Source organism: Pantoea sp. FN0307 (genome assembly GCF_050113815.1).
Lineage (GTDB): Bacteria > Pseudomonadota > Gammaproteobacteria > Enterobacterales > Enterobacteriaceae > Mixta > Mixta alhagi.
Genome location: NZ_JBNJSO010000001.1, coordinates 170,721 through 286,063, shown reverse-complemented (window position 1 = coordinate 286,063; position 115,343 = coordinate 170,721). Strand labels below are relative to the sequence as shown.

94 protein-coding genes and 3 pseudogenes (2 of these 97 cut by a window edge) are annotated in these 115,343 nt (G+C 53.5%); 51 read left to right on the top strand and 46 right to left on the bottom strand.

Annotated elements, in window-relative coordinates; genetic code table 11:
- From tal to ampH, 10 genes are all read left to right on the top strand, one after another.
- Nucleotides 1–166: the 3' portion of a transaldolase gene (gene tal / locus ACQE3Z_RS01315; RefSeq protein ID WP_250650530.1), read on the top strand. It extends 785 nt beyond the left edge of the window; the window shows 166 of its 951 coding nt (coding positions 786–951); its start codon lies off the left edge, out of view; it ends in the stop codon at nt 164–166.
- 79 nt (nt 167–245) lie between these two features.
- Entirely contained in the window at nt 246–2,246 is a 2,001-nt protein-coding gene (gene tkt / locus ACQE3Z_RS01310) for a transketolase (RefSeq protein ID WP_426971761.1), read from the top strand.
- A gap of 362 nt (nt 2,247–2,608) precedes the next feature.
- Entirely contained in the window at nt 2,609–3,394 is a 786-nt protein-coding gene (locus ACQE3Z_RS01305; RefSeq protein WP_426971760.1) for a DUF3289 family protein, read from the top strand.
- Nucleotides 3,381–3,812 carry a DUF943 family protein gene (locus tag ACQE3Z_RS01300; RefSeq protein ID WP_426971759.1) on the top strand — a complete coding sequence of 144 codons (432 nt, stop codon included), beginning with the start codon at nt 3,381–3,383 and terminating at the stop codon, nt 3,810–3,812. The genes ACQE3Z_RS01305 and ACQE3Z_RS01300 overlap by 14 nt, the downstream gene beginning before the upstream one ends.
- Nucleotides 3,813–3,875: 63 nt before the next feature.
- Nucleotides 3,876–4,358: an Hcp family type VI secretion system effector gene (locus ACQE3Z_RS01295; RefSeq protein WP_426971758.1), complete on the top strand. Its 483-nt coding sequence runs from the start codon at nt 3,876–3,878 to the stop codon at nt 4,356–4,358.
- Between the two features lie 67 nt (nt 4,359–4,425).
- The gene (locus ACQE3Z_RS01290; RefSeq protein WP_426973027.1) at nt 4,426–5,283 is read left to right on the top strand and encodes a DUF3289 family protein; all 858 of its coding nucleotides are present in this window, start codon (nt 4,426–4,428) and stop codon (nt 5,281–5,283) included.
- Entirely contained in the window at nt 5,201–5,620 is a 420-nt protein-coding gene (locus ACQE3Z_RS01285; protein ID WP_426971757.1) for a DUF943 family protein, read from the top strand. The genes ACQE3Z_RS01290 and ACQE3Z_RS01285 overlap by 83 nt, the downstream gene beginning before the upstream one ends.
- Before the next feature lie 165 nt (nt 5,621–5,785).
- Nucleotides 5,786–6,565 (top strand): DUF3289 family protein, encoded by a 780-nt coding sequence (locus tag ACQE3Z_RS01280; protein ID WP_426971755.1) that lies wholly within the window; start codon nt 5,786–5,788, stop codon nt 6,563–6,565.
- On the top strand, nt 6,562–6,972 hold the full coding sequence (locus tag ACQE3Z_RS01275; RefSeq protein ID WP_426971754.1) for a DUF943 family protein: 411 nt from the start codon (nt 6,562–6,564) through the stop codon (nt 6,970–6,972). The genes ACQE3Z_RS01280 and ACQE3Z_RS01275 overlap by 4 nt, the downstream gene beginning before the upstream one ends.
- Nucleotides 6,973–7,299: 327 nt before the next feature.
- Nucleotides 7,300–8,481, top strand: a complete 1,182-nt coding sequence (ampH, locus tag ACQE3Z_RS01270) for a D-alanyl-D-alanine-carboxypeptidase/endopeptidase AmpH (RefSeq protein WP_426973026.1) — start codon at nt 7,300–7,302, stop codon at nt 8,479–8,481.
- Between the two features lie 27 nt (nt 8,482–8,508).
- Here ampH and ACQE3Z_RS01265 read toward each other — a convergent pair whose 3' ends face one another.
- The 7 genes from ACQE3Z_RS01265 to ACQE3Z_RS01235 all read right to left on the bottom strand — a co-directional run bounded on the left by ACQE3Z_RS01265 (nt 8,509) and on the right by ACQE3Z_RS01235 (nt 19,595).
- Nucleotides 8,509–9,570: a DUF1176 domain-containing protein gene (locus ACQE3Z_RS01265; RefSeq protein WP_426971752.1), complete on the bottom strand. Its 1,062-nt coding sequence runs from the start codon at nt 9,568–9,570 to the stop codon at nt 8,509–8,511.
- A gap of 878 nt (nt 9,571–10,448) precedes the next feature.
- Nucleotides 10,449–11,027: a GDP-mannose pyrophosphatase NudK gene (gene nudK, locus ACQE3Z_RS01260; protein WP_426973025.1), complete on the bottom strand. Its 579-nt coding sequence runs from the start codon at nt 11,025–11,027 to the stop codon at nt 10,449–10,451.
- Nucleotides 11,028–11,176: 149 nt separating this feature from the next.
- Nucleotides 11,177–11,854 (bottom strand): respiratory nitrate reductase subunit gamma, encoded by a 678-nt coding sequence (narI, locus tag ACQE3Z_RS01255; protein WP_250650536.1) that lies wholly within the window; start codon nt 11,852–11,854, stop codon nt 11,177–11,179.
- A 2-nt stretch (nt 11,855–11,856) separates the two neighbouring features.
- Nucleotides 11,857–12,579 (bottom strand): nitrate reductase molybdenum cofactor assembly chaperone, encoded by a 723-nt coding sequence (gene narJ / locus ACQE3Z_RS01250; RefSeq protein ID WP_426971750.1) that lies wholly within the window; start codon nt 12,577–12,579, stop codon nt 11,857–11,859.
- Complete coding sequence (narH, locus tag ACQE3Z_RS01245; RefSeq protein ID WP_426971749.1) at nt 12,576–14,120, bottom strand: nitrate reductase subunit beta; 1,545 nt, start codon at nt 14,118–14,120, stop codon at nt 12,576–12,578. The genes narJ and narH overlap by 4 nt, the downstream gene beginning before the upstream one ends.
- Nucleotides 14,117–17,878, bottom strand: a complete 3,762-nt coding sequence (locus ACQE3Z_RS01240) for a nitrate reductase subunit alpha (protein ID WP_250650538.1) — start codon at nt 17,876–17,878, stop codon at nt 14,117–14,119. Before ACQE3Z_RS01240 ends, narH begins: the two co-directional genes overlap by 4 nt.
- Before the next feature lie 322 nt (nt 17,879–18,200).
- Nucleotides 18,201–19,595 (bottom strand): NarK family nitrate/nitrite MFS transporter, encoded by a 1,395-nt coding sequence (locus ACQE3Z_RS01235; RefSeq protein ID WP_250650539.1) that lies wholly within the window; start codon nt 19,593–19,595, stop codon nt 18,201–18,203.
- 364 nt (nt 19,596–19,959) lie between these two features.
- Here ACQE3Z_RS01235 and narL point away from each other — a divergent pair, with 364 nt between their 5' ends.
- Complete coding sequence (gene narL / locus ACQE3Z_RS01230; protein WP_426971747.1) at nt 19,960–20,616, top strand: two-component system response regulator NarL; 657 nt, start codon at nt 19,960–19,962, stop codon at nt 20,614–20,616.
- A gap of 40 nt (nt 20,617–20,656) precedes the next feature.
- On the opposite strand, the gene ansP is transcribed toward narL, so the two are convergent.
- Nucleotides 20,657–22,156 carry an L-asparagine permease gene (ansP, locus tag ACQE3Z_RS01225; RefSeq protein WP_426971745.1) on the bottom strand — a complete coding sequence of 500 codons (1,500 nt, stop codon included), beginning with the start codon at nt 22,154–22,156 and terminating at the stop codon, nt 20,657–20,659.
- Between the two features lie 424 nt (nt 22,157–22,580).
- Between ansP and ACQE3Z_RS01220 the strand changes: the two genes are divergently transcribed.
- The 5 genes from ACQE3Z_RS01220 to acrD all read left to right on the top strand — a co-directional run bounded on the left by ACQE3Z_RS01220 (nt 22,581) and on the right by acrD (nt 30,268).
- Entirely contained in the window at nt 22,581–23,357 is a 777-nt protein-coding gene (locus ACQE3Z_RS01220; RefSeq protein ID WP_426971744.1) for an MBL fold metallo-hydrolase, read from the top strand.
- 117 nt (nt 23,358–23,474) lie between these two features.
- The gene (locus tag ACQE3Z_RS01215) at nt 23,475–24,455 is read left to right on the top strand and encodes a GlxA family transcriptional regulator (RefSeq protein WP_426971743.1); all 981 of its coding nucleotides are present in this window, start codon (nt 23,475–23,477) and stop codon (nt 24,453–24,455) included.
- A 94-nt stretch (nt 24,456–24,549) separates the two neighbouring features.
- Complete coding sequence (narQ, locus tag ACQE3Z_RS01210) at nt 24,550–26,244, top strand: nitrate/nitrite two-component system sensor histidine kinase NarQ (protein ID WP_426971741.1); 1,695 nt, start codon at nt 24,550–24,552, stop codon at nt 26,242–26,244.
- Nucleotides 26,245–26,306: 62 nt separating this feature from the next.
- Nucleotides 26,307–26,939 carry a response regulator gene (locus ACQE3Z_RS01205; protein WP_250650543.1) on the top strand — a complete coding sequence of 211 codons (633 nt, stop codon included), beginning with the start codon at nt 26,307–26,309 and terminating at the stop codon, nt 26,937–26,939.
- A 209-nt stretch (nt 26,940–27,148) separates the two neighbouring features.
- Entirely contained in the window at nt 27,149–30,268 is a 3,120-nt protein-coding gene (acrD, locus tag ACQE3Z_RS01200; RefSeq protein ID WP_426971740.1) for a multidrug efflux RND transporter permease AcrD, read from the top strand.
- A 131-nt stretch (nt 30,269–30,399) separates the two neighbouring features.
- Here acrD and ypfM read toward each other — a convergent pair whose 3' ends face one another.
- A complete protein-coding gene (gene ypfM, locus ACQE3Z_RS01195) occupies nt 30,400–30,459 on the bottom strand; it encodes a protein YpfM (protein ID WP_157130239.1) in 60 nt (19 codons plus the stop codon).
- 386 nt (nt 30,460–30,845) lie between these two features.
- On the opposite strand from ypfM, the gene ACQE3Z_RS01190 reads away from it, so the two are divergent.
- Complete coding sequence (locus tag ACQE3Z_RS01190; protein ID WP_426971739.1) at nt 30,846–31,133, top strand: hypothetical protein; 288 nt, start codon at nt 30,846–30,848, stop codon at nt 31,131–31,133.
- Between the two features lie 29 nt (nt 31,134–31,162).
- Here the strand turns inward: ACQE3Z_RS01190 and ACQE3Z_RS01185 are convergent, their stop codons facing one another.
- Nucleotides 31,163–32,176, bottom strand: a complete 1,014-nt coding sequence (locus ACQE3Z_RS01185; RefSeq protein WP_426971737.1) for a zinc-dependent alcohol dehydrogenase family protein — start codon at nt 32,174–32,176, stop codon at nt 31,163–31,165.
- A 555-nt stretch (nt 32,177–32,731) separates the two neighbouring features.
- Between ACQE3Z_RS01185 and ACQE3Z_RS01180 the strand changes: the two genes are divergently transcribed.
- The 6 genes and pseudogenes from ACQE3Z_RS01180 to ACQE3Z_RS01155 all read left to right on the top strand — a co-directional run bounded on the left by ACQE3Z_RS01180 (nt 32,732) and on the right by ACQE3Z_RS01155 (nt 37,502).
- Nucleotides 32,732–34,135 (top strand): PLP-dependent aminotransferase family protein, encoded by a 1,404-nt coding sequence (locus ACQE3Z_RS01180; RefSeq protein WP_426971736.1) that lies wholly within the window; start codon nt 32,732–32,734, stop codon nt 34,133–34,135.
- Nucleotides 34,136–34,260: 125 nt separating this feature from the next.
- The gene (locus tag ACQE3Z_RS01175; RefSeq protein WP_426971735.1) at nt 34,261–34,722 is read left to right on the top strand and encodes a YlaC family protein; all 462 of its coding nucleotides are present in this window, start codon (nt 34,261–34,263) and stop codon (nt 34,720–34,722) included.
- A 171-nt stretch (nt 34,723–34,893) separates the two neighbouring features.
- Nucleotides 34,894–35,571: pseudogene (locus ACQE3Z_RS01170) on the top strand (MFS transporter); the annotation flags it as partial.
- Between the two features lie 231 nt (nt 35,572–35,802).
- Nucleotides 35,803–36,162: an ArsC family reductase gene (locus ACQE3Z_RS01165; protein ID WP_426971734.1), complete on the top strand. Its 360-nt coding sequence runs from the start codon at nt 35,803–35,805 to the stop codon at nt 36,160–36,162.
- Between the two features lies 1 nt (nt 36,163).
- Nucleotides 36,164–37,291 carry a succinyl-diaminopimelate desuccinylase gene (dapE, locus tag ACQE3Z_RS01160; protein ID WP_426971733.1) on the top strand — a complete coding sequence of 376 codons (1,128 nt, stop codon included), beginning with the start codon at nt 36,164–36,166 and terminating at the stop codon, nt 37,289–37,291.
- Nucleotides 37,292–37,313: 22 nt separating this feature from the next.
- Nucleotides 37,314–37,502 carry a YpfN family protein gene (locus ACQE3Z_RS01155; protein WP_085070830.1) on the top strand — a complete coding sequence of 63 codons (189 nt, stop codon included), beginning with the start codon at nt 37,314–37,316 and terminating at the stop codon, nt 37,500–37,502.
- 42 nt (nt 37,503–37,544) lie between these two features.
- Here the strand turns inward: ACQE3Z_RS01155 and ypfH are convergent, their stop codons facing one another.
- From ypfH to dapA (ACQE3Z_RS01125), 6 genes are all read right to left on the bottom strand, one after another.
- A complete protein-coding gene (gene ypfH / locus ACQE3Z_RS01150) occupies nt 37,545–38,240 on the bottom strand; it encodes an esterase (RefSeq protein ID WP_426971732.1) in 696 nt (231 codons plus the stop codon).
- A gap of 72 nt (nt 38,241–38,312) precedes the next feature.
- Nucleotides 38,313–40,298 (bottom strand): tRNA(Met) cytidine acetyltransferase TmcA, encoded by a 1,986-nt coding sequence (locus tag ACQE3Z_RS01145; RefSeq protein ID WP_426971731.1) that lies wholly within the window; start codon nt 40,296–40,298, stop codon nt 38,313–38,315.
- A gap of 2 nt (nt 40,299–40,300) precedes the next feature.
- Nucleotides 40,301–41,161: a KPN_02809 family neutral zinc metallopeptidase gene (gene ypfJ, locus ACQE3Z_RS01140; RefSeq protein ID WP_426971730.1), complete on the bottom strand. Its 861-nt coding sequence runs from the start codon at nt 41,159–41,161 to the stop codon at nt 40,301–40,303.
- 168 nt (nt 41,162–41,329) lie between these two features.
- Nucleotides 41,330–42,043 (bottom strand): phosphoribosylaminoimidazolesuccinocarboxamide synthase, encoded by a 714-nt coding sequence (purC, locus tag ACQE3Z_RS01135; protein WP_426971729.1) that lies wholly within the window; start codon nt 42,041–42,043, stop codon nt 41,330–41,332.
- A 123-nt stretch (nt 42,044–42,166) separates the two neighbouring features.
- Nucleotides 42,167–43,201, bottom strand: a complete 1,035-nt coding sequence (gene bamC / locus ACQE3Z_RS01130) for an outer membrane protein assembly factor BamC (RefSeq protein ID WP_085070822.1) — start codon at nt 43,199–43,201, stop codon at nt 42,167–42,169.
- Nucleotides 43,202–43,215: 14 nt separating this feature from the next.
- Nucleotides 43,216–44,094, bottom strand: a complete 879-nt coding sequence (gene dapA / locus ACQE3Z_RS01125; RefSeq protein WP_250650555.1) for a 4-hydroxy-tetrahydrodipicolinate synthase — start codon at nt 44,092–44,094, stop codon at nt 43,216–43,218.
- A gap of 157 nt (nt 44,095–44,251) precedes the next feature.
- On the opposite strand from dapA (ACQE3Z_RS01125), the gene ACQE3Z_RS01120 reads away from it, so the two are divergent.
- Together ACQE3Z_RS01120 and bcp are read left to right on the top strand one after the other, a co-directional pair.
- Nucleotides 44,252–44,845, top strand: coding sequence for a glycine cleavage system transcriptional repressor (locus ACQE3Z_RS01120; protein ID WP_085070818.1), 594 nt, complete (start codon nt 44,252–44,254; stop codon nt 44,843–44,845).
- Nucleotides 44,823–45,290 (top strand): thioredoxin-dependent thiol peroxidase, encoded by a 468-nt coding sequence (bcp, locus tag ACQE3Z_RS01115; protein ID WP_426971728.1) that lies wholly within the window; start codon nt 44,823–44,825, stop codon nt 45,288–45,290. Before ACQE3Z_RS01120 ends, bcp begins: the two co-directional genes overlap by 23 nt.
- A 33-nt stretch (nt 45,291–45,323) precedes the next feature.
- Here the strand turns inward: bcp and ACQE3Z_RS01110 are convergent, their stop codons facing one another.
- Together ACQE3Z_RS01110 and ACQE3Z_RS01105 are read right to left on the bottom strand one after the other, a co-directional pair.
- Nucleotides 45,324–46,391, bottom strand: a complete 1,068-nt coding sequence (locus ACQE3Z_RS01110; RefSeq protein WP_426971727.1) for an AI-2E family transporter — start codon at nt 46,389–46,391, stop codon at nt 45,324–45,326.
- A 75-nt stretch (nt 46,392–46,466) separates the two neighbouring features.
- Nucleotides 46,467–48,068, bottom strand: a complete 1,602-nt coding sequence (locus ACQE3Z_RS01105; protein WP_426971726.1) for a sensor domain-containing diguanylate cyclase — start codon at nt 48,066–48,068, stop codon at nt 46,467–46,469.
- An 89-nt stretch (nt 48,069–48,157) separates the two neighbouring features.
- Here ACQE3Z_RS01105 and ACQE3Z_RS01100 point away from each other — a divergent pair, with 89 nt between their 5' ends.
- Nucleotides 48,158–48,349: a hypothetical protein gene (locus tag ACQE3Z_RS01100; RefSeq protein ID WP_426971725.1), complete on the top strand. Its 192-nt coding sequence runs from the start codon at nt 48,158–48,160 to the stop codon at nt 48,347–48,349.
- Here the strand turns inward: ACQE3Z_RS01100 and ACQE3Z_RS01095 are convergent, their stop codons facing one another.
- Nucleotides 48,350–48,958 carry a DsrE family protein gene (locus ACQE3Z_RS01095; protein ID WP_085070808.1) on the bottom strand — a complete coding sequence of 203 codons (609 nt, stop codon included), beginning with the start codon at nt 48,956–48,958 and terminating at the stop codon, nt 48,350–48,352.
- 967 nt (nt 48,959–49,925) lie between these two features.
- Here ACQE3Z_RS01095 and ACQE3Z_RS01090 point away from each other — a divergent pair.
- Nucleotides 49,926–51,392 carry a M48 family metalloprotease gene (locus ACQE3Z_RS01090; RefSeq protein WP_426971724.1) on the top strand — a complete coding sequence of 489 codons (1,467 nt, stop codon included), beginning with the start codon at nt 49,926–49,928 and terminating at the stop codon, nt 51,390–51,392.
- Nucleotides 51,393–51,397: 5 nt separating this feature from the next.
- Here ACQE3Z_RS01090 and hda read toward each other — a convergent pair whose 3' ends face one another.
- Complete coding sequence (hda, locus tag ACQE3Z_RS01085; RefSeq protein WP_237172496.1) at nt 51,398–52,099, bottom strand: DnaA inactivator Hda; 702 nt, start codon at nt 52,097–52,099, stop codon at nt 51,398–51,400.
- Nucleotides 52,100–52,321: 222 nt separating this feature from the next.
- On the opposite strand from hda, the pseudogene ACQE3Z_RS01080 reads away from it, so the two are divergent.
- Nucleotides 52,322–52,420, top strand: a pseudogene (locus ACQE3Z_RS01080) (GNAT family N-acetyltransferase); the annotation flags it as partial.
- A 6-nt stretch (nt 52,421–52,426) separates the two neighbouring features.
- Nucleotides 52,427–52,795 (top strand): annotated as a pseudogene (locus tag ACQE3Z_RS01075) (helix-turn-helix transcriptional regulator); the annotation flags it as partial.
- A 190-nt stretch (nt 52,796–52,985) separates the two neighbouring features.
- Here the strand turns inward: ACQE3Z_RS01075 and uraA are convergent.
- Both uraA and upp read right to left on the bottom strand, forming a co-directional pair.
- Nucleotides 52,986–54,269 (bottom strand): uracil permease, encoded by a 1,284-nt coding sequence (gene uraA / locus ACQE3Z_RS01070; protein ID WP_426971722.1) that lies wholly within the window; start codon nt 54,267–54,269, stop codon nt 52,986–52,988.
- A gap of 61 nt (nt 54,270–54,330) precedes the next feature.
- Nucleotides 54,331–54,957 carry a uracil phosphoribosyltransferase gene (gene upp, locus ACQE3Z_RS01065; protein WP_085070795.1) on the bottom strand — a complete coding sequence of 209 codons (627 nt, stop codon included), beginning with the start codon at nt 54,955–54,957 and terminating at the stop codon, nt 54,331–54,333.
- Between the two features lie 223 nt (nt 54,958–55,180).
- Between upp and purM the strand changes: the two genes are divergently transcribed.
- Nucleotides 55,181–56,218 (top strand): phosphoribosylformylglycinamidine cyclo-ligase, encoded by a 1,038-nt coding sequence (purM, locus tag ACQE3Z_RS01060; protein ID WP_250650563.1) that lies wholly within the window; start codon nt 55,181–55,183, stop codon nt 56,216–56,218.
- The gene (purN, locus tag ACQE3Z_RS01055; RefSeq protein ID WP_426971721.1) at nt 56,215–56,853 is read left to right on the top strand and encodes a phosphoribosylglycinamide formyltransferase; all 639 of its coding nucleotides are present in this window, start codon (nt 56,215–56,217) and stop codon (nt 56,851–56,853) included. Before purM ends, purN begins: the two co-directional genes overlap by 4 nt.
- A 61-nt stretch (nt 56,854–56,914) precedes the next feature.
- Here purN and pstB read toward each other — a convergent pair whose 3' ends face one another.
- From pstB to ACQE3Z_RS01040, 3 genes are read right to left on the bottom strand one after another with little or no spacing between them, the layout of a single operon-like run.
- Nucleotides 56,915–57,682, bottom strand: coding sequence for a phosphate ABC transporter ATP-binding protein PstB (gene pstB / locus ACQE3Z_RS01050; RefSeq protein ID WP_085070789.1), 768 nt, complete (start codon nt 57,680–57,682; stop codon nt 56,915–56,917).
- 11 nt (nt 57,683–57,693) lie between these two features.
- Complete coding sequence (pstA, locus tag ACQE3Z_RS01045; protein WP_426971720.1) at nt 57,694–59,343, bottom strand: phosphate ABC transporter permease PstA; 1,650 nt, start codon at nt 59,341–59,343, stop codon at nt 57,694–57,696.
- Nucleotides 59,340–61,472 carry an ABC transporter permease subunit gene (locus ACQE3Z_RS01040; RefSeq protein ID WP_426971719.1) on the bottom strand — a complete coding sequence of 711 codons (2,133 nt, stop codon included), beginning with the start codon at nt 61,470–61,472 and terminating at the stop codon, nt 59,340–59,342. Before ACQE3Z_RS01040 ends, pstA begins: the two co-directional genes overlap by 4 nt.
- Nucleotides 61,473–61,623: 151 nt before the next feature.
- On the opposite strand from ACQE3Z_RS01040, the gene ppk1 reads away from it, so the two are divergent.
- Genes ppk1 through tehB form a run of 3 tightly spaced genes read left to right on the top strand, consistent with a single transcriptional unit; the run spans nt 61,624 to nt 65,878 of the window.
- Nucleotides 61,624–63,684 carry a polyphosphate kinase 1 gene (ppk1, locus tag ACQE3Z_RS01035; RefSeq protein ID WP_085070783.1) on the top strand — a complete coding sequence of 687 codons (2,061 nt, stop codon included), beginning with the start codon at nt 61,624–61,626 and terminating at the stop codon, nt 63,682–63,684.
- A gap of 6 nt (nt 63,685–63,690) precedes the next feature.
- Entirely contained in the window at nt 63,691–65,217 is a 1,527-nt protein-coding gene (gene ppx / locus ACQE3Z_RS01030) for an exopolyphosphatase (protein ID WP_426971718.1), read from the top strand.
- Between the two features lie 58 nt (nt 65,218–65,275).
- Nucleotides 65,276–65,878 (top strand): tellurite resistance methyltransferase TehB, encoded by a 603-nt coding sequence (gene tehB, locus ACQE3Z_RS01025; RefSeq protein ID WP_426971716.1) that lies wholly within the window; start codon nt 65,276–65,278, stop codon nt 65,876–65,878.
- Here tehB and ACQE3Z_RS01020 read toward each other — a convergent pair whose 3' ends face one another.
- Nucleotides 65,879–68,089, bottom strand: a complete 2,211-nt coding sequence (locus ACQE3Z_RS01020; protein ID WP_426971715.1) for an EAL domain-containing protein — start codon at nt 68,087–68,089, stop codon at nt 65,879–65,881.
- A gap of 261 nt (nt 68,090–68,350) precedes the next feature.
- Between ACQE3Z_RS01020 and ACQE3Z_RS01015 the strand changes: the two genes are divergently transcribed.
- The 8 genes from ACQE3Z_RS01015 (at nt 68,351) to ACQE3Z_RS00980 (ending at nt 78,247) form a co-directional block, all read left to right on the top strand.
- Complete coding sequence (locus tag ACQE3Z_RS01015) at nt 68,351–68,539, top strand: YfgG family protein (protein WP_426971714.1); 189 nt, start codon at nt 68,351–68,353, stop codon at nt 68,537–68,539.
- Between the two features lie 104 nt (nt 68,540–68,643).
- Nucleotides 68,644–70,080 (top strand): magnesium transporter, encoded by a 1,437-nt coding sequence (gene mgtE, locus ACQE3Z_RS01010; RefSeq protein ID WP_426971713.1) that lies wholly within the window; start codon nt 68,644–68,646, stop codon nt 70,078–70,080.
- A gap of 195 nt (nt 70,081–70,275) precedes the next feature.
- Nucleotides 70,276–71,505 (top strand): imidazolonepropionase, encoded by a 1,230-nt coding sequence (gene hutI / locus ACQE3Z_RS01005; RefSeq protein ID WP_426971711.1) that lies wholly within the window; start codon nt 70,276–70,278, stop codon nt 71,503–71,505.
- The gene (gene hutG, locus ACQE3Z_RS01000) at nt 71,502–72,455 is read left to right on the top strand and encodes a formimidoylglutamase (protein WP_426971710.1); all 954 of its coding nucleotides are present in this window, start codon (nt 71,502–71,504) and stop codon (nt 72,453–72,455) included. The genes hutI and hutG overlap by 4 nt, the downstream gene beginning before the upstream one ends.
- A gap of 68 nt (nt 72,456–72,523) precedes the next feature.
- Complete coding sequence (locus tag ACQE3Z_RS00995; protein WP_426971708.1) at nt 72,524–73,261, top strand: histidine utilization repressor; 738 nt, start codon at nt 72,524–72,526, stop codon at nt 73,259–73,261.
- Nucleotides 73,262–73,571: 310 nt separating this feature from the next.
- Nucleotides 73,572–75,257, top strand: coding sequence for a urocanate hydratase (gene hutU, locus ACQE3Z_RS00990; RefSeq protein ID WP_426971707.1), 1,686 nt, complete (start codon nt 73,572–73,574; stop codon nt 75,255–75,257).
- A gap of 1 nt (nt 75,258) precedes the next feature.
- Nucleotides 75,259–76,788, top strand: a complete 1,530-nt coding sequence (hutH, locus tag ACQE3Z_RS00985; RefSeq protein WP_426971706.1) for a histidine ammonia-lyase — start codon at nt 75,259–75,261, stop codon at nt 76,786–76,788.
- Nucleotides 76,789–76,861: 73 nt separating this feature from the next.
- Entirely contained in the window at nt 76,862–78,247 is a 1,386-nt protein-coding gene (locus ACQE3Z_RS00980) for an amino acid permease (protein WP_426971704.1), read from the top strand.
- A 422-nt stretch (nt 78,248–78,669) separates the two neighbouring features.
- On the opposite strand, the gene ACQE3Z_RS00975 is transcribed toward ACQE3Z_RS00980, so the two are convergent.
- The 12 genes from ACQE3Z_RS00975 to ACQE3Z_RS00920 all read right to left on the bottom strand — a co-directional run bounded on the left by ACQE3Z_RS00975 (nt 78,670) and on the right by ACQE3Z_RS00920 (nt 92,308).
- Nucleotides 78,670–81,057, bottom strand: coding sequence for a membrane-bound PQQ-dependent dehydrogenase, glucose/quinate/shikimate family (locus tag ACQE3Z_RS00975; RefSeq protein WP_426971702.1), 2,388 nt, complete (start codon nt 81,055–81,057; stop codon nt 78,670–78,672).
- Nucleotides 81,058–81,645: 588 nt separating this feature from the next.
- On the bottom strand, nt 81,646–82,398 hold the full coding sequence (locus ACQE3Z_RS00970; RefSeq protein ID WP_426971701.1) for an SDR family NAD(P)-dependent oxidoreductase: 753 nt from the start codon (nt 82,396–82,398) through the stop codon (nt 81,646–81,648).
- 149 nt (nt 82,399–82,547) lie between these two features.
- Complete coding sequence (locus tag ACQE3Z_RS00965; protein ID WP_426971699.1) at nt 82,548–83,261, bottom strand: GntR family transcriptional regulator; 714 nt, start codon at nt 83,259–83,261, stop codon at nt 82,548–82,550.
- A gap of 48 nt (nt 83,262–83,309) precedes the next feature.
- On the bottom strand, nt 83,310–84,335 hold the full coding sequence (locus ACQE3Z_RS00960) for a proline racemase family protein (protein ID WP_426971697.1): 1,026 nt from the start codon (nt 84,333–84,335) through the stop codon (nt 83,310–83,312).
- 11 nt (nt 84,336–84,346) lie between these two features.
- Nucleotides 84,347–85,828, bottom strand: coding sequence for an aldehyde dehydrogenase family protein (locus tag ACQE3Z_RS00955; protein ID WP_426971696.1), 1,482 nt, complete (start codon nt 85,826–85,828; stop codon nt 84,347–84,349).
- Complete coding sequence (locus ACQE3Z_RS00950; protein WP_426971695.1) at nt 85,825–87,099, bottom strand: NAD(P)/FAD-dependent oxidoreductase; 1,275 nt, start codon at nt 87,097–87,099, stop codon at nt 85,825–85,827. Before ACQE3Z_RS00950 ends, ACQE3Z_RS00955 begins: the two co-directional genes overlap by 4 nt.
- 101 nt (nt 87,100–87,200) lie before the next feature.
- The gene (dapA, locus tag ACQE3Z_RS00945) at nt 87,201–88,079 is read right to left on the bottom strand and encodes a 4-hydroxy-tetrahydrodipicolinate synthase (protein ID WP_426971694.1); all 879 of its coding nucleotides are present in this window, start codon (nt 88,077–88,079) and stop codon (nt 87,201–87,203) included.
- A gap of 23 nt (nt 88,080–88,102) precedes the next feature.
- A complete protein-coding gene (locus ACQE3Z_RS00940) occupies nt 88,103–88,768 on the bottom strand; it encodes an amino acid ABC transporter permease (RefSeq protein WP_426971693.1) in 666 nt (221 codons plus the stop codon).
- A 10-nt stretch (nt 88,769–88,778) separates the two neighbouring features.
- On the bottom strand, nt 88,779–89,450 hold the full coding sequence (locus ACQE3Z_RS00935) for an amino acid ABC transporter permease (protein WP_426971692.1): 672 nt from the start codon (nt 89,448–89,450) through the stop codon (nt 88,779–88,781).
- An 11-nt stretch (nt 89,451–89,461) separates the two neighbouring features.
- The gene (locus ACQE3Z_RS00930; RefSeq protein WP_426973023.1) at nt 89,462–90,163 is read right to left on the bottom strand and encodes an amino acid ABC transporter ATP-binding protein; all 702 of its coding nucleotides are present in this window, start codon (nt 90,161–90,163) and stop codon (nt 89,462–89,464) included.
- Nucleotides 90,164–90,348: 185 nt separating this feature from the next.
- On the bottom strand, nt 90,349–91,194 hold the full coding sequence (locus ACQE3Z_RS00925) for a transporter substrate-binding domain-containing protein (RefSeq protein ID WP_426971691.1): 846 nt from the start codon (nt 91,192–91,194) through the stop codon (nt 90,349–90,351).
- Between the two features lie 211 nt (nt 91,195–91,405).
- Nucleotides 91,406–92,308 (bottom strand): LysR family transcriptional regulator, encoded by a 903-nt coding sequence (locus ACQE3Z_RS00920; RefSeq protein WP_426971690.1) that lies wholly within the window; start codon nt 92,306–92,308, stop codon nt 91,406–91,408.
- 99 nt (nt 92,309–92,407) lie between these two features.
- On the opposite strand from ACQE3Z_RS00920, the gene ACQE3Z_RS00915 reads away from it, so the two are divergent.
- Genes ACQE3Z_RS00915 through ACQE3Z_RS00905 form a run of 3 tightly spaced genes read left to right on the top strand, consistent with a single transcriptional unit; the run spans nt 92,408 to nt 96,578 of the window.
- Nucleotides 92,408–93,739, top strand: a complete 1,332-nt coding sequence (locus tag ACQE3Z_RS00915) for an aspartate aminotransferase family protein (RefSeq protein ID WP_426971689.1) — start codon at nt 92,408–92,410, stop codon at nt 93,737–93,739.
- 10 nt (nt 93,740–93,749) lie between these two features.
- Nucleotides 93,750–95,246, top strand: coding sequence for a CoA-acylating methylmalonate-semialdehyde dehydrogenase (locus tag ACQE3Z_RS00910; RefSeq protein WP_426971687.1), 1,497 nt, complete (start codon nt 93,750–93,752; stop codon nt 95,244–95,246).
- Between the two features lie 36 nt (nt 95,247–95,282).
- Nucleotides 95,283–96,578 carry a D-amino acid dehydrogenase gene (locus ACQE3Z_RS00905; protein ID WP_426971686.1) on the top strand — a complete coding sequence of 432 codons (1,296 nt, stop codon included), beginning with the start codon at nt 95,283–95,285 and terminating at the stop codon, nt 96,576–96,578.
- A gap of 36 nt (nt 96,579–96,614) precedes the next feature.
- Here ACQE3Z_RS00905 and ACQE3Z_RS00900 read toward each other — a convergent pair whose 3' ends face one another.
- The gene (locus tag ACQE3Z_RS00900; protein ID WP_426971685.1) at nt 96,615–97,211 is read right to left on the bottom strand and encodes a short chain dehydrogenase; all 597 of its coding nucleotides are present in this window, start codon (nt 97,209–97,211) and stop codon (nt 96,615–96,617) included.
- 100 nt (nt 97,212–97,311) lie between these two features.
- Between ACQE3Z_RS00900 and ACQE3Z_RS00895 the strand changes: the two genes are divergently transcribed.
- A complete protein-coding gene (locus ACQE3Z_RS00895) occupies nt 97,312–98,211 on the top strand; it encodes a LysR family transcriptional regulator (RefSeq protein WP_426971684.1) in 900 nt (299 codons plus the stop codon).
- A 118-nt stretch (nt 98,212–98,329) separates the two neighbouring features.
- Here the strand turns inward: ACQE3Z_RS00895 and ACQE3Z_RS00890 are convergent, their stop codons facing one another.
- The 3 genes from ACQE3Z_RS00890 to ACQE3Z_RS00880 all read right to left on the bottom strand — a co-directional run bounded on the left by ACQE3Z_RS00890 (nt 98,330) and on the right by ACQE3Z_RS00880 (nt 102,927).
- Nucleotides 98,330–100,432, bottom strand: a complete 2,103-nt coding sequence (locus ACQE3Z_RS00890) for a glycogen debranching N-terminal domain-containing protein (RefSeq protein WP_426971682.1) — start codon at nt 100,430–100,432, stop codon at nt 98,330–98,332.
- A 16-nt stretch (nt 100,433–100,448) separates the two neighbouring features.
- Nucleotides 100,449–101,516, bottom strand: a complete 1,068-nt coding sequence (locus ACQE3Z_RS00885; RefSeq protein WP_426971680.1) for a glycosyltransferase family 4 protein — start codon at nt 101,514–101,516, stop codon at nt 100,449–100,451.
- 220 nt (nt 101,517–101,736) lie between these two features.
- Nucleotides 101,737–102,927: an MFS transporter gene (locus ACQE3Z_RS00880; RefSeq protein WP_426971679.1), complete on the bottom strand. Its 1,191-nt coding sequence runs from the start codon at nt 102,925–102,927 to the stop codon at nt 101,737–101,739.
- 151 nt (nt 102,928–103,078) lie between these two features.
- Here ACQE3Z_RS00880 and ACQE3Z_RS00875 point away from each other — a divergent pair, with 151 nt between their 5' ends.
- The 3 genes from ACQE3Z_RS00875 to tnaA all read left to right on the top strand — a co-directional run bounded on the left by ACQE3Z_RS00875 (nt 103,079) and on the right by tnaA (nt 105,897).
- On the top strand, nt 103,079–103,972 hold the full coding sequence (locus ACQE3Z_RS00875) for a LysR substrate-binding domain-containing protein (RefSeq protein ID WP_426971678.1): 894 nt from the start codon (nt 103,079–103,081) through the stop codon (nt 103,970–103,972).
- Nucleotides 103,973–104,181: 209 nt separating this feature from the next.
- Nucleotides 104,182–104,256 (top strand): tryptophanase leader peptide, encoded by a 75-nt coding sequence (gene tnaC / locus ACQE3Z_RS00870; RefSeq protein ID WP_032257250.1) that lies wholly within the window; start codon nt 104,182–104,184, stop codon nt 104,254–104,256.
- A gap of 225 nt (nt 104,257–104,481) precedes the next feature.
- Complete coding sequence (gene tnaA / locus ACQE3Z_RS00865) at nt 104,482–105,897, top strand: tryptophanase (protein WP_426971676.1); 1,416 nt, start codon at nt 104,482–104,484, stop codon at nt 105,895–105,897.
- Between the two features lie 447 nt (nt 105,898–106,344).
- On the opposite strand, the gene guaA is transcribed toward tnaA, so the two are convergent.
- Both guaA and guaB read right to left on the bottom strand, forming a co-directional pair.
- The gene (gene guaA / locus ACQE3Z_RS00860; RefSeq protein WP_085070750.1) at nt 106,345–107,925 is read right to left on the bottom strand and encodes a glutamine-hydrolyzing GMP synthase; all 1,581 of its coding nucleotides are present in this window, start codon (nt 107,923–107,925) and stop codon (nt 106,345–106,347) included.
- Nucleotides 107,926–107,993: 68 nt separating this feature from the next.
- Nucleotides 107,994–109,460, bottom strand: coding sequence for an IMP dehydrogenase (guaB, locus tag ACQE3Z_RS00855; protein WP_426971674.1), 1,467 nt, complete (start codon nt 109,458–109,460; stop codon nt 107,994–107,996).
- A gap of 169 nt (nt 109,461–109,629) precedes the next feature.
- On the opposite strand from guaB, the gene xseA reads away from it, so the two are divergent.
- Nucleotides 109,630–111,000, top strand: coding sequence for an exodeoxyribonuclease VII large subunit (gene xseA / locus ACQE3Z_RS00850; protein WP_426971672.1), 1,371 nt, complete (start codon nt 109,630–109,632; stop codon nt 110,998–111,000).
- 38 nt (nt 111,001–111,038) lie between these two features.
- On the opposite strand, the gene ACQE3Z_RS00845 is transcribed toward xseA, so the two are convergent.
- Together ACQE3Z_RS00845 and ACQE3Z_RS00840 are read right to left on the bottom strand one after the other, a co-directional pair.
- Nucleotides 111,039–113,399 carry a TIM-barrel domain-containing protein gene (locus ACQE3Z_RS00845; protein WP_426971671.1) on the bottom strand — a complete coding sequence of 787 codons (2,361 nt, stop codon included), beginning with the start codon at nt 113,397–113,399 and terminating at the stop codon, nt 111,039–111,041.
- Nucleotides 113,400–113,413: 14 nt separating this feature from the next.
- Nucleotides 113,414–114,697 (bottom strand): MFS transporter, encoded by a 1,284-nt coding sequence (locus ACQE3Z_RS00840; RefSeq protein WP_426971669.1) that lies wholly within the window; start codon nt 114,695–114,697, stop codon nt 113,414–113,416.
- Nucleotides 114,698–115,053: 356 nt separating this feature from the next.
- Between ACQE3Z_RS00840 and ACQE3Z_RS00835 the strand changes: the two genes are divergently transcribed.
- On the top strand, nt 115,054–115,343 hold the beginning of the coding sequence (locus tag ACQE3Z_RS00835; protein ID WP_426971667.1) for a LacI family DNA-binding transcriptional regulator. The gene runs 799 nt beyond the window's last position; 290 of the gene's 1,089 nt are visible here — the first part of the coding sequence; it begins with the start codon at nt 115,054–115,056; its stop codon lies off the right edge, out of view.

Sequence of the window (115,343 nt, the reverse complement as noted above, 5' to 3'; positions counted from 1 at the left end):
GACGCCGTCAACGCAGGGCTTCCACGAGCCGTCACCGCTTACTGAAACAGAGTTCCGTTGGGAACATAACCAGGATCCGATGGCGGTGGAAAAACTGTCTGAAGGCATCCGTCAGTTTGCCGCAGACCAGATTAAGCTGGAAGAGACGCTGGCCGCACGGCTGTAATAGCCGCATAACGGTTTGATTCAGGGGCGAATTTTCGCCCCATTTTCATCCCCTCTACTTTCCTTCAAGGGAGAAAAACATGTCCTCACGTAGAGAACTGGCGAATGCGATTCGTGCGCTCAGCATGGACGCGGTACAAAAAGCAAAATCAGGCCATCCAGGTGCGCCGATGGGCATGGCGGATATCGCCGAAGTGCTGTGGCGCGATTTCCTGAAGCATAATCCGACCAACCCCGCCTGGGCTGACCGCGACCGTTTTATTCTCTCTAACGGTCACGGCTCTATGCTGTTATATAGTCTGCTGCATCTGAGCGGCTACGATCTGCCGATTGAGGAATTGAAAAACTTCCGTCAGCTGCATTCCAAAACCCCGGGCCACCCGGAGATTGGGTATACGCCTGGCGTGGAAACCACTACCGGTCCGCTGGGCCAGGGGCTGGCTAACGCGGTAGGTCTGGCAATTGCCGAGCGCACGCTGGCTGCGCAGTTTAACCGCCCTCAGCATGAGATTGTCGATCACTTCACCTATGTTTTTATGGGCGACGGCTGTCTGATGGAAGGTATTTCGCATGAGGTTTGTTCACTGGCGGGAACCCTGGGCCTTGGCAAGCTGATCGGTTTCTATGACCATAACGGCATTTCTATTGATGGTGAAACCGAAGGCTGGTTTACCGATGATACGGCAAAACGCTTTGAAGCCTACAACTGGCATGTGGTTGGCGACATTGACGGTCACGATCCTGACGCGGTTGCTGCAGCGATCAAAGAGGCGCAGAGCGTTACCGATAAGCCCTCTCTGATTATTTGCCGTACCATTATCGGTTTCGGTTCGCCGAACAAAGCGGGTAAAGAAGATGCGCACGGCGCGCCGCTGGGCGATGACGAGATCGCGCTAACGCGTAAACAGCTGGGCTGGAATCATGCGCCGTTTGAAATTCCACAGGATATTTATCAGCAGTGGGATGCCCGACAGACAGGCGAACAGCATGAAAAAGCCTGGAACGAGAAATTTGCCGCTTATAAAGCAGCCTTCCCGGAGCTGGCTGCGGAATATACACGCCGTATGACCGGTGGCATGCCGGAAAACTGGCAGCAGGAAACACAGAAGTTTATCGAACAGCTACAGGCTAATGCCAATAAAATCGCCAGCCGTAAAGCATCACAGAATGCGCTGGAAGCCTACGGTAAACTGCTGCCGGAATTCCTTGGCGGCTCTGCGGATCTGGCACCCAGCAACCTGACAATTTGGTCAGGCTCGAAATCGATTAAAGATGATCCGGCGGGTAACTATATTCACTACGGCGTTCGTGAATTTGGCATGACAGCGATTGCCAACGGCATCGCGCATCATGGCGGTTTTGTACCTTATACCGCCACCTTCCTGATGTTTGTGGAATATGCGCGTAACGCGGCACGTATGGCAGCGCTGATGAAAGCACGCCAGATCATGGTTTATACCCATGACTCTATCGGACTGGGTGAAGATGGCCCAACCCATCAGCCAGTTGAGCAGTTAGCCAGCCTGCGTCTGACACCGAATATGAGCACCTGGCGTCCTTGCGATCAGGTAGAAACTGCCGTGGCGTGGAAACATGCGATTGAGCGTCATAACGGCCCGACCGCGCTGATTCTGTCGCGTCAGAACCTGATGCAGCCGGAGCGCACGCCGCAGCAGCTGGCAGATATCTCTCGTGGCGGCTATATTCTGCGCGACAGCGAAGGCACGCCAGAAGTGATCCTGATCGCCACCGGTTCTGAAGTGGAGATTACCCTGGGCGCGGCCGAGAAATTGACGCGTGCCGGACATAAAGTACGTGTGGTTTCTATGCCATCAACCGACCTGTTTGATAAACAGGATGTGGCTTACCGTGAATCGGTGCTGCCTTCCACCGTTACCGCTCGCGTGGCGGTAGAGGCAGGCATCGCTGATTACTGGTACAAGTATGTTGGCCTGAACGGAGCGATTGTTGGCATGACCACCTTCGGTGAATCCGCGCCAGCCGATAAGCTGTTCGCTGAGTTCGGCTTTACCGTTGAAAACATCGTTAGCCATGCCGAAGCACTGTTGAAACCGCATTAACAGGTAAATAGAGAAAAAAGCACGCCATCGGGCGTGCTTTTTTATGCATGTCATTTCTCTGAGAATAAGGAACTCCGGCCACCACTTTCCTGATGCGCGCTCTGGATAAGTTAATAACATTATTTATGCAGCACCGCATTGAGCTATTAATAATAGCGGCACACAGAATAAAACAACTCCACAAGAATAAATCGAGCATTTAATTATAACGCGTTAATTGCTTAACTATTAATATAACTTTCTGGCTTTCTAACCATTAAAATAACCCAGCACACCTCACAAATTTCTTTATTTCATCTTCTTTCATTTTTAGGACTGCACTACCCTTCCCGCTAAGGATCGTAATTAGAAGGAGCTTAGCGATGGCCGAGAGCATGATATTTCCAGCCATAAAACTGCCCTGCCTGCTTTTCGCCACCCAACATAAAATGGATGATTACGGTGCGCCTGATATGCTGTATGGCGACCTCTCCGCTGAGGTGCTGCGCCAGCAATATCATCTGCGCGATATCTCCACGCGCATCGATCCCTATACCCACCCTAACCGTGAAGAGTGCGCCCGCATTCTGTTTGATGAGTTTCGCGATCTGTCAGATATGTTTTCATTTTATGGTGATTATAAAAGCCTGGCGCGCACCATGATCACGCATATGCAGTATGGCAACGGCGCGGTTTTCAGTGATCCGCTGCTGGATCAGGCAATGGCGGAGCATAGTTCTATGGAAAGCTCTCTTAATGCTATTTTAAAAAATATTCAAACCTATATTGACTGGGAAATAAAAACCTTGCCAGAGTCAGCTATTCAAGATTTAACAGATTCGATAGGGGAAAGTTATTTACCCAGATTTGACAACTTTACCGATCGGTTTAATGGTTTAGGCATCACAATACATGATACCTGGGCAACCCATATTATTCTGGAGAGCTTGTTAATTAAAAAGGACTCTTTTACTGCCATAATAAAATACCATATCCAGGATCACTTTGGTTTGGATGCAGAAGATATAAGCAATAATTTTTATCGGCAGTTTCGCATTTTCAGGATATGGTTCTATCTTCAACACATAAATAACTATTCTTTCAAACCATTCATCAGCGACATTTTTTTAACGAAAGAAATACGAGTAGGCCGCTATGATAAGATATAAATTTTTTATTTTTACTATAGTAGCGACCCTACTACTTTTAACATATCAAATACTATTTCCCGTAAAAATCATTGGCATTCATAAGCCAGGGAAAACCTCAACCGTGGTTATTGTAAAAAATTTCCCTATAACAAGAGCTGGGAAAATCTCCTGGTGGAGGAAAAATCATAATCAGATTAGTAAAGAATTTCCATTTATTAACTCTCCACAAAACCACAGAATTGTATTCTTTGAAGCGGAGTATAAAAAACATTCCGGCACCGACCAGGATAGCGATCTGCTCTGTTTTAAAGATATGCCCGGCGACGTTAACTGCGTATCCAAAGAAAACCGCCCACTACTGATATGGCACTATCCTGATGGGCATACCGAGTATGAAACCGAAAACTTCTTTCAGCGTTTTCTTCGTCATTTTTAATCACTACAAATATGAGGTCAGGAAGTGATTAACCATTACTAACCACAAACACAGGAGTTAAGGATGAGCATCGATCTTTTTTTAAAAATCGAAGGTATAGAGGGAGAAGCAAAGGATGCCAATCATAAAGGGTGGATCACGCTCTCTGGTTTCAACTGGGGGGCCAGTCAGCCGGGCAATATGCAAACGGGTGGGGGGGGTGGCGCTGGTAAGGTTACCTGGCGCGACCTCACGGCTAATGCGTTGATTGATCGGTCGACGCCAGCGATTTTACGCTACCTTTCCAGCGGCAGACATATCAATAAGGTCGAGCTTTCTGCCTGCAAAGCCGGCGATCCGCAGATTGAATATATGCGCATTACCCTGGAGGAAGTGCTGTTAACTAACCTCACTTACAACGGCACCAGCGGCAATGAACAGGTTGGCATGACCTATAGTTTCCAGTCAGCCAGGGTGCGCCAGCAGTACTGGGAACAGACGGAAAAAGGTGGCAGAGGCGCAGAAATCGCGGCCGGCTGGAATATCAAAGAAAATAAAGAACTGTAGCGTTAATTATCTGCCGCCGCCTTTTTGCGGCGGCTTGTTTGGTAAGGTTGTTAAAAGGAACTTGGCAATGACAGATAATTTATTATCACCAGCCATAAAACTGCCCTGCCTGCTTTTTGCCACCCAGCATAAAATGGACGACTACGGTGCGCCCGATATGCTGTATGGCGATCTCTCCGCTGAGGTGCTGCGCCAGCAATATCATCTGCGTGATATCTCTACGCGTATCGATCCCTTTAACCACCCTAACCGTAAAGAAAGCGCCCGCATTCTGTTTAATGAGTTTCGCGATCTGTCAGATATGTTTTCATTTTATGGTGATTATAAAAGCCTGGCGCGCACCATGATTACGCATATGCAGTATGTCAACGGCGCGGTTTTCAGTGATCCGCTACTGGACCAGGCGATGGCGGAACATAGTTCTATGAAAACGTTTCTTAATTTTTTGTCTGAACGGTTCACACAATATAATATGGTCACGAAAGAAGGTATTATAGATATCCCCGTTGAGGATATATTAAAGCAAATTAGTCAAACTAAGTTACCTAAATTTAATAATCTTCAGGATAGTTTTAACAGCCTGGGGATCACTGTTCATGATATATGGGCAACGCATATTTATCTTGACTCATTCAAAGTCGAAGGAAATCGTTTTTTTGCCACCGTAAGGTTTAAATTCCAGGACCATTTTGGCTTAGACACTACGGATATCAGCAATACTTTTTACCGTAATTTCCGTATATTCCGCATTTGGTTTATCTTGCAAAGATGGCAAGGCTATGGCTTCCGTCCATTCCTTACAGAGTTCAATTTCGTTGCAAAATTTCAAGGTGATTTAAAAAATGAGAAAAATTGCTTTTCTTCTTATTTCCCTGGCGTTCGCCGTCATTTTTTATCGACTCTGCTATCCAGCAAGAATTATTGACATTCACCACACTTCAAAACATTCAATAGCATTAGTTGTTGAATATTTCCCCTGGACTAAAAAAGGAAAAATAAGGTGGTGGGAGAAGCATCGTGAAGAAATTTTCAAACAGTTAAAATTTAATGAAAGCATTTATTCAATATATATTTATAACACCCATTATAAAAAGGATTCCGGCACTGATCAGGACAGTGATCTGCTCTGTTTTGATGATATGAATACCGAAGCTAATTGCATATCAAAAGAGAATCAACCCTTGGTTATTCACCATTATCGTGACGGCCATACCGAATATCAAACCGAAAACTTCTTTCAGCGTTTTCTTCAGCATTTTTAATCACTACAAATATGACGTACTGGGAACAGACGGAAAAAGGTGGCAGAGACGCAGAAATCGCGGCCGGCTGGAATATCAAAGAAAATAAAGAACTGTAGCGTTAATTATCTGCCGCCGCCTTTTTGCGGCGGCTTGTTTGGTAAGGTTGTTAAAAGGAACTTGGCAATGACAGATAATTTATTATCACCAGCCATAAAACTGCCCTGCCTGCTTTTTGCCACCCAGCATAAAATGGACGACTACGGTGCGCCTGATATGCTGTATGGCGATCTCTCCGCTGAGGTGCTGCGCCAGCAATATCATCTGCGTGATATCTCTACGCGTATCGATCCCTTTAACCACCCTAACCGTAAAGAAAGCGCCCGCATTCTGTTTAATGAGTTTCGCGATCTGTCAGATATGTTTTCATTTTATGGTGATTATAAAAGCCTGGCGCGCACCATGATTACGCATATGCAGTATGGCAACGCCGCGGTTTTCAGTGACCCGCTGCTGGACCAGGCGATGGCGGAACATAGTTCTATGAAGCAAGCCGTTGAATTAATTAGTACTATATTATCTCAATATAGTGTGGCAACCAAAAACGGCACAGTTAATATATCTTTTGATGGGATAAAAAAAGATATTAATGAAATAAGACTTCCAAAATTTAATGGGTTTTTAGATAGGTTCAATAGTTTAGGCATTACCGTTCATGACATCTGGTCTACACACATTTATCTTGATTCGATTGAATCTAAAGGGCATAATTTTACAGCAAAAATAAGATTTAATTTTCAGGACCATTTTGGTTTAGATACCGCAGATATAAGCAATACATTCTACCGTAACTTCCGTATATTCCGCATTTGGTTTGTATTGCAACGGTGGGAAGGGTATGGTTTCCATCCGTTTTTTACTGAAACTAGTTCTGTCACAAAAATTCAAGGCACCTTAAAAAAATGAAAAAAATTATTATTTTTTTCCTGTCATTGCTTTTTATAACTGCTGGTTACCACCTGTATTACCCAACCAGAGTTATTGGCATCCATCATACTTCTGAACATATACTAGTAATAGTTGTTGAACATTTCCCCTGGACTAAAAAAGGAAAAATAAGATGGTGGGAGAGGCATCGTAACGACATATTCAATCAGGTAAACTTCAAAGAAAATGTTTACTCTATATATATTTACAACACCCATTACAAAAAAGATTCCGGCACCGATCAAGACAGCGATCTGCGATGTTTTGAAAAGATGAATACCGCAGCCAACTGTATATCCAAAGAGAATCGCCCGTTGATAATCAGGCGCTATCGAGATGGCCATACCGAGTACACAACGGAAAGCATCTTCCGCCGTTTCTATTAACGGTTCAAAAACAGCGAGGCGGCTGCATGAAGCCGTTAATGCGGATGCAGCTTGCGATCTCCTGGTTGCAAAGCTCTCTGTTGCCTGCGCTCCTGCTGCTATCGCCACGCTCCTGACGCTTCGCAGAGAGGAAAAATTTCTTTGCTTCCCCCTTTCCGTTATTGAGAAAACGATTACTATACCCGTCATATTTCAGGTTGCAGATGCGCTGGTTTTCTTCACTCCCCCGGTCATTTACTGATGTAAACATCCGGGATTCACTGTGTCGCCGCCTTGCTGCAACCCGGATTATTTAGGGTAATATCATTTACCTTCCGCTAAACCTTGATGGATCTGCCTCCGTTGAAAACTCGTTTTTATTTGCTGGCTGCACTGTTTGCCACGCTGCCGCTGCGCGGCCAGGCGCAGTCTTCGCCCGACCCGCTTCTGGCTTCACAAATTGTCGATCGTTATGCTGAGCATATTTTTTATGGCAGCGCCGCTACCGGCATGGCGCTGGTCGCTATTGATGGTAATCAGCGAGTTTTTGCCAGCTTCGGCGAGACCCGCCCCGGCAACGAGACGCGCCCGCAAAAAGATTCGTTAATCCGTATCGCCTCGATAAGCAAACTGATGACCAGTGAAGTGATGCTTAAAATGGCGGAACGGGGACAGGTTAGGCTTGACGATCCTTTGGCTAAGTATGCACCGCCCGGCTCGCGCGTGCCTGACTATGCCGGACAGCCGATGCGTCTGATCCATCTTGCTACCCATACCAGCGGGCTGCCGCGTGAACAGCCCGGCGGCAAAGCGGGGCGCCCGGTATTTGTCTGGCCGACAAAAGCCGATCGCTGGAGCTGGCTACGGCAGGCGCAGCTGAATACACCGCCAGGCGTACGCGCCGCCTACTCTAACATCGCCTATGATTTACTGGCGGATGCGCTCTCCCGCGCGGCAGGCACGCCTTATCCGGCGCTGTTTCGTCAGTTGATTACCCGACCATTAGGCATGAAAGACACCACGTTCACTCCTTCACCAGACCAGTGCAAACGTCTGATGGTGCCGGAGCGCGGCGCCAGCCCCTGCATCAATACGCTGGCAGCCATTGGCAGCGGCGGTGTCTATTCAACGCCGGAGGATATAGGCCGCTGGATGCAGCAATTTTTGAACTCCGATATTAATACGCGCACGCCACAAACCGATCGTCTGCAAACGCTGATCTATCAGCGCAGCCAGTTAACTAAAGTAGAAGGTATGGATGTGCCAGGTAAAGCTGCGGCGCTGGGTATGGGCTGGGTCTATATGGCACCTGAAAACGGTCATCCCGGCATTATGCAAAAAACCGGCGGCGGCGGCGGCTTTATCACCTATATGGCGATGATCCCGCAGTACAATGTTGGCGTATTTGTGGTAGTGACCCGTACCAGTTTGACGCGCTTCCGCGCCATGAGCGATGGGGTAAATGATCTATTGACTGAACTGGCAGGCAACCAGCAAGGCTCGCCAATCAGGGTGCAGGAAATTCGTTAAGGTAGCGGCGGATAATAGCGCCGCCGCTCAGGGCGGTGACGGACGCTGGCTCACCCACAGGGTGGGCCATTCGTCACTGCCATGCCAGGCGTCACAGGTTCCCTCTTCGGCATACTCAGCCAGCGCAAATTCCTGACCGTTAAACTGCCAGCGGGTAGCAATACCGCAATCGCCCAGCCCACGCCCTTTTGCATAGGTAAAAAGTTGTGCATTAGCCGCATCATACTCTGCATTAATTATCTCCAGCAGCCTGTCACTGCGGCCCGGCGGTACAAAAGGCAACGACAGCGTCAGGCGACGTGATAGCCAGGGCTGGGTGCGGGTGACTTCAAAGGCCAAATCAATCATGTTGTAGGCCCCCATTTCACAGCTCACCAGCAGCAGAGCCTTGCTGTCAGTGAGTGGGGCCACGCTGACTTCGCGGCGCATTGGGTCCAGCGAACACTCATCGGCGCTTACACGCCAGGTTCCGTAATCGATCAGGCCGGTGGTTTCCTCACGCGTTAAGGGCGTCGCGGGACGCTCCGAAAGACGCATTACTGGCGCTGCCGGTTCCGGCGGCACATCCCACACGCTGCGGCTGCCGCGCTTTACCCAGGCGCTCAGGCTACCGACACGCCCCTGGACATCATCCATCAGCAGCAGCGCCGCCTTAAGTCCATGCAGTGAAATTGTGGACTGGGGTCGCCATGTAAGCTGGATATTATCAGCATCCATGATTTGCGTGAGAAACTCATCGATAGCGATGGGATGGCTGGTTACCAGGTGATGCGGTTCCACCGCCCAGTGTTTAAAATCAGGACGCAGACGCTTCTGATCGAGCAGCAGGTTATCCTGCAGCGCCGCGCCCTTTAAATCACCGGTATAACGATTACCATAATCAATACGCAATATGGGACGATCGTTGACGCCCGCATAGCGAGAGAGCGTCATTACCAGTCCATTTTCGCCGGTGATATTTCGTGCCACACAATAATTAAGGTTATTACAGGTAATCTGCCAGTCGGTAAATATTTTCTGTAACGGAGTCGCCTGCACGCTGGCAATGAAAAGGAAAGGCAACAACAGCGATTTCATCCAGTAAGGCATTTAATAACCCAATCCCTAAATTAGTTCATTGATGATAGCGCAACGACAGCGGTTCAACATGCCTTTCTCTGGTTATACAAGAAAACAGGTCTGCAACCGGGAACAAACCAGGGTGATAACCTAACGTTACAATTTATCATCCTGTGCCGCTCTGTTTATCTCAATCGGATTTCTCGGACTCTTTAATCATGCCTGCAAACGGTCATATCCTCACAAGCGGTCATCATCAGTCACACTGATTTTGCTGGCAAGAAACGCGGGTATGGCATCACTGAATGCCGGAAGAGTGAAAGAACAAGAGTTTTTGTGATGCATGTCACATAAAAATGATATGCCATATTTTATTTACATAGCAATTAAGCATCATATCCGTTATTTGGCCGTTACGTTTTTGTATACCCTTAATTTTTTCTCAGGGTATATTTTGCGATCCCGATTTCTTGGGTTTTTATTACACCGCAGGCATTTTTTTACCTGCTGAGCGCCAGCGGCAAATATTGAGGAATTAAATCTCAATAGCTGGATGCCAGGCTGGTTAAATTATGCCGGAGGTCACAGGAAACTATTCTTCGCAATCTGACGCAGATGAAAAAAGGAATTTACAACGTCGCCATGGCGACGCGGTTATTAACCAGTCCTCATCAGGGAGTCAAAATTACCGCCGTGCCGCATTTAGAATATGAAGTCACTTTTCGCCAGCGAACAATGAGAACGAGCAGCACCTCCTCTGTTTAATTATATGCTGAAGCCAGACGCAGCGGCTCTGTAGCGATGCGCTGGCCTGGCTACAGGCACATTCGGCATAGCAAATGGAACGAATTGAGCGGGAAAATTTTGCAAGGCCAGGGCAAAACCCTCGCCTGGTAAGCATCGGCGCCTCAGGCGTGCAGCCAGCCAGCCTGCTGCGCGTACTGCAACAGCATGATGGTTTTGCCGTCGCGAATTTCACCGCTTTTAATCATCGCCAGCGCCTGTGGAAAAGGCAGCTCCAGCACTTCAATTGATTCATCTTCCACGCCGCCCCCCGCATTATCCCGCTGTGATTCATCATACTCAGCGGCAAAAAAATGCAGCAGCTCTGTCACGCCGCCGGGCGACATATAAGCCTCAAACAGCTTCTCTACCTTGCCAACGGCGTAGCCGGTCTCTTCAATTGCTTCTTTGCGAATGCAGTCTTCCGGGGAATCATCATCAAGCAGCCCGGCGCAGGTTTCGATCAGCATGCCATTCTCATTGCCATTAACAAAGGTAGCCATACGGAACTGTCGGATCAGAACCACACTGTTCTTTTCGCGGTTATAAAGCAGAATGGTGGCGCCATTGCCGCGATCGTAAATTTCCCGCTTGTGGCGTATCGTCTCACCGCTACTGGTAGTGAGTTCATAGGTATAGTTACGCAGGACAAACCAATTTTCTGACAGCAGCTTATCTTTGATCAGCTTGATATGGGCAGGCATAGCGGCTCCGAAAATAAACAGGGAGCCTGCAATCATAAAACTGCCGCAACGAGAAAACTATCCGAATTGCGTCAGGGATAACGGGAAACTGTCTCTGTACTGGGGAATGGAGAAAATGCCGCAGGCCAGAAAACCTGCGGCTGAAGCCATCAGTGGCGGTTACGCACCAGCTGATAACGACGGGTCAGATACTCTACCGGCGCGCTCCAGATATGCACCAGACGGCAGAATGGGAACAGCAGGAACAGCGTCATGCCCAGCACCATATGAACTTTATAGATCAGCGCCACGCCTTCCAGATGCGCTGCCGCACCCGCATGGAACGTGACTATGGCCTGTGCCCAGCCAACCAGCTTCATCATTTCGCTGCCGTCCATATGGTGAGCAGAGAAAGGAATCGTCAGCAGGCCAAGCGTTGCCTGAGCTACCAGCAACGTCAGGATCAGAATATCGCCGGTGCTGCTGGTAGCGCGCACGCGCGGATTGGTCAGACGGCGTTTCAGCAGCAGACCGCCGCCTATCAGCGTCATCGCGCCGCAGATGCCGCCAGCCACCATCGCCAGTTGCTGCTTCACGGCGATCGGCAGGAAAGATTCGTACATCCAGTGCGGCGTCAACATACCGACCAGATGGCCAAAGAAGATGCCGATAATGCCGATATGAAACAGGTTGGATGCCAGGCGCATCCCCTTTTTATCCAGCATCTGGCTGGAGCCTGCGCGCCAGCTGTATTGCCCGTAGTCGTAACGCAACCAACTGCCGACCAGAAAAACCGTCCCGGCCAGATAAGGATAGATATTAAAGAAAAACAGATTCAAGAATTGCATGATCAGCGTCCTGTCATTCCTGTGGTGGCTTGCGCCACGTCCAGATACTGTGGCGCAACGGCACCGGCAAAGCGGCGCTGATGCGCTTCCTGCTGTGCTGAGGCGCAGCCCTGTTCACCCAGGAAGCGGATTTGTTCCTCTTCCCAGACCGCATCCAGCGCCTGCGGCGTATCGTCGCGCGCCTCCTGTGCCACCTGTGTCTCCAGCGCATCGGCAGCGACGCCGCTGTCAGAGAGCGCCAGCAGCACGTCAAGCAGATCGACCCAGCGGCTATTGCGCTGGCGCAGTCGCGCACTCAGCAATGCCAGAATCGGCGCAACGTCCACTAATCCTTCACGCGCCTCCTCAGGGCTACGGCTGCTGAGATACTCCAGGTAAAGCGGCAGGAAATCTGGCAGTTCACGACTGTCCAGCGCCAGTCCGGCAGCACGATACTGTTCCATCAAATCGACCATCGCCTGACCGCGATCGCGGGATTCGCCGTGAACATGCTCAAACAGCAGCAGTGAGGTAGCACGTCCACGATCGAACAGTTCACAGTAGTCAGCCTGCAGATCGAGCAGCGGCCGGGCGCTGAAATCGCGCACCACGGCCAGCAGTTGCGCACGCAGTTGCTCATTTAGCTCGCTGGCGGAGGCCAGCGCCTCCTCCAGCTCCTGCTGATGCTCGAACAACGCCCGATCGGGATAATCCAACAGGCGGCCAATAATTCTTAGCGCCATCATGAGGCATCCTCCCGATTCCCGGTTTTGCGTGTAATATCAATCGCATCAATGCGACGGGTATTAAACAGGTTGAATTTGCTATCGCTGCCGTGGCAGCCGTCACCGAAGCTAAAGCCGCAGCCTTTACTTTCCGGGAAGGCCTCACGCGCCAGCTCGCGGTGGCTGGAAGGCACTACAAAGCGATCTTCATAGTTGGCGATCGCCAGATAGCGGTACATTTCCTGAGCCTGCGCCTCTGTGAGACCTACCTGCTCCAGCGCGCTGGTATCCACCACGCCGTCCACGCTTTCCGCACGCTTGTAGTGACGCATCGCCAGCATACGTTTCAGCGCCAGCAACACCGGCGCGGTATCGCCTGCGGTCAGCAGATTAGCCAGATACTGCACCGGAATACGCAGGCTTTCTACGTTTGGCAGCACGCCCTGTTGATCCAGCACGCCCGCATCGGCAGCTGACTGAATCGGCGATAAAGGCGGCACATACCACACCATCGGCAGCGTGCGGTATTCAGGATGCAGCGGCAGCGCCAGCTTCCAGTCCATGGCCATTTTATAAACCGGCGATTTCTGCGCTGCGTCGATCACACTTTGCGGGATGCCATCTTTTAGCGCCTGTGCGATAACAGTCGGATCGTGCGGATCGAGGAAAACGTCCAGCTGGCTTTGATAGAGATCCTGCTCGTTCTCCACCGCTGCGGCCTGCTCGATACGATCTGCGTCATACAGCAGCACGCCTAAATAGCGAATGCGGCCTACGCAGGTTTCGGAGCACACGGTCGGCTGGCCCGCTTCGATACGCGGATAGCAGAAAATACATTTTTCTGATTTACCGCTTTTCCAGTTGAAGTAGATTTTTTTATATGGGCAGCCGGTCAGACACATACGCCAGCCGCGGCATTTGTCCTGATCGATCAGCACAATGCCATCTTCCCCACGCTTATAGATGGCGCCGCTTGGGCAGGTGGCGACACAGGCCGGATTCAGGCAGTGTTCGCACAGGCGCGGCAGATACATCATGAAGGTGTTTTCGAACTGTCCGTACATCTCTTTCTGGATGTTATCGAAGTTTTTATCCTGGGAGCGTTTAGAAAATTCGCCGCCAAGGATCTCTTCCCAGTTCGGGCCACCTTCGATTTTTTTCATGCGCTGGCCGGTAATCAGCGAGCGCGGACGCGCGATCGGCTGATGCTTGCCAGCAGGGGCATTGTGCAGATGCTGATAATCAAAATCGAACGGCTCGTAGTAATCATCCAGCGCCGGGACATCCGGGTTGGCGAAAATTTTAGACAACAGGCCGACGCGGCTGCCCATGCGCGGCTGTAGCTGACCGTTGATTTTACGGATCCAGCCGCCTTTCCATTTTTCCTGATCTTCCCAGGCGCGGGGATAGCCAACGCCCGGTTTGCTTTCTACGTTGTTAAACCAGGCATACTCCATGCCTTCGCGGCTGGTCCAGACGTTTTTACAGGTTACCGAACAGGTATGGCAGCCGATGCATTTGTCGAGGTTTAACACCATACCGACTTGCGAACGAATTTTCATTGCTGAGCCTCCTGGCGGGAACCCTGGCACTCGTCGTTGCCTTCGCCATCTAACCAATTGACATTGTTCATTTTTCTTACCACCACAAACTCATCACGATTCGAACCTACGGTACCGTAATAGTTGAAGCCGTAGGCCAGCTGCGCATAACCGCCAATCATATGGGTCGGTTTCGGGTAAACGCGCGTTACTGAGTTATGAATACCGCCGCGCTGACCGGTGATTTCCGCCCCCGGAATATTCACGATACGTTCCTGCGCGTGATACATCATGGTCATACCGGCAGGGACGCGCTGGCTAACCACGGCACGCGCGGTCAGAGAGCCGTTGGCGTTAAAGGCTTCGATCCAGTCGTTGTCTTCAATACCCAGATCTTTGGCATCTTCCTCGCTCATCCAGACAATCGGTCCGCCGCGCGACAACGTCAGCATCAACAGATTGTCGCTGTAGGTTGAGTGAATGCCCCATTTCTGGTGTGGCGTCAGGAAATTCAGCGCTTTTTCCGGGTTGCCGTTCGGCTTTTTATTCAGCAGCGGCTGCACGGCTCGCGTATCTACCGGCGGACGGTAAACCAGCAGGCTTTCACCGAAAGCGCGCATCCATTCATGATCCTGATAAAGCTGTTGACGACCGCTCAGCGTACGGAACGGAATCAGCTCATGGATATTGGTGTAACAGGCGTTATAAGAGACATGCTCATCTTCCAGGCCAGACCAGGTCGGGCTGGAGATGATTTTACGCGGCTGCGCCTGAATATCGCGGAAGCGGATTTTTTCATCTTCCTTATTCAGCGCCAGATGCGTATGGTCACGACCGGTGATTTTGCTCAGCGCGCCCCAGGCTTTTACCGCGACCTGTCCGTTGGTTTCCGGCGCCAGTGTCAGAATCATTTCCGCCGCGTCAATTGCGCTGTCAATCATCGGACGGCCCGCTGCCGGCCCTTCATGCTTAACGTAATTGAGCTTTTTCAGCAGCTCGATTTCTGTATCGGTGTTCCAGCTGATGCCTTTACCGCCGTTGCCCAGCTTATCCATCAAGGGTCCAATGGAGGTGAAGCGTTCCCAGGTGGCCGGATAATCACGTTCAACGGTGATGATATGCGGCGCGGTTTTACCCGGGATAAGATCGCACTCGCCTTTTTTCCACTCTTTCACGCCGAACGGCTGCGCCAGTTCTGCGGCAGAGTCATGCTGCATCGGCAGGGTCACCACATCGGTTTCTTTGCCGAGGTGGCCGTGACAAACTTCCGAGAAGCTTTTGGCAATGCCTTTGTAAATTTCCCAGTCGCTCTTCGCTTCCCAGGCGGGATCGACAGCGGCCGAAAGCGGATGAATAAACGGATGCATATCCGAGGTATTCATGTCGTCTTTTTCATACCAGGTTGCCGTCGGCAGCACGATATCGGAGTAGAGGCAGGTGCTGGACATACGGAAATCGAGCGTTACCACCAGATCCAGTTTGCCTTCACCACCGTTATCCTGCCATTCCACTTCCTGCGGCTTGACGCTGCCCTGCTCGCCCAGGTCTTTGCCCTGAATGCCATTTTCCGTACCCAGCAGGTACTTCAGCATGTATTCATGGCCTTTACCGGAAGAGCCCAGCAGGTTGGAACGCCAGACAAACAGGTTACGCGGGAAGTTCTGCGGATTATCCGGCTGCTCTGCCGCAAAGCGCAACGAGCCCTGTTTCAGGCTGTCAACGGTATAGTCGATCGGCGTCTGACCAGCAGCCTGCGCTTTGGCCGCGATATGCAGCGGGTTAACAGAGAGCTGCGGCGCAGACGGCAGCCAGCCCATACGTTCGGCGCGCACGTTAAAATCGATCAGGCTGCCCTGGAAACGCGATTTATCCGCCAGCGGTGAGAGCAGAGTGGCGGTTTCCACCGTTTCATGACGCCACTGGCTGGAGTGGTTATAGAAGAAAGAGGTGCCGTTCATATGGCGTGGCGGACGTTGCCAGTCCAGACCAAATGCCAGCGGTGTCCAGCCGGTTTGCGGACGCAGTTTTTCCTGGCCCACATAGTGCGCCCAGCCGCCGCCGCTCTGTCCGACGCAGCCGCAGAACACCAGCATATTGATCAGCCCGCGATAGTTCATATCCATATGGAACCAGTGATTCATACCGGCACCGACAATGATCATGGAACGACCGTGGGTTTTTTCCGCGTTTTGCGCGAACTCGCGTGCGATACGGATAATCTGCTCGCGGGATACGCCGGTGATTTTCTCTGCCCAGCCCGGAGTATAAGCTTTGATCTCATCGTAACTGGTGGCGCAGTTAGCATCATCCAGACCACGATCAAGGCCATAGTTAGCCAGCGTCAGATCGTAAACGCTGGTCACCAGCGCTTCGCTGCCGTCGGCCAGTTTCAGGCGTTTAACCGGCAGTTTATGCAGCAGGATTTCATCCAGCGCCACGCTGTTGAAATGTTCGCTTTCGATACCGCCGAAGTAAGGGAAGCCGACCTCCGCCACCTCATCGTGGCTACCCAGCAGGCTCAGCTGTAGCTCAACATCCCGCTGCGAACCGCCTTCACGCGCTTCAAGGTTCCATTTGCCCTCTTCGCCCCAGCGATAGCCGATAGAGCCCAGCGGCGCTACCAGTTCACCGCTCAGGCTATCAAGCGCGATGGTTTTCCATTCCGGGTTATTTTCCTGGCCGAGGTTATCCACCAGATCGCTGGCGCGCAGCATACGACCCGCCGCGTAATAGCCGCCTTCACGTGGTTCCAGCATCACCAGCATCGGCATATCGGTATAGCGACGCACATAATCACGGAAATAGGGCACTTCGCGATCGAGATGGAACTCTTTCAGCATCACATGGCCCATCGCCAGCGCCATTGCGCTGTCGGTGCCCTGTTTCGGGTTTAGCCAGAGATCGCACAGCTTGGCGACTTCCGCATAGTCCGGCGTCACCGCCACGGTTTTGGTGCCTTTGTAGCGTACTTCAGTGAAGAAGTGGGCATCCGGCGTACGCGTCTGCGGTACGTTGGAACCCCAGGCGATAATATAGGAAGAGTTATACCAGTCGGCGGATTCTGGTACGTCGGTCTGCTCACCCCAGGTCATTGGCGAAGCGGGCGGCAAGTCGCAGTACCAGTCGTAAAAGCTCAGGCAGGTACCGCCAATCAGCGACAGATAACGCGCGCCGGCGGCGTAAGAGACCATCGACATTGCCGGGATCGGCGAGAAACCAATAATACGGTCTGGCCCAAAGGTTTTTGCGGTGTACACATTCGCAGCGGCGATAAGCTCATTGACTTCCTGCCAGCTGGAACGCACAAATCCACCGCGTCCACGCGCCACTTTATAACTTTTCGCTTTTTCAGGATCGTTGATGATAGAGCCCCAGGCATCAACCGGATCGCTGTGCCGCGCTTTGGCTTCACGCCATAATTTCACTAACCGCTTGCGCATAAGTGGATATTTCAGGCGATTGGCACTATATAAATACCATGAGTAGCTGGCGCCGCGTGGGCAACCGCGTGGCTCATGGTTAGGCAGATCCGGACGAGTGCGCGGATAGTCAGTCTGCTGCGTTTCCCAGGTGACCAGTCCGTTTTTGACATAGATCTTCCAGCTACATGAACCGGTGCAGTTGACGCCGTGCGTAGAACGCACGATTTTGTCATGCTGCCAGCGGCTGCGGTAACCATCTTCCCAGTCCCGGTTAGTATTAAGTGTCTGGCCGTGTTGACCAGCAAAGGGTTCGGCTAGTTGTTTAAAATAGCGAAACCGATCCAGAAATTTGCTCATCCGGAATTCTCCTGAAGGCTCGGTGTTGTTATAAATGGCTAAACGACATTGCGTATGGTGTGGGTATCAGCCTACTGAGCTGATAACGCTGGCCGCTTGATTGCGATCAAGTCAGCACGGCGAAGCGGTTCCCGCCTGCGCCCTCTTTACTCCTTAAGTAGTAACTCCTGCCCAGTGCTAACCTCATAATTTGAATGGATAAATTTCATGCGGCATAGCCAGTACTTCGGGTTTCTGCGGCTACCAGCTATTTAGGAGTACGGCGCGTAAGGAACAATGAAAAAACCGGCTTTGTCGGTATGACAAAAGCCGGTTTTGGCGATTAGCGCGCAGCCTTGCGGCCGTAGACTAACCAGGTGATCAAAATGCAAACCACATAGAACGCCAGGAAGATTTTCATCGCGCCAGCCGGTGAACCGGTCATCGCCAGTGAAATACCGAAGGTTTGCGGAATAAAGAAGCCGCCTGCCGCGCCGATGGCGGAAATAAAGCCCAGCGCGGCTGCCGTATCGGTCACCGCTTCCTGCTGCGCCTGCTGATCGCTACCGCCGCGTGCTTTTACGCTATCCCAGGTAATTTTACGGAAGATCACCGCTATCATTTGATAGGTGGAACCGCTACCCAAACCTGCGGTTAAGAACAGCACCATAAAGATGCCGAAGAACAGCGGGAACGAACCGCCCTCTCCCTCTACTGGCAGCGACAGAAACAGCAATCCGGTAAATAACGCCATCACGATAAAGTTAATTAGCGTGACGCGAACGCCGCCAAAGCGGTCAGAAATCACCCCGCCCGCAGAACGAGCCAGCGCGCCCAGCAGCGGACCAAAGAAGGCGTACTTCATGATCACGATCTCTGGAAACTGCGTTTTTGACAGCATGGCGAAACCAGCGGAGAACCCGATAAATGAACCGAAGGTAGCCAGATAAAGCAGGCTCAGCCCCCACAGGTGCGCGCGTTTTAATACCGGCAGCTGTTGACGCAGAGAGGCTTTAGACGCGGCGAGATCGTTCATACCGAACCAGGCGGCAAGCGTGGCGATAAACAACAGCGGCACCCAAATCCAGGCGGCATTTTCCAACCACATATGGTCGCCGTCGCTGGTCACCTGTCCCTGGCCAAAATAGCCAAAAATCGCCATTGAGATGGCCAGAGGCGCCAGCAGCTGCATGACGCTTACGCCCAGATTGCCCAGGCCGCCGTTAATGCCCAGCGCGCCGCCCTGCTGCGCTTTTGGATAAAAGAAACTGATATTGCCCATACTTGAAGCGAAGTTTGCGCCGGCAAAGCCGCAAAGCAGGGAGATCAGAACAAACACCGCAAAAGGCGTTTGTGGATTTTGTACGGCAAAACCGAGCCACAAACAGGGGATCAGCAGAAAGCCGGTGCTGAAAGCAGTCCAGCGGCGACCGCCAAACAGAGGAATAACGAAAGAGTAAGGCACACGCAGCAGCGCGCCAGAAACGGAAGGTAAAGCAGTCAACAGAAAAAGCTGATCGGTTGTAAAGTTAAAGCCAACTTTATTTAAGTTAACGGCAACGGTGCTAAACAGCATCCAGACGCAGAATGCCAACAACAGGCAAAAAACAGAAATCCATAAGTTACGGCTTGCAATACGTTTACCGCTCTGCTGCCAGAATTCTGCATCTTCCGGCTGCCAGTTTTGGATAACGGCACCTGATGCTTTTTTTTCTGACGGCGTGGCTAAATTTGACATAATAACCCCGATGATGAAATGAGAACTGCGCACATCCTGCCTGGTCGTTAGCGGTGCGGAGTTGACATAAATCAACGGGGCGGCAATTAATTTCAGGCAGCAATTGTGTCTTAACCACTAAATGAGTAGTGTTTGCCCTGAAAACAACTTTAATAAAAACAGATAATTAAAAAACAAGAATCGCTACCGTTAAAGATTTTAATCTCCTTTGCATTTACTTTTGCTACCTATTTATAGGTATAAAACATCTTTTAAGAATAATGAAAAATAGCTGGCGACAGTGCTGTTTTCACTGAAACCGGCTTTCGTTATGTCTTATGCAGCGTTGCAGATGCTGACAACACCATGATTAACCGGAGCCTGTATGACTATCCACGATGACGCCGCCACTATCCTGTTGATCGACGATCATCCGATGTTGCGTAACGGCGTTAAACAGCTGATTAGCCTGGATTCGCAGTTAAAGGTGATCGCCGAAGCAGGCAATGGCGAACAGGGTCTGGCACTGGCCGAGCAGCTCGATCCTGATTTAATTTTACTTGATTTGAACATGCCGGGGATTAACGGGTTGGAAACGCTCGATCTCTTGCGCCGTATCGATCTTTCGGGCCGGATCGTCGTGTTTACCGTTTCAAACGATGAAGAAGATGTGGTTAGCGCGCTAAAGCGTGGCGCAGATGGTTATCTGCTGAAAGATATGGAACCCGAAGCGCTGCTGACCTCACTGCATCAGGCCGCTGCGGGCCAACTGGTCTTAAGCGAGACTCTGACTTCGGTTCTGATTAGCAGTCTGCGCGAAACGCCGCCTGCGACTCGACGCGATCTGCAGCAGCTTACCCGAAGGGAGCAGGATATTTTGCGACAAATCGCGCGTGGGCTCCCGAATAAAACTATCGCCCGTAAACTCAATATCACCGAGAGCACGGTAAAAGTGCATGTTAAACATCTGTTAAAGAAGCTGCAGCTAAAGTCGCGGGTAGAAGCGGCGGTCTGGTATTTACAACATAAGATGGGAAGTTAAGACGCGGCGGACGACTGGTTGATCGTCCGCCGCCAGACTCTTATTTAGAAGGGTTTTCTTTTAACGGCGCGGCTGGCTGCGCATCGTCATGAGCCTGCTCATGCTCGGTCATGGCAACCGCATGGACGCGCTTACGCACGCCAAACCACCCCAAAACCAGCACCACGGCGAGCAGCGGCAGAGAAGCCACGGTATAGGTTCCGTTAGGGTAGTCAAACGCCATCAGCACCAGCACACTCACCAGAAACAGCAGCGTCAGCCATGATGTCACCGGCGCGCCTGGTAGCTTAAAGCTAACGTCATCGGCCCTGCCTTCCTTGATCGCCTTACGCAGACGCATCTGGCAGACAATAATAAATGCCCAGGTCGAAAGAATACCCAGCGAGGCGATGTTAAGTACGATTTCAAACACCTGTGACGGAACATAATAGTTCAGCGCAACGCCCACTATATAAACGCCGATGGTAACCAGAATACCGGCGTAAGGCACCTGCTGGCCGCTCATTTTTGACAGAACCTGCGGCGCAGAACCGCCCATCGCCATTGAACGCAAAACGCGTCCGGTGGCATAAAGGCCAGAGTTCAGGCTGGAAAGCGCCGCACTCAGTACCACAATATTCATGATACTGCCGATATAAGGCACGCCCAGCTTTGAGAAGAAAGTCACAAACGGGCTTTGTCCGGCCTGATAAGCATTCCACGGCAGCAGCAGCACCAGCAGCGTCACGGAGCCGACATAAAACAGGCCAATACGCCAGATCACGCTGTTAATCGCTTTCGGCAGCACTTTCTTCGGCTCTTTACATTCCCCTGCCGCAATCCCCACCAGCTCTATCGAGGCAAAAGCGAAAACCACGCCCTGCACCAGAACCAGTGCTGGCAACAGCCCATGTGGGAACATGCCGCCGTTATCTGTGATCAAATGGAAGCCAGTGGTATTGCCATCCAGCGGTTTACCGCTGCCCAGGAACACCACGCCCACCACCAGGAAAATCATAATGGCCAGCACTTTTACCAGCGCAAACCAGAACTCCATCTCAGCAAACCATTTCACGCCGATCAGATTCATCGAGCCGACAATAACCAATGCACCCAGCGCAAACATCCACTGCGGCACATCACCAAACGCGCCCCAGTAGTGCATATAGAGTGCTACGGCGGTAATGTCCACGATACCGGTCATCGCCCAGTTAACAAAGTACATCCAGCCAGCAACGTAAGAAGCCTTTTCACCTAAAAACTCGCGCGCATAGGAAACAAAGCTGCCGCTGGAGGGACGATGCAGCACCAGTTCGCCAAGCGCACGCAAAATAAAGAAGGAAAAAATACCGCAAACGAGATAAACCAGCGCCAGCGCCGGACCTGCAGCCTGTAAGCGCGCGCCCGCGCCGAGAAACAGACCGGTTCCTATTGCGCCGCCGATGGCGATCATCTGTACCTGACGGTTACCCATCGCCTTGTCGTAACCAGCATCATGTGAATTCAGCCAGCGTCTTCTGGCAGCGCGTTGATCCGCCGCCGTTTTCTTGGTTGCTTTCATTGCCTATCCTGTTGTCCTGTCCGATAAAGGAGCGCCTGCCCGCTCAGCTCTCTTCGCCCCTTAATAAACAAACGATTGCGTTATAAAGAGCTGAAGGAATAAATCCGCTATAGATCTGGGTCTTTTAATGTGGCGACACAGCGAATTTACGGCGATGAATCCTAACCTTTCTGTTAATGGGAAGCAAAACTCCCATGGTGAAAATTTTTACCCTTTTTGTCATTTTTGTAACACGGATAAAAGTATCGGCGTGAAGAGGCAGAAAACGGTAATTGACCCAATTCCATCGATATTTGACATTCAGGCTACTCACCTGGCTGAGCGCCCTGCTCTTATAGTGATGGCACGTTAGCATTTCAGGCATGCATGCCTTATTCGGCGGGCGCTACCGATACCGCGAGTGCAAAATCATCTGGAGCAAAACATGAAACTGACCCAAATACGCAACGCAACATTACGCCTTGATTACGCAGGAAGCCGCTTTCTTATCGATCCGGTTTTAGCTGACAAGGAAGCCTGGCCTGGTTTTCCCGGCACAGCGCGCTCACATCGACGTAATCCGCTTGTTGAGCTACCGGTCGCCATTGATGAACTGTTGAAGGTTGACGCCGTTATCGTTACCCATACTCATCTGGATCACTGGGATGAGGCAGCTCAACACGCTATACCCAACGACATGCCGATCTTCGTTCAGCATGAAAAGGATGCCGCGCTTATCCGTTCGCAGGGGTTCACTGAAGTTCGCGTATTGCAGGATGAGAATAGCTTTGCTGACATCACTATCATTAAAACCGATGGTCAGCATGGCAGCGATGAAGCCTATGCTAATCCTGAAATGGCGGCTATGCTCGGCGATGCCTGCGGCCTGGTGTTGCGTCACAATAGCGAAAAAACGCTCTATATTGCGGGTGATACCATTTGGGTTAAGCCTTATGTGGATACGTTGCAGACGTGGCAGCCTGATGTCGTGGTTCTCAACGCTGGCTTTGCGCAGGTGGATGGCTACGGCGCTATTATCATGGGGAAAGAGGACGTTCTGCGTACCCATCAGATTCTGCCCCATGCGACGATCGTCGCTTCGCATCTGGAGGCGATTAATCACTGTGTACTGACACGTGCTGAGATACGTGAATATGCGCATCAGCAGAGCATTGAGCAGAGCGTACGGATCCCGGAAGATGGCGAAACGCTGGTGTTCTGAATCCAGCCCATCCGGCCTATTAAAACATACCGGACAATGGCCTGACGCCGCATCATAAAACAGGGATAGCCGTAATGGCTACGGCATATCCTCTTTGTTTGAATCGGGAGGTAATTTTTGACCACTCCAACAGTTGCCGTTATTGCCACCGCTGGCGTCAGTTCATTTCACTTTTCCGTTCCGTGTATTATTTTCGGTCAGGCAATGCCTGAGCCGGATCGCTTTGATTTGCAGATCTGTGCTGAAAGGCCCGGTATGCTGCCGTCAGATAGCGGCCTGATGATCAGGGTGAAAAACGGGCTGGAATTGCTAGAAACGGCAGATATTATCATCGTTCCTTTCTGGAGCCATCCCGAAGAAAAGCCTGCGCAAGTGTTACTTGATGCGTTAACGGCCGCCTGGCTCCGGGGCGCTGAGATAGTGGGATTATGTCTGGGAACCTATGTTCTTGCCTACGCCGGCCTGCTGGAAAATCGGCGGGCTGCGACCCATTGGGAATATGAACGCGACTTTACGCAGCGCTTTCCAAATGTATATCTTGATACCAATGCGCTTTATATTAACGATCGGCGTTTGATTACCTCTGCGGGGACGGCCGCCGGCATCGACTGCTGTCTGTATATTGTCCGCGAGCGTTATGGCAGCGCTCTGGCTAACAAAATTGCGCGCAGGATGGTGACGCCGCCCTACCGCGAAGGCGGCCAGGCGCAATATATTGCCCGTCCGGTACCCGAAACCACGCGCGATAACACCATTAATGAACTGATAGATCACCTGCGCCGTCATCTGGATAAACCGCATAAACTTGATGCTCTGGCCAGGTTCGCCAATATGAGCCGTCGCACCCTTACCCGGCATTTCTTTTCTGCTACCGGATTAACCCCTGGCGACTGGCTTAACAGAGAGCGCCTTCAGCGCAGTCAGGAGTTGCTGGAGTCCACCGATCACAGCGTGGAAAAAATTGCCTCCATGGCAGGCTTTCAGTCGCCGGTTTCCTTTCGTCAGCGTTTTAAAGCTAAATTTGCTATCAGCCCAAGTGAATGGCGGCGCACTTTCCGCGGGCCTGACAGCCAGCTGGTGAATAAACAGAATGGATAACCGCACTACCTGCGCTTAATTTGACTTAACACCGCTGCGCACGCGCAGGTTTCGGGCTATTATTGCCACCCTCTTTTCTGGGTTAAGTTTTCTTATGCTGAAACGCTCCGTTACCAGTTCTATTGCGCGTGCGCTGGCCGGCATCGTTATTCTTTCGGTGCTCTCCACCAGCCTGGCGTTACTGACCCTGTCCGGCAGCCTGCGCGATGCGGAAATGATTAATATTGCTGGCTCACTGCGAATGCAAAGCTATCGCCTTGCCTGGGATCTTGACAGACGCTCTCCCGAACTGGAAGCGCATCTGCGTTACTATCAGCAGTCGTTGAATGCGCCGGTACTGCAACATCTGAACCGGTTCTACGTGCCGCAAAACGTGCGTAATCGTTATCAGCAGCTCCAGTTATCCTGGCCCCTGCTGCGGGCAGATTTAACCAGCAGCGATCCTACCCGCTATTCGCAACATGTGGCGCATTATGTCAGTGAAATCGATCGCTTTGTTTACGATCTGCAACGCTATGCGGAACGTAAAATGCAGCTGGTGGCGTTGACCAGCGCGCTGGGTTTTATCGCCATCGTAGCGCTGGCATTCTGGACTATCCGCCTGACGCGCCGACAGGTCGTCAAACCACTGAACCAACTGGTCACCGCCAGCCGCTATATCCAACAGGGTAATTTTAACTACCCAACGCTGGATACAACATTAGCAAATGAACTGGGCCTGCTGGCAAATACTTTTAATCGCATGTCCGGCGAGCTGGAGCGTCATTACAGCGAGCTGGAAAACACCGTTAAGGCGCGCACGGCGGATCTGATGGCTGCGCACCAGACCATGACCATTTTATACGAGGCGTCACAGGCGCTGGCCGTAAGCAGTCTTGGTCATCCAACCATTACACAGGTCATGGAGATCGTTTTTACCCGTGCCGGCCTGAACGCGCTGACATTAGATGCCGGGGAAAACTGGCAGATTGCGCTGGGAACGCCGCAACCGGATAAAAACTGGCAGCGACTGACGCTACAACAGGAAAGTCAACCGGGCGGCGAGATGCGCTGGCAGGAAGGCACCAGGGAAACCTCTGCGCCGCTGATGCAAAGCGTTGGCAATTTGCTGTCGCGCGCTATCTGGATCCATCAGGCGCAGAAACAGCAGCAGCAGCTGCTGTTGATGGAAGAGCGCGCCACTATCGCCCGCGAGCTGCACGATTCGCTGGCGCAGGCGCTCTCCTACCTGCGTATTCAGCTAACCTTACTGAAGCGCAACATGAACGCCGATCAGCAGCCAGCGCAGCAGATTGTCAGCGACGTCGATCAAGGGCTGGCAGAAGCCTATCGCCAACTCCGCGAACTACTGAATACCTTTCGCCTGTCGGTGGACGAAGCCTGTCTGCCTGCCGCGTTGCAGGCGATGCTGACTCCGCTAAAACAGCAAACCAGCGCTGAGATCGATCTGCACTGTTCCTCTGGCTTTGATGCGCTTACGGCTCAGCAGCAGGTGCATGTATTACAGATTATCCGCGAGGCGGTGTTGAATGCCATCCGCCATGCGAACGCCAGACAGATTAAGGTAAGCTGCGACACGCAGGAAAACGGCGAATATCAAATTGTTATTAGTGACGATGGCTGCGGGCTGAGCACCGTTGAGGAGCCAGCGGGTCATTATGGACTGACGATTATGCATGAACGGGCACAGCGCCTGGGCGGTAGCTTACAGCTGGATACCACGCCGCAGCAGGGAACGCGGTTGCTGTTACTTTTTCCTTCACAAACAACTGAAACGGTGGCGAATTAATCGCCCTCGTTATTCTTTTTTACTCAGCCAGCCACTGCTGGCGGTCTGGTCCGGGGAGTATTATGAACAACCGACATTTTACCGTGATGCTGGTCGACGATCATCCACTGATGCGCCGGGGAATTCGTCAGTTGCTGGAGTTAAACAGCAGTTTTGACGTGGTAGCCGAAGCCAATAATGGCACCGAAGCGCTGGCTGAAGCTCGCCGCCTCTCTCCCGATGTGATCCTGCTGGATTTACATATGAAGGGCATGTCCGGCCTTGATACCCTGAAGGCGCTGCGCAATGAAGGGGTCGCAGCGCGTATTCTGGTGTTAACCGTTTCTGATGCCCGCAGCGATATTTACGCTATGCTGGATGCGGGCGCAGACGGCTATCTGCTTAAAGACAGCGAACCGGAACTGCTGTTACAGCAAATTACCGAAGGCGCGCAGGGTCAAAACGTCTACAGCCGCATCGTGCGCGACTATCTGGCGACGCGCGGCCACAGCGCCAATCCGTTCCAGACGTTAACAGAACGTGAGCTGGATGTTTTGCAGGAGGTGGCACGCGGGCTCTCGAATAAAGAGATCGCCCTCGCCCTGCATATTTCCGAGGAGACGGTAAAGGTGCATATCCGTAATTTCCTGCGTAAGCTGGATGTGCGCTCACGCGTCGCCGCCACCGTGCTGTGGCTGGAAAATAAACATAGCTAGGCTTTTTTTCATCAAAGGCGCTTTTCGGCACGATAATTTACACTTTCTTCTCTTTTCCTCCACGTTTCTCTGTGGGTGGGCGCGTAAAGTGATTTGGCATGCAACCGCACTGAATCGATATACAAAGCGTGCCCTGTTGCTGGTTGCGACGCCAACGCGACCGGCTGCTTTTCCCAATTGATGACATCGTATTGAGGAGTGCCGCTTCAATGGCGAATTTTTTCATTGACCGCCCAATCTTTGCCTGGGTGTTGGCGATAATGATCTGCCTGACCGGCGCGCTGGCAATAAAATCATTGCCGATAGAACAATACCCTGACCTGGCGCCGCCCAACGTGCGTATTACCGCTAACTATCCCGGCGCATCAGCAGAAACGCTGGAAAATACGGTAACGCAGATTATCGAACAAAGCATGACCGGCATCGATAACCTGATGTATATGTCATCGCAAAGCAGCAACACCGGCCAGGCCACCATTACGCTGACCTTTTCCGCCGGTACCGATCCTGACGAAGCGCGCCAGCAGGTGCAAAACCAGCTGCAATCCGCGCTGCGTAAGCTGCCGCAGGATGTCCAGCAGCAGGGCGTGACGGTAAATAAAACCGGCGACAGTAATATCCTGATGTTTGCTTTTGTCTCTACCGACGGCAGCATGGATAAGCAGGATATAGCGGACTATGTAGCGAGTAATATTCAGGATCCGCTCAGCCGTATTAGCGGCGTGGGTCAGGTGGATGCCTACGGCACACAGTATGCGATGCGTATCTGGCTCGATCCGAACAAGCTGATTAACTATGCGTTAACCACCAGCGACGTGGTGAGCGCCATTGAATCGCAAAATAGTCAGGTTGCCGTGGGTCAGGTCGGCGGCACCCCGTCGGTGGATAATCAGGCGTTAAACGCCACGGTGAATTCCCAGTCTCTGCTGCAAACACCAGAGCAATTTAAAGCCATTACGCTGCGCACCAATCATGATGGCTCGGTGGTCACGCTGGGCGATGTCGCCGAGGTGGCGCTGGGGGCAGAAAAATATGATTACCTCAGCCGCTATAACGGTATGCCCGCGTCAGGGCTCGGCATTAAGCTTGCTTCCGGTGCCAATGAACTGGAAACCGATCGGCTGGTACGGGCGCGTATTGCTGAGCTTTCCCCTTATTTCCCGCATGGCCTGGAAGCGAAAATCGCCTATGAGACCACGCCGTTTGTTACCGCTTCGATTCGTGATGTGGTGAAAACTCTGCTGGAAGCGGTGCTGCTGGTATTTTTAGTAATGTATCTGTTTATGCAGAACTTCCGCGCCACGCTTATTCCCACCATTGCGGTGCCGGTGGTATTGCTGGGCACGTTCTCCGTTCTGTACGCCTGCGGGTTCAGTATTAATACGCTCACTATGTTCGCGATGGTACTGGCGATCGGGCTGCTGGTGGATGATGCGATTGTGGTGGTGGAAAACGTCGAGCGCATCATGAGTGAGGAAGGGTTATCGCCACGCGACGCGACGCGTAAATCGATGGGGCAAATTCAGGGCGCGCTGGTGGGTATCACCCTGGTGCTCTCTGCGGTGTTTGTGCCGATGGCATTTTTTGGCGGCACCGTAGGCGCTATTTATCGGCAGTTCTCTATTACCGTGGTTTCGGCAATGGTACTGTCGGTGCTGGTGGCGATGATTCTTACGCCTGCGCTTTGCGCCTCGCTGCTGAAGCCGATAGCGGCTGGACATCAACAGCGGCGCGGCTTTTTCGGCTGGTTTAACCGTATGTTTACGCGCAATACCGACCGTTATGAGCGCGGCGTGGCAAAGCTGCTGCGCCAGGCAGGACGCTGGCTGCTGCTCTATCTGGCGATTATTGCCGTGATGGCCCTGCTTTTTTTACGTCTGCCCTCCTCTTTCCTGCCGCTGGAAGATCGCGGCATTTTTACCACTCAGGTTCAGCTACCGCCGGGCTCGACTCAGCAGCAAACGCTGAAGGTGGTGGAAAAAGTCGAAAACTACTATCTGACCCATGAGAAAGAGAATATCGAATCGGTATTTGCCACCGTTGGTTCAGGGCCAGGCGGCAACGGGCAGAACGTAGCGCGCCTGTTTGTACGCCTGAAGAACTGGGAAGAACGCTCAGATGCCGATCGCTCCTCTTTCGCCATTATTGAAAGGGCGACAAAAGCTTTCCGCAAAATTCAGGAAGCGAGGGTCATCGCCAGCAGTCCGCCAGCGATTACCGGGATGGGTAGCGCCGCCGGTTTTGATATGGAACTGCAGGATCACGCCGGTATTGGTCACGCTAAGCTGATGGAGATGCGTGATCAGCTGCTGGCGAAGGCTGACCGCGATCCGCGCCTGGCGCGCGTGCGGCATAACGGCCTCGACGACAGTCCGCAGCTGCGTATCGATATCGATCAGCGCAAAGCGCAGGCGCTGGGCGTCTCCATTGATGATATTAACAGCACGCTGACCACCGGCTGGGGCTCAACCTATGTCAATGACTTCCTTGATCGCGGGCGAGTGAAAAAAGTTTATGTTCAGGCGGCGGCAAAATATCGCATGCTGCCGGATGATATTAATAAATGGTATGTACGCAACAGCGAGGGCGGCATGGTGCCGTTTAGCGCCTTTGCGAAAACCGCATGGGAAACCGGTTCGCCGCGTCTGGAACGCTATAACGGCTATTCGTCGCTGGAGATTGTAGGTGAAGCCGCGCCTGGCGTTAGTACCGGTACGGCGATGGATGCAATGGAAGAGTTGGTGAAACAACTGCCGCTCGGCGTGGGTTTGCAGTGGACCGGCGCATCGCTACAGGAACGGCTATCGGGTTCGCAGGCGCCGGCGCTGTATGCGATTTCTCTGCTGGTGGTGTTCCTCTGCCTGGCGGCTCTGTATGAGAGCTGGTCGATTCCGTTTGCCGTAATGCTGGTGGTGCCGCTTGGCGTGGTAGGCGCGCTGGTGGCCACATGGGCGCGCGGGCTGGAAAATGATGTCTATTTTCAGGTGGGGCTATTGACGGTGATTGGTCTGTCGGCAAAAAACGCCATTTTGATCGTGGAGTTTGCCAATGACATCAACAGCCGTGGCGGCGATCTGATTGAATCAACGCTGGAAGCGTGCCGTCAGCGTCTGCGGCCGATTCTGATGACCTCGCTGGCATTTGTTTTTGGCGTATTGCCAATGGCGATCAGCAACGGTGCCGGCTCCGGCAGTCAGCATGCGGTAGGCACCGGCGTAATGGGCGGTATGATTTCTGCGACGCTGCTGGCGATCTTCTTTGTGCCGTTGTTTTTTGTATTAATCAGACGGCGTTTTCCATTAATCACCCGCACCGCTGAAAAAAAGTAAACAGTAATTATGCATTAAACACGCATAAATAATAAAGGCAGCCGGTAAACCGGCTGCCTTATTTATTTTTATGGAATTTCAGATGCTAAAACGAATAGTGAGTTCGTTACGCTTCTCTTTATCAGGCATTATTACTTGCGTAACATCGCGTCAATAAAGTCTTTCCAGTTCCCCAGTTCAGTGTCAATCATATCTACCTCTCTTCTTATTAAAGTCTATATTACGCTCGTTTTTGCAGCAAAGGAATCGATGTTTTCAAAATTACTATGGGAATAGCTCCTAAAAACCCAATCAATTTCAAAAAATGATAGCTGACTCACACTTCAGCAAAATTAATAACGTCATGCAATAATTAATAATATCGTTCCTGAGGTTTCATCGCTTTCATCAAGGTAGGTCTTTGAAGTCGCCACCAGCATCCAGGTAATTGTTATATATAGCTATTAATTGTAAGGCGAGAGAAAAAGAGCCTGGAAAAACTTGCGATGGTCAGAGGAGGTTAAAGCGCAACGCCAGAGCGGTTGGCTGACAGGTTTCACTTTCGCGTTGTCATGATCAGGCTTATCGCGGGTAGTCGATGTTAGATTGTCCAGAAAACTGCCTGAACGCGGTGCCGGTCTGCCAGAGAAGCCAGCTTTTACCCTATGAAGCGCAGCTTTTATTTTTCAGGCAGGCTAAACTTTATGGAAATATATTTGTTAACTATCAAGGATCCGGCAATAATTTATCAGCAGCAGTAAAGCATATTTACATTACAATCTTACCTGCACAGAATAAATATATTTCAGGCTCTATGATTTATCACAACCGGGGAGAATCAAGAGTTCAGCCAACGCCATCATTTATCCTCGGCGTTTCAGGGTGAAGGCGCTGTCACCAGCGCCTTATGGTTTATCACCACTCAAGACAAATTTTACCCAAATGAGCACCGCTCTGTTGCCAGGCAAAGGCTTTGCTGAGCTCTTCATATTTGAAGATGCGGTCAATAACCGGCTTCTGCTCCATAACTTCCAGCGCCCTGACAAAATCCAGCTGATCCTGACGGCTGGCCACAATCAGACCTTTAAGGTGAACCTGTTTACTCAGCAGAGTAACCACAGGCACTGCAGCTTCATTCCCGGAGAGAATGCCAATTTGTGCAATATGGCCGCCCACCTTCACTGACTTAAGCGATTCATTAAGGGTTGCCGGTCCGCCCACTTCAACCACATGGTCCACACCAAAACCATTGGTCAGTTCCAGCACTTTATCTCCCCACTCGGGCGTGGTTCTGTAGTTAATGGTTTCATCAGCGCCGAGCTGTTTTACCCGGGCAAGCTTCTCATCAGATGATGAGGTGGCAATGACTTTTGCGCCCATTGCTTTAGCAATCTGCAGCGCCGCGATAGATACCCCGCCGGTTCCCTGAACCAGGACGGTTTCTCCCGCCTTAAGATTGCCATCGGTAATCAGCGCTCTCCAGGCGGTCAGGCCAGAAGTGGTGATGGTTGCTGACTCAATATGACTCCAGCCTGCTGGAGCACGGGTAAATGCCCCCTCCGCACGGACCACATATTCACAGGCCATGCCATCAATACCGTCACCTGGCGTATGGGCGAAGCCGCCAACTGCCGGCACAGGTTTGCCTGCTGACCAGAGCGGGAAAAATGTTGAGACAACATGATCGCCAACGTTAAACGCTTCCACGCCCTCTCCCACTTCTTCTACGATCCCTGCGCCGTCAGAAAGCAATATTCTTCCATCCGCTGTGGGCCATTGTCCGCCAGCAACCGCTAAATCGTGAAAATTCAGAGATCCGGCCATGATAGCGACCCGGATTTCACCTTTACCGGGTTTACCTGGGTCCGGGATATCCGATACGGTAATATTTTCCAGCCCACCAGGCGCTCTAAGAGTTAATGCTTTCATTTGATCTCCATTATCATGATTGGCTTTATGCTCAGAATAATCATACATGTACTTTATAAAACAGAGTCTTTTTTATGACACAGGTACATTTTGCAACTTGTTAACTTTTTTGGATTCATGATCTGTGCTCTGCAAGTACCTTAAAGAGCAGCGATGAGTAAACGACAAACAGCCCCTGCGTAATTTGGGGCGGATTCAATTAAACCAGCCACCGTTATTTGCCATACGCTTTAATTTGAAGCGCATCTGCTGACAAATTCGTGGCCGTTAATCATTTGCATTTGCTGCCCTTCCATTACGTTGCCTGATAGTCATCACTCTGATGCAATCAATCAGATTGTTATTGAACTCTTTTCAGACGCATACTTTTATCAGACCAAGCAGCTGCTGCTAGTTACCTGATATAAAAAAGTTTTCACAGTAACAAGCTCTTTCCACGTTCTCACCTCAATGCACTGTGCATAAAACCATGCAATCAATGATGCAATCAAGTTTCATATTGATTTTCTTTATGGTATCAATACAGGTGCACTCACTATCCATATAAGCAGGAAGATGATTACCTCACTTTTTACTCGCTGGTCATCCCAGCTTCAGCAGCACTCTCAACGTCCGGCTTACCTGCTTATCGCTGATTTTATTGCGGAAGGGATTAACAGTGGCGAATTACCGTCAGGCTGTCGGTTACCGCCGCTGCGTGAACTGGCTCCTGTCCTTGGCCTTAACTATACAACCGTGACGCGCGCCTATGCTGAAGCGCGCCGCCGGGGGCTGATAGATTCCCGTCCTGGCTTAGGCAGCTTTATTCGCAGTAAAGCCTCGCCGTCTTCACCCACAGCGGTCAGCATCTATGAAATGACTATGAATGCGCCCGTAGAGCCGGAAGGACCCGCTATTGAGGAGGCGATACGAAACGGCGCGCTCACTCTTTTCAATAGCAGCGATATGATGAGCCTGATGCGTTATCAGGATTTTGGCGGCACCGCTGAAGACAAAGCAGCCGCGATGCACTGGATAGGCCATCAACTAAAATTAAAAAATGAGGCGGAAATCCTGGTTTGTCCGGGTATACACAGCGTTCTTGTGGGCCTGCTTACGCTTTTTAAGCGTAAAAATGGCGCTGTTTGCGTAAGCAATCTGGTTTATCCGGGAATAAAAGCGATCGCCAGCCAGCTTAACGTTAGATTAAAAGCGGTAGTCTGTGACAGTGAAGGCCCCGATCCTTTCGCTTTTGAAGCGCTGTGTAAAACAGGCGGTATCAGTGCTTTTTACGTTAATCCAACGCTCCATAACCCCACGACCATTACCATTCCTGCCGGACGCAGAATGGCGCTGGCTGAAATTTGTCGCCGTTACAATATTTCAGTGATTGAAGACGATGCCTATGCCGCTCTGATGGAAAATCGTATTCCAGCCTTTGCTGAGCTGATGCCGGAATTAACCTGGTACATTACCGGCATGTCTAAATGTTTTGGACCCGGTCTGCGCATTGCCTTCGTCAAAGGGCCCGATAAGCAATCAACACAGTTGCTCTCCGGTGTGCTTCGGGCTTTAACGGTCATGTCGAGTCCGCTGACCAATGCGCTGGCACGTCAGTGGATCAATGACGGCACGGCTGAGCGAATGTTAGCGGCAATACGGGCAGAAGCGAAGGTACGTCAAAAAATGGCGGCGGTTTATCTTGCGGGCCTGAACTACCGTGCTGATATAAATGGTTATCATCTGTGGTTGCCACTGCCAAAAATGATTAATTCTCACTCTTCAGACGTGGCCGCTAAATTACGCGAGCAGGGAATGAGCGTTGTCTCTGGCGTTGCCTTTTGCACCGACAATAATCCTCCTGAGGCGCTGCGCTTATGTCTTGGCGGCGCTAAAACCCGTCTGCAATGTGAAGATAATCTTAAAACGCTGGCTGAAATGCTCTCAGATCCACTCCATTTCGCCAGTATGGCCATTTAGTATGAGCATCAAGAGGCGTTTAAAACGCGAAAAAGATATTGCTGTAACCCATTTAATATGGGTTTAGATGTTAACGCACTGAAGTAATTAATCATTAATACGACGATATTTACAAGGCTTAAGCGATGAACAATGAACTTAACACTCTTTTGCAGGAAGAGTTAGACAAAATCAACCGGGAAGAAAACCGAAACGATCGGCCCTACTTTGACGTTTCCTTTATCAAACTCTATCCGGGCCTTTATGGGTTAATGTGTTTTCTGTTCGTGTTAACCATGAGCCTGTTACTCTATTCTGATTCATTCGGAAATATCGAATATAGCGTCTGCTGTATCATCTTTATTATTTGCAATTTCTTTTTCTTTTTTCATATTAACCCCTCCTACAAAGTGACAGATATTGACAAAGGAGCCTGGAAGAATTGCTACACGGGCGACTGGTATATGGAAGTCCATGTACGGGAAGCCTTTATTAAAACACTTCTCGAGGGTAATGTGTTAACTGACTCGGAGAAAAAACGCCTTACAGAGCAATATGATAAGAAAGGCTATTTATACTTTTCAGATATTTACCGCCTGAGAAAGTAAAGCCGCCCTGTTCCGTAGCCAGTGAAGAATATAGTAAAGGCCTTTTACCAGCAGAGGCCTTTTTATTTATCTGCGGGAATAATCTGTTCATTACACAGCAGAGTAAAATCAAAGTCAGCCACCTGATCAATACCTTTATTGCTTAATGACCCGCTGGCGATGACATTGCGGCGAGCCGTCTACCTTAGTTCAGCATGTCTGATGCTGATCATGGCCGCCGTGCTTGGTAAATCGATTCCTGCTACCCCGCTTGCGCCACTTAAAGCATCTTATCGTACACTCATGCTGTCGCTAATCAGGCTGTTTGTCGCTGACGCCACGCTGAGAGTCAGAAGCGTTTTTGCCCTGCTTATTTTTGCTGCCTTCAGTATGTTCTGGACATCAATGGTATTGCCGCTAAGTGAGCGTTCGCTTTCTCATACCCAAATTGGACTCTTTGGACTGGCTGGCATCGCGGGTGCCCTGGCTGCCTCTAAAGCCGGCTTGTGGGCTGACCAGGGCATGGGGCATCGCACTACTGGCATAGCGCTGGCACTGTTAACGTTTTCCTGGCTGCCCATCGCTTTTGCCGAAACTTCCCTGGTACTACTGGTGCTGGGAGTCATCCTGCTGGACTTCGCGGTCCAGGCAGTTCACGTAACTAACCAGAGCCTGATATTTGCCGCCAGGCCTGATGCACAAAGCCGCGTTGTCGGTGCCTATATGTGTTTTTATTCTCTGGGCAGCGCATCAGGGGCGATCATCGCTACGCAATTTTATGCCCTCTGGGGCTGGCATGCAGTATGCCTGGCCGGTGCAGCAGTCAGCGCTATGGCTTTGATATTATGGCGATGGTTACAAAAACAGTAAGACACTCTGAGCCGTTTCGGCCTTTACTGTTAGGGCCTCCAGTCAGGTATGAAAAAGCATGACGAGTGCGTAACGGCTGAATGATTCTGACTTTATCGTTACAATCATGTTTTTGACAAAAATCTGTAGCTGATCGGATAAAGCATTTTTTTGGCGGTCCGGTTGTCGTTACTGCTTTAAGACCTGCTACCTATTCGGCAATACAGACAGCATTTAAGAGCACCAAAAATTATGTTTAAGATTTACGGCATCAAAAACTGCGACACTATCAAAAAAGCGCGTCGCTTTCTCGACAGCCAGCCCGTTGATTATCATTACCATGACTATCGGGTGGATGGATTAAACAGCGACCTGTTACAAAGTTTTATCGATACGCTCGGCTGGCAGGCGCTGTTAAATACGCGCGGCACTACCTGGCGCAAACTCTCTGTAGAGGAAAAAGCAACGATCGATAACGCGGAAGCGGCAAAAGCGTTAATGCTGGAGCAACCGGCGCTGATCAAACGTCCATTGCTCACTGCGGCAGACGGATCTATGCTGCTGGGTTTTAATGAAAATCACTACCAGCAGTTTATTCAGGAGAAGTCATAGTATGTTTTGTCCGGTTATTGAGCTGGCGCAGCAGCTTATTCGTCGCCCTTCGCTGAGTCCTGATGATGCCGGATGTCAGGCGCTAATGATTGAGCGTCTGCAGGCCATTGGCTTCACCGTTGAACCCATCAATATTGCCGATACGCAGAATTTCTGGGCCTGGCGCGGTCAGGGCGAAACGCTGGCCTTTGCCGGTCATACTGATGTGGTGCCGCCCGGCGATACCAGCCGCTGGATCAATCCGCCGTTTGAACCCACCATTCGCGACGGCATGCTGTTTGGTCGCGGCGCTGCCGATATGAAAGGCTCGCTGGCGGCCATGGTGGTGGCTGCGGAGCGTTTTGTCGCCGCCCACCCTCACCATCGCGGGCGTCTGGCGTTTCTGATCACCTCCGATGAGGAAGCCAACGCTACCCACGGTACGGTAAAGGTGGTTGAACACCTGATGGCGCGTAATGAGCGCCTGGATTACTGTCTGGTTGGCGAGCCCTCCAGTACGGTCCAGGTGGGCGACGTGGTGAAAAACGGCCGTCGCGGCTCAATAACCGCTAACCTGACCCTTCATGGCGTACAAGGACACGTTGCCTATCCCCATCTGGCGGATAATCCGGTACATCGCGCCCTGCCCGCGCTGAATGAACTTGTCGCCACCGAATGGGATCGGGGCAACGAATTTTTCCCGCCAACCAGTATGCAGATCGCCAACGTCCAGGCCGGAACCGGCAGCAATAACGTGATCCCCGGCGAGCTGTTTGTGCAGTTTAACTTCCGCTTCAGCACCGAACTGACCGATGCAGATATTCGCCAGCGCGTTGCCGACCTGCTGGATCGCCATCAGCTGCGCTATTCCCTTGAATGGAAACTCTCCGGGCAACCGTTCCTGACCACACGCGGCCAGTTGGTGGATGCGGTAATCAACGCAGTTGAACACTATACTGAAACCAGGCCTGAGCTACAGACCACCGGCGGTACGTCCGATGGGCGTTTTATTGCCCGTATGGGCGCTCAGGTAGTGGAACTGGGACCGGTTAATGCCACCATTCATAAAATCAATGAGTGCGTGAAGGCATCCGATCTGCAACTGCTGAGCCGTATGTATCAACGCATCATGGAGCAGCTGATCGCATAAGCGTTCTTCAGGAGGAAACATCATGGAATGGGTAAAAGATTACTGGTGGATCATTGTGATCCTGTTGCTGGTTGGCGTCATGGTCAATGTTTATAAAGATCTGAAGCGCATCGACCACAAAAAATTTATGGCGAATAAGCCCGATCTGCCGCCACATCGTGACTTTAACGATAAGTGGGATGATGAAGACGACTGGCCGAAAAAGAAATAGTCCGGGGGCAGCAGCGAGCGCTGCCCTTTTGCTGTTGCATGATTACATAAAAGTTACCACGTCATCGCCAGGCTTACCGCTGCTGAGCGCCTCTTCAAAATAGCGGCGCGGCACGGTATAACGCAGATGATCCAATGCCAGGTTCATGCTGCGCTGATCGATGGCGTGCGGTAGATCTTCCACAATATCCAGCGTCACATCTCCACCCAGCGAGGTCAGACGCTCCGCCGCCTGCTGCGCCAGTTCAGCCTGATAAACCTCATCATTTTCGCCATGAATCAAATGAATCGTGGTCTTGACGCTGGCCTGTTCCGGCAGACTGGCATAACGACCGCTAAAGGCCACGATCCTGCCCGCCAGCGCTGGCTGCACCTTGCTGCTCTCCAGCACCATTACGCTGCCCTGCGAAAAACCGATCAGCGCCGTCGCCTCAGGCTGTACGCCGCTAAGCTGCTGCCACTCTTGCACTGACTGCAAAAACTGGGGCATGACCTCATCGACCTGTTGCTGCAGGCTGACATCCTGCAACGCGCTTTCACTGTACCACTGGCGGCCTGGCGCGGGACCGCCTGCTTCAGGCCCGCCAATACTCACCACCAGCGCCTGCGGAAAGACTTCTGCAAACCAACTGCCAATCTGTCCCATTGAGACCGGGTTATCGCCAGCGGCATGATAAAGCAGAAACAGCTGCGTTGGGGGAGCAGACGGACTTTGCACAACAAAATGGTTAAGTTTCATAACATCCTCCTCGCTATTAACTATAAGACGTTTACAGCGAAAGCAGGTCTGGAAAGGAAAATTAGCGTGGATTTATCTCAGTGTGGAAAGCGTGCGCTGGGCATTTTCACAGCGTTCAGCATCCAGCTGCCGCATCAGCTGTTGAGCCTCAACGCGCCATCTGCCCAGCAGCGCCTTGCGTCCGCTCAGGCCCAGATCGCGGCAGATGTCGCCCAGCGGCCTGCGCTGGATAATGGCGTGCCAGAGCGCCAGCTCGCTGCTTTCGCCAGCCAGCAGCAGACGCCCCAGCGCCGGCAGGCTAACCTCGAAAGGCCGATGGGCAAAAGCAAAACCAGCCAGCGCCAGCCAGTCCGCCTCATTCAACGACGGCTGACTTTCGATTGCCAGCGGAATCGGCTCATCAATTAACGGCTGCAGCCAGAAAAGATCGCGCGCCAGCTGCTGCTCCGCCTGCTGGCTCAGCAGCTCCCCAGCCTCGCTCAACGGCAGAATAGCCATTACGCTATAGCAGCCGCTGCTCGCCTCGCGCTGCGTAGCGATACGCGCCAGGGTAAAACCGCAGCGCTGCCAAAAGCGCCACAGCTCCTCAGTAAAACCAAAACTCACTGAAAGATAGTCCAGCCCCTGCGCCTGCTGGCGGGCAAACTCAACCATTCGGCTGCCCACCTGCTGCCGTCGCAGGCCCGGCGCAACGGCAATACGGCTGATGCGCTGCGATCGCAGCTGTGCGGCCTGCGGAAAACCGGCATGAGCGGCCAGAGACTGCGCGACCAGATTGCCACGCGGACGCCGCAGCCCGGCCCATACCTGCCAGGCCAGCGCAGCGGTAAGCCCTCCTTCCGCCACCAGCCATGCCGCTCCGCAGACCTCTCTGCAAGCGCTTTCCGCAGCAATAAATTGTTGCCCTGGCGCATCCATCAGGCGGCGTAAATCAAGCGGCGTGGTGCGATAATGCGCGCTGGTTAACAGCCGATAGAGCGCCAGCAGACGCGGCCCATCCTGCTGTTCACACCCGGCGATCGTTAATCCCTTATCTGTCGCGCTGTGCGTCGTGCCTTGCGCCTCATCCAGCAGCAGCGCAGCATTGACCAGGCTTTCCAGCGGATCGCCCTGACGCCAGCGTAGCGGCTCATCCAGCTGATAAAAACGCGCCTGCGGCAATGCGGCGCAGAATTTCAGCAAAAAGCCGCGTCCGGTGCCTTCATAGCCCTGTACGGTGGTGGTTAATAATACGCGCGGAAAGCGCGTTATCAGACGCTGCAGCAACGGTGCCGGAATAGCCGCCGCCTCGTCAATAATCAGCCAGTCAGCCTGCTGCGGCTCCGCGCTGGCCAGCAGCGCATCGGGTGCGATAAAGGCGAAACGTTCACCGGCAAAACGGGCCAGCACCTCTGTCGAGACTTTCGCTGGCGCGGTAACCAGACAACGTCCCGGCCAACGCTGCATCAGCATGCCAGCCAGCGCCGACTTCCCGCGTCCTCGGGCGGCAGTCAACACAGAGATGCCGGGCGGCGCCTGCAAAAGGTGGCTGAGCAGCCGCTGCTGCTGCTCTAACCCGGCGGGCTGCCACGAAGATAGCGATAAAGAGGTTGGCATGCGGCAGGGCTGATGCTGCTGATGCAGCAACACCTGTTGATCCGCATAAAGCTGGCGCTGTAAATGATGAATAAAATGGGGCGTGGCAATGGGTATGTCGCTTTCGCTCCAGCGTAGCGAGTCGCTGTCAGGATGCAGGGACCACGTCTTCCAGGGCGGCGTCAGCAGCAGCAGCCAGCTCCCGGCGCTGAGCGTGCCCGCCAGCGCAGCAAAGGATTCACTGTGAAATCCCTGACGGGCATCAAAGATGGCATGGCGGAATTCTTGCCCTAAAAGATTGCGCAGCGCTGAAGGCGCAACGCTGTTGGGCAACTGCGGATCGTCACTAAGAAAAAGCCAGTCTCCCGCCAGCGCCTGTTGCCATTGCTGCGCCTGCTCGTCACACCAGTCAGGATCGCCAGCAAGCACCGCCAGCCGCCGAATGCCGGTACGCTGCATCTCAGCGGTAACGGATAACAGCATCTTTATTTAGCGGCGGCGAACGTATCGCATCGGCCCGGATTGCCAGAATCAAAGCCTTGTTTAAACCAGCTGTAACGCTGTTCCGAGGTGCCGTGGGTAAAGCTGTCCGGGGTGACGCGTCCCTGGCTCTGCTGCTGGAGCCGATCGTCGCCAATCGCTTCGGCCGCATTCAGCGCTTCCTGCAGGTCGCCCGGCTCCAGAATCTGCTGCTGCTGCATATAGTGGCCCCAGACGCCTGCAAAGCAATCCGCCTGTAGCTCCAGTTTCACCGACAGCTGATTCACCTGGCTTTGTGAGGCGCCCTGCTGCATCTGGCGTACTTTCGGTTCAATACCCAACAGTTTCTGCACGTGATGACCTACCTCATGCGCAATAACATAGCCCTGCGCGAAGTCGCCCCCGGCACCCAGCTTGTTTTTCAGTTCATCATAAAAAGAGAGATCGATATAAACGGTGCTATCCGCCGGGCAATAAAACGGGCCCATCACCGATTGTCCGGTGCCACAGCCGGTACGCGTAGCGTTGCGGTACATAACCAGATGCGGCGGCTGATACTCTTTGCCCATCTGGGTAAAGAGTTTTTGCCAGGTATCTTCCGTTGTGGCGAGGATCACCGAGGTAAACTTTGCCGCTTCATCATCCTGCGGACTGATACGCTGCGTTTGGCTTTGCTGAGTAACCGACCCGCCGCCGGTAAGCAATGGGGACAAATCATAGCCGTAATAACTGGCAATTATCACCACCACCAGCAGGATAACCCCGCCTTTACCACGCGGAATGCGCATGCGTCCGAAGCCCACGGTGGGAGACTGATTCCGACGATCTTCTACATTGTCGCTTTCGCGACGCCCTTGCCAACGCATGACTTTCCCCTGTTACTGATTCCTGGCGAATACGGCAAATTCTAGTCGCGACGGCGCTGAATAACCAGCAGGCGGCACGCGGAATGGAAGGGTAACGGAAAAAGCGGAGGGGAACAATGTTGGGGAACCAGGCCGACGGCACATGCGCGTCGGCCACGGGCAGGAAGTTTAGTCGAGCTTAACGCCCAGACGCTGTGCCACTTCTTCGTAAGCTTCGATCACGCCGCCCAGGCTCTGGCGAAAGCGATCTTTATCCATTTTGTTCATGGTCTGCTTGTCCCACAGGCGGGCGCCGTCTGGTGAAAATTCATCGCCCAGCGTGACTTCGCCTTTGTAGAGACCGAACTCCAGCTTGAAGTCCACCAGGATCAGACCGGCATCGTCAAACAGTTTGCTGAGCACCTCGTTAGCCTTGTAGGTCAGCTCACGCATGCGCACCAGATTCTCTTTATTTACCCAGCCAAAAGTCTCGCAGTAGGATTCGTTGACCATCGGATCGTGTTTGGCATCATCTTTCAAAAACAGATCGAACAGCGGGGGATTGAGGACGATCCCCTCCTCCACGCCCAAACGTTTCACCAGCGAACCTGCCGCGCGGTTACGGATAACGCATTCAACCGGCACCATCTCCAGTTTTTTTACCAGCGCTTCGTTATCTGAGAGCAGCGCTTCCATCTGGGTTGGAATGCCCGCCTCTTCCAGCTTACGCATGATGAAATAGTTAAACTTGTTGTTTACCATTCCTTTGCGATCAAACTGTTCAATACGTGCGCCGTCTCCTGCTGACGTATCATTGCGGAATTCGAGTACCAACAGATCCGGGTTTTCGGTGCTGTAAACGGTTTTCGCTTTGCCGCGATACAACTCAGCTAGCTTTTGCATCTTGATAAACTCCAAACTGGGAAAAGTGTGAATGGTCATAACCACACGACGCAATCGTTTACGTCGTGGCGCGACATTATGCCAAAATTCAATAAAAAAGGCCGGAGTTTTCCGGCCTTTTTTTTACTGGCTCAGGGCTGCCTGAAAGACCGCCACCAGCGCGTCGTTTTGCGACTGCGTCAGTACGTGGCCTTTCGGATCGATAAACTGCAGACTGCTGCGGTTATCGAGGTCGCCGACCTGCAGCTTATAATCGCCGTTCGGCAACTGCGGATCTTTAGCACCGATTTCATCCCAGGTGCTGTCGCCCGGCGCGTTATAGGTAACCGCCATGCTGCCCTGCGAACGGTTGCTGTCGGTCACTTCCATGCCGATACGCTTCAACGCCGCCGGCAAACGCTGCCAGGTGACATTAAACGGCGCACGCAGAATCAGGTTCGGCAAGCCGGTATCATCCGCGCCGCTCTGCACATCAATCTGTGCGGCGCTGCGGTTAGCTGCAGCATCCTGTGCGGCAGTATCCATCTTATCCAGACCGGTGCTGATGTCGTTCAGCATCTGCGCGGTATAACGCTGGATCTGCGTTGGCGAAGTAATATCTTTACCCGCCTGCTGCAGCTGCAGCAGTTTTACGGTCAGCGCCTGCTGATACCCTTGCTGCTGCACACTGATCTGATAGCGGCCACGGTACTGGTTGTCTTCATCCGCACGGTTCCACTCCACCCAGTCGGTGGTCAGTTGCTGGCTGGCATCCTGACGCGCGGCGATCGGGAAGTGGTAAGACTGCACCACATTGACCACCTGTGACCAGATTGAACCGCTGCGGCTGTTCTCCATCATCAACACGCCGGTATTACCGCTAAACTGCGCACGTGCGCCGTTCATCAGCGCCAGCGGCTGAGCGGGCGGACGAATGTCCAACTGTTTGCCCATCGCGCCGTTCGCGTTGGCGCGCGGCACGTCGTAATCTCCATTTTGCAGCGGCAGAATCATTCCTGCCGGCGCGCGTAAATCCTGCAGCTCAGCCGCCTGCAGGTATGTTTCATCTCCGCTGACCTGACGCTTATAGCGCTGATCGTTGGAACATCCTGCCAGCAGCATCACCGTGGATAGCCCAACGATAGTCGCAACCGTGGACTTTTTTACTGAATAAGCCATTAACTCTCCCTAAATTACAGCAGACCCGCATTTTTCAGCGCCTGCTCCACAACCGGACACGCCGCCGCGGATAACGGAACCATTGGCAGGCGCAGGGTATCGGTCGCGATTAATCCCAGTTTTTTCGCGGCCCATTTCACCGGAACAGGATTAGATTCAACAAACAATTTCTGATGCAGATGCATCAGGCGCTGGTTTAGATGACGCGCCTCGGCGAAGTTGCCTTCGCGCGCCAGCCGACACAGTTCAACCATTTCACGTGCGGCGATATTTGCCGTAACGGAAATCACACCGTGGCCGCCCAGCTGCATAAAGTCCAGTGCGGTAGCGTCATCGCCGCTAACCAGCACGAACTCATCATCAACCAGCTCTTGGATCTGGCTGACGCGGGATAAGTTCCCGGTTGCCTCTTTGATCCCGATAATATTTTTGATTTTCGCCAGGCGCGCCACCGTTTCAGGCAGCATATCGCAACCGGTGCGCGAGGGTACGTTATACAGCATTTGTGGCAGATCGGTACTTTCTGCGATCGCTTTAAAGTGCTGATACAGCCCTTCCTGCGTTGGGCGGTTGTAATAAGGCGTTACGGTAAGACAGCCGATAACGCCACTATTTTCAAAGCGTTTGGTCAGAGAGATGCCTTCTGCGGTAGCATTCGCGCCGGTTCCGGCAATCACCGGAATACGACCGTCGGCCAGGTCAAGCGTCATCATCACCACATCGCCGTGCTCATCATGGCTAAGCGTCGCGGATTCGCCGGTGGTTCCCACAGAAACGATGGCGGATGTTCCGCTCTCGACATGATAATCAATCAGTTTTTTCAGGCTCGCACGGCAGACATTACCTTTGTCATCCATTGGCGTAACGAGCGCAACAATACTTCCCGTGAACATTGGCCATCCCCTCGACAAACAAGTACTTCATGGTACGTTTGACCGGCGGGGAAAAGCAAGCGACCAGGGGCCGGGAGCGCTTGGCAGAGGGTATTTTTTATGTTTACCTACGGGTTATTACCATTACTTATCAGCTTACCCCACAGGAAAAGTTATTTTGCCGCAAACACCGCAACACTTTTTAGTTATTACGGCGTTGGGCGTCGATCGTCCTGGGATCGTCAATGCCATTACTCGTCACGTCAGCAGCTGCGGCTGTAATATCGAAGACAGCCGCCTGGCCATGCTGGGTGAAGAGTTTACCTTTATCATGCTGCTTTCCGGCAGTTGGAACGCGATTACCTTAATTGAGTCTACGCTGCCGCTGAAAGGTGCCGAGATGGAGCTGCTGATTGTAATGAAGCGCACCAATGCCAGCCGCCGACCGCCGATGCCGGAAACCGTTTGGGTGCAGGTGGAAGTCAACGACTCGCCGCATATTATCGAACGCTTTACCGATCTCTTTGATTCACACCAGATGAATATCGCAGAACTGGTTTCGCGCACTCAGTTAACGCAAGAACATCAGCCACCCTTGCTCTATATTCAAATTACGGCTCACAGCCCGGCGCACCGGGACGCGACATTAATCGAGCAGGCGTTTCACGCCCTATGTACAGAACTTCATGCGCAAGGCACTATTAGCGTGGTCAATTATCCGCAGCATGATGAAAAAATGGAGATGAGTGATGAATCCACTGAAAGCCGGTGATATCGCACCGAAATTTAGTTTGCCCGATCAGGACGGCGAACAAGTAAATTTAACCGACTTCCAGGGACAGCGCGTTTTGGTCTATTTCTATCCCAAAGCGATGACGCCCGGTTGCACCATTCAGGCGTGCGGCCTGCGTGACAATATGGATGAATTTAAAAAAGCGGGCGTAGAGGTTTTGGGTATCAGTACCGATAAGCCGGAAAAGCTGTCTCGTTTCGCCGAAAAAGAGCTGTTAAATTTTACGCTGCTCTCGGATGAAAACCATGAAGTCAGCCAACAGTTTGGCGTCTGGGGAGAGAAAACCTTTATGGGGAAAACCTACGACGGCATTCACCGCATCAGCTTTTTGATTGATGCCAACGGCTATGTTGAGAAGGTTTTCGATGATTTTAAAACCAGCAATCACTACGATATTGTGATGGCATATCTGAAATCAGTCTGAGAAAACGCGTGGCGTCAACGACGCCACACAACCTTACTGAAACTCACCGCCTGAAGTATCCTCAGGCCAGGCATGGACCACCGCTTTGATAAGCGTCGCCAGCGGAATGGCAAAAAACACGCCCCAGAAGCCCCACAGCCCGCCGAAAATCACCACCGCAAGAATAATCACCAGCGGATGTAAATTTACCGCTTCGGAGAAGAGCACCGGCACCAGCACGTTGCCATCCAGCGCCTGGATAACCAGATAGACAATGATCATCGTCCAGAAATCGCTGCCCAGCCCCCACTGAAAAAGCCCCACGCAGATCACCGGCAGGGTAACCGCCAGCGCACCGATATAAGGGATCAGCACCGACAGCCCAACCAATACCGCCAGCAGCAGCGCGTAATTCAGCCCCAGCACCAGAAAAGCGATCCAGGTCGCGACACCGACCACCACCATTTCCAGCACTTTGCCGCGAATATAGTTGGTGATCTGCTGATTCATCTCGCTCCAGACCTGCCCCGCCAGACCGCGATTGCGCGGCAGCACACGGCGCACCGCATTCAGCATCTGCTGCTTATCCTTTAGCAGGAAAAAGAGCATTAGCGGCACCAGCACCAGATAGATTGCCAGCGTCATCAAGCCCACCAGCGAAGCCAGCGAATATTTCACTACTGACTCGCCAACGCCTGACAGTCGGCTTCGCAAATTCTCGATCACAATATCAACGATACCGGCATCGGCCAGCGCCGGAAACCGTGCCGGCAGTCCGGCAGAGAAGGTATAAAGCTTATTCAGCATATTCGGCATGTCACGCACTAAATGGATGCCCTGCTGCCAGGCAACCGGCGCGACCACCAGCACAAAAAGCAACAGAATGCCTACAAAGAACGCCAGCACAATGGTGGTGGCCCAGCTGCGGGAACAGCCCAGCCGCTCCAGACGCACTGTAGGCCACTCCAGCAGATAAGCCATTACCAGCGCCACCAGCAGCGGCGCCAGCAAGTCACTGAAAAAAAACAGGATAAAAAAAGCTGCCAGCAATATTACCAGCAGGGCAATCGCCTCCGGATCGCTAAAGCGACGGCGATACCATTGAATCAAAAGAGCCAGCACGGCGTATCCTTCCCGTATCAACAAGGCTGACGATTGTACTGAAATGCGCGGCAGAAAACAGAACAACCTTAAGCGTTAGCTTTCATAGAGCGGCGTCTCGTTCTCTGATTGCGCCGCTGCGGCAATCACACGGTTTCTACCGCCGCGCTTAGCGCGATACAACGCCTCATCGGCGCGCCGGAAACAGGATGAAATCGCCTCGCGATCGGATAACCAGCAGCTGACCCCAATCGACAGCGTCACCTCACCAACCGGATCGATCGCCTGACGCTGCGTCGCCTGGCGTAAGCGTTCCGCCATCTTCATCGCCGTGTCATGATCGACTCCCGGCAGGATCATTAAAAACTCTTCACCGCCGCTGCGGCAGGCTACGTCCGTTTGCCGTGCATAGCTTTTCAGTTGTTGCGCCACCTGCTGGATAACCCGGTCGCCAGCACCATGTCCCCAGGTATCATTAACCTGCTTGAAATGATCGATGTCGAGCGCCAGCACGGCAAAAGGCTGGCGCGTGGTGGCAAGGTAGTCCAGCACCGCCTGCAGGCCACGGCGGTTAAGCAACTGCGTCAGCGGATCGGTTTGCGCCTCAGATTTCAGCTGGCCGATCTTGGTTTGCATTAGCCCGATACCGGAAAGCAGTGCCCGCTTGATTTGCGATGCTTCAAAATACCAGGAGCGGATACGGCTAATTTCCATGGCGGCATCCTGCTCATCCATTTGGCCCGCTTTACGCGCCAGCTGCCACAGCGGCATGGCGATCAGCCGCGCCAGCAGCCAGGCTGCTGCCAGGGTTATCAGCGCCAGCGGCAGCGAATGCTGTATGACCTGAAACAACAGGCTGCTAAGCGGTGCCAGCGTCACGCTGGTTTGCTTGAGCACCAGAATAGTCCAGTCGGAGTCCGGCACGTGCGCGTAGCCCGCCAGCATTGGCACGCCCCGCTCATCGGTAACTTCCTGATAGCCGCTGCTGGCATAGGCGATCGCATCCTGATGCAGCAGCGGCGCAATTTTCTTCCCAACCATCTGACCATTCTGGTGATAAAGCACGCGGTTATTGCGATCCAGCACATAAAGTTGCGTTCCGTCACGGTAAAACTGACTAAGCAGCAGTTCATGCAGAATGCTTTTACGCTTCAGGTAAATGGTGCCGCCAATGTACCCAAGGTAGCTGCCGGCCGCAGACCAAACCGGGCGGGAAACAAACACGATCAGGTTATTTGCCGCCGAAAGGCTGGGCTGCCCAATCAACGCGGTGCGCCGCGCCAGCGCTTCACGCGCGCTGTCGGTATGCAACTGCGTGCCCTTCAACGTCAACGACTCAGGTGAGATTGCGCGCACCCAACCGGCGGCATCAACAACCACCACCGAATTAAAGCTGTTGGTTTGCTGCCGAAGACGCTCAACCTCTTTCTGTAACAGCGCTTCATCATCAAAGCGCTCGCTAAGCTCGGTAGCGCTCCAGGCCAGCTGTGACTGAGCCTGCTGAAAAAACTGCCCGGTCGAGGCAGCCAGTTTGGCAGCATAAACCCGGTTCGCCTCCAGCGTATTAGTGATCAGTTGTTCACGCTGAACGCGCCAGGCGGCGTACAAGGAATTAGCAAGGGTAATAACGATACTGGCCACAGCCAGCAGGGTAATAAGCGTCCGCAAATCCGTTTTCGGCCTTGGCAGCCTTAACATGGATTCGCCTCCATTGTGTTTATCATTTCTTTTGCGCCTTGTGGTGCTTTTATTATCAATACTTATCGTGCTACAGGTGCCCTGGTGAGATGCACGTCTCAATTGTACATGGATTGAGCAGACAGAAAAACGACTCAGCGCAGTTTATTAAGATTTTTCTTAGTTTGGTAAGTAAGCCTGAGCAGCAGGAAAGGAATAAGCTGGGTGAAAATGCAAAAAATGACACCGCCACTGGCGGTGTCATTTTGGATAGCGCAACAGAGAGAGAAAAAGATATATAATCAGAGCATTAACAGCGCATAACCCTGATTTTGCAGCGTGGCAACGGTTGTCCCGCTGGAAATAGTATGGGTCACTGATTTATCAATCCACTCACGATCAATATGATGGAAGGCCACCGACTGATCGCAAACCGTGACTTTTACGCCCGCCTTTTCCAGCTCGCTGATCAACTTAAGATTGGGGTTATCGATACCGTAAGCTTTATGGAATTCTTCATTATTCAGCCCGGCAATCACGGCATCGCCGTTCATTGATACCACAAAGTTAAGCTTATTCAGCGGAATACCTGCCGCATAATAGAGGTTAACAACGCGCGCGACGCGCTCCAGGCCCAGGTGCGGATCCTTGATGTCACCGTCGTTTTTATTAAGCTGAAAGACGATCTTATTGCTGAGGTTAGCATCATTACGCGGATTATAAGCGGGCGTATCCACGTAATGAATTTTGCCATAGTTAGCGATAGCTGGCGTTGACCAGAAGCCTTCCGGCTCGCTTTTGCTGTTAGCGATATGGTTAGTGACTTTGTCATAGAGCTGTGGTGCCTGAAGCACATTACCGCCGACAAAACCGGCCAGAGCCGCCACGACGATATAAGTTACGGGACGCATAAAAAAGCACTCCTTTAAAAGAGGATGTTAGTCATAGAAAACTGAAAGTATTATATTTGCAGCAGAACCTTTTCCCGATTTTCAGGCGAACAAGCGCCCTTCGATAAGATAAGAAATATCTCATCCGAGAGACGCTCGCGATCTGTTACTGCGTTTTATTTGCCACATAATTTTATTGCTGAACCCTGCCGCTAAATAAACTCCCGCCCCGCCTGCGTCTGGCAGAGAAGCCAACAAAAAACCCTTAACTGCATAACGCATTTTTTTTGCTCTCCGATGAATATTCAGCGGCGCCAGGAGGGAATCTCCACCTCTATCTCTTAGCGGCCTTTTTTATCTATATCACAGAGTCTTAGCAGGGAAATACAGGTTACGCAGCGACATTATCGAAGTACTTTCAACAAGAAAAAATAACCCACAACAATCATCGTTGTTTTCTTTATTTTTCGTTAATTAATGCCATTTAATCCCCGGAACGGAGTCTTAAGAATTACCTTACAAGAAGCCCCCCTCAAAGCGATCCGATATAAAACAGAAAACAAACAAAGAAAAACAGGTAATGGTGCGCTTTCTTTAATTATCCCTGGACCTTAATCTCATCCTTTTTTGTTGAAATAAACCTATCAACAAGACCATTCTAAAATCCACAGCAGAGACCGTTTTTAACCATACCATCAGTGTTATTAACGATTTTAAAAATCCCTCTACATTATCAACAACTGATTTTCAGAAGATGCTTAATCAAATCTCATGCCACTTTCAGTTTCTCTGAATAAGTTTACACAACTTTGAACTTCCACCGTGACCTGACTCACTGTTTTTCCCTTATGGCATCAGGCTTAAACAGCCATTTCATTATGCAGTTTACCTCGCTAAGATAACGCCCTGAGCGTGGCTGCTGCGCTGGAATATGAACTATCAGGACCGGGATCGGTCGAAACGTTACTCTTTGCCCTGGGGAAGATGTATGTTTAATCGCTTGAAGAAAACTGTGATCGCTTCACTCATGATCACGCTGCTGGCTGGCAACGTGCTTCCTTCCCAGGCCGACGTCGCTGATACGCTTCCCGATATTGGCACCACCGCAGGCGGTACGTTATCGATCAATCAGGAACTGCAAATGGGCGATTTTTACGTCCGCCAGCTGCGGGCCAGCGCACCGCTGATCAACGATCCCCTGCTTAACCAGTACATTAATCAGCTTGGCGTGCGGCTGGTCGCGCACGCCAATTCAGTGCGCACGCCTTTTTATTTCTACCTGATCCGCAATGATGAAATAAACGCCTTCGCCTTCTTTGGCGGTAACGTTGTGCTGCATTCAGCCCTGTTCCGTACCAGCGACAATGAAAGTCAGCTCGCCTCGGTATTGGCGCACGAAATTTCGCACGTGACTCAGCGTCATCTGGCGCGTGCGATGGAAGAGCAGCAGCGTAACGCCCCGCTCACCTGGGTGGGTGCGCTGGGTTCAATTCTGCTGGCAATGGCTAATCCACAGGCGGGTATGGCGGGTTTAGCCGGTACTCTGGCGGGCACGCGGCAGGGGGTGATCTCATTTACGCAGAACAACGAACAGGAAGCGGATCGGATCGGTATTCAGGTTTTGCAGCGTGCAGGTTTCGATCCGCAGGCGATGCCCAATTTTTTACAGAAGCTGGCGGATCAGTCCCGTTTCGCCTTTAAGCCGCCGGAAATTCTGCTGACGCACCCGCTGCCGGACAGCCGTCTGGCCGATGCCCGTAATCGGGCCAGCCAGATGCGTCCGGTAGTGGTGCAGTCTTCGCAGGATTACTACATGGCGAAAGCCCGCGCGCTGGGCATGTATGCTACCGGGCAGAATCAGCTGGGCGAAGATTTGCTGGAAGAGTGGTCGAAAGGCAATGCACGTCAGCAGCAGGCTGCGCAATACGGCAGAGCGCTGTTGTTCCTGGAAGCCAAAAGCTTTGCTAATGCAAAGAAGATTATCGAGCCGCTACTGGCAAAAGATCCTGGCAACGTCTGGTATCTGGATATCATGACCGATATTGATTTAGGCCTGAATCAGCCGCAAGCGGCAGTAAAGCGTCTGATGGCGCAGAAAGCCAGCAGTAACGACCCGGTGTTACAGCTTAACCTGGCGAATGCGCTCCTGGAGGCCAAACAGCCTGCGGCAGCCAGCCGCATCCTGAATCGCTATACCTGGGCGCATCCTGACGATACTAACGGTTGGGATCTGCTGGCGCAGGCGTCGGCGGCACAAAACCGACGTGATGAGGAGCTGTCGGCGCGTGCAGAGGGGCTGGCGTTAACCGGTCAGTTAGATCAGGCGATCACCACGCTGAGCAGCGCCAGCGCGCAGGTGACGCTGGGCAGTTTGACGCAGGCGCGCTATGACGCCCGTATCGATCAGCTGCGTCAGCTACAGCTGCGCTTCGGGCAATATCAAAAAGGGCGTTAATCATCCTACAGCGCCAGAATTTCCTTCACAAACGGAATAGTGAGCTTACGCTGGGCGCTAATGGAAGCCCGATCGAGACGATCCAGCGTGGTAAATAGCGTACGCATCTCACGATCCAGTCGCTTTAGCAGAAAACGCCCCACATCTTCCGGCAGCTCGAAACCTCGCAGGCTGGCGCGTAGCTGTAGCGCCTGCAACTTATCCTCATCCGAGAGCGGCTGTAATTTATAGATTTGGCCCCAGTCGAGGCGTGAAGCGAGATCTGGCAGCTTAAGATTAAGCTGGCGCGGCGGGCGATCGCCGGTGATCAGCAGACGCGTTTTTCCGGTTTCCAGAATGCGGTTATAGAGATCGAAGATCGCCATCTCCCACTCATCTTCTCCGGCAATGCATTCGATATTATCGATGCAAACCAGCGCAAGCTGTTCCATGCCATCCAGGACTTCCGGCACGAACCAGGTACGTTTATCAAGCGGAACATAGCCAACGGCATCGCCGCGCGTTGACATTTCAGCACAGGCGGCATGTAGCAGATGGCTGCGTCCGCCACCCTGGCGTGACCAGAAATAGAGATAACTGCCATGTTCCTGCGCTAAAGCGCCTTTCAGTGCAGCCAGCAGGGACGAATTTTCTCCCGGCCAGAAACTGGCGAAAGTTTCGTCATCCGGTAAATAGAGTGGCAGTGAAAGTTGTGCCGGCGTGTTCAGAAGCACCTCAAGCGTGAACGGGCTAAAAACCGCAGTAGTTTAACACATCTTTTCACATGAAATGAAATCGCAGCATTAGGCTGCCCCACAGCATTGCGGGCCGTCTCTGCGGTAAAAGAAAATGAAATTTCCTGATGTTGGCAATCAGTAAAATGTCTTACTCACTAAAAAATCTTTATTTTATTTGGCGGTTCATGCATTGAACTGAACGATAATGCCGGCGGTCTGGTCGCCTGCACCTGGTGGGGCGGACTGGAGGTGCAATATCTCTGGGTGAGTGATGATTATCGCGCCCGTGGCTTTGGCCGTCAGCTGATGTTGTAGGCGGAAAAAGAGGCGAGAACGCGCGGCCAAACCACAGTAATCGAAACCCATTACTGGTTCGGTAAAGTTTACCTGACGCCACATAAATAGATTAATCAGCAGAAGCCCAGCGTATTAATCACCGACGTTTCCAGTGACTTATTTAACCAGTCGGAGCTGGATATTATTTTTTTTATGCTGCAGCGACTTTCCGTTAAGGAGATAGCCAAAATATATAATGCCAACCGTAAAACCATTCAAAAGCGTATTTATAACATCTATCAAAAAGCGGATGTACATTCTTTTGCTCAGTTAGAAGAATATTGTTCTCACGCACAGCTTGATAGTTATATTCCTTATCGCCTGCCTGAAAAAAGCATTCAGTTTATCTGAAACTCTCACGGCCCCTTTTCATGATAAAGGCCGTCTGGGTTCAGTGCTGACAGGTCTGATTATCGCTATCAGCCTGCTGGGCTGGTTTGGCATTCAGAATGCGATTTTTTCCAGGTCGCTGAATGAGAGCCGTGGCATCGGCAGCAGCGATAGAAAAGGCGCCCTGAGGCGCCTTTTCTGCTTGTAGATTTTACTCCGGCGATTTATCCGGCGCGTCCAGAATGACTTCTTCCGGGCGCAGCACGTTAATCACTTTAAAAATCAGGCTCAGCGCCACGCCAACTATCGTTGCCAGCGCCATACCTTTCAGTTCAGCCGCGCCGATATGTACCTTCGCCCCGCTAACGCCGATAATCAAAATCACCGAGGTCAGGATCAGGTTCTGCGCCTTGTTATAGTCCACTTTTGATTCAATCAGTACGCGAATACCGGATGCGCCGATTACGCCATACAGCAGTAGCGAAACCCCACCCATTACCGGCACCGGAATCGCCTGAATTGCCGCTGCCAGCTTGCCGATGCAGGAGAGCAGAATAGCGATAATCGCCGCGCCGCCGATAACCCAGGTACTGTACACGCGGGTAATTGCCATCACCCCGATATTCTCACCGTAAGTGGTGTTCGGCGTTGAGCCGAAAAAGCCGGAAATAATGGTTGAGAAACCGTTGGCGAACATTGAGCGATGCAGCCCTGGATCGCGAATCAGATCTTTTTTCACGATATTCGCCGTGACCACCAGATGCCCGATATGCTCGGCGATAACCACCAGCGCAGCCGGGATAATCGTCAGCATCGCATACCATTCGAAGCGCGGCGTATAAAAAGTCGGCAGCGCGAACCACGGAGCAGCCTCTACTCCGCTCCAGTCTACAATGCCCATCGCCCACGACAGCAGATAGCCTGCCAGTACGCCGATCAGAATTGGAATGATGGCGAGAAAACCGCGAAACAGCACCGAACCAAACACGGTGACCGCCAGCGTCACCAGCGAAATGGTTACCGCAGTGCTATCGACCGTCGCGCCGCTGGCAGGTAGCAGGCCGGCCATATTTGCTGCAACACCCGCCAGCTCAAGCCCGATAACGGCGACAATCGCGCCCATCGCTGCCGGAGGAAACATCACATCCAGCCAGCCGGTGCCGGCTTTTTTCACAATCAGCGCCACCAGACAAAACAGCACGCCGCACAGGATAAAACCGCCCAGCGCCACCTCATAACCAAGCGGCAGCAGTAGCAGCACCGGCGAGATAAAAGCAAAGCTGGAGCCTAAGTAGGCGGGAATTTTTCCTTTACAGATAAAGAGATAGAGCAAGGTACCGACGCCGTTAAACAACAACACCGTAGCCGGATTGATATGAAACAGAACCGGCACCAGCACCGTAGCGCCAAACATCGCGAACAGATGCTGAAAACTGAGCGGTATCGTTTGCAGTAGCGGTGGGCGTTCGCTAACGCCAATCGCGCGACGAGTCATGGAGTATCCCTCTGGGCTGTTTTTTGGCAGAAAAAAGCCGACTCTGCGGTCGGCTGAATCGTTATTTGGTTCCGAAAATCTTATCGCCCGCGTCACCAAGACCGGGGATAATGTAGCCTTTCTCGTTCAGGCCGCGATCGATAGAGGCGGTATAGAGCTCAACGTCCGGGTGCGCTTTTTCCAGCGCGGCGATACCTTCCGGCGCAGCCACTAATACCAGCACCTTGATTGAGTTACAGCCCGCTTTTTTCAGCAGATCGATCGTCGCAATCATTGAGCCACCGGTGGCCAGCATGGGATCGACTACCAACGCCATGCGCTCTTCGATGTTAGAAACCAGCTTCTGGAAATAAGGTACCGGCTCCAGCGTCTCTTCATCACGATAAACGCCTACCACGCTGATGCGCGCGCTTGGCACATGCTCCAGCACCCCTTCCATCATGCCGAGACCGGCACGCAGAATCGGGACAACGGTGATTTTCTTGCCTTTGATCTGGTCGATTTCTACCGGACCATTCCAGCCTTCAATGGTTACTTTCTCTGTTTCCAGATCGGCGGTGGCTTCGTAGGTCAGCAAACTCCCCACTTCAGATGCCAGTTCGCGAAAGCGCTTGGTGCTAATGTCTTGCTCACGCATCAGGCCCAGTTTATGTTTGACGAGCGGGTGTTTGACTTCCACGATCTTCATTGTTGTACTCCCGGAGTGTTGAGCGGAAAAAAAAATCGCCGGATTATACCGCCTTTTGCCTGCTGCGCCATATGCGATCGGGCAATAAACAGCAAAACCTCCGCGCTCTGTTAAGCATCATCTAAAATAAAGAATCTGCAACGCTGGTCTCGCAAACGTTTGCCTGCGCTGTTAGAATTGCGCCGCTTTAATTCAAACCGCAAAACCGCGTGGGGAAACCGCTTTGACCGACAAGACCTCTCTCAGCTATAAAGACGCCGGCGTTGATATTGATGCAGGCAACGCGTTAGTCGATCGTATTAAAGGCGTGGTGAAAAAGACCCGTCGTCCGGAAGTAATGGGTGGCCTCGGCGGTTTCGGCGCGCTTTGTGCGCTGCCGCAAAAATATCGCGAGCCGGTGCTGGTTTCCGGCACTGACGGCGTCGGCACCAAGCTGCGTCTGGCGATGGATCTGCAGCGCCACGACACCATCGGCATCGATCTGGTCGCCATGTGCGTTAACGATCTGGTGGTCCAGGGCGCTGAACCGCTGTTCTTCCTTGATTACTACGCCACCGGCAAGCTGGATGTCGATACCGCTTCCGCCGTTATCAGCGGGATCGCTGAAGGGTGTCTACAGTCGGGCTGCGCGCTGGTTGGCGGTGAAACCGCAGAGATGCCAGGCATGTACCACGGTGAAGATTACGATGTGGCAGGTTTTTGCGTCGGCGTGGTGGAAAAGTCAGAAATCATTGACGGCAGCAAAGTGCAGGATGGCGACGTGCTGATCGCCCTCGCTTCCAGCGGCCCGCACTCTAACGGCTACTCCCTGGTACGCAAAATTCTTGAAGTCAGCCAGACCGATCCGTTAAGCAAACAGCTCGACGGCAAGCCGCTGGCCGATCATCTGCTGGCACCGACGCGCATCTACGTTAAAAATATTCTTAACCTGATTGAGCAGATCGATGTGCATGCCATCGCCCACCTCACCGGTGGCGGCTTCTGGGAAAATATTCCGCGCGTGCTGCCGGAAAACACTCAGGCAGTGATTGATGAAGCCAGCTGGCAATGGCCGGCAGTCTTTAACTGGCTGCAGCAGGCGGGCAACGTCAGTCGTCATGAGATGTACCGCACCTTTAACTGCGGCGTCGGCATGGTGATTGCGGTAAGCGCTGCTGAAGCGGATAAAGCGGTTGAGCTGATGAACGCCGCAGGCGAACAGGCGTGGAAAATTGGCGTGATTAGCGCCTCTGACGCAGAAGAGCGTGTGGTTATCAAATGAAACGGCTGGTCGTGCTGATATCGGGTAACGGCAGTAATTTGCAGGCGATTCTCGATGCCTGTCAGCAGGGCCGGATCAACGCTCGCGTGGCGGCGGTTTTCAGTAATAAGGCCAACGCGTTTGGCCTTGAGCGCGCCCGCAGCGCGGGCGTTGCCGCCCATGCGCTTTCCGCATCCGCTTATGAAAGCCGTGAAGATTTTGATCGCCAGCTGATCCGCGAAATCGATGCATATGCGCCCGATCTGGTCGTGCTGGCGGGCTATATGCGTATCCTTAGCCCGGTTTTTGTCGCGCGCTATCAGGATCGACTGCTGAATATCCACCCTTCTCTGCTGCCAAAATATCCGGGCTTGCATACGCACCGCCAGGCCATCGCCAACGGCGACAGCGAACATGGTACTTCGGTGCATTTTGTTACTGACCAGCTGGACGGCGGCCCGGTGATTCTACAGGCCAGCGTGCCGGTGTTCAGCGGCGACAGCGAAGAAGAGGTCACCGCGCGCGTACAGCATCAGGAACATGCGATCTATCCGCTGGTAATTAACTGGTTCGTTGAGGGCCGCTTAGTGATGCGTGATAACACCGCCTGGCTTGATGGCAACCCACTTCCGCCCCAGGGCTACGCGGGCGATTAGTTTCTTGCGCCTTGCGTGCGTAAATCATCTTCCAGAGCCAGCCTGCTGGCTCTGTTCTTTTTCAGCCAAAACGCCCGGTTATATAATCCTCGGTGCGTCGCTGTCGTGGCGTGGTAAACAGCGTATCGGTATCAGCAAACTCCACCATCTTTCCCTGGTGCATAAAAGCGGTGTAGTCAGAGACGCGTGCCGCCTGCTGCATGTTATGCGTTACCAGAATCAGCGTGAAATGCTGCTTCAGCGTGGTCATTAGCTCTTCAATCACCAGCGTGGAGATCGGGTCCAGCGCAGACGTCGGCTCGTCCAGCAGCAGCACTTCCGGCTCAATAGCAATGGCGCGCGCAATCACCAGCCGCTGCTGCTGGCCGCTGGAGAGCGTCAGCGCATTTTGCCGCAGGCTATCCTTCACCTCAGGCCACAGCGCCGCAGCGCGCAGCGCCCGCTCCACCGCCTCGTTTAAAATACGTCGATCGCGCACGCCTTGCAGACGTAAACCGTAAACCACATTTTCATAAATCGATTTGGGGAACGGATTGGGTCGCTGAAAAACCATGCCGACGCGCCGCCGCAGCGCCGAGAGATCGCCGCCGCGCTCGAGGATATTACGCCGATCGAGCAGAACCTCGCCCTCAACGCGACAGTTATCAATCACATCGTTCATGCGGTTAAGGCAGCGCAGCAGCGTGGATTTACCACAGCCAGAAGGGCCAATAAGAGCGGTAATGCGATTTTTCGGGATCTGCAGGCTAACGGTATCCAGCGCCTGTTTGTCGCCATACCACAGCGAAAGATTATTGATGGTTAGCGCAGTGTCGATTTCAGCGGTCATGGTCCTCACCGTTATTGCACCAGCGAGCGGTAACGCTCGCGCAGACGATGGCGTAAGGCCATCGCCGTAAGATTTAAGCCAAGAATAATGGTCACCAGCAGCAACGCCGTGGCATATACCAACGGACGATCGGCCTCGGCGTTGGGACTTTGAAATGCCAGATCGTAAATCTGAAAGCCCAGATGCATAAACTTACGATCAAGATGCAGGTAAGGGAAAACGCCGTCTACCGGTAGTTCCGGGGCCATTTTCACCACGCCCACCAGCATCAGCGGTGCCGTTTCGCCCGCCGCACGTGCCACGGCGAGAATCAATCCGGTTAGCATGGCGGGCAGCGCCAGCGGCAGGGTAACGTGCCACAGCGTTTCCGCGCGGGTCGCGCCCAGCGCCAGCGAGCCGTGGCGCAGGCTGGCAGGAATGCGCGACAGTCCCTCTTCGGTCGCAACAATCACCACCGGCAAGGTCAACAATGCCAGCGTTAGCGACGCCCACAGCAGACCCGGCGTACCAAAGGTCGGATTAGGCAGTGATGTCGCGTAAAAAAGCTGATCAATCGTGCCGCCAATCAGCCAGACGTAAAACCCAAGACCAAACACGCCATAAACAATCGACGGTACGCCCGCCAGGTTAACCACCGCAATACGCACCAGCCGGGTTAACGCATGCCGATCGGCATACTCATGCAGCCAGACGGCGGCCACCACCCCCAGCGGCATCACCACCACCGACATCAACAACACCATCAGCACAGTGCCGAAAATAGCCGGGAAAGCACTGCCCTCGCCCGGGGAATCATCCGACGAAACGGCAACGAAATGCCACAGCTGCTGCAAAAAGTGCTGCCATTTTTGAACAAGCGTCATGGCGTTGGGATACCAGGCGTCACGGATTTGCGCCAGGGGAATGCGGTGCAGCTGGCCGTTCGCATCACGCAGCATCAGCGTATTACGCGCGCTCTCCTGTAACAGTGAAGCACGCCGCTCCGCCTGCCCCACAAACTGCCGCTGCAGTTCCACACGATTCGCCATCAGCATCGATCTTTTCTGCTCATTATCATTGCCGCTGGCCTTCAGCTCTAACGCTTCGGTTTCCAGTGCCTCAAGCTGCGCCGTGATATGCGCCATTTCATGACGGCGGATGCGCTCAGCCTGCTCCAGCAACTGATGCGTTTGCTGCAGGCGCTCCTGCAGGGCGCGTTGCATATTCTGCGCCGTAAGCGGCTGCTGATTCTCATAGAGACCGGCAAACCAGCCCAGCGCATCGCCGCCCACGCGCCGCTGTAGCACCAGCACCTCCGGCGGCTGTTCGCGGCGCTGAATATCACTTTCCAGCAGCGTGCGGAAATCAGAGGCGGAGACGTCGCGGTTACCGGTTTTAATTAAGTAGCGCGTAACCTGCTCCGGCAACTGCTGCGCCTGCGGCAGACCGGCATCAATCAGCTGCTGACGCGACAGGCGCTGGGTACTCACCACTTCGCCCAACAGCTGCGCCTCTCCGGCGGCGGGCTGGGCCAGCGTAAACAGTGTAACCGGCTGCGGCCAAAAATGGCGCAGCCCCTGCCAGGCCAGCAGCAGTAACAGCAGCAGAAACGCCAGCAGGCTAAAGGTTACTGCGCCTGCCGTCAGCCAGCGCCAGCGATCGTTTTGCGTTAGCGCACTCATCCCTGCCCCTCATGCTGACCATAACGACGACGCAAGCGCTGTCGCACCACTTCCGCCAGCGTATTCAATATCAGCGTAAACACCAACAGCACCAGCGCGCTGAGAAACAGGATGCGATAATGCGCGCTGCCTGCCGCCGCTTCCGGCATCTCAACGGCAATATTGGCGGAAAGCGCACGCACGCCGTGAAACAGGCCGCCTTCGGTCACCGGCGTATTGCCGGTGGCCATCAATACAATCATGGTTTCTCCTACCGCCCGACCAAAGCCAATCATCAATGCGGCAAAAATTCCCGAGGCAGCGCTGGGCAAAATCACGCGTGACAGGGTTTGCCACGCCGTGGCACCCAGCGCCAGCGACCCCTGCCCCAGCGCAGCCGGAACGCTGAAAATGGCATCTTCCGCCAGGGTAAAAATCAGCGGCACCAGTGCAAAGCCCATCGCCAACGCGGCGATCAGGAGGTTACGCTGCTCGTAGCCGCCCGGCAGCCGCTCCGCCAGCGGTTTGCCCCATAGCGCGGTATCAGCCAGCGGCATCAGCCACAGCGAGAGCGCACTTACCAGCAGCAGCAGCGGCACCAGCAGCCAAACCTCGCGCCCCGGCGCATCCAGCAGCCGCCAGCGCGACGGCAGACGCTTCAGTAATGGCCCACACAGCAGCAATGTCGCCGCCAGGGCAATAGGCAATAGCAGCACGCCGGAAAGCCGGGCGGCAATCTGCGGCGCCAGCCACAGGCTGGCGAACAGGCCAACCACCACGCTGGGCAGCGCGCCCATCATCTCCATCGCCGGTTTGATCCAGCGACGTAGCGCCGGCGACATAAACCAGGCGGTGTAGATAGCCGCGGCCAGCGCCAGCGGCGTGGCAAACAGCATCGCCAACGCAGCCGCCTTCAGCGTACCCGCCACCATCGGCACCAGACTGAATTTCGCCTGATAAGGATCGTCAACCGCCGTCGATTGCCAGACCCAGTCCGGCTGCGGATAGTTTTCATACCAGACTTTTTGCCACAGGTTTTTCAGGCTGATATCGGGCCAGGGATTGTCGATGCGCCAGTATTGCCAGCCGTCAGTGCGTTCGATCAGCAACCCATCGCCCGACGGCGCAAATTGCGCCTGCTGTACGCCCTCGCCCAGCGCGTGGCGAAAAAAAACGCCCTCTCGCTTGCTGGCGAACATCTGAAGTTCGCCAGCGGCGCTGATGGTGGCAAACACCCGGCGCTGCGGCTCGGTAATCAGCTGTTGCTGCGCGCGCGCGCCAGCAAAATCGCGGATACGATGCAGATGTACGCCTCGCTCATCGGCAACATCAAACCACTGGCTGATGCCGCGTTCGTCAGCCAGCAACAGCGAACGCCCGCCGCTCAGCAAAGCCATCTGGCGTGGTGGATGCGTCAGCGGAAAGGTATCGCGTAGCGTGACCTGTTGGCCGTTTATCTGCCAGACGCGTAAGCTGTGCTCGCTGGTGGCAAACAGCAACGAGCCGTTGGGCGTCAGTAACAGCTGATTAACTGGCCCGCTGGCCAGCATATCGCTCTGCATCGGCTGCCCGGCCTGTAAGCGCAGCAGCCGGATATGCTGCCCATCGCTGAGCGCCGCCAGCCACTGCTGCGCGCCGCTGGCTGCCAGGGCCGCCAGGGTAAAGCCACTGCCGCCGCTGTCAAAAACGCCATCGCCCAGCGGAAACTTCCAGTTCGGCATCGCGTCCGCCGCGCTAAAGTCAGGTTGGACCAGTCGGAAATTGCCATCGGGCTGTAACAGCAGTAGGCTGCTGTTATCGGCGGTCGCCGCGCTTACTACCGGCCCGCGTGCCAGCTGTAAAGATGGCTCAGGCGCAGCGCCGTTCAGCGGAAAAAAGCGGCCTTCGCCCTGGCTATCGATACGCCAGCCCCAGCCCTGATTAACACCCAGCGCGACGGCAGGCTGTGCCGAAAGCTCGGGCTGCGACGGCCCCGCCTGCATGGACGGCGTGGCAAACAGTGGCATTACTACCCACAGCAGCCAGACAAACAGCAGCATCATGACCAGCAGCACGCTGACGCCACAGGCAGCGATCGCACGCGCGGTCAGGCGGTCAACATAACGCCGGGTACGGTTGCTGTAGTTGACGGGAATATGGTTATCGATCATCGTGCCTGCGGATTCCTTGTATTGAAGCCGCTATGTTGCCCGTAGCTCTCTGATATGACAACCATTGAGGTTAGACATTGCTGCCATACTCTCGCCATAATGAAATCGGAAACTGGATACCCTCGTCTCAAATCAGCACAACGGAGCCATAATGGGTCAGGAAAAGCTTTACATAGAAAAAGAACTGAGCTGGTTATCCTTTAATGAACGCGTACTGCAGGAAGCCGCAGACAAGACTAACCCGCTGATCGAGCGCATGCGCTTTCTGGGCATTTATTCGAATAACCTGGAAGAGTTTTATAAGGTGCGCTTTGCCGACCTGAAGCGGCGCATTTTGATTGGCGAGGAACAGGGGTCACCCAACACGCCGCGTCATCTGCTAAAGAAAATTCAGCAGCGCGTCCTGCGGGCCGATCAGGAGTTCGATGGTTTATATAACGATCTGCTGCTGGAGATGGCGCGTAATCAGATCTTCCTGATTAACGAACGGCAGCTGTCGCCTAATCAGCAAAGCTGGCTGCGTCACTACTTTAAGCATGAGCTGCGCCAGCATGTGACGCCGATTCTGATAAATCACGATACCGATCTGATTGAGTTCCTGAAGGATGATTACACCTATCTGGCGGTGGAGATTATTCGCGGCGAAGATATCCGCTATGCCCTGCTGGAAATCCCCTCTGATAAAGTGCCGCGCTTTGTTAATCTGCCTGCAGAGTCGCCACGCCGCCGCAAGCCGATGATCCTGTTGGATAACATTTTGCGTTACTGCCTGGACGATATTTTCAAAGGCTTTTTTGACTACGACGCGCTTAACGCCTACTCCATGAAAATGACGCGTGACGCCGAGTACGATCTGGTTACCGAAATGGAATCGAGCCTGCTGGAACTGATGTCCTCCAGCCTCAAACAGCGTCTTACCGCCGAGCCTGTGCGCTTTGTTTATCAGCGCGATATGCCCAATGCGATGGTTGAGCTGCTGCGTAATAAGCTGAATATCTCTAATTACGACTCTATCGTCCCGGGTGGGCGTTATCATAATTTCAAAGATTTCATCAGCTTTCCGAACGTGGGCAAAACCAATCTGGTGAACAAGCCGATGCCGCAGCTACGGCATATCTGGTTCGACGGCTTTCGCAACGGTTTCGATGCGATCCGTAATCATGACGTGCTGCTTTATTATCCTTACCACACCTTTGAACATGTGCTGGAGCTGCTGCGTCAGGCGTCATTCGATCCCAGTGTGCTGGCGATTAAGATCAATATTTATCGCGTAGCGAAGAACTCACGCATTATTGATGCGATGATCCACGCCGCCTATAACGGCAAAAAAGTGACGGTGGTGGTAGAGCTGCAGGCGCGTTTTGATGAAGAGGCCAATATTCACTGGGCCAAGCGCCTCACCGAAGCGGGCGTGCATGTGATCTTCTCGGCGCCGGGCCTGAAAATTCACGCCAAGCTGTTCCTGATTTCGCGCCGTGAAGGCGATGAAATTGTGCGCTATGCCCATATCGGCACCGGTAATTTCAATGAAAAAACCGCGCGCATTTATACCGACTACTCCCTGCTTACCGCCGATGCGCGTATCACCAATGAGGTACGCCGGGTATTTAACTTTATTGAAAACCCCTATCGCCCGGTAAGCTTTGATTATCTGATGGTGTCGCCGCAGAACTCGCGCCGCATGCTCTATCAACTGATTGATGAAGAAATTGCCAACGCGCAGCAGGGTATCCCGGCAGGGATTACACTGAAAGTGAATAACCTGGTTGATAAAGGTCTGGTGGATCGTTTGTATACCGCTTCCAGCGTGGGCGTGAAAGTGAATCTGCTGGTGCGCGGCATGTGTTCACTGATCCCTAATCTTGACGGGATCAGCGACAATATTCGCGTAACCAGCATTGTTGACCGCTATCTGGAGCACGATCGCGTTTATATTTTTGATAACGGCGGTGATAAAAAAGTCTTTCTCTCTTCCGCCGACTGGATGACGCGCAATATCGATTACCGCATTGAAGTGGCGGTGGCCATCCTTGATCCTGTTCTGAAACAGCGCGTGCTGGATATTATTGCCATCCTGTTAAGTGATACTGTAAAAGCCCGCATTATTGATAAAGAACTGAGTAACCGTTATGTGCCGCGTGGAAACCGCCGTAAGGTGCGAGCGCAGCAGGCCATTTACGAATACATCAAATCTCTGGAACAACCTGAATAACTCACTATGCCGATATCCCATAAGAATATGCCACGACCGCAAGAATTTGCCGCTATTGACCTCGGTTCCAATAGCTTTCACATGGTCATTGCCCGCGTGGTGGATGGCGCAATGCAGGTGCTGGGCCGTCTGAAACAGCGCGTGCACCTGGCGGACGGGCTGGGCGCGGATAACGTGCTGAGCGAAGAGGCTATCCAGCGCGGACTTAGCTGTCTGGCGCTGTTTGCTGAGCGTCTGCAAGGCTTCAGCGCCTCGAACGTGACCATTGTCGGTACGCATACGCTACGCCAGGCGGTTAATGCAGAAGATTTTCTGCGGCGCGCGGCGGAAGTGATCCCCTACCCGATTGAAGTGATCTCTGGTCATGAAGAGGCGCGCCTGATTTTTATGGGCGTTGAGCATACACAGCCGGAAAAAGGCCGCAAGCTGGTGATTGATATCGGCGGCGGCTCTACCGAGCTGGTAATCGGGGAAGATTTTGAACCCAAGCTGGTAGAGAGCCGCCGTATGGGCTGCGTCAGCTTCGCCAATCTCTATTTTCCCGGCGGTGTGATTAGTCAGGAAAATTTCCGCCGCGCGCGTCTGGCTGCGGCGCAAAAACTGGAAACGCTGGCCTGGCAATATCGGCTGCTCGGCTGGCAATACGCGCTGGGCGCTTCCGGCACCATCAAGGCTGCTTGCGAAGTGCTGCAGGCGATGGGCGAAAAAGAGAAACAGGTGACGCCGGAGCGGCTGGAAAGGCTGTATGACGAAGTGATGAAGCACAAATCCTTCGCCGCGCTGAGCCTGCCTGGCCTGTCGGAAGAGCGGAAAGCGGTATTTGTGCCGGGTCTGGCCATCCTTTGCGGCGTATTTGATGCGCTGGCGATCCGCGAGCTGCGTCTTTCCGACGGCGCCCTGCGCGAAGGGGTGCTGTATGAGATGGAAGGCCGCTTCCGCCATCAGGATATTCGTAGCCGTACCGCACAGAGCCTGGCGAATCATTACAATATCGACAGCGATCAGGCGCGACGCGTGCTGGAAACCACCGATGAACTCTGGCAACAGTGGCGCGATCAAAATCCCCGACTGGCTAATCCTCAGCTCGCATCGCTGCTGCAGTGGGCGGCACTGCTGCACGAAGTTGGCTTAACCATCAACCACAGCGGTATGCAGCGCCACTCGGCCTATATCCTGCAAAACACCAACCTGCCCGGTTTTAATCAGGATCAACAGTTGCTGCTGGCTACGCTGGTACGCTATCACCGTAAAGCGATCAAGAGTGACGATCTGCCGCGTTTTACGCTGTTTAAAAAGAAACAGATCCTGCCGCTGGTGTTTTTGCTGCGTCTTGGCACGCTGCTGAATAATCAGCGCCAGGCGACCAATCGCCCGGAGCGGCTGACATTGACCACCAACGAAGGGCACTGGACGCTGCGCTTCCCGGCCGGATACTTCAGCCAGAATACGCTGGTCCAGCTCGATTTAGAGCGTGAGCAGGCGTACTGGGAGGATGTTACCGGCTGGAAGCTAGTGATAGAAGAAGAGGCGTAACGCACGCCGGCGAATTCGGGCGGCGCTTCCTCCGCCCGCATCAACCAGAAAAAAGAAGATGACGATACGTCCGGATAACTATTTTACTGAAAAATATCAGCTTACCGCCACGCACTCCGAAGTGGTGGCGGCGTTACCTTTCCTGACGCCAGGCAAAGCGCTGGATGTAGGCTGCGGCAGCGGACGCAACAGCCTGTGGCTGAATATGAAAGGGTTTGAGGTCACCGCCTGGGATAAAAATCCGCAAAGCATTGAGCGGCTGAACCAGATCATTGCTGCCGAAGCGATCGGCGGCATTGAAACGCAGGTTACCGATCTCAACAGCGTACGTTTTAACGGCGCGTATGATTTTATTCTTTCCACCGTCGTGATGATGTTTTTACAGCCGGAAACCATTCCGCAGCTGATTGCCGATATGCAGGCCAGCACCGTCAAAAACGGCTATAACCTGATTGTCGCCGCGATGGATACGGACGATTATCCCTGCCCGATCCCCTTCCCTTTCACCTTTAAATCAGGTGAATTGAGCCACTACTACCGCCAATGGCAGATTATCAAATATAACGAGCATGTTGGTCAGCTGCACAGAACGGATGAGAACGGCAACCGTATTAGCCTGCGATTCGCCACGCTGCTGGCAAAAAAGGCGCCGGCAGAATAATCAGCTCTCTATCAGCGTGGTTAGCGGCTGCGGCTCGCTGATGGCGAAGCCCTGTAAATAGTCGATGCCCAGCCCGCGCAGCGCAGCCGCGACCGCATCTGATTCAACGCACTCCGCCACGATCTGCATCCGCTTCAGCCGGGCGACGCGGCAGATAGATTCAATAATTTGATAGTCCAGCGGGCTGTGCAGCATATTCTGGATAAAGCTACCGTCAATTTTCAGCATATCAGCCTGCAGGGTTTTCAACTGCAGGTAGCTGGCATAGCCCGCGCCGAAGTTATCAATCGCAATGCGGCATCCCAACCGACGCAGGGAATTAATGGTGCGATAGCCTGCTGAAAAGTGCCTGTTTCCGGCGGCCTCGCTGATTTCCAGAATCAGTTGCCACGGCTCAACCTGATGCTGCTTAAGCAACTGCTCCAGCTCGCTGACAAAGTGCGGACGATAAAGGCTGGCGGCATGAATATTGATAGCAAAACGCATCGCCGGCAAACGCGTCCGGCTGCTATCGATAAAGCTCAGCGCATGATTTAATACCCAGCGATCCATTTCCCATGTCAGACCAAACTCCTGCACTATCGGTAAAAAATGCTCAGGCGCCAGCTGTTCTCCCTGCGTATTCACCAGCCTCAGCAGCAGCTCATGGTAATCATCGCCGCGTAAGCCCTCAATACGCTGCGCCATCATCACAAAGCGCTCGTTATCCAGCGCCTGCTGAACTTCATCCAGCAGCGCCAGCTTTTCTTTCACCAGGCGCTGAGCGGTAATGTTGTCCTGCTGCAAGCTTTCCGGCTGATGGCTACGCAGAGAAATTTCAGCCATTTCACTAAGCTGTCCCAGCAGCCCTGGTAAATTACTTACCGGCGGCACTATATGACAAAAGCTGATGCCGATATCGGGCTGTAACGGCAATCCCTGCCAGCGCAAACTGTAGCGTTCGATGCGGCTGCTTATCTGTTCGATACGCGTCTCATAGGTGGCTTTGTCCAGACGCAGCGCCAGCGCAAAGCCAGGCAAATGGTAAATTACCTCTTTGGGCTGCAACAATGGCTGTAGGTATGCCGCCAGCCGACGCTTATATTCAACGCGCAGATCCAACCCCCAGGTTCGGCTAAGGCGATCGAGATCGGGAATGCGTAAAAAACAGAGCGTGGAGGAAGCCTGCTGCGCCAGCATCGCTTTGAGCGCACGCAGATTCGGCAGATCCACCACCGGATCCACCAGCGCCGCCTCGCGTGATTTCTTAATCAGCCTGCGCTGGCGCACGCCGTTGACGCCAATAAAGTACAGAATTAACGACCATATCAGCAGATTAGTGGTATTGAGGGCCAGGTGCAGCGACAGTTCGGGCTGGGTACGAAATTGATAGAGTAAAATCAGCACCAGCGACCATGCCAGCGCGGAGATGAGATAGCCGAAGCGCGCCGATGCCCATAGCATGACGGGCAGCAGCAGCAGCAAGGCAAAGTCTCTGATTGCCTGGTTATGCAGCTCGCGATTCATTAACATCAACAGGATAAGCAGCGACGTCAGCAAAATCAGCCAGCCCCTGATTTCTACAGCGCTCACGCTTTCCGCGATCTGCTGGCGCAACAGGTTAACCTGACGGGAAAAGTAGCGCGTATGGCGAAAACAGCGGATCGCCATATAGTAAAGCGGCAGGATCGCCACACAGGATATCAGGATGGCCTGATAGTTGATCAGCGTGCGTAACGTCAACGGATTGCGGTTAAAAATCGAGAGGGCCACGGGGATAACTTTCATCGTTACCATCGTTTGCAGCAAAAATACCAGCAGCGTCGGCAGAAGAAAGCCGATCCAGAACAGCCGCATTATGCCCAGCCCTTGCGTACCGGGCGTCGCCCCCCATCTGCGTCCAGCCCAGATGCGGTAGCCCAGCCAGCAGATGCTGATTGCGCTAACAAACAGGATGCAGGTGATCAGCGCGGGCCCTGGCGAAAAAATCATTAAATAATGCCATAAAAGCGCCAGCGCAATGCCGGGCAGTGCCGCCCAGTCAAACACCATCAGCAACGCCACCGTTAACGTCACCGGTAAAAACAGCAGATAAACCGGACCGTCTGGCAGCAGCAGCTTGACCGATAAAGCGCTGGAAAGCGGCATCAGCAATAATGCCAGCCATAACGGGACGCCCCACCAGCAGCGTCGGAATTGACTAAGCGATGACAGGTTATATCCGGTAAACAAAACGGCCCCTTCGGAATGATAAAGCGTGCAGCGAATGCTGCCTCAAGCAAAACCGCTCTCATACTAAGTTCCGGCAGGCTTTCAGGCTTGATATACGTCAAACATTCTTATTAAAACCGCTTTAGTCTGCCCGTTGTTTAGCTCACAGACCGATTATATCGGTTAGTTTTCCTGAACCGGCTGATAGCACGACATTGACCTGACGGTAACGCTGTGCCTAAATTGTCTCACCGCCTCCGGGCCAGCTACAGGAGTCCCTGCGTGAACAGCATTACCTCATTGCGAAAACGGCGTAAAACTGGCCGCATGACCCGCATTGTGTTGTTAATCAGCTTTATCATATTGATTGGTCGTTTGTTGTTTGTTTTGCCCGGCGCGTTTCAGCATCATCAGGATAAAAAAACCAATGCCGGGGTGCCCATGACAATTCAGCCCGTCAATAAAGAGTAATGACGCGAGCGTTAAGTTGCCTTAACTGAGACAACTTACCCTCTCTTCATGCCTGTAGAAAACAGCGGGCTTATGCCCATGCTTCCGGACACAAGGGAATTTTTATGTCTGTATCCCAAGCCCAATCTCAAGCCCGGCAGCTCGCCGATACCCGCAGCCGTATTCTGACACTTTTACTTAATGAGCCGGAACTGATAGAAAGCCTGCTGCAGCCGCAGGAGCACTCGCCGTTGTCGGCAGAACTGTCGAGGCATATTGACAGCCTGCGCCAGGATCTTGCCCTGCTGCATGCGGCGGATATTGCCGATATTCTTGAAGCCCTGCCGGAAGAGGAGCGCCAGGCGCTGTGGCAGCTGGTGGATAACGACCGTCGCGGTCAGGTGCTGGTAGAGGCGTCGGAAACCGTCTGGGAAAGCCTGACTGAAGTCATGAGCGATAAAGATATTCTGCAGGCCATTGCGCCGCTGGATATTGACGATCAGGCTTATCTGGCGAAATATCTGCCGCGCGATCTCACCGGACGGCTGCTTACCACGCTGGACCCAACGCTGCGCGCCCGCGTACTGAACGTGGTGCATTTCGACCGCGATCGCGTTGGTCGCATCATGGACTTTAACTTCATTACCGTACGCGCCGATGTCGATCTGGCGACGGTGCAGCGCTTTTTACGACGCCGGCGCGCCATCCCGGAAGGCACCGATAAGCTGTTTATCACCGATAAAAACAATGTGCTACTGGGTGAGCTGCCGCTTACCGATATTTTGCTGAACCAGCCCGACACGCCGGTTTCTTCAGTGATGAACGATCGCCCCAATACTTTTCGTCTGGATGATAAGGCGGAAGATGCCGCTGGCGCTTTTGAACGCTATAACCTGATTTCCGCCGCGGTGATTGATGCGCAGGGCAAGCTGATTGGCCGCGTGACAATTGAAGATATTATCGACCTGGTAAATGAAGAGAACGAAAGCAATATCCGTAAAATGGGCGGCCTGAGCCAGGAAGAAGAGGTTTTTGCGCCGGTAAAAAAGGCGGTGCGCACCCGCTGGACCTGGCTGGCGGTGAATCTTTGCACGGCGTTCATCGCTTCCCGGGTGATTGGCCTGTTCGAAGAGACAATTTCGCAACTGGTGGCGCTGGCGACGCTGATGCCGATTGTGGCGGGTATCGGTGGTAATACCGGCAACCAGACGATTACCATGATCGTGCGCGCGCTGGCGCTGCATCAGGTCGAGCCTGGGAACTTTAATTTTCTTTTTATGCGTGAGCTGGGCGTGGCGCTCATCAATGGCCTCTTCTGGGGCAGCATCATGGGCGGCATCACCTGGCTGATGTATGACAACCTGGCGCTGGGCGGCGTGATGATGCTGGCGATGGTCCTTAACCTGCTGCTGGCGGCGATGGTCGGCGTGCTGATCCCGTTGGTCATGACCAAACTCAACCGCGATCCGGCCATTGGCTCCAGCGTGATGATTACCGCGCTGACCGACACCGGCGGCTTCTTTATTTTCCTCGGTCTGGCAACGCTGTTTTTGCTGCACTGAAACAGCCCGGCATCACTTCTCACTGACAGGCCTTCGGTTTACCGCAGGCCTTTTTTCTGCCTCCTCTTCCTTTCAGTCATAAGAGCATTGGCCGCTGCCCTCACAAATCGCCAACATTATCGCCGGGTTTTGTTGACAATTTGTTGTAGGTGAAAATAAATGTATAGACAACCCATGACAAGTGGAAGGTAAACCGTGCTTCTTGCTGCTCACGATGTTGTCTGGCGCAATGCCCGTCTGGCAACGTTCGATCCCGATCGTCAAACGCCTTATGGATTGCTGGATAATCACGATCTGGTTATTCGCGACGGCCATATTTTGGCTATTTTACCGGCGTCCACCGCCTCTGGTGGTACGGTTCACGACCTTCAGGGGCGGCTGGTCACCCCAGGCTTAATCGACTGCCATACCCATTTAGTGTTTGCCGGCAACCGCGCCGCTGAATGGGAACAGCGGATGAACGGCGTCTCCTATCAACAAATCAGCGCCCAGGGCGGAGGAATTAACGCCACGGTTGCCGCAACCCGTCAGGCCCCGGAAAGTGAGCTGCTGAAGCTGGCTACCGCACGGCTGCAACGGCTGATGAATGAAGGGGTAACCACGCTGGAAATTAAATCTGGCTACGGGCTTACGCTGGAAGATGAAGCGAAAATGCTGCGGGTGGCGCGCCAGCTGGCGGCTCAGCATCCGGTGGACATCAGCCCGACGCTGCTCGCCGCCCATGCGGCGCCCGCTGAATATCGTCACGATAAAGATGCCTGGATCAGCCTGATTTGTGAAACCCTGCTGCCACAGCTGTGGCAAGAAGGCCTGTTTGAAGCGGTCGATGTGTTTTGTGAAAGCGTGGGCTTCACGCCGCAACAGTGCGAGCGGGTATTTGCTGCCGCACAGCGTTACGGTATTCCGGTTAAAGGCCACGTTGAGCAGCTCTCGTTGCTGGATGGCGCGCAGCTGGTGAGCCGCTATCGGGGGCTGTCGGCAGATCATCTGGAATATCTGGATGAGCAAGGCGTGCGGGCGATGCGCGCCAGTAATACGGTAGCGGTACTGTTACCAGGCGCATTTTATTTCCTGCGGGAAAGCCAGCGTCCGCCGGTAGAAATGCTGCGCCGCCATCAGGTGCCGATCGCGGTAGCCACCGATTACAATCCTGGCACCAGCCCTTTCGCCAGTCTGCATTTATCTATGAACATGGCCTGCGTTCAGTTCGGCCTGACGCCGGAAGAAGCCTGGTCGGGCGTAACGCGTCATGCGGCTCAGGCGCTGGGCCGACAGCATACGCACGGTCAGCTTAAAGCGGGCTTTATCGCCGATCTTGCCATCTGGGAGGCGGAGCAGCCGGTGGAAATGGTTTACGAGCCGGGCCGCAATCCGCTTTATGCACGGGTCTTTCGCGGTCAAATTACGCACGGGAGCGCATTATGAAACAGTGGCGTCCCACCTCTGCTGAGGTCTGGCAGGGTCGCGACGATAGCGGAGAGGCAGCTAACGCCCTGCGTCTGTTCCAGACCATTATCTGCAGCACAACGTTTTGCCCTGAACAGCTACCCGGCGATATTGCGCTGCTGGGATTCGCCTGCGATGAAGGGGTAAGACGCAACCACGGACGAACCGGCGCTGCTCAGGCACCCGCTATACTGCGTCGCGCCCTGGCCAATCTGGCCAGCCATGCGGAACATACGCGACTGGCAGACTGCGGCGATATTTTTGTCGAACAGGATAACCTGGAACAGGCGCAGCAGGCGTTGCGCGAAGCGGTACTCGCCTGTCAACGCGCCGGGAAACGCACGTTGGTGCTGGGCGGCGGCCATGAAACCGCTCTGGGGCATGGCCTGGGAGTGCTGGATGCCTTCCCGCAGGAAAAGGTGGGCATAATCAATCTGGATGCGCATCTGGATTTACGCCATGCGCCGCAGGCCACCTCAGGCACACCGTTTCGTCAGCTGGCGCGCTATTGCGAAACGCAACAGCGCGACTTTCGTTACGCCTGCTGCGGCTTAAGCATGGCGGCCAATACGCAGGCGTTGCTTGATGAGGCAGCCTGTCGTCATGTGACGATCGTAGAGGATTTACACTGTCTGAGCGCGCCGACAGAGGCCATTGCGCAGCTTGAGCAGTTTATGGCGGGTCTCGATCGCATCTATCTCACCATCGATTTAGATGTACTGCCCGCCTGGGAAATGCCGGCGGTCTCTGCCCCTGCCGCGCTCGGCGTTCCCTGCGCAATATTGTTGCAGTTGCTGGCAGCCATTTGCCGCAGCGGCAAACTCCAGGCGGTGGATCTGGTGGAGTTTAACCCTGCGCGCGATCGGGACGGGCAAGGGGCAAGCGTGGCGGCGCGCATCGCCTGGCAGGTCGCGCGCTGGTGGGGATAAATTACTGAATCCGGGATGGAATTGGGTATACTTATTGCCATCAGCCAGGCAGCCGCAAGGAATATCGCATGTTTTTATCCCGATCCCGGTCTACCGCCGCCAGCGCGCCCGTGCCCTTGTACGCGAAGGTCAAACAGGCCATCAGTAAACAAATCAGCGCTGGCGTCTGGCGTCCTCACGATCGCATCCCTTCGGAAGCGGAACTGGTGGCGCAGTTTGGCTTCAGCCGAATGACGATCAACCGCGCGCTGCGGGAACTCACCGATGAAGGCCTGCTGGTGCGTCTGCAGGGCGTTGGCACCTTTGTGGCGGAACCCAAAGGCCAGTCGGCGCTGTTTGAAATTCGTAGCATCGCTGATGAAATTACCGCACGTCATCATCAGCACCGCTGTGAGGTGCTGAAACTTGAACAGATCAAGGCTGATTTTACCCAGGCAGCCGCGCTGGACGTGGAGGAAGGCACGCCGGTTTTCCATTCAGTGATGGTTCATTTTGAAAACGACGTGCCAGTGCAGATTGAAGATCGTTGCGTTAACGCAATGGTTGCCCCGCATTACCTGCAACAGGATTTTACCGCCACCACCCCGCATGCTTATCTCTCTCTGGTCGCGCCGCTTACCGAAGGTGAGCATATTGTCGAGGCGGTAAAATCAACGCCTGAAGAGCAGATGCTGCTGCAGATTGACGATAGCGAACCTTGCCTGCTGATCCATCGTCGCACCTGGTCAACGCAGCACATTGTTTCCCATGCCCGCCTTTTATTCCCCGGTTCACGCTATCGTTTACAGGGTCACTTTATGTCCTAATGCCGGTCAACGTTGCCGGCGAAATTTATGTAAAAGCGCTGTGAAATCCGTGATAGCTAACGCAAATTTTTCTAAAATATCCTACCTCATTTACCCATTGATAAATAACAGAAAAAATCATTAACTGCTGGCGGGCGCCCTTTCCTCTTATTCATATCCGTTTGATTTTTAAAAGTTTTAATTGTGTCTTAATTGTTAAATATCGGCTTGCGCACATTTGTATATACAAGTATATGTGTTTGCATTCTCTCTCTGATTCGCTTCGCCGAAGCAGATAATTTTTTCATGCAACCATCAGGAGTTAACCGCGATGTCGCAAAGCAAATACCGCGCGCAGGAAATTCGCGCCCCACGCGGAACCACGCTTAATGCCAAAAGCTGGTTCACCGAAGCGCCGCTACGTATGTTGATGAATAACCTCGATCCGGACGTGGCGGAAAATCCGCATGAGCTGGTGGTATATGGCGGCATTGGCCGTGCGGCACGCGACTGGGAGTGCTTTGATGCCATTGTCGCCGCGCTTAAAAAGCTGGAAGACGACGAAACGCTGTTGATTCAGTCCGGTAAGCCGGTCGGGGTTTTTAAAACGCACGAAAATGCCCCGCGCGTATTGATTGCCAACTCCAACCTGGTGCCACACTGGGCCACCTGGGAGCATTTCAATGAGCTGGATGCCAAAGGGCTAGCCATGTATGGCCAGATGACCGCCGGAAGCTGGATCTATATCGGCAGTCAGGGCATCGTTCAGGGCACCTATGAAACCTTTGTTGAAGCGGGACGTCAGCATTACAACGGCGATCTGAAAGGACGCTGGATCCTGACCGCAGGTCTGGGCGGAATGGGCGGCGCGCAGCCGATGGCGGCGACGCTGGCAGGCGCCTGCTCGCTGAATATTGAATGCCAGCAAAGCCGTATCGATTTCCGCCTGCGTACGCGTTATGTCGATGAGCAGGCCGATTCACTTGATGACGCGCTCAACCGTATCAGGAAATACACTGCGGAAGGCCGGGCGGTTTCTGTTGCGCTGTGCGCTAACGCGGCGGAGATCCTGCCGGAGCTGGTGAAACGCGGCGTGCGTCCGGATATGGTTACCGACCAGACCAGCGCGCACGATCCGCTGCACGGTTACCTGCCGAAGGGCTGGCACTGGGAAGAGTACCAGCGTCGGGCGCAGACCGAGCCGCAGGCGGTGACCGAGTCGGCGAAACGTTCTATGGCCGACCATGTCCGCGCGATGCTGGCGTTTAAAGAGATGGGCGTTCCGGTTTTCGATTACGGCAATAACATTCGCCAGATGGCAAAAGAGATGGGTGTGGCAAACGCTTTTGATTTTCCTGGTTTTGTGCCTGCCTATATTCGTCCGCTGTTCTGCCGTGGCATTGGTCCCTTCCGCTGGGCGGCGCTTTCCGGCGATCCGCAGGATATCTATAAAACCGACGCTAAAGTTAAAGAGCTTATTAAAGATGATAAACATCTGCACCACTGGCTGGATATGGCGCGCGAGCGCATCAGCTTCCAGGGACTGCCCGCGCGCATTTGCTGGGTAGGCCTGGAGTGGCGACAGAAGCTGGGCCTGGCGTTTAACGAAATGGTACGCAGCGGTGAGGTTTCTGCGCCCGTCGTTATCGGCCGCGACCATCTGGATTCGGGATCGGTAGCCAGCCCTAACCGCGAAACCGAAGCGATGCGCGATGGTTCAGACGCCGTCTCTGACTGGCCGCTGCTGAATGCGCTGCTTAATACCGCCAGCGGCGCGACCTGGGTTTCTCTGCATCATGGCGGCGGCGTGGGCATGGGCTTTTCTCAGCATGCCGGGATGGTGATTGTGTGCGACGGCAGCGACGACGCGGCGGCCCGCATCGCTCGCGTGCTGCATAACGATCCGGCGACCGGCGTGATGCGCCATGCCGATGCCGGTTATGACATCGCTATCAACTGCGCGGTAGAACAACACCTTAACCTGCCGATGATCGCCGCTACTCAGGAGAAACGCTGATATGAACCTCACTCTTCATCCCGGCACGCTTACGCTTGCTCAGTTACGTGAGATATACAGCCATCCCGTCCATATCGAACTGGATGAGCGCGCTATTCCGGCTATCAATAACAGCGTAAACAGCGTTAACACCATTCTGGCTGAAGGCCGCACCGCCTACGGCATCAATACCGGTTTTGGCCTGCTGGCCCAGACCCGCATCCCGGCGGAAGATCTGGAAAATCTTCAGCGCTCGCTGGTGCTTTCCCATGCGGCAGGCATTGGCGAACCGCTGGACGATAGTCTGGTTCGCCTGATGATGGTGCTGAAAATTAACAGCCTGGCACGCGGTTTTTCCGGCATTCGTCTCAGTGTGATTCAGGCGCTGATAGCGCTGGTGAATGCGCAGGTTTTTCCATTAATCCCGGCCAAAGGGTCGGTGGGCGCATCGGGCGACCTCGCGCCGCTGGCACATATGTCGCTGACGCTGCTTGGCGAAGGCAAAGCGCGTTATCAGGGAGAGTGGTTACCGGCGGCAGAAGCGTTGAAAAAGGCCGGGCTGGAGCCGATTACACTGGCCGCTAAAGAGGGGCTGGCGCTGCTTAACGGCACCCAGACCTCTACCGCCTTTGCATTGCGCGGTCTGTTTGAAGCGGAAGATCTGTTCGCATCTGCGGTGGTATGCGGCGCGTTAACCACCGAGGCGGTGCTTGGCTCGCGCCGTCCGTTCGATGCACGCATTCATGAAGCGCGCGGCCAGCGGGGGCAAATTGATACGGCGGCGCTGTTCCGTCATCTGTTAACCGACAGCAGCGAGATCGCTAAATCGCATCAAAACTGCGACAAGGTTCAGGATCCCTATTCGCTGCGCTGTCAGCCGCAGGTGATGGGTGCCTGTCTGACGCAGCTTCGCCAGGCGGCGGAGGTGTTATTGATCGAGGCTAACGCGGTATCTGATAACCCGCTGGTGTTCGCTGATGAAAACGAAGTGATATCGGGCGGCAATTTCCACGCCGAGCCGGTGGCAATGGCGGCGGATAATATTGCGCTGGCGATCGCCGAGATAGGTTCGCTTGCCGAGCGGCGCGTGGCGCTGATGATGGATAAACACATGTCGCAGCTGCCGCCTTTCCTGGTTAAAAACGGCGGTGTTAATTCAGGCTTTATGATTGCGCAGGTGACCGCCGCTGCGCTGGCCAGCGAGAACAAAGCGCTGGCGCACCCGCACAGCGTGGACAGCCTGCCCACCTCCGCCAATCAGGAAGATCACGTCTCTATGGCACCCGCCGCCGGACGGCGACTGTGGGAAATGGCTGCCAATACGCGCGGCGTGATTGCCGTGGAGTGGCTCGCCGCCTGCCAGGGCGTTGACTTACGTGAGGGGCTAAAAACCAGCCCTGCGCTGGAGAAAGCGCGTCATATCCTGCGCGAGCAGGTTACTCACTATACCCAGGACCGTTTCTTTGCGCCGGATATCGAGCGCGCCGCTGAGCTGTTGAGCGCTCGTCATCTGACGACGCTGCTGCCTGCCGTACTGCCCAGCTATCAGTAATTGTTGTTCTCTGCTCTGCCGGGAAACGCTCCCGGCAGCCATGCGCATATTCCACTCTTTTCAGGGCCTTGATATGCAACAACCTACGACACATCTGCTGCGCGGACTCAGTGCGCGCCACATCCGCTTTATTGCGCTGGGTTCCGCTATTGGAACCGGGCTGTTTTATGGTTCCGCCGCCGCTATTCAACTGGCGGGGCCTGCCGTGCTGCTGGCCTACCTGGCTGGCGGCGCGGCGGTATTTATCGTTATGCGTGCGCTGGGTGAAATGGCGGTGCGCCATCCTATCTCCGGTTCTTTTAGCAGCTATGCGCGTCACTATTTAGGGCCGCTGGCGGGCTTTATCACCGGCTGGACCTATACCTTTGAGATGATCATCGTTTGCCTGGCGGATGTAACCGCATTCGGCGTCTACATGGGGCTTTGGTATCCTGACGTGCCGCGCTGGATCTGGGTATTGAGCATTATCTGCTTTATCGGTGCCCTGAACCTGTGCCACGTACGGGTATTTGGAGAGATGGAGTTTTGGCTGTCGCTGATTAAAGTCGCCGCTATCTTTGCCATGATTATCGCTGGCGCAGGTGTGATCCTGTTTGGTTTCGGCCACAGTTTTCCCGCTACCGGCGTGGAAAATCTCTGGTCGCACGGCGGCTTTGCGCCGGATGGATTGGGCGGCGTCATCGCCTCGCTTGGTATCGTAATGTTTGCTTTTGGCGGCATCGAAATCATCGGTATTACCGCAGCGGAGGCACGCGATCCGCAAAAAGTCATTCCCCAGGCGATTAATACCATTCCCTTACGCATCATCCTGTTTTACGTCTGCACGCTGTTTATCCTGATGGCGATTTTCCCGTGGAACAGCATCGGACAACAGGGCAGCCCGTTTGTATTGATTTTTGATGGTCTGGGGCTGCCTGCCGCCGCCAGCGTGCTGAACATCATTGTGATTAGCGCTACCATCTCGGCGATTAACAGCGATATTTTTGGTGCCGGGCGCATGATGTACGGTATGGCGAAAGAAGGCATGGCGCCAAAAAGCTTTCTGCGTATCGCCAGTAACGGCGTGCCCTGGATGACGGTGGTGGTGTTGACGGTAGCGTTGCTGGCTGCGGTAGTACTTAACTACTTAATCCCTGAACAGGTGTTCGTGCTGATCGCCTCGCTGGCGGCCTTCGCCACAATTTGGGTATGGCTGATGATTCTGCTTTCCCACTTTGCCATGCGCCGCAGCTTATCCGCGCAGCAGCGACAGGAGATTCGCTTTCCTGTGCCGTTCTGGCCGGTCGCACCCGCGATCACGCTGCTGTTTATGCTGCTGGTCATTGGCGTGCTGGGTGCGGTGGCGGAAACCCGCCTGGCACTGATCGCCGGGCTGGTATGGCTGGCGATCCTGACCGCATTTTACTTTTGGCGGATTAAAAAACGGCTCAGGCCGATGGTGCTGGAGCAGCCTGAATGACCGTTGTGCACTCAGTTTTCCCAGACGCGCCAGTTAGGTAAGATTCGCAAATTAGCTGTTGCCTGCTGAACTAACGCCGAACCGGAAGCGTAGATAATAAGCTTCTTCAGCGCTTAATTATAAAGCCAGTGTCCTGCACTGGCTGATTTGCTTAATATTTCTGTAATGAAATCCGGCACGACACAAGCTCGCTTTGTGCGAAAAACACTGACAACAGTGGCGTCGCAGCCGGTGTATTAATCAACAGGCACGGATAAAGGTGAAATGCTCTTGCCCTGGATTAACAAGGACACCGGGCCGGTGAATGAGGGACAAAAAAAAGCCCGCATAATGCGGGCTTAGCTTTTTAGCGCTAATTAAAGCCGATGCCTAAAGCGGGTTTATCCTGCTCAGTCACCGACAAAAGCTAACGAGCATGCAGATCAAGGCAGACTATAGGCGATAATATCATCCCCGGTTTTCGGTGAATGCGGCGAACCGCCAGCAAAGATAACCACATATTGCTTGCCGGTTTTCTTCGATCGATAGGTAATAGGACCGCTCTGCGTACCTACAGGCAGCCTTGATTTCCAAACCTCTTCGCCGGTGCGGCTGTTGAAGGCGCGCAGATAGAAATCCTGGGTTCCGGCGAAGAAAATCAATCCTGAACGTGTTGCCAGCGATGGGCCAAGGGTCGGCATGCCAAGCGGCATTTTCAGGCCGACAGGGATCCCCAACGGGCCGGTGTCTTGTACCGTGCCAACAGGAACCTGCCAGACCAGCTTGTGCGTTTTAAGATTGATCGCCGAAAGTGTACCAAAAGGTGGTGCCTGGCAAGGTACGCCCAAAGGCGACATGAAGCGCTGACGCATAGAGCCGTATGGCAAACCTTTTTGCACTACGATACCCATTTCTTCACTGCTACCCAGCCCCGGCGGAATATCTTTAGCCGGCACCAGATAGTGATACAAGCCTAAACGTAGATCGTTCACGTACATCAGGTTGGTCGTGGGATCAACCGAGACACCGCCCCAGTTCATGCCACCCAGCGAGCCCGGATATTGAATCGCAGTATCTAATCCCGGTGGCGTGAAAATGCCGTCATAACGGCTTGATTTGAAGCGAATGCGGCAAATCAACTGGTCAAACGGGGTAGCGCCCCACATATCAGACTCAGTCAACACCTCATTGCCGATGCCCGGCATACCGGTGGAGTAAGGCTGTGTAGGTGAATAACGCTCGCCGGGTGCATTTCCTTGCGGTACAGGAAGTTCTTTAATGTCGGCGAGAGGTTTACCGTTACGACGATCCAACAGATAGATCATGCCAGTTTTAGAGACTTCCGCCAGCGCAGGTGTTACTGAACCGTCATCGTTAGGAATGTCGTACAGCAGAGGCTGTCCCGTAACATCAAAGTCCCATAGATCATGATGCACTGTCTGGAATGACCAGACTGGACGGCCGGTGGCCACATTCAATGCCACAACAGATGAACCATATTTGTCATCCAGCGCGGTTCGCTCGCCAGCATAGAAATCTGGCGTCGCATTGCCGGTAGGTAAATAAACCATTCCCAGTTCAGCGTCATACGACATGGCTACCCAAACGTTCGGCGTGCCGCGAGTATAGCCTTCCGGTGAAAGCGGCTCACGCGTAACTGCCGGATTGCCCGGATCCCATGCCCAAACCAGTTTACCGGTGACCGCGTCATAGGCACGTACTACGCCAGGCGGTTCGCCCGTTTCGAAGTTGTCGATAACACGACCGCCGACAATAACCAGATTCCCGGCAACCAGTGGTGCTGAAGACTGCTGGTAATATCCCGGCTTAACTTCGCCCATACCGACTTTGAGGTCGATAACGCCGTTATCGCCAAAGTTCGCTGCGGGTTTGCCTGTGTGCGCATCAATGGCAACCAGTCGGCCATCGCCGGTTGGGAAGAAGATACGCTGCGGGCTGATGGAAGCATCAAGCGGCTCACCGGTTGTGCTGGTTACATCTTTCGAAGTAGTCGCATCAAAATATGCAACGCCACGGCAGCGCTGATACTTTGAATTACCGCGGCCTGCGGTATAACGCCACTTTTCTTTGCCGCTATCGATGTCATAAGAGATCAACGAGGTATAGGCGGTACAGACGTAAAGACTGTCGCCGATTTGCAGCGGCGTATTCTGATCGGCAGCATCACCGGTGCCGGGAACCACAGCCTCGCCCGTATGGGCAGTCCAGGCGACCTTCAGATCCTTGACGTTTTCTGGCGTGATATCACTGAGCGCTGAAAAACGGGAGCCGTGATTGTCACCGGACCAGGTGTTCCAGTTCGCCGGCTCTTTATCCGTGCTCGCATCATCTGGCACAGGCAGTGATGCGATCTCGTCTGCATTCCTGATGATATTCTTGGGTTGAAACGAACTGATAAAGGTCCAGACAACACCTACCAGCATAACCGAGCCCAGGCTGCGTGCCCACAACTTCACCTTGCGGTTGTCGGTAAGCAAAGGCACCACGCTAAAAGCAATAACTACCGCGCCAGCACTTAATGCAAACAGACGCGAGAAGAGCGGCCAAAACGCCAGGCCGACATCCCATAACGCCCATACCGCGGTAAACAGTAGAGTCAGCGCGAATAATACGGCACCGGCTAATTTCCGACGGAAAATGGCTACACCACTTCCCAGCAACATCAGCCCGGCTAACAGGAAGTACCAGCTTCCTCCAAGCCATGCCAACCAGATACCACCTACTACAAAATAGATCCCGGCTAAGGCGGAAATAATTCCTACAATAGCCAGCCACCTTTGCCCCGCTTTCCCCGGGTTGCCTGTATTCACAACATCTTCCCAATCAAATTAAAATTTTTCTCTTCCGATTTCGAAAATTGGTATTAACCAATCATTTCCAAACCACCTGAACCATTCCCTTGCCCATACATAAAGCCGCTTCAATAAATTCCTTACACCAGCCTGCAGGCTAAACAGACGATTAGAAGAAGCCAGGAACGTATCTATCAAACTGCTGCTTTCTGCATGGTTTCCGTTGTGTACCGTAACGATTGAAACGTTGAATAGAGCCAAAAAGAAAACCCTACTTATGTATTCAATCTTGTACACAACAGCGGGTGGGATGATAAAGATCCCAACTTTGGGAAGTCAACAAAAAGTTAACAATCGTGAACACATACGTGTATTTGTTAAAATGATTCTGAGTATTATTATGCAAAGGTTAATTTTCGTCTCAATCCGGTGAAAATATCGGCAGACGGGCACACGGTGGGTAGAAAAATAAGGACATTATTCAGGCATGGGAAAAGCGCCGATTGTAATTATATCGGCGCGAGAGATGATGGCAGGGAAATTTTGCGCTTAATGCACAGGCTTCATTTCAATGGCAGGTAACGCGCGACTCGCCAGTTCGGTATGTTAGCGCACATAGTCAGCCCCGGTAATGTCAATGGTCGAACCGGTGGCATGTCGGCATCGTCCGCTCGCCAGAAAAGCGATCATCGCTGCGACATCGGAGGGCGGCGTCACTTCTCCCAAAGGCAGGTTGGCGGTAGCCGCTTCCTCTCCTATTTGCGCAATATGTTCTTCTGCCATGGCGGTGCGTACCCATCCCGGTGCCAGCGCATAGGCCAAAACGTTCTGCTGACCGTACCCTCGCGCAATACCTTTGGTTAGCGCCAACAGACCGCCTTTTGCTGCACCATAAGCCAGATGGTCTGGTCCGTCACCACGGTGAGAAGAGCGGCTGGCCATATTAATAATGATGCCACCGCCGCGTTGGGAGTAGTGTTCAATCGCCAGTCGGCATAGATCCGCAGGCGTACGCAAATTTACTTGTAGATTCACCTGCCAGCCGTCGTCCCAGGCAGCGGCGTCTGCAAGCGGGGATGCGCTATATACTCCCGCGTTATTCACCAGAACATCGATCTTTTCGCAGCATTTCAGTGCTTCATTCCAGAGTTTCTCTGCGGCATCGGGCTGCGACAGATCCTGTTGTACAAACTGGAGACGTTGAGGGTACTGTTCAGCCAGCTGCACTGCGCTCTGGCGATCGTGACCGTAATGACCAATCACCATCGCGCCTTCAGCATGTAGCGCTTTGACAATTTCACGGCCTATGCCTTTCGTGGCGCCAGTAACCAGAATGACTTTCCCGGACAGGTGGTGCATATTCATCTCCTTGTTGTCAGGTAACGACCCATGATGCGTTAATCACAACAATCTACGTTATCAATAAGGCGCAACATCTGGGTCGAAAGCCAGCGCGATAAAATTTCGGATCGTCGCGGCGCTCAGCTAATAGGGCTCCAACATCGGGATTAATATTGTAGTTCCATATCGCTCAGTAAGTTACGCTGCATAAAGGTCAGGAAGCGGTTCTGAAACAGCATAGTATGCTCATGAGCAACCCGATCGGCAGTTTCAGCATCTCCGGCTTTGATTGCGGCAATCAACTCATCATGATCGCGTCCCAGCTTTAGCGGTGTATCCTGACGTGTCATAAAGTCGAACTGCAGATGCTGAATCCGCTGGCCTTCAGAGAGCAGTTTTTCATAGTAGTTGGCCAGATAACTGTTACGCGCTGCAGCGGCAATAGCCAGATGAAACTCCTTATTTTTTTCAGCCATCGCGCTGAATTCGCCCTTGTAGACTTTCTCCATGTATATTTCATTGGCCGCCTCGATTCTGGCTATATCTTCATCATTACGATGTGTCGCGGCCAGCCGCGTTACCGCACGCTGCATCAGATCTAATGCGGTGATGTAATGAGGAAACTCTTCAATTTCAAACGGCGTAACAATGGCTGTACGGTTTGGAAGAATGGTTACCAGCCCTTCGCTAACCAGCCGCGCCATGGCATCGCGCACCGGAGAGCGCGACAGGCCAAACGTCGTCGCCAGCGAAATTTCATCCAGCTGCTCGCCATGTTTAAGTTGCAGCGTCAAAATTTGTTTGCGCAGCTCTTCATAAATATAGCGCCCGGCATGACGACGTCCGGTACTTTCTTCGCTACTGTTTTGTTTGCTCATCATTAAATTCCCTGTATCACGCCTGGTGAGCGCTATGATATTACAGACTTATCAGCATAACGCAGGACCCCAGGTATCGCTTAGCATAAAGCCAGCGGATAGCGGATCGTCAGGATCGATACCCAGTTGTTGAATGCCATAAACCCAGGCGCGCCCCGTCACACGCGGTAACACGGCCAGCTTATCGCCGACCTGCGTGCGGCCTCGCAGCTCCACCCTGAATTCACCATTAATAGTGGAACGGGAAGTCAGCTGATCGCCTATTTCAACCTGGCCACGAGCATCGAGCGTTGAAAGGTTAGCTGAGCTGCCGGTCCCGCATGGCGAACGATCAACGCGCCCCGGTGGTAACGTAGTACAGGTCTGCCAGGTCTTTTCATCAACACGATGACGAAACATTACATAGGCTATCTCATTGATTAAAGGCAATAAAGGATGACGAACCTGAATCTGTTGATTGATATAATGCCGGAACTCCACGCCATAGCTGGCCAGCGCACGTGCATTATCGGGCGATATCGATAGCTGAATTTGCTCGACGTCGATCAGAGCGTAGTAAACCCCGCCAAAAGCGATGTCCGCCGTAATGGTGCCGAAACCAGGGATCGTAAACTCATGGTCCAGTTGCTCCACAAAGGCAGGCACCATATCCAGGGAAACGCTAAGGCAGCGTCCGTCTGAACATGTCGCCACAGCGGTTACCAGACCGGCGGGCGTATCCAGTACCACGGTTGTTTCAGGTTCCTGCATAGCGATCATGCCGGTTTCAAGCAGTGCGGTCACCACGCAGATACAGTTGCTGCCAGACATGGGATGCGCCTTATCTGCCTGTAATACAATAAAACCGGCATGAGCGCCCGGTACGGTCGGGGGCAGAAGCAAATTTACGGACATCTGCAAACAACCGCGTGGTTCCAGAGTAACCATACGCCGCAGGCTGTCATCAACTTCGTTGATGTAATTCATTTTATCGAGCATGGTCGCGCCCTGGATATCAATCACGCCCGAGGTAATGACTTTGCCGATTTCGCCTTCGCAATGGACATCAATCAGCTGTAACGTTTTTTTCCAGCGCATCGCATTCTCTCTTATTTCAAATACCAGCCCCAGGGCTCCTGACTATCATAGCGAGTGATCTGTTTGATCTCTAAATAGTTATTAAGCCCCCACTCACCCAGCTCGCGTCCAATGCCGCTCTGCTTGTAACCGCCCCATGGTGCTTCAGTAAAAGTGGGCTGTGAACAATTGATCCAGACGATGCCGGCACGCAATTTGCGTGCGACGCGTTCAGCGCGCACCAGGTCGGAAGACATTACGGCAGCAGCCAGCCCAAAGCGTGAACGGTTGGCTGAAGCCAGCGCCTCCGCTTCATCATCAAACGGACGTATACATACTACCGGGCCGAAAATCTCTTCGCGCCAGAGATCGCTCTCTTCCGCTACATCAGTAAAAATGGTCGGCTGAAGGAAAAAGCCTTTTTTCTTTTCTTTCGGGCGTTTCCCACCGCTCAGCAGCGTTGCGCCCTGCTCCAGGCCCCGGTTAATAGCCTGCTGTACCTTTTCATACTGCGCCGCATTAACTAATGGCCCAAGCAGTACATCCTGTTCCATACCGTTGCCAATGCGAATTTTTTCAGCTTCCTGCACCAGTCGGAGCAATAGCGCATTATACAGGCCGCGCTGTACCAGCACGCGTGATGTTGCGGAACAGACTTCGCCTTTATTCCAGAAAATGCCGAACAGTATCCACTCTACCGCCTTCTCAATATCGCTATCATCAAACACGATAAATGCAGATTTACCACCGAGCTCAAGGCTAACATTTTTAATCTCTGCCGCTGCCGCCTGCATAATCCTGCGACCGGTCGGTACGCTGCCGGTAAACGCCAGCTTATCAACGCCGGGATGTTCAGTTAACGGCGCGCCCGCCTCGGCACCAAAGCCGGTAATCACATTTAGTACGCCAGGCGGCAGCTCCGCCTCACGCGCAATATCCGCCAGTTGCAAAGCAGTTAACGGCGTTACCTCAGAAGGTTTCAGCACGACCGTACAGCCCGCTGCCAATGCCGGCGCGACTTTCCATGCCGCCATCAGCATAGGGAAGTTCCAGGGAATAATCGCGCCACACACTCCAACCGGTTCTTTACGCGCCACAGAACTAAAACGATCGTCAGAAAGCGCTACGGTTTCCTCCTGACACTCGTCCAGCTTTTCCGCCAGGTCGGCGTAAAAATCGAAACAACCGGCGGCATCGCCAATATCCCAGAGCGCTTCCGGCAGTGGTTTACCGTTATCACGCACTTCCAACTCTGCCAGCATCTGCTGTTTATCCCGAATCAGACTGGCTATACGGCGAAGATAATCGGCCCGAGATTTACCGCTCAGACTGGGCCATTCGCCTTCGTCAAAAGCCCGACGCGCTGCCTGTACCGCAAGCTCCACATCTTCTTTCGTGGCAGCAGCCACCTGGGCAATTGCCACTTCGTGTGCCGGATCGATGGTATCGAAGCTGCCACCTTTAACCGGTATCACCCATTCTCCATTGATAAACAAACGGTTGGTAAAATTCATGCATGTTCTCCTTCCATAAAACGGTAAGCACTGAACGGGCTCAGATCCTGAGCAGTGGGACGTTGTACGGCGAGGTCAGCAATAAGCCGACCGGTGGTGGCCCCCAGAGTCAGCCCCAACTGGCCGTGACCAAAGGCCATCAGCACATTTTTCAGACGGCGCGAACGATCAATAATGGGTTTGGTATCGGGCAGGAAGGGACGATGGCCGACGCCAACCTCTTTTGCCGCGATATTCAGTTGCGGTACCAGCTGGCGCGCTTTCTGCAGGATGATGTCAGCGCGGCGGAAGTCCGGTTTAGCATCCGGTCCGGCGAATTCAATCGTGCCGCCGATTTGCAGCCCGCGCGTCATTGGTGTAAAGCAGAAGCCGCCATCAGCATAAATCACCGAATGACGAAACTCGACATCCGGCTGTGGCAGCAGGGTTTGATAGCCTGAAATACCGGTAAGCGGAACACGAACGCCCAACTGACGAAAAAAATGACGCGAGCCGGTTCCTGCGGCAATCACCACATGTTGCGCTGGCAGGATACGGCCATCACGCAGCTTAACGCCGTTCGCCTGCTGCTCTGTTTCAAGCAGCGAGGCGGCTTCAGTCTCAATTCGTATGCCGCCCTGGCGAATAAAAGCTTCGGTTAGCGCCGCGATAAAGCCTCTGGTATCGCTAACGGCGCGCCAGTCAGGAAACAGCAGACCATGGGAAAACTTCCCGGCCAGCGCCGGTTCAAGCTCCGCAATATCAGAGGCATTCAGGTTTTCAGTATAAAAGCCTAATGTTTCACGCAGTTGCAGATGCTTGCGCTCAGCTTCCAGTCCACGCAGCGTATCGAATACTTCTATCACCGGACGCTGCCCCATCAAACTTTTATCCGGGCACATTGCCAGTAATGGCGCATAATCGCGGTAAACTTCGTGCGTCAGAGTCGCCATCGCCTGCGCGATAGCATCGATCCGGCTGTGGCGGGCATTTGCAACAAAGCGTAAAAACCAGGGTAAAATGGTCGGAACGGCGGCAGGACGTAACGCCAACGGTCCCTTTTGATCCAGCAGCCAGCCCGGAATACGTTTTAAAATACCAGGTTTTGACAGGGGAATAATTTCACTAACCGCCATCTGACCACAGCTCCACTTTGCCGTACTGTCGCCCGGCTTAGCCGGATCGATAAGCCAGACCTGGTGTCCCTCTTTTTGCAGATAGAGGGCGCAACAGACGCCAACGATACCGCCGCCAATAACGACTGAATTCTGCTGAATCTGCTGTTTTGACATAGTTGTCACTCAATGTAGACGGCCGACAAAGCGGCGCGATTCAATGCTAAATAGTCTGTGGCGTCGTCCCTGACGCCTGAAACCTGCATGTACTGTTGGTTTTATCCCTGAGAAGCTTCAAAAACCTTACGAAACTCTGCTTTCTCTTCCGTGGTCAACGGCTGTAGCGGCATACGTGCATTACCCGCCTTAAAGCCAGCCAACTCACAGCCATACTTTACCTTCTGAATAAATTTTCCCGCTTCCATACTGGCCATAACCGGGAACAAAGAACGCATGACATTCTGGGCTCCGCTGAGATCGCCGCTGCTGAACTTACGATAAAAATCAACAATTTGATTAGGGAAGCAGTTAGCCGGCCCGCAAATCCAACTGCTGGCACCCCAGATAAAAAAGTCAAAGGCAACATCATCTGAACCACAGGAAAGTTGATAGTGCTCTTTATAAGCGTCGCCAATTTCAACAGCACGCAGTACGCTACCACTACTTTCTTTGATACCTACAACCCGAGGATGATCTTTAAATGCGTCCAGTACTTTGAAACCCACTTCAACATTGGTGCGGACCGGGTAGTTATAAAGCACCAGATTAATATCACTGAATTCATCAAGAATGGCGCGGTAATGGCCAATCAGTTCTTCCTGTGAGGGCAGCGCATAATAGGGCGGCGCAATCAGCAGGTTGTTGTAACCTGCATCCAGCGTCTGCTTTACCTGTTCCATGACTTCGCGTGTACAGGATCCGTTTGCGCCGGCAATCAGGGTGCCGCGATCGCCCACTACGGTTTTCACCGTTTTCAATACCTGACGACGCTCTTCATTAGTCAGCGCATAATACTCTCCCGTTGAACCCAGCGGCACAAAGCCGTTAACACCGGCGTTCAACTGATACTCCAGAATATTGGCTAATTGCTCATGATCGACCGCACCAGCATCGTTAAACGGTGTCACCAGGGCCGGTAAAATACCTTTCAGTTGCATATTTTTCTCCATTTATTCTTTGTTCAAAGGGCATAACGCCGTAACAAACGCGACTCGACCACGCCAACCAGGCGCGTTAAGGGGAATGCCACAACGAAATAGATCACCGCAACGGCGCTCAAAAACTCAACCGGACGCGCGGTACTGTTGGAAATGTTCTGACCGACAAACATCAGATCCGCGACGCCGACCGATGAAATCAGCGCGCTCTCTTTAAACAAACTGACAACGTTCGAGAGCAGTGTGGGTATTGCGCGCAGCATGGCCTGGGGGAAGATGACATAAAAAGTCTTAACCACCGGAGTCAGGCTCAGGGCCACGCAGGCATCATGTTGTTCGCCAGCGATTGATTTCAATGCGCCACGGAAGGTTTCGCTGGTTATTGCCGTCATATACAGCACCAGCGAAAGGGTCACACACACCCAGGGCGCGATATTGATGTGAAACACCACCGGAAAACAGAAAAAGACCCAGAAAAGCTGTATCAGCAGCGGCGTGCCGCGAAAAAATTCAACATAGAGCGTAATAAGCCAGCGTAAGGGACGCAGCGGCGACATACGCAGCAGGCTGACAACAAAACCAGCCGTGCTTCCTAACAGTGCGCAGCTTAGGGTAAAAGCCAGCGTAAGCCCCAGCCCCTGCAACAGGACCTGCCAGTAAGAAAAAACTTGTGAGAAATCAAGCGTCATAATCAGCCCCTTAACGTTCAGTAACTGCGTCCTGACGACGCTCGATAAAGGAAACCAGCCGCGAGATAGGTAGCGATAACGCGAAATAGATCAGCGCAATTAGCGAATAGATCTCCAGAGGACGGTACGTTTCCGTGGCAATATTTTTGCCGACGTACATCAGGTCGGAGATGGCAACGATGGCGACCAGCGCACTCTGCTGAAGAATCGAGATACCGTTGGTCATCAGTACCGGCAGCGCGCTACGGATCGCCTGCGGCAGCACGACATACAGCGTTTGCTGCAACCGGTTTAACCCCAGCGCCACGCTGGCGTCATGATGCTCACGCGGCACCGCCTGCACACCCGCCCGATAGGCTTCAGCGTTAAAAGCAGCTAGATTCAGGCCGAGCGCTAAAAAGCCCATATATATTGGATCAATAAACAGGTTAAATAGCATAGGGACGCAGTAATAAAACCAGACAATTTGCAGTAACACTGGCGTACAGCGGAAAAACTCAATAAAAAGCTTTGTTGGCCAGCGTAATAATGCAACAGGGCTCATTGCCATGAGACAGAGAATAAAACCTAACACCAGCCCCAAAACATTGGCAATCAACGCTAATTCCAGCGTTACTTTTAACCCGTCCCACAGCGCACCTGCATTACCTTGTAAGAAATGAAAATCAAACTGATAATCCATATTTCACCTCTTTAATCTAAATGCAGCACTTTTTCTAAAAACTCACGAGTGCGTTTTTCTTTTGGGCGGGTGAACAGCGTATCGGGATGACCTTGCTCAACGATTTTCCCATTAGCACAAAATACGACGCGAGAAGCAATGTGACGGGCAAAATGCATATCGTGTGTGACGATAATCATAGCCATTTTTTGTTCTGCCAACTGCATCATGACGCTTTGTACTTCTACCACCATTTCAGGATCGAGCGCGGAAGTGACCTCATCGAAAAGCATCAGTTCCGGCTCCAACATCAGGGCGCGTGCAATTGCCACGCGTTGCTTCTGCCCTCCAGAAAGCTGGCTGGGATAAGCGTTGAGCTTACTTTCCAGCCCAAAACGAGCCAGTAGTGCACGCGCCCTTTCAATCGCCGTTTTCTTTTCTATTTTATGCACTTTTACCGGTGCCAAAATAAGATTCTGTAATATAGAGAGGTGCGGAAATAGCGTATAGTGTTGGAACACCATACCAATTTTCTTCTGAATGTCGGCATTAACTATTTTGGCATGCTTGCTTTTATCACCAATGATATAACTCTGTTTTTGAAAATTTATTTCTCCACCCTGAATGCCTTCCAGTCCCATTAACACACGCAGCAAAGAACTCTTACCACTCCCGCTTGGGCCAATTATTACCAGCCGATCGTCATTTTTCATGGTGAGATCAAAATTATCCATCACTACCAGCTCACCATAAGACTTATAAACTTTATCCAACTGAATAAAGCTGCCTTTATGATATTCATTAATATAAATTGGTTGCTCATCTTGCAGACGAGCGGACGCCGCCGCGAAATGGGTTGAGGCACTCATGGTTATTCCTCCGCTGCGTGCGTAATGCACACGGGTTATAAATTTCAGGTTTAATTAGCGCCTGTTTTACCGGCGTTTGCTTCCATTGAGGCTTTATTTACCAGTGCGTCGATTTCACCAGTGGCACGCCGTTGCGTCAGATAAATATTAAGAACGTTCATATCCGCTTCTGTTACGGTGCGGGGTAAAGCAAAAGAGACACCCTGTTTAGCCAATGCCGGCTTCGGTAAAACTTCTTTAGCCCAGCCGGGATTGGCCAGCGCAAACAGGTGGTTGGTATCGCTGGCATCCACCAACACATCAGCCCGGCGCGCCATCAGTGCCAGTCGCGTTTCATCATTGCCCGGCAAACGCATAATTTTGCCTTGTTTAACTACGGCGCTAATCGCTTTATCTTGCGCCGTTCCTGACATAACGGCGAAAATTACGCCCGGCTTATCATAATCAGCGATTTTATCGCCTGCCCCAGTGAGTTTGGGGTTGTCTTTATTGACCAGCAGCGATATCTGATAATCTTGCGCGGGTGCGGAAAAACCTACTGCCAGCGCCCTTTCAGGCGTCTGATTTAACGCCATCGCCATATCCCATTTATCGCTCTGTAATCCTGCAACCAACGTATCCCAGTTGGCATCAACAAATTGCACTTTTACTTTCAACACATCCTGGCCGAAATCGCGACACAGTTCAGCGAAATAACCGCTGTACTGACCCGTTTTCGGGTCGCGCATAACATAAGGCGCAGCCGATGCGGCTCCACAGCGTAATACGCCTTTTTTCTGGATAGTCTGCCAGTAATTGGCAGCGGAATGGGCTGCGGTTATCGTGCTAAAAAGCAAGGCACCAAGCGCCAGACGACAGGAAAACTTTTGAATATTTGACAGACAAACACGGACCATAAAGACCTCGTTCAGGCGTGAGTGTTGCGAACAGGAACAGTTAGGTGGTGCTTATACATCGTCACATGTATACAAATTTGTATGCAGTGATAACAGGGAGAATAGAAGCACAAAATTAACAAAGTCAACCAATATGGTTTACTTATCGTTAAAGTTTGAAGCCGATCGCTTGCCTGATGTGATCGGTTTCAAAGAATCAAATTCAACAGGTTTAGCGAGCAAGGTTCTGCAGGAAAACGTCGAGAATAGTATTTGGACGTCGCCCCTTTCGGGTGACAATGGCAATTTTACTGCTGAAGTTAAAAAATTCCGGTTTGATAGCGCGCATCAAATTTTTCCCAACCCACTGCGCCGCATAGTGATCGGGCAGAAAACCAATAAAACGGCCGGTAAGAATAAGGAAAGCGATACCTTCTCGATCTGAGGCAGTAGCGGTACAGTTGAGTCTTTGATGCATGCCAATAGTTTCAGCCGTCATGCGAAAACTGGGTGCAATGGCATCGTATTGTGCCAGTTCCTTGTCATCAGGCGTTTCCTGCAAAGCAAACAACGGATGCTGGCTGCTGCAATAAAGGTATGATTTTTCATCATAAAGCTGCGTATAGTCTAGCCCGGATATGGGTGACGTCAGCGGCAGCGCGCCCACATGCAGCCGTCCATCCATTAGGCCGCGTTCAATTTCAGCTGCGGTACACATGCTGAGGTTAATACGAATTTCCGGCCCTTTTTCCCGCAGCAAAGCCAGCGCCTGGGTAATTTGCATCATCGGCTGCGTCACCAGATTGTTGATAATGCCAATGTTAAATTCCCCGCGCAGTTGCTTGTGTAACTGATTGACCTGCTGCCTGAATGTCTCAATTGCTGCCAACAGCGTTTCGCTGTGACGCAATATTTCCCGACCTTCATCGGTTAAGGCAAAGCCGACACGTCCGCGCTGACAGAGGCGCATTCCCAGTCGTTTTTCCAGATCGCTCATATGCAGGCTGACCGCCGATCGCGTAATCCCCAACAAACCTTCCGCTGCCGAAAAGCTGCCGCATTCGCTTACCGTTTTAAAAATGCGCAGCAGTTTGATATCAAAATCCGTTACCTGGGCCAGAGATTTAGTTTTCATATAGGTGAGCAATTCCGTAACTAAAGGTTAGTTTAAATAGATTTAACTTAACCATAACTTAAATGCACACTCCTTCTGAACCTGTCGGGAGGAAAAAATATGTCTGAAGCCGTTAATACCGCCGCACTGAATTTAAAAGCGCACTGGATGCCTTTTAGCGCTAATCGCAATTTTCATCGGGATCCACGTTTTATTGTTGCCGCGCAAGGCCGTTGGCTGACCGATGATACCGGACGTCAGATTTTTGACAGTCTGTCAGGACTATGGACCTGCGGCGCAGGCCATACACGCAGCGAAATCCAGACGGCGGTAGCGAAGCAGTTGGGTACGCTGGATTACTCACCCGGTTTTCAGTACGGTCATCCGCTCTCTTTCCAGCTGGCCGATAACATTGCGCAACGCATGCCGGGCGATTTGAATCACGTCTTTTTTACCGGTTCTGGCTCGGAATCGGCGGATACGGCAGTGAAAATGGCGCGCGCCTACTGGCGAGCCAAAGGTCAACCGACAAAAACCAAACTGATTGGCCGCGCGCGTGGTTACCATGGAGTAAATATTGCAGGCACCAGTCTCGGCGGCATTGGCGGCAACCGTAAAATGTTCGGTCAATTTATGGATGTTGACCACCTCCCCCATACATTGCAGCCCAATATGGCATTCACCGCGGGCATGGCGGAAACAGGCGGAGTGGCACTGGCCGACGAGATGCTCAAGCTGATTGAACTGCATGACGCCTCCAACATTGCCGCCCTGATTGTTGAGCCGCTTTCTGGCTCAGCAGGTGCTCTTATTCCACCGCAGGGCTATCTGCAACGACTGCGCGAGATCTGTACTCAGCACAACATTCTGCTGATATTTGATGAGGTGATTACGGGTTTTGGTCGCATGGGACGGTGGACCGGTGCAGAATATTTCGGCGTCACGCCTGATATTCTCAATTTCGCTAAACAGGTTACCAATGGCGCGATCCCGCTTGGCGGCGTGGTCGCCAGCAGTGAAATCTATAACACTTTCATGTCTCAGCCGCTGCCGGAACATGCCGTGGAATTTAGTCACGGTTATACCTACTCCGCGCATCCGGTCGCCTGTGCCGCCGGGCTGGCCACGCTCGATCTGCTGGAAAGCGAATCACTGATTGCGCAGTCTGCTGAACTTGCTCCCCATTTTGAACGTACCCTACACGGCCTGCGCGGCTGCCCGCACGTTCTTGATATTCGCAATTGCGGACTGGTTGGCGCTATTCAACTGGCATCGCGCGAAGGTGATGCCACTGTGCGTCCTTTTGATGCTGGCATGGCGCTGTGGAAAGCGGGGTTCTATGTCCGTTTTGGCGGCGATACCTTGCAATTTGGTCCGATGTTCAATACGCAGCCAGCCGAGCTGGATCGCCTGTTTGACGCCGTGGGCGAAGCGCTGCATCACATTAATTAAGGAGCATTATATGAATACAGTTACTCATTTGATTAATGGAGAGGTACGTAAGCCTGACGGCCGTACCGCCCAGGTTTTTAATCCCGCTACCGGTGAAGCGATTCGTCAGGTAGAGCTGGCCAGCACGGCTACCGTGCAGGCAGCGATTGCCGCTGCGAAAGCCGCTCTGCCTGCATGGCGCGATCTTCCTCCAGCGAAACGCACTCTGGTGTTATTCCGCTTCAGGCAATTGCTGGAAGCCCATGAAAAGGAGATTGTGGCGCTGATTAGCGAAGAGCACGGAAAAACCCTGGAAGATGCCGCCGGTGAGCTGAAACGTGGTATTGAAAACGTCGAATATGCCTGCGCTGCGCCTGAACTGTTAAAAGGCGAATATAACCGTAACGCCGGTTCAGGTATTGATACATGGAGCGATTTCCACGCCGTCGGCGTGGTGGCAGGCATCACTCCTTTCAATTTCCCGGCGATGGTACCGCTGTGGATGTATCCACTGGCCATTGCCTGCGGCAATACCTTTGTCCTGAAGCCTTCCGAGCGCGATCCCAGTTCTACGTTGCTGATCGCTTCGTTGTTTCAACAGGCAGGCTTGCCGGCTGGCGTACTCAATGTCGTTAATGGCGATAAAGAAGCCGTTGATGCGCTGCTCGACAGCCCGGATGTAAAAGCCATCAGCTTCGTTGGCTCTACGCCAGTCGCGGAATATATTTATCACGAGGGAACCCGACGCGGAAAACGTGTACAGGCGCTGGGTGGTGCGAAAAACCATGCGGTTATAATGCCGGATGCCGATCTGGATAATGCTGTCAGCGCGTTAATGGGCGCGGCCTATGGCTCCTGCGGTGAACGTTGTATGGCGATTTCCGTTGCGGTTTGCATCGGCGATGCTGTCGCGGAAGCATTGATTGGCAAACTGGCCCCCAAAGTCTCAGCGCTGAAAATAGGTGCCGGTACGCAGTGCGGCCTGGACATGGGGCCGCTGGTAACCGCGGCGCACCGCGATAAAGTTGCAAGCTATGTTGAAGAGGGGATTTCAGCAGGTGCAACATTAGTTGTGGATGGTCGCGCATTACGGATAAAAGATCATGAAAACGGCTTCTTTTTTGGCGGTTGTCTTTTCGACTACGTAACGCCGGAGATGCGCATTTATCAGGAAGAGATTTTTGGGCCGGTGCTTTGCGTCGTGCGCGTTCCCTCTCTTGAACAGGCCATCGCATTGATCAACGAACATGAATATGGCAACGGCACCTGCATCTTTACCCGCGACGGTGAAGCGGCTCGTCGCTTCGGTAATGAGATTGAAGCAGGGATGGTTGGCGTTAACGTGCCGTTACCGGTACCGATGGCTTTTCACAGCTTTGGCGGCTGGAAGCGTTCATTGTTTGGCGATCTGCACGCTTATGGCCCTGACGGCGTACGCTTCTATACGCGGCGTAAAACCATTACTCAGCGCTGGCCTAAACAACAAAGCCCGGAAGCAGCACAGTTTGCTTTTCCCAGTAACCACTAACCTGCAGGCCAGACTTTCTGTTTTGGAGAATCGCTAATGAAAGTGTTGATTTTGGGCGGCGGCGTGGTGGGCGTTACCAGCGCCTGGTATCTCGCTAAAGCCGGACATGAGGTCACCGTAGTTGATCGCCAGCCTGCCGCCGCAGAAGAAACCAGTGCAGGCAACGCAGGACAGATTTCTCCAGGCTATGCCACGCCATGGGCTGCGCCCGGTATCCCACTCAAAGCGATAAAATGGATGTTTCAGCGGCATGCGCCGCTGGCTATTCGTCCGGATGGATCGCGGTTCCAGCTGCGCTGGATGTGGCAAATGCTAAAAAACTGCAACCATGAGAATTATGCGGAAAATAAAGCCCGCATGGTGCGTATTGCTGAATACAGCCGTGACTGCCTGCGTGCGCTAAGGCGTGAAACCGGTATCGCCTACGATGAACGCCAGGGGGGCACGCTACAACTGTTTCGCACCGCCGCGCAATTTGATCATGCCGCGCAGGATATTGCGGTGCTGAAAGACGCGGGCGTCCCCTATCAATTGCTGGAATCACGCCAGCTGGCGCAGGTGGAGCCTGCGTTGGCCAGCGTGGCGCATAAACTCACTGGCGGCCTGCGTCTGCCAAATGATGAAACCGGCGACTGCCAGATGTTTACAAAGCAGCTGGCGAAGATGGCTGAAGAGGCAGGCGTGACTTTTGTTTATAACTGTACCGTTGATAAGCTTCTGACAGACAGCGATCGCCTTCTCGGCGTACGGTGCGGTAATCAGGTAATGAGCGCCGATCGCTATATTGTGGCTTGCGGTTCTTACTCTACGCAGTTGTTGCACGGACTGGTATCAATTCCAGTTTATCCGTTAAAGGGGTATTCGCTGACCATTCCTGTGACCGATCCAGCCGCCGCGCCAGCTTCAACCATTCTGGATGAAACCTATAAAATAGCAGTGACACGTTTTAACGACCGGATTCGTGTCGGCGGCATGGCGGAAGTGGTGGGTTTTAACACTCAATTAAAGGAAGCACGGCGTGAAACGCTGAAAATGGTGGTTAACGATCTCTATCCTAATGGCGGGGATCTCTCCAGAGCCTCCTTCTGGACAGGTTTGCGTCCTATGACACCGGATGGCACACCTGTTGTTGGCGCTACGCGTTTTGAAAATCTCTTTTTAAATACGGGTCATGGTACCCTGGGCTGGACCATGGCGTGCGGCTCGGGACAATTGCTTGCAGACCTGATATCTGGCAGAGCACCGGCTATTCCTTTCAGCGATCTTTCCGTTATGCGCTATGCCAACAAATCTACGCCACGCTTTCATCCTGCCATCACCGAAATACGCTAAGTAAAAAAACGCACCGCCCTGCGGCGCGTTTGTCTCTTACCATACGCGGTAGACTTTACCGGTATCAATGCCTTCCAGACTGCGGCGATAAGCCAGTGCCACCCGACTGGCAGCAGCGCTTTCAAAACCAGGAAAGAAAGGCCCATATTTATCCAGCGCCTCGGTTAGCACTGTTGGGCTGACGGCGTTGATCCGTAATCCCTGCAGTTCATTAGCCGCAGCAAGCACAAACCCTTCCAGCGCGGCATTAACCGCCGTCGCGTTAACGCCAGTGCGAATAGGGTGCTGGGTAAGAATACCGGTTGTCAGGGTAAAGGATCCGCCGGGGTTAAGATGATTCTGCCCAATCAGTACCAGCCGCACTTGTCCCATCAGTTTATCCTGCAACCCGGAATTAAACTGCGTACTACTCATATCACTCAATGGACCAAAATGTACGCCGCCGGTTGCCGAGATCACGCTGTCAACTTTGCCGCACTGCGCAAATAACCGCTCTACGCTGGCCTCATCTGTCAGATCTACCCGGTAATCGCCCTGGGTTTTACCAACGCGAATGATGTCATGATCCCGTGCAAGATTTTCAACCACCGCCCGTCCAACGGTACCGCTGGCACCAATTACCATTACTTTCATTTTATCCTCCCGACAGTTAGCCTGATTCCATACTGATAGATTGCAATCACGGGAAAAATGGGCCAAAAATTTAATCATTAAAAACTAAAAGTTAGTAATCATGAATAAATTACGCTGGATGGAAATTTTCGTGGCGGTTGTTGAAAGCGGCAGCTTCAGTGAAGCGGCAAAACAACTGGATATATCCGCCGTAATGACCGGCAAAGCGGTCGCACAGATGGAAGCGTACTTTCAAACCAGACTGCTGCAACGCAATACCCGGCGTCAAACCCTGACGGAAGCCGGTAAAGCCTGGTATCAGGAGAGCCTGCAGGTAATGGCCGCCTTGCACAATGCTGAAAGTCGTATTGAAAGTTTGCGCCGTTTTCCGGCTGGAAGCTTGCGCATTAGCGTGGCAACCACGCTGGGTGCTTGCGTCATCGCCTCTTTATGTAGCGAATACCAACTGCAGTTTCCCGATGTACATATTGAACTGGAACTGAGCGACCGCTTTGTTGATGTAATCGCTGAAGGATTCGATTTTGTTTTCCGCATTGGCAATTTGTCGAGCGATACGCCATTGGTTGCCCAGCACATTGGCGTTTACCACATGGTGATTGCCGCCGCGCCAGCGTATCTGGCCCGATATGGCACGCCACAAAGTCTGGAAGACCTGGCGTCGCATCGATGCCTGCGCTACACCAGCTGGAATAAACGCAACGCCTGGCGCAGCGGCGATAGCGTAATCTGGCCAGAGAGTGCCACATTCAGCTGCAATGATGGCCAGGCGCTCAGACGCGCAGCGCTTTCTGGTGCTGGCATGATTTTTCAGCCGCGGCTGCTGCTGGCTGAAGATATTGCCGCCGGGAGGCTCATCTCATTACTGGAACATACTTTGCCCTCGCCACGACCGGTTCACCTGCTTTGGCGTCAGGATCACCATGCAGGCGTCAAACATCGCAGCTTTATCGAGTGGATAGCGAAACGGGGACCAGAAATGTTGCGTACTTATGAGGAATAACCTGAAGCCAGGCCAGCACTATATAATGCTTCTCCTTGCGGAACGCGGGCTGTGGCTGAGCCAGCGTTCCGCCAGGTTATATCAGAAATAATGGCTGGTCCGTAAGGTTTTCAATTTGTCAGGTTAATCGCTGGCCCTCACCTCCCAGGGAGACGTTAACCACCGCCTTGCCCTGTCGCTGTTCCACGGAAACCACCACCTGCGCGCCAAGACGCTGAAATGTCAGATCCAACAGCGAATCGCCGACAGCCAGCCGCCTGATTTGCAAACAATCAATGCCTACCGGCAGCCTCGGCTGCTCAACGGTTACCGTTTCACGGCGGCCATCAATCGTTATGCCCAGACAGGCCTGCATCAGCATAAACACGGAACCTGACGCCCACGCCTGCGGCAGGCAGGCGACCGGATAGGCGATCGGCGCTTCGCCGGGATCGCGTTCAAAACCGCAAAACAGCTCAGGCAAGCGCATATCAAAGTAAACGGCGGCTTCAAACAGGCTGGAAAGCAAGTGCATCACGCCGTCCCGCTCGCCATAACGTGCCAGCCCCGCAGCGCATAGCGCTACGTCGTGCGGCCACACCGAACCATTGTGATACGACATCGGGTTATAACGCGCTGCCTCTACTGCCAGCGTGCGGATCCCCCAGCCGCTGTTAAAGGCACGCGACAGCAGTTGTTTGCCTGTGGCCTGCGCCCGCTCTGGTGCTGGCAATCCGCAGTAGAGCAAATGCCCGGCATTGGAAGCACGAACCCCACAGGGATTGCCCTGGCCATCCAGCGCCAGCGCATAGAACTGACGCTCCTCAAGCCAGAAACGTGTTTCCACAGCCTGACGCAGCTTATCAGCACGCTGTTCCCATTTCTCGGCCTGCTCAGCCAGCCCGCGCCGCCGCGCCAGCCCGGCCATTTCAAGCCAGGCGCGGTAAGCGTATCCCTGTACTTCAATCAGAGCTATCGGCCCCTGCACCATATTGCCCTGTTCATCAAACACCGAGTCATGGCTGTCCTTCCAGCCCTGATTAAGCAATCCGCTGACTTCGCCGCGCGCATATTCCACCAGCTCACGCGGGCTGGTTTCCACCATCCGCTCCAGCCAGCTGGCAGCGCGCATCAGTGCAGGCCAGATGGTGGTGATAAAGGCATCATCACCGGTACGCTGGACATAAGCCCCGGCCAGCATGAGAAACAGTGGTGTGGTATCCACCCCGCCGTAATAGCGACCAAACGGCAGCTCGTTAATGGCGGACATTTCGCCTTTACGGGTTTCATGCATGATTTTACCCGGCTGCGCATCGCGGAAGGTGGAATCCTCCTCGGCCTGATTTTTGGCAAGAAAGGCCAGCACACCACGCGCCAGCTCCGGATCGAGCCACAGCGTCTGCAATGCCGTGATGATAGCGTCTCGCCCGAACGGCGTAGAAAACCACGGGATACCGGCATAGGGATAAGGCCCCTCCTCCAGTTCCGTGGTCAGCAGCGCCAGGTCCATACGTGATTTGTCCAGCCAGGCCTGGAACAACCGGCCCGACGCCTGCAGACGGGCGCCGCGTCGGCTTCGGCGGCGCATCATGCGTCGCGCGGCTGCGGCTGCGCGACGGTAACGCTCCCGACTGGGCGTGCTGCGTTCAGGTCCGATTTCAAGATAGACTTCCTGATAACCATGTCCGGCAATATCAATTAAAAACTCGGCACGGTGCGCATCCAGACGGCGCGGCGGCAGGGAGAAATTCAGCGAGGTAGTACGCAACTGATGGTCCAGTCCCTCATAGGCCATCTCCACACGCTGCTGCTCTACCCGCAGCGGCCGCAGTTGACCTCGCTGTTCGCGCTGCTGGCCGCGCACCTCGAACATATCGCGAAAATCAGCGGCGAAGGTCAGCATTAGCGGCACCTGCACCGGCGTATCGCTGTGATTGTTCAGCAGGATGCGCTCGTACACCCTGTCATGCCACAGAAAACGCTTGCGCTCAATATGCACCACGCCCTGCGGCAACGGGTGATTGGTTAAATGGGCGGTAAAGAATACGTTGTCCTGACTGACGGCACTGGACAACAGCGATGGCTGCACTCCCCCCAGCGTCAGCCGCAGCTCAGACAACATGCGCGTGTCATGGTGAAATAACCCGTCCTGCTGGCCGAGTATATCGCCCCGGGCGTCCGCCACCAGGAAAAGGTCGCCCTCTTTAAGTACAAACAAACTGGCCGAGGTATGATGCTGCATACTGGTTGTCTCCCTCTCATCCATGATTCGCCGCCCTCTGTGCAGTAGCAGCAGCCGGCACGGTGGCAGCCAGCAGCTGTTCATACAGTGTCAGGTAGCGACGCGCCATCACCCGTGCTGAAAAACGCTGTTCATATACCGTGCGGATACGCGCACGATCGAGTGTCTCCGCCACCCGTATTGCCGCCACAGCATCATCTTCGTTATCAACAATCAGTCCGGTAACGCCGTGATCAATTACCTCCGGCACCGAACCGCAACGCCAGGCAATAACCGGCGTGCCGCTGGCCATCGCTTCGATCATTACCAGACCGAACGGCTCCGGCCAGTCCACCGGGAACAACAACGCCTTCGCGTTAGCGAGGAAGCGGCCCTTCTCTGCATCGTTGATTTCGCCAATAAACTCGATCAGCGGATCGTTCAGCAGGGGCTTCACGCACCCCTCGAAATATTCCCGATCGGCGTTATCAACTTTGGCAGCGATCCTGAGCGGCAGCCCGGCGCGCCTTGCGATGGCGATAGCCCGCTCTGGTCCTTTTTCAGGAGAGATACGGCCAAGGAATGCCAGATAGCCGCCATCGCCTGGCGTAACCGACGGGATATCCATGCCATGATGTACGGTAGCGAACCAGTTGGCGAAAGGCAGCGGTGTACGCTGATGCTGGGAAATAGAAACCAGCGGATAACGATGCCAGCGTCGATAGGCTTCCGGAAGATCTTTCAGATCGAGCCGCCCGTGCAGCGTCGTTAAAGTGCGTCCGGCCATCTCTTCAAACAGAGGAAAGTGAAGCAGGTCGGTATGGAAGTGGATGACATCGAATTCGTCCCGGCGGCGGGACACGTCATGCAACATACTCAGATGACAGGCGAGATCGGACTTTAGCGGTGCCGGATCCAGACGCAGCGCCTGATCCCGACAGGGCACCAGCCTGGCGCTGGTTTGCGTATCGGCGGAGGCGAATAAGGTCACTTCATGGCCCTCTGCCACCAGCGCATTGGCCAGATGAGCCACCACCCGCTCGGTGCCGCCGTACAGTCTGGGCGGAACAGCTTCATACAAAGGAGCAACCTGAGCAATCTTCATCGTAGAAATCTCCACAAGGTTCCAGAAAATGCAAACAAAGCGAAAAAATCAGGGATAAAGGATTGGCGTAAAAACCAGAAACTATATTAGGACGATCACGGGCGTTTTCAAGCTGACGCAGCGTGCTGACAGCAGACGAAAAAGCCCACTTCATGCGGGCTCAGAGAATATTTGGGAGCCTGGCGGCACTGGCGGCGCAGCGTTAAAATTCTGGCGCGTTTTATCTTTGTGCAGGCGTGAAGCCGTGGCGCTTACTCGCCCAGACGACGGCCAGCGTTAAGATCAGCAACACCAGCAGCGCAGGCGGGAATGCCGGGACGCCGATGCGATCCAGTAAAACTCCCCCGATAATGCCGCCGCCCGCAATCGCTATGTTCCACGCCGTAACCAGCATCGATTGCGCCACATCGGCTGCTTCCCCAGCGGTCTTTGCGAGCGCAGTCTGGAACAGAGCCCCTGCCCCGCCGAAAGCCAGGCCCCAGGCGGCCGTAGCGGCATACACAACGCCGGGGATATTGCTTGCTATACCCAGAGCCAGTGCGGATAGCCCGAACAGAATGGTACTGCACAGCGTTAACGCGCGCAGATAGCGATCAATCAGCACGCCGATCATCCAGATGCCCAGCAAAGCGGTAATGCCGAACACCAGCAGCACCATATCCGTCCGCTCTGCCATGCCTGCCGACGTTAAAAACGGCGCGATGTAGGTATAGAGAATATTGTGAGCCAGCACGAAGGCCAGCACCGCCAAAAGCACCGGACGCACGCCGGCTACGGTAAACACAAGCCTTAGCGAGAGCCGCTTACCCACGGCCTGCCCGGAGAAATCCGGCACCTTGAGGCGTACCCATACCATCAACGCCAGCGCCAGCCCGCTCATCATGCCGAAGCACATGCGCCAGTCAACCAGGCTACCGATGAAAGTGCCCACAGGTACGCCAAGCGACAGCGCCAATGGCGCGCCCACCATCGCAATGGCGATAGCTCGGCCCTTCTGGTGCTCTGGCACCATGCGCGCGGCATAACCCGCCAGTAGCGCCCATAACAGTCCGGCCGATACGCCAGCCAGAAAACGGGCCACCATCGTCAGGAAATAGCTGTCGGAAACCATCGTCACGGTATTGGCAACAACAAACCCCGCTATCGCCGACAGCAGCAGCGGGCGGCGGCGTACGCCCTGAGTAACCGCGATCAGTGGAATGGCCGCCATCAGCGAACCAATGGCGTAAACGGTGACAAGTTGCCCGGCCAGCGCCTGGGAGATTTTCAGTCCAGCGCCGATCTGCGGCAGCAGCCCCGCAGGCAAAGCTTCGGTCAGGATGGTGATAAAGCCCGCCAGCGCCAGCGCCAGTAGCGATGCGATGGGAAGCCGTGCGGCGGGCACGTTGATGGTTGCAGTTGAAGTTGTCATAAATCTGCCTGTAAAGGGTACCGGCCAGGCGCAAATAGCACGGAACCGGCACCGGTTGAACGTAAGCCGCATAGTGCAGGCGTTCCCGATTAACGACAATAATGCTAATGTTCCAAACATATCGGACAAATATTCCTGGGCAGACGCAACAATGGAACCTCTAAGTGGCATTTCATTCTTTGTACAGGCGGCAGAAACGCGTAGTTTTTCTGAAGCCGGGCGCCTCCTCGGCGTATCTTCATCAGCTGTGGGCAAAAGCGTATCCCGGCTGGAAGAGCGCCTGGGCGTGCGCCTGTTTCACCGTAACACCCGTAGTATTACGCTGACCGCCGAGGGTACGCTGTTCCTTGAACGCTGCCGACGCATCCTGTGTGAGGTTGAAGCGGCCGAACTGGAACTCTCTGAGACACAGCAAGCGCCTCGGGGTCGGTTACGCATTAGTCTGCCGCTGGTTGGAATGCTGGTTATGCCCGCGCTTACTGCTTTCATGCATCGCTATCCGGCTATTGAGCTGGACGTGGATTTTTCCGATCGTTTGGTGGATGTAATTGAAGAAGGCTTCGATGTGGTAATGCGTACCGGCGACCCGGCCGATTCACGCCTTATGTCTCGCCCGGTAGGCAGCTACCGGTTGATGCTGGTCGCCTCGCCCGACTATCTGGCAAAGCATGGCATACCCCAGGCTCCCTGCGATTTGACACGCCACGCCTGTTTGCATCACAAGTTTCCCAGCAGTGGAAAACGAGAACCCTGGCCACTGAAGCGCGCTGAAAACGCACCGGAACTCATGCTACCGACAACCATGGTATGCAACACCTGCTCCGCCTTAATTGACGTGGCGGTGGCAGGTCTGGGAATCGCGTGCCTGCCGGACTTTATGGTGCAGCAGGCTATCGAACAAGGCCTGCTGGTTTCGGTACTGGACAAGCATATCGAGCATCAAGGCACCTTTCGGCTGCTTTGGCCATCAAGCAAGCACCTGGCACCGAAGCTACGCGTTTTCATCGACTTTATGGTCACAAAGCTTTTGCAGAAAAACGCCTAATATACGGCAAGTCTCCTGGCTGACACACGCGTCGTCAGGAGCACTTTCCAGAGCGATCGATGTTCTGCCGGATGACTCTGGGGATTAGCTGTAACCGTGACGATTCGAAATAATTAGTTGTGATTCGATTCACATTAAGTTGATTGACGAATAGACAAAATTTTTTGGTGCCATATTGTAGCATTGTGTCTTCCGAGGATAAGTACATTATGAATATCTTACATATATGTGTAACCTCAAAGTGGTTTAACATCGACAACAAAATTGTCGAGCATCGTCCTTAGTTCCCTCTGCATTTATCTCCAGCAAAGACAAATCAATCAGATTCCATGTGATCTTTTTGTTTGATCCGCCTGAATTTTGTCGCTTATAGCGGCCCGGCCATTATCACTATTTTCTCATTTGAGTTAATGGTTGCGCCTGCCTGTATAAATATGGCAAATCAACGGCTAGAGCAAACTGACGTTTCACAGGGATCGTTGTAATTAAATATATTAGAGGACGATGTCATGGAAAATTTCAAACACCTGCCTGAACCGTTTCGCATCAGAGTTATCGAACCGGTAAAACGTACAACAAAAGCATACCGTGAAGAAGCCATTATTAAATCGGGCATGAACCCTTTTCTGCTTGATAGCGAAGATGTCTTTATCGATTTACTGACTGACAGCGGTACCGGTGCGGTTACCCAAAATATGCAAGCGGCGATGTTGCGCGGTGATGAGGCCTACAGCGGCAGCCGCAGTTATTATGCATTAGCTGAGGCGGTGAAAACTATTTTTGGTTATCAACATACTATTCCGACCCATCAGGGGCGTGGCGCTGAACAGATCTATATTCCGGTACTGATTAAAAAACGCGAGCAGGAAAAAGGTCTGGACCGTAGCAAAATGGTGGCGTTCTCAAACTATTTTTTTGATACCACACAAGGCCATAGCCAAATTAATGGCTGTACCGTTCGCAACGTATATATCAAAGAAGCTTTCGATACCGCGATACGTTACGATTTTAAAGGCAACTTTGATCTTGAAGGGCTGGAAACAGGCATTGAAGAAGTCGGTGCCAATAACGTGCCTTATATTGTTGCGACCATCACCAGCAATTCCGCTGGTGGTCAACCGGTCTCCCTTGCAAATTTAAAAGCGATGTACAGCATTGCAAAGAAATATGATATTCCGGTGGTCATGGACTCTGCACGCTTTGCTGAGAATGCTTATTTTATCAAACAGCGCGAAGCGCAATATAAAGACTGGAGCATCGAACAGATCACCCGTGAAACTTATCAATATGCGGATATGTTGGCCATGTCGGCCAAAAAAGATGCGATGGTGCCTATGGGCGGCTTGCTGTGCGTCAAAGATGACAGCTATTTCGATGTTTATACCGAGTGCAGAACGCTTTGTGTGGTACAGGAAGGCTTCCCGACTTACGGCGGTTTAGAAGGCGGCGCCATGGAGCGTTTGGCGGTGGGTTTGTATGATGGCATGAACCAGGACTGGCTGGCTTATCGCATTGCGCAAGTTCAGTATCTGGTCGATGGCCTGGAAGAGATCGGGGTTGTTTGCCAGCAGGCAGGCGGCCACGCAGCCTTTGTGGATGCAGGAAAATTATTACCGCATATTCCGGCTGAGCAATTCCCGGCGCAGGCCCTGGCGTGTGAGCTTTATAAGGTTGCGGGCATCAGGGCGGTTGAGATTGGTTCTTTCCTGTTAGGCCGCGATCCGAAAACCGGCAAACAGCTCCCTTGCCCGGCCGAATTGCTGCGTTTAACGATCCCGCGCGCTACCTACACGCAAACTCACATGGATTTCATTATTGAAGCCTTTCAGCAGGTGAAGGCAAACGCAGAAAATATCAAAGGCTTAACCTTTACCTATGAGCCTAAAGTATTGCGTCACTTCACGGCAAAATTGAAAGAGGTTTAATTGTCGTCAGCGTGGCCTTACGCATAGGGGGCGGTAATATTATCCTGACAAGGGTCATTGTTTTTGGTGTGACGGTGATCCTTTGCTGGTTTAATAATCTCTTCAATGTGTTAGCAAAATTCAGTTGGGTCACTTTTTTCGGCTAATGCCATTTGCATGATTTATAAATTCCTGGGCCTGTAGTGTATGCGGCTAACTAACTTGCCAAAAGAGCAAACAAACTTCGCCGTTTTCAATCTTCCTTCATTTTTACCTCTCATTACTGGAGCGGCTCTGGAATTCAGCTCCCATGACGTCAAAGTTTTACGGTAAAATTTACTCAACTCTTCAGCAAGCTGAGCATCTGCTTGCATAACATCAGGTTTAATATTGGCAATAAAAAAGCCCGCAAGTAAGCGGGCTTAAATAATATTGAATGGTTAGTCGTGCCGGTTGCTCGTGACTAAATCATTCCCACTCGATCGTAGCCGGTGGTTTACCCGAAATATCGTAAACCACACGGGAAATACCGTTCACTTCATTGATGATGCGGTTAGAGACGCGGCCAAGGAATTCATACGGCAGATGCGCCCAGTGGGCCGTCATGAAATCGATGGTTTCTACTGCGCGCAGTGATACCACCCAGTCATATTTACGACCGTCGCCCATCACGCCTACCGAGCGAACCGGCAGGAACACGGTAAAGGCCTGGCTCACCTTGTTGTAGAGGTCGGCTTTACGCAGTTCGTCAATAAAGATGGCGTCGGCGCGGCGCAGCAGATCGCAATACTCTTTTTTCACTTCGCCCAGCACGCGCACGCCCAGACCCGGGCCCGGGAACGGATGGCGATAAAGCATATCGTAAGGCAGGCCCAGCTCCAGACCAATCTTACGCACTTCATCTTTGAACAGCTCTTTCAGCGGCTCAACCAGCCCCAGCTTCATCTCTTTCGGCAGGCCGCCCACATTGTGGTGCGATTTAATCACATGCGCTTTGCCGGTAGCAGAGGCGGCAGATTCGATTACGTCCGGGTAGATGGTGCCCTGCGCCAGCCATTTCACATCGGTAAGATGGGTAGCCTGCTCATCAAACACTTCAACAAACACGCGCCCGATGGTTTTACGTTTGGCTTCCGGCTCATCAATGCCTGCCAGCGCATCCAGGAAGCGCGCTTCTGCCGGTACGTGGATGATGTTCAGGCCGAAATGATCGCCGAACATGTCCATTACCTGCTCCGCCTCGTTCAGACGCAGCAAACCGTTATCGACAAATACGCAGGTCAGACGATCGCCAATGGCGCGATGCAACAGCATCGCCGTCACGGAAGAATCAACACCGCCGGAAAGGCCAAGGATAACTTTATCGTTGCCTACCTGCTCGCGTAGACGCTCAACGATATCTTCAATGATTTTTGCCGGCGTCCACAGCGCTTCACATTCGCAAATGTCACGCACAAAGCGCTCCAGCATGCGCAGGCCCTGGCGGGTATGCGTCACTTCCGGATGGAACTGCACGCCATAAAAGCGCTTCTCTTCGTTCGCCATAATGGCAAACGGGCAGGTCTCAGTGCTGGCAACGGTCACGAAGTCAGAAGGGATCGCGGTAACCTTATCACCGTGGCTCATCCAGACATCCAGCAGCGGCAGGCCAGCAGCGCTGACGGAATCTTCGATGCCGCGTACCAGCGCGCTGTCGGTTCTGACTTCCACCTGCGCATAACCGAACTCGCGCTCGCTGGAGCCTTCTACTTTACCGCCCAGCTGCATTGCCATGGTCTGCATGCCATAGCAAACGCCCAGCACCGGCACGCCCGCGTTGAAAACATATTCCGGCGCGCGCGGGCTGTTAAGTTCGGTAGTGCTTTCCGGGCCGCCGGAGAGGATGATACCGCTCGGCTTAAATCCACGGATCTGCTCTTCAGTAACATCCCACGCCCAAAGCTCACAGTAAACGCCCAGCTCACGCACACGGCGTGCAACCAGCTGGGTGTACTGTGAACCAAAATCGAGGATTAAAATACGGTGCTTATGAATATTTTCCGTCGTCATTAAGGCAATTCCAGGGCGATAGACTTAATAAAAGCGCCCGGCTGAGGCCGGGCGAGAAAAGTTCGGGATTACGATCCCATGCGGTAGTTCGGAGACTCTTTCGTAATGGTCACGTCATGCACGTGACTTTCCGAAATGCCCGCGCCGCTGATACGAACAAATTCAGCTTTGGTACGCAGCTCTTCAATGGTGGCGCAGCCGGTCAGCCCCATGCAGGAGCGCAGGCCACCCATCTGCTGATGAACGATCTCTTTCAGGCGACCTTTATAAGCCACGCGGCCTTCGATCCCTTCCGGCACCAGTTTATCCGCCGCGTTGTCGCTCTGGAAGTAACGGTCAGAGGAGCCTTTAGACATCGCGCCCAGCGAGCCCATGCCGCGATAGGATTTAAACGCGCGGCCCTGATAAAGTTCGATTTCGCCCGGTGATTCTTCCGTACCGGCCAGCATTGAGCCTACCATTACGCAGGCGGCGCCAGCCGCGATCGCCTTGGCGATATCGCCGGAGAAACGAATGCCGCCATCGGCAATAACCGGCACGCCGGTGCCTTCCAGCGCTTCGACCGCGTCAGAAACCGCGGTGATCTGCGGTACGCCGACGCCGGTCACGATACGGGTGGTGCAGATAGAGCCCGGGCCGATACCGACTTTCACCGCGCTTACGCCCGCCTCAGCCAGTGCACGAGCGCCCGCGCCTGTGGCTACGTTGCCGCCGATGATTTGCAGATCGGGATATTTAGCGCGGGTTTCGCGAATGCGCTGCAGCACGCCTTCGGAATGGCCATGAGAAGAGTCAATCAGCAGCACGTCAACGCCTGCGGCAACCAGCGCATCCACGCGCTCTTCGTTACCGGCACCGGCACCTACCGCCGCGCCAACGCGCAGGCGACCATGCTCATCTTTACAGGCCAGTGGCTTACGCTCGGCCTTCTGAAAATCTTTTACGGTAATCATGCCCAGCAGACGGAAACTCTCATCCACCACCAGCGCTTTTTCGACACGCTTCTCGTGCATTTTCTGCAGCACGACTTCACGCGCCTCGCCCTCTTTCACCGTAACCAGGCGCTCTTTTGGCGTCATCACCGCCGTTACCGGCAGGTTCAGATCGGTCACGAAGCGCACATCACGACCGGTAATAATGCCAACCAGTCGGTTATCATCACTCACCACCGGATAACCTGCAAAGCCATTACGCTCGGTCAGCTCTTTTACTGCGCGCAGCGTGGTGGTCGGCAACACGGTTTGTGGATCGGTCACCACGCCGCTTTCATGTTTCTTCACCTTGCGCACTTCTTCCGCCTGGCGCTCGATGGACATATTTTTGTGGATAAAGCCCAGCCCGCCTTCTTGCGCCAGTGCGATAGCCAGACCGGCTTCGGTCACGGTATCCATAGCGGCAGAGAGCATTGGAATGTTCAGACGAATTTTTTTGGTCAGTTGGGTACTGAGATCGGCCGTGTTAGGCAGGACAGTAGAGTGAGCAGGAACGAGCAAAACGTCGTCAAAAGTGAGTGCTTCTTTAGCGATTCGTAGCATGGCAATATCTCAACCTGGGGTGAATGAGAACAGATAAAATATTGCCGCGGCATTATACAGGGCGTAATCGGTTGCCTCCAGCTTTTTTTCAGAAAATGTCTTGATCCTCTGTATCAGCCATGTAGTATCGGCTAATTAACTTGCTGATTTATTATTTGATCCCTATCACATGTCGCTACCTCCTTCCGCCAATATTTTTACTGTTAGCCGCCTTAACACCACGGTGCGTCAGCTGCTGGAAGGCGAGATGGGGCATATCTGGCTCAGCGCAGAAATCTCCAACTTTACCCAGCCCGCTTCCGGTCACTGGTACTTTACGCTCAAAGACGATACCGCTCAGGTGCGCAGCGCGATGTTCCGCAACAGCAACCGGCGCGTGACCTTTCGTCCGCAGCATGGTCAACAGGTGCTGGTGCGCGCGACGGTCACGCTCTATGAGCCACGCGGCGATTATCAGCTGATTGTGGAGAGCATGCATCCGGCGGGTGAAGGGCTACTGCAACAGCAATTTGAGCAGTTAAAGCAGCGGCTGGCGGCAGAAGGCCTGTTTGAGCAGCAGCATAAACAACCGCTGCCCGATCCGGCGCGTCAGGTTGGAGTGATAACCTCCGCCACCGGCGCGGCGCTGCACGATGTGCTGCGTGTGCTGCATCGTCGCGATCCTTCGCTACCGGTAATCATCTATCCAACGGTGGTACAGGGTAACGAGGCGCCTGCAGCCATTGTGCGTGCCATTGAGCTGGCAAACCTGCGTAATGAGTGTGACGTGCTGATTGTGGGACGCGGCGGCGGCTCGCTGGAAGATTTATGGTGCTTTAATGATGAGCGTGTGGCGCGCGCTATCTTTGCCAGTGGTATTCCAGTTGTCAGCGCCGTAGGCCATGAAACAGACGTGACCATTGCTGATTTTGTCGCCGACCTGCGCGCGCCCACCCCTTCTGCGGCGGCGGAAATCGTTAGCCGCAATCAGGTGGAGTTGCTGCGTCAGCTTCAGTCGCAGCAGACGCGGCTGGAGATGGCGATGGATTACTATCTTGCCCAGCAGCAACGCACCTTTACCCGCTTGCAGCATCGTCTGCAGCAACAGCATCCGCAGCTGCGGCTGGCGCGCCAGCAAACCACGCTGTTCCGCCTGCAGCGTCGGCTGGACGAAGCGATGCAGCTACAGTTGCGTAACGCCTCGCGTCAGCAGGATCGTCTGACGCAGCGCCTGACGGCCCAGCAGCCACAGCGCAATATCAACCGGGCGCAGCAGCAGCTTCAGCAATGGCATTATCGCCTGACGCAGGCGATGCAGCAGCGGCTGAGTGCAGAGAAACAACATTTTGGTGTGCTGGTGGCGCATCTGGAAGGCGCTAGCCCGCTGGCGACGCTGGCGCGCGGCTTTAGCGTGACGCAAACGCCACAAGGCGAAGTGCTTAAAAAGACCCGACAGATACAGCCTGGCGAAACGTTGCAAACCCGACTGCAGGATGGATGGGTAGAGAGCGAAGTGAAAGCGATTAGGCCGTTGAAAAAAGCGCGTAAGAAGCAAGCCTAACGCTCTATTACGCGCCTGAATGCCCTATTACCCGTCTGCTACAGACGATAGGCTGAAGTGAGCTCGCCGTTAATCCAAAGCTGGCGCTGCTCACCGGGCGGCAGCGTAATAGTTAAACGTCGCCAGGCGGGCTGATAACGTCCCTCCCGCTCCACATTCAGCTCAATGCGCGTCGTGCTACAACTGATGCGCCAGCGCAGCCAAAGCGCATTGCCCTGACGCCAGCCGTGGCTTTCGCCGTCATCCTCGAAAATCATTCCTTCGCTCTGCCCTTCCAGTAACGGGAACAGCCGCAGCTCGCGCCAGTCATCCGCCGCCGCGTCCACGTGCGCCATCCGCTGCGACAACGGCAACCCTGCTCCGGCGCGCACCAACAGCGGCAGCCGTTCCAGCGGCGCATCCAGCGTGATCCACTGCCCGCCGCCATACCATTGTCCACTCCAGAAGCAGTACCAGCCCGCATGGTTATCCGGTAGCCAGACTGCGCGCTGACGCTGGCCAGGCTCTACTACGCTGGCCACCAGCAGGTCGCGTCCGATAAGAAAATCATCACTTTCCTGCCAGGTTTGTGCGTCATGCTCATGATCGAGAAAGGCAGGCCGCAGCATCGGCTCGTCGCAGTCGCAGGCCTGCCACAACAGCGTGTAAAAGTAAGGTAACAGGCGATAGCGCAGGCGGATCGCTTCACGCACTATCGCCGTCATGCCGGGATACATCCACGGCTCATTAACCGTGCCGTCATCGTTCCAGGAGTGAATGGTAAAGCGCGGATGCATCACGCCGTTTTGTACCCAGCGAACAAACAGTTCCGCATCCGGTCTGTCGCCGGCAAAGCCGCCGACATCGTGCCCTACGTTATATAATCCGGAAAGGCTCATCCCTAATCCCATGCGGATGTTGTAACGCAGCGTCTGCCAGCTGGTGCGGTTGTCGCCGCTCCAGGTTTGCACGTAACGCTGCATTCCGGCGCAGCCGGAGCGCGAAATCAGATAAGGCCGTCGCTGCGGGGCAAAACGCTGCTGCGCTTCCAGCGAGGCGCGCATCATCAGCAATGGCATCACCGGGCGAATATGTTTAATCGCCACGGCACGACCAAAGCCGTGACAACGCGCCTCGCCGTCCCAAATCTCATATTCATTGTTATCGTTCCAGGTAGCATCGATGCCCATCTCCAGCAGCTGGCTGGTGACACCCTGTTGCCACCAGCGAATCGTTGCCGGATTGGTGAAATCAAGATGGGAACCTTCATCATCCCAGAAGCAGGATCGCTCTGGCGCAGCGCTTTCTGAATCGCGTATAAACAGCCCCTGCTGCGCCACGTCTTCGTAGAGCGGATGATCCTGCAGCAGGCAGGGCTTGATATTGGCTGCCAGACGCAGCCCGGCATCATGAAACGCCTGGCTCAGCGCACGCGGCTGCGGCACTTTTTCATGATTCCAGTTAAACACGTAACGCTTGTTGCCAATGGATGTGTAGCCGGAAGAGAGCTGAAAGGCGTCGCAGGGAATCGCATGCTGACGGCAGAGCTGGATAAACTGCTGTAGCTGCTGCTGCGCATCAGGCGCATCGGTGTAGTGCATGGTTGAGCCACTGTAACCCAGGCTCCACCTGGGGCCAAAACAGGTTTTCCCGGTGAGCCGCACAAAAGCTTTCGTGACATCCAGCACCCGCGGGCCAAAAAACAGGTAATAATCGAGATCGCCCGCCTCTGCCTGATAACGTCGATACGGCTGATGGTAGTTGTCCAGCTCATTACCAAGATCGATCCAGCAGCTACTCAGATTATCGTAAAACAGCCCGAAGCTGACCTCGCCATGACGGGTAATGGTAAAGGGAATATGTTTATAGAGCGGATCGGTGCTGGCGGCGTTATAGCCCATGGCATCAAGGTTGCGCATCTCAAAGCGGCGTCCGCTACGCTCAAGATCGCCTGACTTCTCACCCAGCCCATAGTAACGATCGTCGGCGAAACGGCGTTGATAGTGCGCAATGCCATCGCCATGCATATTTAATAAGTAGGCGCTGGTGCGGCGATCTTCGGTGAGTAATTGCCACTGATTATCCGCATCAAGATATTCCCACTGCAGCCAGAGCGGCTGATGGATCGTCACGCGCAGGTTCTGGCTGCTGATAAGCAGCCGCTCATCCTGAATTTGCAGATGATAGCCCGGCAGGCTAAAACCTTCCACGCTCAGGCGATCGCGTCCCTCCCAGGGCACATCCTCTTCCGGCGCGATACTCCAGGTACGATCCAGCGCCAGTTCGCCACGGCGTTTGATCAGAATGCGAAACAGCGACTCTTCCAGCACGTAGAGGCAGAACAAATGCTGTTCATCTACCCGCAGTTCGATCCTGTCGGCATACTCCCCCACCAGCGTCCAGTTTTTTAACGTTTTCATATCCACCCCAGCATTTAACGTTTTTTAGCGCTGCGCTCCGCCAGCAGAGCGATCAGGAACAGCGCGCCAGTCAGGTCGAAAAAGCCCATCGCCACAAACAGCGGGCCGAAGCCGACGGTATCGGAAACGGCACCAATGAGCAGAGAAAAGAGGAAGCTGGCGATCCAGGCACAGGAACCACGCATACCGTTAACCGTGGCCATCTGATTTTTATCGAATGATTCCACCACCAAGGCGCTCAGCATGCAGGAGATCACCTGGTGGCCGAAGCCGCCCACCGAGATCAGCGCGATGGCCAGAAACGGATCTTTGGTTACCGCAACCAGCGTTAGCGAGAGCATCAGAAAAGCGCCGGTGACGGAGCTGGCGATCACTGAGTTAATGCGCCGGAAGCCGAACCATTTGCGATACAGGCTGGTGAGATAGCCGCTGGCGACGCTGCCGATATCGGCCGCCAGAAAAGGCAGCCAGGCGAACAATGCAATCTGTTTGAGATCCATGCCGCGCTCGGTGGCGAGATAGAGCGGCACCCAAAAACTAAAGACCGCCCAGGCTGGCTCGGCAAGAAAGGCCGGGATCGCGATGCCATAAAATTTCTTATCGCGACAGAGCCGGCCCAACGAGGTGAAAAATGGCAGCTTCGGCAGATCCGGCTCATTATCCTCGCGAATCAGATCCCGCTCCTGCTGGCTCAAATTCGGGTGCTGCTGCGGCGCATGATAAAAGCGCCACCACAGCACGACCCATACCAGGCCCAGCGCACCGGAAAACAGAAAAGCCCCCTGCCAGCCCAGCGTCAGATGGGTCACAACAATAATCGGCGGGGCCAGCATCGCGCCGATCGAAAAGCCGACGCCAGCCCAACCGGCGGCAACGGGACGCTCTTTTTTTGGAAACCAGTCGGCGATGGCACGGGCGTTAGCGGGCGTAGCGGCCGCCTCAGCGCCGCCCATAAAAAAGCGCAGCAGCGCCAGCTGTACCCAGCTTCCCGCACCGGCGTGCAGCATACAGACCAGCGCCCAGATAATGGCGCAGATCATAAAGCCGGTTTTCAGGCCAATCACATCGATCAGCCAGCCGCAAAATGGCTGGAACAGGGTATAAGCGAGCTGGAATGCCGCCACCACCCACGAGTACTGTTCGGTGGACATATTCAGGCTGGCTTTCAGCTCCGGCGCCAGAATGCCCAGCGAATTACGGGTGATGTAGTTAATGGTGATGCCCAGCATCCACCAGCGCAGCGATTTGAATTTAGGGGCGGAACGGGTTGCGGTTGCCTGTTCTGTTTCAATACTCATCTGTTTCTCCCTCGCCGCCTGTTATGCGGCTCGCCCGCAGGCGCTTCAGTTGTGGTATCGAAGGCTACAACAGCGGTGCAATGCGACGGCTTTCACAAAATGGCCGCATAGAACGCATAACCCTATGATTATTAGTTGATTTACCTGGCGCACCGTCAGCATAGTAAAGCTCCGCGCCTGACCAACAGGGATACCGTTGCAGACTAACCAGCAGGTTTACCGGGCGAAACTATGTTTTTTGCAAGGATTTTCATTGATAGCAGTCTGTTGATGGAGATCGCCCCTGTGCCCGCAGCTATCCGCCATTTGCCCGTCATGAAAAAATTTTCATCACTTGATTTGAAGGGGATCACAAAATGAATGGAAAGTTAAAAATCAGCCTGATCGCCCGACAAACCGGACTGTCGATCAGCACGGTTTCACGCGTGCTGGCGGGAAAAGCCAATACCAGCGATAGTGCTCGCCAGAAGGTCATGACCTGTGCCCGCCAGTACGGCATTTTACAGGATTTGTCGCAGGGAAGACTGATGCTGAACAACCTGATCATCTTCGCGCCGCCGCGCGCGTTTTCCGTGCGTACGGACATTTTTTACTACAAGGTGATCCAGAGCGTGATTGAAGCGCTGAGGCCGTATGAGGTGCGCAT

Bases quoted from the DNA above. Each gene is read 5' to 3' on its own strand.
- tkt (WP_426971761.1), top strand. From the start codon at position 246: ATGTCCTCACGTAGAGAACTGGCGAATGCGATTCGTGCGCTCAGCATG.
- ACQE3Z_RS01305 (WP_426971760.1), top strand. From the start codon at position 2,609: ATGGCCGAGAGCATGATATTTCCAGCCATAAAACTGCCCTGCCTGCTT.
- ACQE3Z_RS01300 (WP_426971759.1), top strand. From the start codon at position 3,381: ATGATAAGATATAAATTTTTTATTTTTACTATAGTAGCGACCCTACTA.
- ACQE3Z_RS01295 (WP_426971758.1), top strand. From the start codon at position 3,876: ATGAGCATCGATCTTTTTTTAAAAATCGAAGGTATAGAGGGAGAAGCA.
- ACQE3Z_RS01290 (WP_426973027.1), top strand. From the start codon at position 4,426: ATGACAGATAATTTATTATCACCAGCCATAAAACTGCCCTGCCTGCTT.
- ACQE3Z_RS01285 (WP_426971757.1), top strand. From the start codon at position 5,201: ATGAGAAAAATTGCTTTTCTTCTTATTTCCCTGGCGTTCGCCGTCATT.
- ACQE3Z_RS01280 (WP_426971755.1), top strand. From the start codon at position 5,786: ATGACAGATAATTTATTATCACCAGCCATAAAACTGCCCTGCCTGCTT.
- ACQE3Z_RS01275 (WP_426971754.1), top strand. From the start codon at position 6,562: ATGAAAAAAATTATTATTTTTTTCCTGTCATTGCTTTTTATAACTGCT.
- ampH (WP_426973026.1), top strand. From the start codon at position 7,300: ATGGATCTGCCTCCGTTGAAAACTCGTTTTTATTTGCTGGCTGCACTG.
- ACQE3Z_RS01265 (WP_426971752.1), bottom strand. From the start codon at position 9,570: ATGCCTTACTGGATGAAATCGCTGTTGTTGCCTTTCCTTTTCATTGCC.
- nudK (WP_426973025.1), bottom strand. From the start codon at position 11,027: ATGCCTGCCCATATCAAGCTGATCAAAGATAAGCTGCTGTCAGAAAAT.
- narI (WP_250650536.1), bottom strand. From the start codon at position 11,854: ATGCAATTCTTGAATCTGTTTTTCTTTAATATCTATCCTTATCTGGCC.
- narJ (WP_426971750.1), bottom strand. From the start codon at position 12,579: ATGATGGCGCTAAGAATTATTGGCCGCCTGTTGGATTATCCCGATCGG.
- narH (WP_426971749.1), bottom strand. From the start codon at position 14,120: ATGAAAATTCGTTCGCAAGTCGGTATGGTGTTAAACCTCGACAAATGC.
- ACQE3Z_RS01240 (WP_250650538.1), bottom strand. From the start codon at position 17,878: ATGAGCAAATTTCTGGATCGGTTTCGCTATTTTAAACAACTAGCCGAA.
- ACQE3Z_RS01235 (WP_250650539.1), bottom strand. From the start codon at position 19,595: ATGTCAAATTTAGCCACGCCGTCAGAAAAAAAAGCATCAGGTGCCGTT.
- narL (WP_426971747.1), top strand. From the start codon at position 19,960: ATGACTATCCACGATGACGCCGCCACTATCCTGTTGATCGACGATCAT.
- ansP (WP_426971745.1), bottom strand. From the start codon at position 22,156: ATGAAAGCAACCAAGAAAACGGCGGCGGATCAACGCGCTGCCAGAAGA.
- ACQE3Z_RS01220 (WP_426971744.1), top strand. From the start codon at position 22,581: ATGAAACTGACCCAAATACGCAACGCAACATTACGCCTTGATTACGCA.
- narQ (WP_426971741.1), top strand. From the start codon at position 24,550: ATGCTGAAACGCTCCGTTACCAGTTCTATTGCGCGTGCGCTGGCCGGC.
- ACQE3Z_RS01205 (WP_250650543.1), top strand. From the start codon at position 26,307: ATGAACAACCGACATTTTACCGTGATGCTGGTCGACGATCATCCACTG.
- acrD (WP_426971740.1), top strand. From the start codon at position 27,149: ATGGCGAATTTTTTCATTGACCGCCCAATCTTTGCCTGGGTGTTGGCG.
- ACQE3Z_RS01190 (WP_426971739.1), top strand. From the start codon at position 30,846: ATGTTAGATTGTCCAGAAAACTGCCTGAACGCGGTGCCGGTCTGCCAG.
- ACQE3Z_RS01185 (WP_426971737.1), bottom strand. From the start codon at position 32,176: ATGAAAGCATTAACTCTTAGAGCGCCTGGTGGGCTGGAAAATATTACC.
- ACQE3Z_RS01180 (WP_426971736.1), top strand. From the start codon at position 32,732: ATGATTACCTCACTTTTTACTCGCTGGTCATCCCAGCTTCAGCAGCAC.
- ACQE3Z_RS01175 (WP_426971735.1), top strand. From the start codon at position 34,261: ATGAACAATGAACTTAACACTCTTTTGCAGGAAGAGTTAGACAAAATC.
- ACQE3Z_RS01165 (WP_426971734.1), top strand. From the start codon at position 35,803: ATGTTTAAGATTTACGGCATCAAAAACTGCGACACTATCAAAAAAGCG.
- dapE (WP_426971733.1), top strand. From the start codon at position 36,164: ATGTTTTGTCCGGTTATTGAGCTGGCGCAGCAGCTTATTCGTCGCCCT.
- ACQE3Z_RS01155 (WP_085070830.1), top strand. From the start codon at position 37,314: ATGGAATGGGTAAAAGATTACTGGTGGATCATTGTGATCCTGTTGCTG.
- ypfH (WP_426971732.1), bottom strand. From the start codon at position 38,240: ATGAAACTTAACCATTTTGTTGTGCAAAGTCCGTCTGCTCCCCCAACG.
- ACQE3Z_RS01145 (WP_426971731.1), bottom strand. From the start codon at position 40,298: ATGCTGTTATCCGTTACCGCTGAGATGCAGCGTACCGGCATTCGGCGG.
- ypfJ (WP_426971730.1), bottom strand. From the start codon at position 41,161: ATGCGTTGGCAAGGGCGTCGCGAAAGCGACAATGTAGAAGATCGTCGG.
- purC (WP_426971729.1), bottom strand. From the start codon at position 42,043: ATGCAAAAGCTAGCTGAGTTGTATCGCGGCAAAGCGAAAACCGTTTAC.
- bamC (WP_085070822.1), bottom strand. From the start codon at position 43,201: ATGGCTTATTCAGTAAAAAAGTCCACGGTTGCGACTATCGTTGGGCTA.
- dapA (WP_250650555.1), bottom strand. From the start codon at position 44,094: ATGTTCACGGGAAGTATTGTTGCGCTCGTTACGCCAATGGATGACAAA.
- bcp (WP_426971728.1), top strand. From the start codon at position 44,823: ATGAATCCACTGAAAGCCGGTGATATCGCACCGAAATTTAGTTTGCCC.
- ACQE3Z_RS01105 (WP_426971726.1), bottom strand. From the start codon at position 48,068: ATGTTAAGGCTGCCAAGGCCGAAAACGGATTTGCGGACGCTTATTACC.
- ACQE3Z_RS01100 (WP_426971725.1), top strand. From the start codon at position 48,158: ATGCACGTCTCAATTGTACATGGATTGAGCAGACAGAAAAACGACTCA.
- ACQE3Z_RS01095 (WP_085070808.1), bottom strand. From the start codon at position 48,958: ATGCGTCCCGTAACTTATATCGTCGTGGCGGCTCTGGCCGGTTTTGTC.
- ACQE3Z_RS01090 (WP_426971724.1), top strand. From the start codon at position 49,926: ATGTTTAATCGCTTGAAGAAAACTGTGATCGCTTCACTCATGATCACG.
- uraA (WP_426971722.1), bottom strand. From the start codon at position 54,269: ATGACTCGTCGCGCGATTGGCGTTAGCGAACGCCCACCGCTACTGCAA.
- upp (WP_085070795.1), bottom strand. From the start codon at position 54,957: ATGAAGATCGTGGAAGTCAAACACCCGCTCGTCAAACATAAACTGGGC.
- purN (WP_426971721.1), top strand. From the start codon at position 56,215: ATGAAACGGCTGGTCGTGCTGATATCGGGTAACGGCAGTAATTTGCAG.
- pstB (WP_085070789.1), bottom strand. From the start codon at position 57,682: ATGACCGCTGAAATCGACACTGCGCTAACCATCAATAATCTTTCGCTG.
- pstA (WP_426971720.1), bottom strand. From the start codon at position 59,343: ATGAGTGCGCTAACGCAAAACGATCGCTGGCGCTGGCTGACGGCAGGC.
- ACQE3Z_RS01040 (WP_426971719.1), bottom strand. From the start codon at position 61,472: ATGATCGATAACCATATTCCCGTCAACTACAGCAACCGTACCCGGCGT.
- ppk1 (WP_085070783.1), top strand. From the start codon at position 61,624: ATGGGTCAGGAAAAGCTTTACATAGAAAAAGAACTGAGCTGGTTATCC.
- ppx (WP_426971718.1), top strand. From the start codon at position 63,691: ATGCCGATATCCCATAAGAATATGCCACGACCGCAAGAATTTGCCGCT.
- tehB (WP_426971716.1), top strand. From the start codon at position 65,276: ATGACGATACGTCCGGATAACTATTTTACTGAAAAATATCAGCTTACC.
- mgtE (WP_426971713.1), top strand. From the start codon at position 68,644: ATGTCTGTATCCCAAGCCCAATCTCAAGCCCGGCAGCTCGCCGATACC.
- hutG (WP_426971710.1), top strand. From the start codon at position 71,502: ATGAAACAGTGGCGTCCCACCTCTGCTGAGGTCTGGCAGGGTCGCGAC.
- ACQE3Z_RS00995 (WP_426971708.1), top strand. From the start codon at position 72,524: ATGTTTTTATCCCGATCCCGGTCTACCGCCGCCAGCGCGCCCGTGCCC.
- hutU (WP_426971707.1), top strand. From the start codon at position 73,572: ATGTCGCAAAGCAAATACCGCGCGCAGGAAATTCGCGCCCCACGCGGA.
- hutH (WP_426971706.1), top strand. From the start codon at position 75,259: ATGAACCTCACTCTTCATCCCGGCACGCTTACGCTTGCTCAGTTACGT.
- ACQE3Z_RS00980 (WP_426971704.1), top strand. From the start codon at position 76,862: ATGCAACAACCTACGACACATCTGCTGCGCGGACTCAGTGCGCGCCAC.
- ACQE3Z_RS00970 (WP_426971701.1), bottom strand. From the start codon at position 82,398: ATGCACCACCTGTCCGGGAAAGTCATTCTGGTTACTGGCGCCACGAAA.
- ACQE3Z_RS00965 (WP_426971699.1), bottom strand. From the start codon at position 83,261: ATGATGAGCAAACAAAACAGTAGCGAAGAAAGTACCGGACGTCGTCAT.
- ACQE3Z_RS00960 (WP_426971697.1), bottom strand. From the start codon at position 84,335: ATGCGCTGGAAAAAAACGTTACAGCTGATTGATGTCCATTGCGAAGGC.
- ACQE3Z_RS00955 (WP_426971696.1), bottom strand. From the start codon at position 85,828: ATGAATTTTACCAACCGTTTGTTTATCAATGGAGAATGGGTGATACCG.
- ACQE3Z_RS00950 (WP_426971695.1), bottom strand. From the start codon at position 87,099: ATGTCAAAACAGCAGATTCAGCAGAATTCAGTCGTTATTGGCGGCGGT.
- dapA (WP_426971694.1), bottom strand. From the start codon at position 88,079: ATGCAACTGAAAGGTATTTTACCGGCCCTGGTGACACCGTTTAACGAT.
- ACQE3Z_RS00940 (WP_426971693.1), bottom strand. From the start codon at position 88,768: ATGACGCTTGATTTCTCACAAGTTTTTTCTTACTGGCAGGTCCTGTTG.
- ACQE3Z_RS00935 (WP_426971692.1), bottom strand. From the start codon at position 89,450: ATGGATTATCAGTTTGATTTTCATTTCTTACAAGGTAATGCAGGTGCG.
- ACQE3Z_RS00930 (WP_426973023.1), bottom strand. From the start codon at position 90,163: ATGGATAATTTTGATCTCACCATGAAAAATGACGATCGGCTGGTAATA.
- ACQE3Z_RS00925 (WP_426971691.1), bottom strand. From the start codon at position 91,194: ATGGTCCGTGTTTGTCTGTCAAATATTCAAAAGTTTTCCTGTCGTCTG.
- ACQE3Z_RS00920 (WP_426971690.1), bottom strand. From the start codon at position 92,308: ATGAAAACTAAATCTCTGGCCCAGGTAACGGATTTTGATATCAAACTG.
- ACQE3Z_RS00915 (WP_426971689.1), top strand. From the start codon at position 92,408: ATGTCTGAAGCCGTTAATACCGCCGCACTGAATTTAAAAGCGCACTGG.
- ACQE3Z_RS00910 (WP_426971687.1), top strand. From the start codon at position 93,750: ATGAATACAGTTACTCATTTGATTAATGGAGAGGTACGTAAGCCTGAC.
- ACQE3Z_RS00905 (WP_426971686.1), top strand. From the start codon at position 95,283: ATGAAAGTGTTGATTTTGGGCGGCGGCGTGGTGGGCGTTACCAGCGCC.
- ACQE3Z_RS00900 (WP_426971685.1), bottom strand. From the start codon at position 97,211: ATGAAAGTAATGGTAATTGGTGCCAGCGGTACCGTTGGACGGGCGGTG.
- ACQE3Z_RS00895 (WP_426971684.1), top strand. From the start codon at position 97,312: ATGAATAAATTACGCTGGATGGAAATTTTCGTGGCGGTTGTTGAAAGC.
- ACQE3Z_RS00890 (WP_426971682.1), bottom strand. From the start codon at position 100,432: ATGCAGCATCATACCTCGGCCAGTTTGTTTGTACTTAAAGAGGGCGAC.
- ACQE3Z_RS00885 (WP_426971680.1), bottom strand. From the start codon at position 101,516: ATGAAGATTGCTCAGGTTGCTCCTTTGTATGAAGCTGTTCCGCCCAGA.
- ACQE3Z_RS00880 (WP_426971679.1), bottom strand. From the start codon at position 102,927: ATGACAACTTCAACTGCAACCATCAACGTGCCCGCCGCACGGCTTCCC.
- ACQE3Z_RS00875 (WP_426971678.1), top strand. From the start codon at position 103,079: ATGGAACCTCTAAGTGGCATTTCATTCTTTGTACAGGCGGCAGAAACG.
- tnaA (WP_426971676.1), top strand. From the start codon at position 104,482: ATGGAAAATTTCAAACACCTGCCTGAACCGTTTCGCATCAGAGTTATC.
- guaA (WP_085070750.1), bottom strand. From the start codon at position 107,925: ATGACGACGGAAAATATTCATAAGCACCGTATTTTAATCCTCGATTTT.
- guaB (WP_426971674.1), bottom strand. From the start codon at position 109,460: ATGCTACGAATCGCTAAAGAAGCACTCACTTTTGACGACGTTTTGCTC.
- xseA (WP_426971672.1), top strand. From the start codon at position 109,630: ATGTCGCTACCTCCTTCCGCCAATATTTTTACTGTTAGCCGCCTTAAC.
- ACQE3Z_RS00845 (WP_426971671.1), bottom strand. From the start codon at position 113,399: ATGAAAACGTTAAAAAACTGGACGCTGGTGGGGGAGTATGCCGACAGG.
- ACQE3Z_RS00840 (WP_426971669.1), bottom strand. From the start codon at position 114,697: ATGAGTATTGAAACAGAACAGGCAACCGCAACCCGTTCCGCCCCTAAA.